Below are 114,440 nucleotides of genomic sequence, written 5' to 3' on the forward strand. Positions count from 1 at the left end.
CATGGCGCCGCACGACAAGCCGCTGTCGGCGGTGGTCACCTTCCGCGACATCACCCAGCAGCGCATCGCCGAGCAGGCGCTGTCGATGAGCGAGCAGCGCTGGAAGTTCGCCATCGAGGGCAGCGGCGACGGCGTGTGGGACTGGGACGCGGTGGCCGACCGCGTCTACTACTCGCGCCGCTGGAAGGAGCTGCTCGGCTACCAGGAGCACGAGCTGACCGACTCACCCGAGGAATGGTCGTCGCGCGTGCACCCGGAGGACCTGCCGCGCGTGCTGGAGAAGCTCGAGCTGCACCTGAAGGACGTGGTGCCGGTCTACCACTCCGAGCACCGCCTGCGCCACCGCTCGGGCCGCTGGCTGTGGGTGTTCGAGCGCGGCCGCGTGGTGCAGCGCAACGAACAGGGCCGCGCGCTGCGCATCGTCGGGACCTATTCGGACATCACCCGGCTCAAGGAGGCCGAGAAGGCGCTGCGCGACAAGCAGGCCGCCGAGCTGGCCAGCCGCTCCAAGACCGAGTTCCTCTCGCGCATGAGCCACGAGATGCGCACGCCACTCAACGCGATGATCGGCTTCTCGCAGCTGCTCAAGCTCAGCGCGACCAATGCGCAGCCCTCGGCCTCGCAGGTGCGCCACTATGCCGACCACATGCTGCAGGCCGGCCAGCACCTGCTGGCGCTGATCAACGACGTGCTCGACCTGCAGCGCGTCGAGACCGGCCAGCTGACCATCAACATCGAGACCATCTCGCTGCGGCGCACCATCGAACAGGCCCTGGAGCTGCTGGCGCCGCTGGCGCACGCCTCGGCCGTCAGCTTCGACAACCGCATCGACGAGGACGTGCTCGTGCGGGCCGACGCCCAGCGGCTGCGCCAGGTGCTGATCAACATCATCTCCAACGCGATCAAGTACAACCGCCCGGACGGCGTCGTGCGCCTGACCCTGGGCGACCGCCAGGGCGACGCGATCGACGTGCTGATCGAGGACACCGGCGAAGGCCTGCGCCCGGACCAGCTGGCGCGCCTGTTCCAGCCGTTCGAGCGGCTGGGCCGCGAAACCTCCCCGATCGAGGGCACCGGCCTCGGCCTGATCATCGCCAAGCGGCTGATCGACGAGATGAAGGGCAGCATCGAGGTCAGCAGCGAGCCCGGCAAGGGCACCTGCGTGACGCTGATGGTGCGCCTGGCCGAGCAGGCGCCGGCCGCGCTGCCGCACGAGGCATCCGCCGCGCCCGCCCCCGACCCCGAGGTCGACCTCGCGCCGCTGCGCATGCTCTATGTCGAGGACAACCCGATCAACGCCCTGCTGTTCGAGGAGGCGATGAAGCTGTCCGGGCACATCGACCTGATGATTGCCGAGGACGGCCCGCAGGCCTTCGAGATCGTGCGCGACTGGCGGCCCGACATCCTGGTGCTCGACGCCCACCTGCCCGGCATGTCCGGCTTCGAGGTGCTGCGCGAGCTGCGCGAGGTGCATGGCCTGCGCGACGTGCCGGCCTTCATGTGCTCGGCCGACGCGATGCCCGAAGACATCCAGCGCGCGCTGGACGCCGGCTTCCTGGGCTACTGGACCAAGCCCATCGAGGTGCGCAAGGTCATCGCCGAAGTCAACCAGGTCGCCCCCCGCCCGGTGAGGGTGAGCTGAGCCCGGCTGCCGCCCGGGTCCCGCTCGGGAATAATCCGCCGCCATGAGCTTCCGCCCCGAACCCGCCCTGGCCGACGGCACGCCCGAGGGCACCGCCGTGCTGCTGTGCAACCTCGGCACGCCCGATGCGCCGACCGCACCGGCGCTGCGCCGCTACCTGGCGGAGTTCCTCGGCGACCCGCGCGTCGTCGAGATCCCGCCGCTGGCCTGGAAGCCCGTCCTGCACGGCATCATCCTGCGCACCCGCCCGGCGAAATCGGCCGCCAAGTACGCCAGCATCTGGACCCCGGACGGCTCGCCGCTGAAGGTGTGGACCGAGAAGCAGGCCACGCTGCTGCGCGGCTACCTCGGCGAGCGCGGCCACCGCGTCGCGGTCGAGTATGCGATGCGCTATGGACAGCCTTCGATCGCCACGCGTCTGGATGCGCTCAAGGCCCGCGGTGCCACGCGCGTCCTCGTGCTGCCGCTGTACCCGCAATACTCGTGCACCACCACGGCCAGCGTGCTGGACGCGGTGCAAGCCTGGGGCCGCGGCGTGCGCCGCCTGCCCGAGTTCCGCTTCGTCAACCAGTACCACGACCACCCCGGCTACATCGACGCGCTCGTGCGGCGCATCAGCCAGTACTGGATGACCCACGGGCGACCCGACCGGCTGGTGCTGAGCTTCCATGGCGTGCCGCAGCGCACCCGCGAGCTGGGCGACCCCTACCACGACCAGTGCCACGCGACCGCGCGCGCCGTTGCCGCGCGCCTGGGACTGGACGACTCGCAATACGTCGTGACCTTCCAGAGCCGCTTCGGCCGCGCCACCTGGCTGCAGCCCTATACCGAGCCGACCGTCGTCGGCCTGGCGCGCGCCGGCGTGCGGCGCGTCGACGTGATCTGCCCCGGCTTCGTGTCCGACTGCATCGAGACGCTGGAGGAAATCGGCATGGAGGTGCGCCAGGCCTTCCTCGGCGCGGGTGGCCAGGCGTTCCACCACATCCCCTGCCTCAACGACCTGCACGAATGGATCGCGGCGCTGGCCGCCATCGCCGAGCAGCACCTGGCCGGCTGGCCGACCCGGGCGAGCGCCCCCCGCCCCCTGATGTGACGCGGGCGGCAGGGGCGCGGGCCCGGCCCGGACGGCGCCGCCCCCACAATAGCGGGATGGATGGTGTCCGACTCGACAAATGGTTGTGGGCGGCGCGCTTCTACAAGACGCGCAGCCTGGCGATGGAGGAAATCGACAAGGGCCGGGTGCAGGTCAATGACCAGGCGGCCAAGCGCTCGCGCGAGGTCCGCCTGGGCGACCGGATCCGGCTCAAGCAGGGCCAGGTGGCGCGCACGGTCGTCGTGCGCGGGCTGAGCGAGGTGCGCGGCCCGGCGCCGGTGGCGCAACAGCTGTACGAGGAAACCCCGGAAAGCATCGCCGCGCGGGAGGAATACGCCCGCAACCGCCGCTACCTGGCCGACCCCTCCCAGGCCATCGAGCACGGTCGCCCGACCAAGCGCGACCGCCGCCAGCTGGCCGAGTGGCAGCGCTGGAGCGCCAGCGTCGACGACCTCGGCGGCAAGCGTTGACCCGCCCTGCCCGCCGCGCCGGGCGGCGCAGGCACAATCGACGGATCGTCCCGGCGCCAGCTGCCGGAACTTTTCTTGCCGTGCGGGGCTTGAAACCGGCCCCGCCGCCCCCATTTCCAGCGTTTTGACGGGACTGCGAGTCATGACTGAAGCTCAGAATACTCAATCAAATCAACCACTTGAGCCGAACGGCGCCGAGGCGTCGGCCCGCGACGGCCAGGGCGAGGCCCAGGCTCAGACCCAGCAGGAGCCCCAGCAAGCCGGCCTCGAGCAGCGCGTGGCCGAGCTGGAAGCCAAGCTCGCCGAAATGTCCGACGCGTACCTGCGCGCCAAGGCCGAGGTCGAGAACACCCGTCGCCGCGCCGAGGAGGAAATGGCCAAGGTGCGCAAATTCGCGGTCGAGTCCTTCGCGGAAAGCCTGCTGCCGGTCAAGGACAGCCTGGAAGCGGCGCTCGCCATAGAAACCGCCACGACCGAACAGATGCGCGAAGGCGTGCACGTCACGCTGCGCCAGCTCACCCAGGCGCTGGAGCGCAACAAGGTGGTCGAGATCAGCCCGGCCGCGGGCGCGAAGTTCGATCCGCACCAGCACCAGGCCATCAGCGTGGTGCCCGCCGAGCAGGAGCCCAACACCATCGTCGCGCTGCTGCAGAAGGGCTACCTGATCGCCGATCGCGTGCTGCGCCCGGCGCTGGTCACGGTCGCCGCCGCCAAGTAAGGCATTTGCGCACGCGAGGCCCAACTTGGAAGACTTCTTCGGGCGATTCGGCATGCAGCCGGTGTCGAGCGCGGATTTCGACGCCGCCCTGGCTGCTGCCGGCGACGCGCTCGTGGGGGTCTATTTCTGGGGCGACGACTGTTTCAACTGTGACCAGTTCAAAAAGGCCGCGCTGCTGCAGGAGGCCGCGCTGAAAGCCCAGGACATCCATTGGCTGCACGCCAACGTGTACCAGGACACCGAACTCGGTCGCCGGTTCAGCCTGCACGGGGTGCCGACCTTCTATTTCTTCCACCGCGACCGCAAGCTCGGCCGCATCACCAGCTGGCCCGGATTACCCCAGTTCCAGCAGGCCATATCGGGGTTGCGCGAACGCATTTCGGCCTCCGGATCTGCTTGAAACGACTGCAGTCATCCACAACTAGACGACAACCGAATTTCTGATTTCAGGAGTCAACGAACATGGCAAAGATCATTGGTATCGACCTGGGCACCACCAACTCGTGCGTGGCCATCATGGAAGGCAATACCACCAAGGTGATCGAGAACAGTGAAGGCGCCCGTACGACACCCTCGATCATTGCCTACCAGGAAGACGGCGAGATCCTCGTCGGCGCCTCGGCCAAGCGCCAGGCCGTCACCAACCCGAAGAACACCCTGTACGCCGTCAAGCGCCTGATCGGCCGCAAGTTCAGCGAGCCGGAGGTGCAGAAGGACATCGACCTGATGCCCTACCAGATCGTCGCGGCCGACAACGGCGACGCCTGGGTCGAGGTGCGCGGCAAGAAGCTGGCACCACCGCAGATCAGCGCCGAAGTGCTGCGCAAGATGAAGAAGACCGCCGAGGACTACCTGGGCGAGCCGGTCACCGAGGCCGTCATCACGGTGCCCGCCTACTTCAACGACAGCCAGCGCCAGGCCACCAAGGACGCCGGTCGCATCGCGGGCCTGGAAGTCAAGCGCATCATCAACGAGCCGACCGCGGCCGCGCTGGCCTTCGGCCTGGACAAGACCGACAAGCGTGACCGCAAGGTGGCGGTGTACGACCTGGGCGGCGGCACGTTCGACATCTCGATCATCGAGATCGCCGACGTCGACGGCGAGAAGCAGTTCGAAGTGCTGTCCACCAACGGCGACACCTTCCTGGGTGGCGAGGACTTCGACCAGCGCATCATCGACTACATCATCGGCGAGTTCAAGAAGGAACAGGGCGTCGACCTGTCCAAGGACGTGCTGGCCCTGCAACGCCTGAAGGAAGCCGCCGAGAAGGCCAAGATCGAGCTGTCGTCGACGCAGCAGACCGAGATCAACCTGCCGTACATCACGGCCGACGCGTCCGGTCCCAAGCACCTGAACATCAAGCTGACCCGCGCCAAGCTGGAAGCCCTGGTCGAGGAGCTGATCGAGCGCACCATCGAGCCGTGCCGCACCGCGATCAAGGACGCCGGCATCAAGGTCAGCGACATCGATGACGTGATCCTGGTCGGCGGCATGACCCGCATGCCCAAGGTGCAGGAGAAGGTCAAGGAGTTCTTCGGCAAGGATCCGCGCAAGGACGTCAACCCGGATGAGGCCGTGGCCATCGGTGCCGCGATCCAGGGCCAGGTGCTGGCCGGCGAGCGCAAGGACGTGCTGCTGCTGGACGTCACCCCGCTGTCGCTGGGCATCGAGACCCTGGGCGGCGTGATGACCAAGATGATCCAGAAGAACACCACGATCCCGACCAAGTTCACGCAGACCTTCTCGACCGCCGAGGACAACCAGCCGGCGGTGACGATCAAGGTCTACCAGGGCGAGCGCGAGATGGCCTCGGGCAACAAGCTGCTGGGCGAGTTCAACCTGGAGGGCATCCCGCCGGCCCCGCGCGGCGTGCCGCAGATCGAGGTGACCTTCGACATCGACGCCAACGGCATCCTGCATGTCTCGGCCCGTGACAAGGGCACCGGCAAGGAGAACAAGATCACCATCAAGGCCAACTCGGGTCTGTCCGAGGAGGAAATCCAGCGCATGGTGAAGGACGCGGAGCTGAACGCGGCCGAGGACAAGAAGAAGCTGGAGCTGGTGCAGGCCAAGAACCAGGCCGATGCGCTGGTGCACAGCGTGCGCAAGTCGCTGAACGAATACGGCGACAAGCTGGATGCCGGCGAGAAGGAGAAGATCGAGTCGGCCATCAAGGAGGTCGAGGAAGCGCTGAAGGGCAACGACAAGGCCACGATCGACGCCAAGACCGAAGCCCTGGTGGCGGCCAGCCAGAAGCTCGGCGAGAAGATGTACGCCGATGCGCAGGCCGCGGCCGGCGGCGCGGCGGCAGGTGCCGAGGCCTCGTCCAAGCCGGCCGACGACAATGTGGTCGACGCCGAGTTCACCGAAGTGAAGGACAAGAAGTAATCCGGCCCGACAGCCCTTTGGTCCTGCCAGGACGGCCCCGGGCCTTCCTGGATCCTCTCCGGGCACGTGCCGGGCAGCGCCCGGCCGTGGGGGCGCTGAAGAAGTACCCCCGTGGGCAGCTGGCTGCACACGGGGGCTTTGCGTTTGCACGGCAAACTTGACCCATCATGGCAAAGCGTGACTATTACGAAGTCCTGGGCGTGGCGAAGAACGCGTCGGAGGACGAAATCAAGAAGGCCTACCGCAAGCTGGCCATGAAGTACCACCCTGACCGCAACCAGGGTGAGAAGGCCAAGGAGGCGGAAGAGAAGTTCAAGGAGGTCAAAGAGGCCTACGAGATGCTCTCCGACCCCAAGAAGCGGGCCGCCTACGACCAGTACGGTCACGCGGGCGTGGACCCGAACATGGGTGCCGGCGGCTTCCGCGGCGGCCCGGAAGGGTTCGGCGGCTTCGCCGAGGCCTTCGGCGACATCTTCGGGGACATCTTCGGCTCGGCCGGGGGCCGGCGTTCCGGCCCGCAGGTCTACCGCGGCAGCGACCTCTCTTACGCGATGGAGATCACGCTGGAGGAAGCGGCCGCCGGCAAGGACGCCACGATCCGCATCCCCAGCTGGGAGGAATGCGACACCTGCCACGGCAGCGGCGCCAAGCCCGGCACCAGCCCCAAGACCTGCCCGACCTGCGCGGGCAGCGGCACGGTGCACCTGCGCCAGGGCTTCTTCAGCATCCAGCAGACCTGCCCGCACTGCCACGGCATGGGCAAGATCATCCCCGAGCCCTGCCCCACCTGCGGCGGCCAGGGCCGCATCAAGCGCACGAAGACGCTGGAAGTGCGCATCCCCGCCGGCATCGACGAGGGCATGCGCATCCGCTCTGCCGGCAATGGCGAACCGGGCACCAACGGCGGCCCGCCGGGCGACCTCTACATCGAGATCCGCCTGAAGAAGCACGACATCTTCGAGCGCGACGGCGACGACCTGCACTGCACGGTGCCGATCAGCATCACCACGGCCGCGCTCGGGGGCACGATCGAGGTGCCCACGCTGGGCGGCAAGGCAGAGATCGAGCTGCCCGAAGGCACGCAGCACGGCAAGACCTTCCGGCTGCGCGGCAAGGGCATCAAGGGCGTGCGCTCCACCTACCCCGGCGACCTGTACTGCCACATCGCGGTCGAGACGCCGGTCAAGCTCACCGAGCACCAGCGCAAGCTGCTGAAGGAGCTGGACGAGTCGCTGCGCAAGGGCGGCGACCGCCACTCGCCCAACGCCAAGAGCTGGACCGACCGCGTCAAGGACCTGTTCAAGTAAGGCGCGCTCCTGCGCGCCAGCATCCGGTCGAGCGGCCACCTCGGTGGCCGCCTTGCTTTTCCGCGGGACTCAGAACAGGCTGCCCTGGCGCACCTGCTGCGGCGGCACGAAGGCCGATTCGTCCAGCGGCGGCACGTGCCGGGTGAGTCCGGCACGGCGCACTGCCTTCTCGATGCGCTGGGCGATCAGCTGCGCCCAGATCCCCTCGCCCTTCATGCGCGTGCCGAACTCGGCGCGATAGTCCTGCCCGCCGCGCATCTCGCGCACGCGCGCCATCACCCGCTCGGCCCGGTCGGGGAAATGCTGCTGCAGCCACTGCCGGAACAGGGGGCTCACCTCCCAGGGCAGCCGCAGCACCGTGTAATGGATGGAGTGCGCCCCGGCCTGCGCCGCGGCCTCCACGATCTGCTCGATCTCCGGCTCGTTGATGAAGGGGATGACGGGTGCGACGTTCACGCCCACCGGCACGCCGGCCCGGGCCAGCGCAGTGACGGTGCGCAGGCGCCGGTGCGGCGCGACCGCCCGTGGGTCCAGGATGCGCGCGAGCGCACCGTCCAGTGTCGTGATGCTGATCGACACCCAGACGCGCCCGGCCTGGGCGGCCGGGCCGATGAGGTCCAGGTCGCGTTCGATCCCCGAGGACTTGGTGACGATGGTGTACGCATGCCGGCAGCGCCCCAGGACGTCCAGCACCCCGCGCGTCAGGCACAGGCGCCGCTCGACGGGCTGGTAGGCATCGGTGGCGCCGCCGATGTGGATCACCGACGGTCGGTAGCGCGGCCGACCTAGCTCTTCTTCCAGTCGCTCGACCACGTTTACCTTTGCGATGATCTTCGTCTCGAAGTCCAGCCCGGGCGAGAGGTCCAGGTAGCTGTGCGTGGGACGCGCGTAGCAATAGATGCAGCCGTGCTCGCATCCGCGATAGGGGTTGAGCGATTGCCCGAAGGGGATGTCGGGCGAATCGTTGGTGGCGATGACCAAGCGCGCCCGCTCCTCGATCACCGTCGTGGACGGGGCCAGCGTTTCCTCACCGGCGACCTGGTCCAGCGTGCCCCAGCCGTCGTCGAACCCCTCGCGCGCGTCGCGCTCGAAGCGGTGGGCGATACGCACCGCGGTGCCGCGCCCCTTGATCGAGGATGGCTGGGGAAGGTGATCGGCCATGACGGCAATACTGTATTTATGTACAGTATATGCGCCATGACTCGCACCCCGCCAGTCACCCCGAGGCCGGCGAGGCCTTGCCACCGCGCTGCCACCTGCTTGCACCGGGATCGGCCACTGCCCCGAACGACGCAATGAACCGACTCAAACGCCCCCTGCATCCCATGCCTGGCTTCGTGCGCCAGGCCCTCGAGAGGCGCGGCCTGATGGCAGCCTATGAAGCCCGTCCGCCCTACCAGCGCAACGACTACCTGGGCTGGATCACGCGTGCGGTCAGCGAGGAAACCCAGCTCAAGCGGCTCGAGCAGATGCTGGCCGAACTCGAGCAGGGCAATGTCTACATGAAGATGCCCTGGCGCGCCGCTCCCCGGCGCTGAACCTGCCCCTCAAACACCAGGGGCCGTCCCCTTACGGCGGACGGCCCCTGGCAGTCACCGGGCAGCAACGCGCTTCAGCGGACCCTCACGCGCACAGGCGCTGCTTGGCCTCCAGGTACTCGCGGCGCAGGCGCTCGACCAGCACGCGCGCGGGCACGATGTCCTTGACCGCACCGATGCCCTGCCCGCAGCCCCAGATGTCCTTCCAGGCCTTCTTCGCGGCATCGCCCGCGAAGTTCATCTTGCTGGGGTCGCTTTGCGGCAGGTTGTCCGGGTCCAGCCCGGCGTTGATGATCGAGCCACGCAGGTAGTTGCCGTGCACGCCGGTGAACAGGTTGGAGTAGACGATGTCCTGGCTGGTGCTCTCGACGATCATCTGCTTGTACCCCTGCACCGCACGCGCTTCCTCGGTCGCGATGAAGGCCGAGCCGACGTAGGCGAAGTCGGCGCCCATCGCCTGCGCGGCGAGCACCGCACGGCCCGTGGCGATCGCGCCGGACAGCGCCAGCGGTCCGTCGAACCATTCGCGGATCTCCTGCACCAGGGCGAACGGGCTGGTCGTGCCGGCATGGCCGCCCGCGCCCGCCGCCACCGCGATCAGGCCGTCGGCACCCTTCTCGATCGCCTTGCGCGCGAAGGTGTTGTTGATCACGTCGTGCAGCACCACGCCGCCGTAGCCGTGCACCGCGTCATTGACGTCGGTGCGCGCGCCGAGCGAGGTGATGATGATCGGCACCTTGTACTTCACGCACAGCTCCAGGTCGTGCTCGAGCCGGTCGTTGGACTTGTGCACGATCTGGTTGATCGCGAACGGTGCCGCCGGCTGCTCGGGATGGTCACGGTTGTACGCGGCCAGCGTCTCGGTGATCTCCGCCAGCCATTCGTCGAGCTGCGACGCCGGGCGGGCGTTGAGCGCCGGCATGGAGCCGACGACCCCGGCCTTGCACTGCTCGATCACGAGCTTGGGGTTGCTGATGATGAACAGCGGCGAGCCGATGATGGGCAACGGCAGGTTCTGCAGGACGGAAGGCAAAGGCACGGCAGTCTCCTGGATGCGGTGCGTGCACGGCGCACCGGTCGAATCTTTCGGGACCATCGGGCTCCGGCCCTGTCACCCTTGCGACAGGACCGGCGGACCCAGCTTCAGAACGCTTCGGGCGCGAGCGCGGTGACGCTTTCGTGGCCGGCCAGGATGCTGTCGCGGATGCCCGGCACCCGCGACAGCACGTGCTCGGCATAGAAGCGCGCGGTCGCGACCTTGGCCTGCATGTAGGCGACGTCCTCGCCGGCGGCCGCCTTGTCCTCGGCGACCATCAGCGCGCGCGCCATCTGCCAGCCGGCCACCAGGTTGCCCGCCAGCATCAGGTAGGGCACGCTGCCGGCGAACACCGCGTTCGGGGCGGTCTTGATCGACCCGGCCACGAAGTCCACCACCTGCACGAAGGCCTCGCGCGCGGCCTGCAGCCGCTGGTGCATCGCGCGCGCCGCAGCGCTGTCGCGACGCGCCAGCTGCGCTTCGGTCTCGGCGATGCGCGCGGCGATCGCCTTGGCCACCTGGCCGCCGTCGCGCGCGGTCTTGCGGCCCACCAGGTCGTTGGCCTGGATCGCGGTCGTGCCTTCGTAGATCGGCAGGATGCGCGCATCACGGTAGTACTGCGCCGCGCCGGTCTCCTCGATGAAGCCCATGCCACCGTGCACCTGCACGCCCAGGCTGGTCACCTCCAGGCTCATCTCGGTGCTGTAGCCCTTGACCAGCGGCACCATGAACTCGTAGAAGGCCTGGTTCTGCTTGCGCACCTGTTCGTCCGGATGATGGTGCGCGGCGTCGTAGGCGGCCGCGGCCACCAGCGCCATCGCGCGGCAGCCTTCGGTCAGCGCGCGCATCGTCATCAGCATGCGGCGCACGTCCGGGTGGTGGATGATGGGCGCAGCCGCCGGCAGCGAGCCGTCCACCGGGCGCGACTGGATGCGCTCCTTCGCGTACTGCACGGCCTTCTGGTAGGCGCGCTCGGCCACCGCGATGCCCTGCACGCCGACCGCGAAGCGCGCCGCGTTCATCATGATGAACATGTACTCGAGGCCGCGGTTCTCCTGGCCCACGAGGTAGCCGATCGCGCCCGGGCCGACTTCTCCCTTGTCGTCGCCGTAGACCAGCACCGCGGTCGGGCTGGCCTTGATGCCCAGCTTGTGCTCGATCGACGCGCAATAGACGTCGTTGCGCTTGCCCAGCGACCCGTCGGCGTCGACGAGGAACTTGGGCACGATGAACAGCGAGATGCCCTTGACGCCCTCGGGAGCATCGGGCGTGCGCGCGAGCACGAGGTGGATGATGTTCTCCGCCATGTCGTGCTCGCCGTAGGTGATGAAGATCTTCTGGCCGCTGATGCGGTAGGTGCCGTCGCCCTGCGGCACGGCGCGGGTGCGCACCAGCGCGAGGTCGGAACCGGCCTGCGGCTCGGTCAGGTTCATCGTGCCGGTCCACTGGCCCGACAGCATCTTCGGGATGTAGAGCTGCTTCTGCTCGGGCGAGCCCGCGGTCAGCAGCGCTTCCACCGCCCCGTCGGTCAGCAGCGGGCACAGCGCGAAGCTCAGGTTCGCGCTGTTGAGGATCTCGCCGCAGGCCGCACCGATGGTCTTGGGCAGCCCCTGGCCGCCGAACTCGGTCGGATGCTGCAAACCTTGCCAGCCGGCTTCGGCGAACTGCTTGAAGGCTTCCTTGAAGCCGGGCGCGGTCGTCACCCGGCCGTCGTTCCAGCTGCCGGGGTTGCGGTCGCCTTCCCAGTTCAGCGGGGCGAGGACTTCCTGGTTGAAGCGAGCGCACTCGTCCAGCACGGCCTGCGCCGTTTCCACCCCGGCGTCCTCGAATCCGGGAATCTTCGCGACTTCCTCCAGGCCGGCCAGTTCCTTCATGCAAAAAAGCATGTCCTTGACGGGCGCTTGATAACTCACGGTGACGTCTCCTCTATCGTGAACTGCAGAATCGATGCGATCGGGGCGGAAAAAAACCCGCTGCCCGACCAGGGACGGGCAAACGGGTTCGTCGTCATGGCAGCAAAGCCTCGCTCAGAGCAGCTTCACCAGCTCCGGCACGGCGGTGAAGATGTCGGCCTCGAGGCCATAGTCGGCCACGCTGAAGATCGGCGCTTCGGGATCCTTGTTGATCGCCACGATCACCTTGGAATCCTTCATGCCCGCCAGGTGCTGGATCGCCCCGGAGATGCCGCAGGCGATGTACAGCTGCGGCGCGACGATCTTGCCGGTCTGGCCGACCTGCCAGTCGTTCGGCGCGTAGCCGGCGTCCACCGCGGCGCGGCTGGCCCCCAGCGCAGCGCCGAGCTTGTCGGCCAGCGGCGTGAGCAGCTCGTTGAACTTCTCGGCCGAACCCAGCGCACGACCACCCGAGACGATGATCTTGGCCGCCGTCAGCTCGGGGCGGTCGCTCTTGGTCACTTCACGGCCGACGAAGCTGGAGATGCCGGCATCGGCCACCGCGGGCACGCTCTCGACGGCCGCCGAACCCCCGGTGGCCGGCGCGGCGTCGAAGCCCGTGGTGCGCACGGTGATGACCTTGACCGCGTCGGTGCTCTGCACGGTCGCGATCGCGTTGCCGGCGTAGATCGGGCGCTCGAAGGTGTCGGGGCTCTCGACCTTGGTGATGTCGGAGACCTGCGCCACGTCGAGCTTGGCGGCCACGCGCGGGGCCACGTTCTTGCCCGAGGCGGTGGCCGGGAACAGGATGTGGCTGTAGCCAGCGGCCACGGCCAGCACCTGCGCTGCCAGGTTCTCGGCCAGGCCGTCGCCCAGGTGCGGCGCGTCGGCGTGCAGCACCTTGGTCACTCCGGCGATCTGCGCGGCCTGCTTCGCGGCCTCGGCCGCGTTGCTGCCGGCCACCAGCACGTGCACTTCGCCGCCGCACTGCGCAGCCGCGGTGACGGTGTTGAGCGTGGCGCCCTTGAGGGAGTTGTTGTCGTGTTCAGCAATCACCAGTGCAGTCATCTCGTCAACTCCTTCAGATCACCTTGGCTTCGTTCTTCAGCTTGTCGACCAGGGTCGCCACATCGGCCACCTTGACACCGGCGCTGCGCTTGGGCGGCTCGCTGACCTTCAGGGTCTTGATGCGGGGGGCCACGTCCACGCCCAGTTCCTCGGGCTTGACCACGTCGAGCTGCTTCTTCTTGGCCTTCATGATGTTGGGCAGCGTCACGTAGCGCGGCTCGTTCAGGCGCAGGTCGGTGGTGATGACGGCGGGCAGCTTGAGCTTGACGGTTTCCAGGCCGCCGTCGACCTCGCGGGTGACGGTGGCGTAACCGTCGGCGACCTCGACCTTCGAGGCGAAGGTGGCCTGCGGCAGGTCCAGCAGCGCGGCAAGCATCTGGCCGGTCTGGTTGCAGTCGTCGTCGATGGCCTGCTTGCCGAGGATCACCAGGTCGGGCTTCTCCTTCTCGAACAGGGCCTTGAGCAGCTTGGCCACGGCCAGCGGTTGCAGCTCCTCGCCGGTCTCGACCAGCACGCTGCGGTCCGCGCCGATGGCCATCGCCGTGCGCAGCGTCTCCTGGCACTGGGTGACACCGCACGAGACGGCCACCACCTCGCTCAGCACGCCCTTCTCCTTCAGGCGCACCGCCTCTTCGACGGCAATCTCGTCGAAGGGGTTCATGCTCATCTTGACGTTGGCGATGTCAACTCCCGTGCCGTCGTACTTCACGCGTACCTTCACGTTGTAGTCGACGACGCGCTTGACCGGGACCAGTGCCTTCATGCGACGTTCTCCTTTGATTGACGTAAACGTTAATTCCCGATTCTATGTTGCGGTGCAGATCGACATCTGACGCCCAGGCGACTGCGCCCGATCGTCGCACGATTCAAAAACGAACGTTCGTTCTTTTTTTTGGCGAGATTCTACCGGCAACGCCGGGCCGGCAACCGGACCAGACCTGCGGGTTTGCCCTGAGTCGCCGCTGGACCGGAAACATTGCGGCAAAGCGCAGGCCCGCCGTTTTGCTAGACTGCCGCGCCTGTTCCTGCCTGCCCCCTGCCCCATGTCCGCCCCTGCCCCGATCCCGCCGGTCACGGTGGGCGTGTTCGACTCGGGCGTGGGGGGACTGTCGGTGCTGCGCGAGCTGCAACGCCAGCTGCCGCTGGCGCACCTGGTCTACGTCGCCGACTCGGGCCATGCCCCGTACGGCGAGCGTAGCACCGGCTACGTGATCGAACGCTCGACGCACATCGCGCGCTTCCTGCTCCAGCGCGGCGCCCGCGTGCTGGTCGTCGCATGCAACACCGCCACGGCCGCGGCCGCGCAGGTCCTGCGTGACGCCTACCCGGACACGCCCATCGTCGGGGTCGAGCCTGGTCTCAAGCCGGCCGTGGCCCTCACGCGTAACCGCCGCATCGGCGTGCTGGCCACCGAAGGCACGCTCGCCAGCGCCAAGTTCCAGGCCCTGCTCGCACGCCTGCGCGAACGGGCCGCCTTCCACCTGCAACCCTGCCCCGGGCTCGCGCACGCCATCGAAAGCGGCAACCCCGAGGCGCCCGAGGTGCTCGCCCTCGTCGAACGCTATTGCGCCCCGTTGCGCGCGCACGACGTCGACACGGTCGTGCTCGGCTGCACCCACTATCCCTTCGTGGCCGCGGCGATCCAGCGCGCGATGGGGCCGCAGGTGCAGCTGGTCGATACCGCGCAGGCGGTGGCCCGCCACACGGTGACCCAGGCGCAGAAGATGCTCGACTCGCTGCCGGCCGTCCCGGAGCCTGCCGCACGGCCCCGCCACGTCGAGGCCCACACCAGCGGCGCGGTCGATCATCTCGCGCGCATCACCGCGCGCTGGCTCGATTTCCCGGTACAGGTGCAGGCCTGGGCCTGAGCCTCATTCGGCCACGGCGGCGGCCCGCCCGCGCTGCACGTCGACCGGCCGCAGCAACAGCAGCCCCGCGACGAAGAACAGCCCGGTCGACAGGATGGCCAGCCGATGGTCGCCGGCCGTCCACCAGGTCACCAGGCCATAGGTCACCGGGCCGACGATGGCCGCCAGGCGCACCGCGAAGGTCCACAGGCCGTAGAACTCCGCCAGGTGCCGCGGCGGCGCGAACACGCCGGTCAGCGCGCGCCCGGCCGACTGGCTCGCGCCCATGCACAGCCCGGCCACCACCGCCGCCATCCAGAACAGCCCCGGGCCCGTCGCGAGGTAGGCGAGCGCCACCATCACGATCCATCCGGCCAGCGTGAGGCCCAGCGACGGCTTGTGCCCGAGACGGTCCTGCAGGTAACCGAAGCCGAACGCCCCCAGCGCCGAGGCGATGTTGACCAGGAACACCAGGGCCATCGTCTGCGCCTGCTGGAAGCCCAGCACCTGCTCGGCATACACCGCCGCCAGCGCGATCACCACGGCAATGCCCGCCTGGTAGCACGCGGTGCACGCCAGCAGCCACACGAAGTCGCGATAGCGGCGCGCATGCCGCCAGGTCTCGCGCAGCCGTTGCAGCGAGGCGCGCAACCCGTTGTCGGCCAGCGCCCCGGGGTGCGGACGCGCACGCTCCTTCAACCAGGCGAACGTGACCAGCGAGGCCAACCCGTAGACGGCCGCCGTGATGATCATCGTGACCGGCACGAACTGCTGCGCCGACAGCCCCTGCGCTTGCGCCCACAGCACGTAGCCGAGGCTCAGCCCCAGCGACAGCATGCCACCGAAGTAGCCGAAGCTCCACCCCCAGCCCGACACGCGTCCGAGCGCCTCGTGGCGCGCCAGCTCGGGCAGGAAGGCCGCGATCAGCGACTCCCCGTAGGCGTAGCAGGTGTTGGAGAAGATGATCGCGACCACGGCGAGCGCGACGTCCCCGCTGCCGACGAACGCCAGCGCCAGGGTGCTCAGCACGCAGCCGGCGGTCGTGAACGCCAGCAAGCGCTTCTTGAGCGCCCGCAGGTCCGCATAGGCGCCGAGCGTGGGCATGGTGAGCATCACCAGTGCGCAGGAGGCCGCGAGCGAGGCCGTCCACGCCAGCGTCGCCCACTGCGCATTGCCGGCCACCACGCCGACGAAGTACGCGTTGAACACCGCCGTGAGGACCACCGTGGTGTAGCCGGAGTTGGCGAAGTCGTACATCGCCCAGGCAAAGACCTCGCGCTTGCGCACCCCCTCGTTCAGTGCGCTTTGCGGAAACCAGGCCATGAGATTCTCCTCGGCGACCGGCCGTCGGTCCGGTGCCGGATCATCATGCTTCGGGAGAGGATGAGGCGCTGCGCGGCACCTGCGTTGCATGGTGCCCAGGGCCGGACTCGAACCGGCACGCCTTTGTTCAAGGCCGCGGATTTTAAGTCCGCTGTGTCTACCATTTCACCACCCGGGCGTGCAGCAGCCGCTGAGTTTAGCGGCACGCCTCGTCCCGGGTCGCCCGGAAGCGGCATGCTCCCCGTGCCACCGGCTAGCTCACCCGGCAGGCGAACCGCCCGTCCTCGCCGGTGGTGACCCGGACGCGTCGCAGGCCGACGCCGTCCGCCATGCGGGCGAGCACCTTCTCGGCCAGCTCCGGCAGCAGCGTGCCGTTGAGGATGTGGTCGACGTTGCGGGCGCCACTGTCGACCTCGGTGCAGCGCGCCAGCACCGCTTCGACCACCGCCTCGTCGTAGTCGAAGCGCGCCTTGTGATACTCGGCGACGCGTCGCCCGATGCGGTCGAGCTTGAGCCGGATGATGCGCTCCAGCGCCTCGTCGGCGAGCGGGTAGTACGGCACCACCTCGAGGCGCCCGAGGAAGGCCGGCTTGAAAGCCTTGTACAACTGGGGCTTGAGCAGCTCGATCAGCGCCTCGGGATCCGGACGTTCCTCGGCAGGCTTGTTCAGGCAGGCCTGCATGATGGTCGCCGAACCGACGTTGGACGTCAGGATGATCACCGTGTTGCGGAAGTCGATCTCGCGCCCTTCTGCGTCGTCCATCACGCCCTTGTCGAACACCTGGAAGAACAGCTCCAGCACGTCCGGATGCGCCTTCTCGACCTCGTCGAGCAACACGACGCTGTACGGTTTGCGACGCACCGCCTCGGTCAGCACGCCCCCCTCGCCGTAGCCGACGTAGCCCGGCGGCGCCCCCTTCAATCCCGCCACCGAGTGCGCCTCCTGGTATTCGCTCATGTTGATGGTGACGAGGTTGCGCTCGCCACCGTACAGCGCCTCGGCCAGCGCCAGCGCGGTTTCGGTCTTGCCCACGCCGCTCGGGCCGATGAACAGGAACACCGCCTTGGGCTGGTGCGGATCCTGCAGCTGAGCCCGCGCGGTGCGCACCCGCTGCGCCACCGCCTGCAACGCGTGGGGCTGGCCGACCACCCGCGCCTGCAGCATCTCCTGCAGGTGCAGCACGGCCCGGATCTCGTCCTTGACCATCTTGCCCAGCGGGATGCCGGTCCAGGAGGCGACGATGTCTGCCACGGCATGCGCATCCACCTGCAGCGGCACCAGCGGGGCCTCGCCCTGCAGGGCGGCCAGCTCGTCGAGCTTCTGCTGCAGCGGCAGCAGGACCGCCGGATGCACCGCATTCCGGCGCCTGCCCTTCCCGCCCTCGGAAGACGAAGGAGCGCCGGCACGCTCGAGTTCGGCGCGCATGCGCAGGATGTCCTCCACCTGCGCGCGCTCCTGCTGCCAGCGTGCCTCGTCCTGCGCCAGACGGGACGCCACCGCCTCGCGCTCGCTGCGCAACTGCGCCAGGCGGACGACATCGCCGCGGCCGATTGCCGCATCGCGCTCCTGCGCCCGGACCTCCAGGTCGATGCGCTCGAGCCGCCGGCGTGCGTCCTCGATCACGGCCGGCGTCGCACGCTGCCCGAGCGCCACCTTCGCGCAGGCCGTGTCCAGCACGCTGATCGCCTTGTCGGGCAGCTGGCGCCCGCTGAGGTAACGCGCCGACAGGCGCACCGCCGCCGTCACCGCGTCCTCGAGGATGCGCACCTGGAAGTACTGCTCCATGCGGGCGGCCATCGCGCGCAGCATCGCGATCGCCGTCGGTTCGTCGGGCTCGTCGACCTTGACGACCTGGAAGCGCCGGGCGAGCGCAGCGTCCTTCTCGAAGTACTTCTTGTACTCGCTCCAGGTGGTCGCGGCGATGGTCCGCAGTTCGCCGCGGGCGAGCGCCGGCTTGAGCAGGTTGGCGGCATCGCCCTGCCCGGCCGGTCCACCGGCGCCGATCATCGTGTGCGCCTCGTCGATGAACAGGATGATCGGCTGCGGGCTGCGCCGGACCTCGTCGATCACTTGCTTCAGTCGGTTCTCGAACTCGCCCTTCACCGACGCCCCGGCCTGCAGCAGGCCCATGTCCAGCACGCGCACATCGACACCGCGCAAAGGCGACGGCACGTCGTCCTGCGCGACGCGCAACGCGAGGCCCTCGACGACCGCCGTCTTGCCGACCCCGGGTTCGCCGGTCAGGATGGGGTTGTTCTGGCGCCGGCGCAACAGGATGTCGATCACCTGGCGGATCTCGGCTTCCCGCCCGACCACGGGGTCGATCCGTCCCTCGCGTGCCAGCCGGGTCAGGCTGGAGGTGAACTGGTCCAGGGCCGGCGTGCGGCCGGTCGCCTCGACGAGGGTGGTACCTGGCCCGCTGGTGCCACCGCCGTCAACGGCTGCCGGCAACGATGCCTCGACCGCCTCCTCGGACCCCTGTGTGAGCGCATCAAGCCGGTGCCTGAGGTCGTCCGGCAGGAACTTCGAGAACAGCGGTGAACTGCGCAAGGCCAGCTGGCTCAGGCGCGGCTCGGTCAGCAGCGCCAGCAACAGGTGAGCGCTGCGCACCCGAGCCGCATCGGACTCGAGCGACGCGATCAGCCAGCCCTGCTCGAACAGCACCGGCAAGTGGGGCGAGAACACCGGGGTACGGGTGTTGCCGCCGCGGAACTCGCGCAGCGCCTGTTCGAGCTCCTGCTGGAGCTGCACCGACGGCACGTCGAAGCGCCGGCATAGCACGACGAGGTCCGACCGGGGGTCCTCGAGCAGGGCCAGGAACAGGTGTTCCACATCCACCTCGTAGTGCCCGCGTGACATGCACAGGCTGGCTGCACGCTCGGCCGCGCGTCGGGTGGTCGGATTCAGCTTGGAGATCAGCGTCTTCAGAGTGTGGGACATGTGGAAGGTGACGGCATGCGGGATGGCCGGCGCCGCGTACCGGGCCGGTCAACTCGTGGCATGGATCTCGTAGACCGCGTCGTCGCGGTCGCGGGTTTCCGGGCAGGTTCTCAGGAAGGTGTTCCAACCCAGGCGGTGCGCGACGGGCCTGGCCGGCCCGGGATCGGTGCCGCCCAGCGTGACCCCGAGCGCATCCTCCTTGCGCAGGCGCAGGCGGATCTCGTACTCCAGCGTCACGCCGGTCAGCAGGGTGAGCAGCTTTTCCAGGGCCTGCGCCCCGGAGCCCCGGGGCAGGAAGCGCTGGAACGTCCGGCCGTCGAGCGGCCCCAGCACCACCCGCAGGCGCAGGTCGCGCTGCCAGACCCGCGGGCCCATCACCGCGTCCAGCCCCAGCACGCCGTGGCGCATCCCCAACCGGGTGGCCGCAGTCTCCGGCAGCGGATACCAGTGACCGACGAACGGCTCGATCTCGACCGGCACGCCGAAGTACTCGCACAAGAGCTGCCGCAGCGCCCCCGGCGGCACCGTACGCTGCTGCAGCATGCCCGCGAAACAGGCGAGCGACTCGTCGTGCACCCCGCCGTCGCCCCCACGCAGCCGGTGGCGCAGCGCGGCTTGGCCGAGGCCGGCCAGGGCCAGCACGACCGGCAGGAAGCGGTTGTCCCGGTCGGCCTCGTACTGCAGTGCCAGGCGATGCTTCTTCCACGCTTGGTAGAACAGGCTGACGGCCCGCTGCTGGAAGATGTCCAGGAAGGCACGCGCAGCCAGGTCCTTCCGGAATGCCTCGCGCCGCGCCAGGGTCTCCGTGTAGTACAGCGGCAAGGTGCCGTGGCTGCCCAGCAGTCCCATGAACGCCGGCGTGACCTCGATGCACTCGACGTCACCGGGTTCGACCGCATCGGCGGTCCCCTCCTGCCGGCGCCGCACGCGCAACGCTTCGATCTCGCTGGCGGGAAAGCCCAGCGACAACGAGTTGCGAAACCGCAGGCGCCGCTCCAGCCCCTGCGACGGGCCCTGTTCCGTTCCGTGCACGAGCCACCGTTCCAGCAACCGCACGGCCTGGAAGAAGCCGAAACGGTGTGGCGCCGCCAGCAGCTGCGCGATCACACCAGTCGCCGGTCGCCGTTGCGGGGTGGACATCTGAACAGTTCCTCCTGGTTGCGCGCGGACACCAGGGTCAGCTGCGTGAAGCTGTTGGCGTGGACATACAGGCCGAAGAAGCGATCCAGCACCTCGGCGAACAGGCGCAGCCCGCTGCCGACGTAGTACGCCTCGTCCACGCTCAGGCGCACCTCGGTGCCACGCACCACGGTCGCGAACGGCTGGCCGGGCAGCCAGGCCGTGGCGGGGCGGTACTCGACGGCGACGATGCCGTCGATCTGGCGCTGGTTCACGGCGCTTTGCCGCAGGTCGTACAGGCGCAACATCTCCTTGAGTGCCTCCACGCCACCGGCCGTCAGCGAGAGGTGGTTGAGCGACAGGTGCGAGACCAGGCGCCACAACAGCCCGCGTCCGCGCGGGAACCGGCAGGTCGGTGTCGGCTTGCGCAGCATGCGGATCTCGTGCGCCAGCGTACCGCCCTCGATGAACAAGTCGCCGCCCCGGTTGCCGATGGACAGCAGGGTCGGCAGGTCCCGGTTGGTGGCCATTACCTGCACCGACAGCGTGTCGGTCTGCGGCGCCGCCGGGTCGAAATCCACATCGACGATGGACAGCGCCGTCTCGTACCCCGGACTGTGTTCAGCCACCAGCGGATCGCGCTGCAGGTACCAATAACGCCCGCCGGCCTCCGTAGCGTCGTCTCGTGCGAGGTCGTCATGGCGCAGCGAGAAGAACGGACGGAACTCTTCCACCGTCTCGCCCTGCGGGGTCTGGCGGACCCGGTAGAGCTTGCGTACCGACGAGACTTCATAGGCGTGGGCGCGCCGACTGTCGACCACCAGCGGGTAGCTGGTGCTGGCATGGGTCACCCGGATCGGATCGGCGTTCTGCTCGAACAGGTTGACCACCGGCGCGCAGCCCAGCTGGAAGTTCTGCGCGGTGATGGTTTCCAGCAGCCGGACTTCGTCCGAATCGGCTCGCAGGCCGGCCAGCAGCAGGTGCAGGCTCAGGCTGCGTCCGGCGCCAGCCAGGCTCCCGGCATCGGGCAACGGCAGGTCGATGAAGTTGAACTTCTCCGGAAACGCGAAGTACTCCGCGAGCAGCCCATAGGCGGGCTGCGAACGGGTGTCCTGCTCGACCAGGGCCTCCTCGTCCCCGAACCCAGCCAGGGCGACCGGCCGGTCGCACGGCCCCTGCCACGGCCCGCTCGGCGCGGTCTGCACCAGCATGCCCACCACCTGTGCGCACAGCACCTCGCGCAGCACGCCGACCTGCGAGGACTCTCCGTCCAGGTACAGGCGCAGCGACCGGTTCGCCAGGGCGTCGAACTCCATCTGCGGCGACAGCAGCTCCAGGCACAGCGACAGCATGGACGTGGCCCGCGGCGGCACACGTGTGCCTTCCGGAGCCGCCACCGCCATCCGGAAAGCAGCCTCGGTCAGGCGCAGCGGCCACAGCTCCACCGCGCAGCTGGTACGGAAGCGACACGCCACGCCGCGCACAGCCCGCGACACCAGCATCGTGTGTCGCTCGATGCGGTGCGGCCCGGTCATCTGCGCGGCCCCCTCGCCGAGGACAAACTGCGCGATCGAGCAGGACGGAAACGGACGCAGGTAGTGCGGGTACAGCACCTCCAGCAGCGCCTCTGTGAACAGCGGAAAGTCGTCATCGAGCCGCTTGTGCACCCGGGCCGCCAACAGGGCGAACGATTCAATCAACCGCTCGACGTGCGGATCCTCCGACACGTCGCCGGCCATCATCAGCCGCGCGGCGATCTTGGGATAACGCTGCGCGAATTCCTTGGCGTGGCCACGCAGGAACGCCAGCTCCCTTTCGAAATGGGGCAGCAACGCTTCCATCGACGCCCCTCAGCCCGCCACCGGTTCACCGCCTGCGCGGCGCACCGCATACTGCTGCGTCGTGGTCTGCAGCGACGCGTCGAAGTTGACCGGCTCGCTGGCCTGGCCGACCCGCAGCAACGCATGGATCGAGAACCGCAGCCTGCTCTCCCCGCGACCGTCAGGCCCCGCCAGGCTCACCCTTGGCGCGCGCAGGCGTGGCTCGTGCGCCCGGATGGCAGCCTCGATGGACTGACAGATCAGGTCGCGATCCCTGGGGCTGGCAAGCGTGAGGTCGGCGAAATCGATCATCCCGAACGACAGGATGGAGGTCCAGCAATGCCGCCACGGCCGCAACACGTCGGCCGCAAGTCCGCACCGCGTGTTCAGCAGGGCCTCCAGGTCGCGCGCGACGCTGTCTTTGAGCTGCTCGAGCGAGAGCCGGACCAGCGTGGGCTCCGACTCGACCTGGGGGTCGTCGTCGAGCAGGCGATCGAACAGGCTGGGCGTGTAGCGGGACACGGCGCGGCAGGCCAAGCGAGGACAGAAGGCAGGGCAAGGTCCGCCTTCAGCGAGCGTCGTCGTGCAGGTCAGCCGAAGTTGGGCACGTTCCGCGCGAGGTCCCAGGCGCCGGAGATGTTCACCTTGCCGGACTTGTCGCCGCTGATGTTCAGCTCGTCATAGGTCCAGCGCACCGCCGAGTACTTGAGGGTGAAGGTTTCCGACGGGATGCCTTCGCCGGACACGGTCGGTGCCACGGAGGCGACGATCACGTTCTTCAGCTCGATCTTCAGGTACTGGTGTCGGTTCTGCGAGTTGGAGGGGCTGCCGACGTTGTTCTTGCCGCCATGCGCACGATAGAAGTAGATGATCACGTCGTTGATCACCGTGCCGGCCGAACAGGCCTGCAAGAGCTTGGGCGTGGCGCCGTCGATGTCCTTGGTGAACACCATCTCACCGTGCTCGCAGCGCTCCGCGGTGTGGCCACCTGCGGTGGATGCGGTCGCCGACTTGGGTTGCTTGACGATGTGGCTCCACGAGTACACCTCGACGGTGTCCTTGTGCTTGGAATCCCGCGAGTCCCCCTTGATGTCGCTTCCCTTGAACTCGACGTAGATGTCCTTGGCCATGAATGATCCTCCCTGATTTTTTGCCTTGGTGATGAATCTCAGCCCTTGCTTCCCGACGGCAACTCCGCGACGAGACGCAGGGAAACCGAAAGTTCGTCCAGCTGGAAGTGAGGACGAACGAAGGAAACCGCCCGATACACCCCTGGACGGCCCGGAACCTCGGAGACCTGGACCGACGCCTCGCGCAGCGGGTACTGCGCCTTGGTCTCCTGGGACGCGGCATCGTCCGACGTGACGTACTGCGAGATCCAGCGATTGAGGAACTCCTCGACGTTCGCTGCCGATGCAAAGCTGCCGATCTTGTCGCGCATCATTGCCTTCATGTAGTGCGCGATGCGACACACCGCGAACATGTACTGCAGTTGCGCGGACAGCGACGCGTTGGCATTGGCGGCATCGGAGTCGTACTTCTTGGGCTTCTGCGCCGACTGGGCCCCGAAGAACGCGGCGTAGTCGGTGTTCTTGCAATGCACCAGCGGTATGAACCCCAGGTCACTGAGTTCCTTCTCCCGGCGGTCGGTGATCGAGATCTCGGTGGGGCACTTCAGCGCGACCTCGCCATCGTCCGTCTTGAAGGTGTGCGTCGGCAGGTCCTCGACCAGCCCGCCCCCCTCTACCCCGCGGATCGCGGCGCACCAGCCGTGGTTCTCGAATGCGGCCGTCAGCCGGGCGCCGAACGCATAGGCGGTGTTCACCCAGAGGTAGCGCTGGTGATCGGTGCCGTCGACCTGTTCGACGAAGTTGAACCCCTCGACGACGGTCCCGTCCTTGGGGTTGTACGGCAGGCGCCCCAGGAAACGCGGCAGCGCCAGGCCGACATAGCGGGCGTCCTCGGACTCGCGGAACGACTTCCACTTCGCATAGTCGACCGTGTCGAACACCTTGGAAAGGTCGCGCGGCTTGCCCAGATCCGTGAAGGACTCGAGCCCGAACAGTTCCGGCGATGCCGCTGCAATGAACGGGGCGTGGGCTGCGGCGGCCACATGCGACATCTGCTCGATGAAGTACATGTCTTCCGGCTGCCGGCCGATCTCGAAATCGCCGATCAGGGCGCCGAAGGGTGCGCCACCGAAGGTGCCGAACTCCTCCTCGTAGACCGTCTTGAACAGCGTGCTCTGGTCGAAGTCGATCGCGGTGCTGAAGTCGCGGATCAGGTCCTTCTTGGTCGCGTTGAGCACCTTGATCTTCATCATCACGCCGGTCGAGGTGTGCTTGCACAGGTAGTGCAGGCCCCGCCAGGACGCTTCCAGCTTCTGGAACTCGGGCGCATGCATCACCTCGCTGAGCTGGACCGAGATCAGGTGGTCCAGCTCGGCCACACGCGCGTCCAGGGCGGCCGACAGGTTGTCGGACACCACCACCGTGCCTTGCAGCACTTCGCGCACCAGCTCGGCGATGATGTCCCGGGCCCGGGCGTGCTCGGTTGCCGACTTGGCCACCTTGCTCTGTTCGACGATCTGGTCCAGCAGGCTGGCGTCCCGCTCCAGGACCGGCTGGTCGGCTTGCATCGCTGCGGCCGCTTGTGTGCTCATCGTTCACTCCTTGCCCTGCCCGGCCTCGCGGCCCAGCTGCTGCAGCCGCTCGGTGTTGCCCAGCACCTCGGCCAGCAGGTCTTCGAGCTTCTCGTTGCCGGCCAGCTTGTTGCGCAGGTCCGCGAGCTTGGACCGTGCCTCCAGCAGCTTGCGCAGTGGTTCGACCTGCTGGACGACGGACTCCGGCCGGAAGTCATCGAGCTTGTTGAAGCGCAGGTCGACCGCAAACTCGCCTCCTTCGGGCGACAGGCGGTTCTTCACGCGATAGGAAACGCGGGGAGCCATGCCGGCCATGACCTCGTCGAAGCTGTCAAGGTCCACGTTGATGAACTTCCGGTCTTTCAGCCGGGGTTGCGGCTTGTCCGGAGCGGGCTGTCCGGTGAAGTCGCCCAGGACCCCCACGACGAACGGGATCTCCTTCTGTTCGATCGCATCGCCGATCTCGACCTCGTAGGTCAGTTGCACACGCGGCGGTCGAACCTTCTCGAGCCGCTTCTGGACACTGTCTCGCTTGGCCATGGGAAGTCCTTCGTCCTGTCAGGAAAGTCACTGCAGCGCTTCGAACGGATGGCGCCCGCCCCCGCCAAAGGCCGGTGCGGCAGGCAAAGGCGTGCTGCGCACCGCGCGCTGTCCACGTCGCTCCGACGCCCCGCCGGCGCGGCCCGCATGCGGGCGCTCCCCGGCAGCGGCATGACCTGGCATGGCCGCCGCGGGCGTCGGCACGAGCACCGGTTCGCCCAGGGCATCGCGGATCAGTCGCGCCAGGGATTCCGCTTCACTGCGGGTCGAACCACTGACGGCGTTGGCCTGGCGCAGGCGGGCCAATGCATCGGCAGAGACCCGCAGGCCGCTGACGGCCAGGATGCTGCGCGCCGTGACATCGGAGGTGTCACGCTGCAGCACTTCCTGGGCAGCCACGATGGCCGCGCCGTAGTTCATCACGTCGAAATGGATCTGCGCTGTCTTCAGCCATGGCTGCTTGCTGCCAGGGTGCGCGCGCGCTGCGGCGTCCAGCAGCGACAGGGCTTTGGCAACGTCGCCCTGCTGCTGCGCCGCGGTGGCTTCGTCCAGTGCCTGCGCCAGATCGACGACCGGAGCCGAGCTCCTCGGTGTCGTCGTGCATGCCGTCATCCCGGCTACGGCCACCACTGCGACGGCAGCGGCCATGCGCCGGATCGTTCCATCGCCTCTCAAAGAGACCCTCCCTCACCTCGTGTCCACGTGCCCTGATCGAACAGGACCGCGTACTTTGAACGGCGCGGATTAAAACCGAACTCTTTGGCGACCCGCACCCCCCTCTATAGGTGTGTTACACGCATTTACCTCATCCAACTCGGCGTCACAAACACCCCTGTGTTGAAGGGGATCGACACGCCCCGCTGCACCACTACACTACGGCGCCGTTTGCAACGACTACAACAAGCCTCTCAGGGAAGGGTCGCTCATGCAGGCGGTGAACCAGCCGCACGCCGTCGTGGCGGTACGCACCTTGGTCGCGCTCTGCCTGTGCCTGCTGGCCGGTTGCGGGACGGCAACCAAGGCCGTGCAGGTGCTGGGCTTGGTGAAGGACAAGGCGCTCGAGGTCGTCGGGCTCAAGGCGCCCGAGCCGCAGCTGCCGGACCTCAGCCGGCCAGCACGTCCGGTGAAGCTGATCATCCATGCCAGCCCCTCGCTCAACGTCGACGACTCGGGGCGCTCGCTCGCGCTGGTGACCCGCATCTACAAGCTCAGGCGGACACAGGCCTTCCTCCAGGCGCCGTATGAAACGTTCGGCGACCGCGAGCGCGAGCAGGCGCAACTGGGCGAGGACATCGTCGAGGTCCGCGACCTGCAACTGCTACCCGACCAACGCCACGAGATCCTGGAGCGCGTCACGCGCGAAGCCCCGTACATCGGCGTCGTCGCGCTGTTCCGCGCACCTGCGCCGCAGCGTTGGCGGTATGCCTTTTCGGCCGACGCGGTCCGGGACACCGGCATCACGCTGGGCGCACACGCGTGCAGCCTCAGCGTCGCCGCAGGCGAACCGCTCCATGCCACGTCGCAGCTGACCACCATGGGCCCGGGCCCGTGCCCAGGTCCCCAGGAAGAAGGGGTTCACCGGCAGTGATCCACTCAGCCAAAGTCCTCTGGGGCGAAGGCCTCTTCCTTCGCCCCCAGCATTTCCAGCGCCAGGACGCCTACCACGAGTGGCGACTGGCACAGACCGCGCGCATCCTGCATCCGTATGCCTGGGGGTTGCGCCATCTGAAGGTCGACAGCGATGCGCTGCACGCCGGTGTCCTGCGCGTGCTCGAACTGCAGGTGGTGTTTCCCGACGGGGAACTCTACCGAGCCCCGGAAGAGGACGAGCTGCCGCCGCCCGTGTCGCTGGATGGCCTGTCCGACCACAGCGCCGAAGCGACCTTCCACCTGGCGATCGCCCCCCTGCGCAGCGCCGGCAGCAACTTCGTCGCGAATGCAGAGAGCCCCGACGCAGGCGTGCGCTACGTCCAGAGCAACCAGGAAGCGCCGGACTGGTACACCGCGGCAGTGACCGCCGAAGTCTCGCTGTTGCGCAAGCGGGCGCGGCTGCTGGCCGGGCACGAACCGCGCGATCACCTGGTCAGCCTGCCCGTGCTGCGCGTGCGGCGCACCTCGAGCGGCAGCTTCGAGCTGGACGGCCGCTTCATCCCGCCCTGCACCTCGGTGCAATCGTCACCGGCGCTGGCGCTGATGCTGCGCCGCCTGCTCGACGTGCTCCAGGCCAAGGTCGACGCGCTGTACGGCTTCCACCGCGAACCTGCCAAGCACGTCATTGAGTTCCGCTCCGGCGACGTGGCGTCCTTCTGGCTGCTCCACACTGCCAGTTCGAGCCATGCGGCGCTGTCCCATCTCCTGCGCCATCCCGGACTGCACCCGGAACGCCTGTTCCAGGCCCTGCTGCAACTGGCCGGCGCGCTGCTCACCTTCTCGAAGACCTTCACGCTGGCGGACCTGCCAAGCTACCACCATGCCGACCCAGGACCGGCCTTCGTCCGGCTCGACCACATCATCCGCGAGCTGCTCGAGACGGTCATCTCGACGCGCTACTTCTCGATCGCGTTGAGCGAGACCAAGCCGTCGTTCCACCAGGGTCGCCTCGATGCCGGTCAGCTCACGCCGTCGACGAGCTTCTACCTCGGCGTGGCGGCTGCGATGCCGCCCGCGGAACTGGTCGAGGCCGTGCCGCTGCGCTTCAAGCTCGGGGCGCCGGACGACGTCGACAAACTGGTGCTCTCGGCCATGCCGGGGATTCGGCTGGTCCATGCCCCGCAGGTGCCGGCAGCCGTCCCGGTGCGTCCGGGCACCTACTACTTCGCGCTCGAACCCCGCGGCGCACTCTATGAGCGCATGCTGCAGGCCCAGGCCGTGGCGATCTACGCCCCGCAGGGATGGAACGACCTGACGATCGAACTGATTGCGGTGAACGCATGAGCACGCCCGCCTCCACACCGCCGTCGCTGTTCCGGCCAGCCCCCGGTCCGGCCACCGTCGCACCGCCGCCCCACTCTCCGGCGGATGCCCGCACGCTCCTGGACCTGATGTACGACGGCTTCTACATGCTGTTCCTGCTGAAGAACAAGCATGCCCCAGCCGACGCCGACACGTTCCGCGACAAGGTCAAGACCTTCCTGCGCGAATTCGAACGCGAGGCCGACCGCCTGCATGTCGCCGCCGAGGACATCTACCTCTCCAAGTACGCGTTCTGCGCACTGGTCGACGAAACCGTGCTGACGTCGTCGTTCCGCATCCGTGAGGCCTGGGAACGTCAACCCTTGCAGGTGCAGTTCTTCGGTGACCAGCTGGCCGGCGAAAACTTTTTCCAGCGCCTGGAAGAACTGCGCCGCCACGGCGCGGCACGGGTGCAGGTCCTGGAGGTGTTCCACATGTGCCTGTTGCTCGGGTTCCAGGGCAAGTACCTGCTCGAAGGCACGGAGAAGCTGAACTACCTGACGGCCCGCCTGGGCGACGAGATCGCGCACCTGAAAGGCCGGCGTGCCGCCTTTGCGCCGCACTGGGCGCCCCCCGACCGGATCAGCCATGCACTGAAGAACGAAGTGCCCCTCTGGGTCATGGGTGGCGTGTTCGCACTGCTCGGGCTCGCGGCCTTCCTCGGTCTGCGCTGGTCGCTCGATCACTCGACCAGAAGCCAGCTGGCTGGCTACCAGCAACTAGTCCGACTGCCTCCGCAATCCGCGCACCTGACGATCACGTTGCCGTGAGTCCGCCATGAGCGCGCTCGGCCAGGCTCGCTGCCACCGCCCGTCCTGCGTCGTCGAACCGGCCTGCGGTCCGACCGGATGGGATCAGGGACGCACCTCCGCATCGGCATGCGAGGATGCCGGACAGGCAGGGTCGCGCCCCCACAATCCGGAACAGATCCGTGCCCGGCACAGCCGGGCTTCCAGCCCGCCCAGTTGCATGCAGCGCTGCACCAGCTCGCCGGTGGGCAACGGCGGATCCTGCTGCAACACGACGTCGCGCGCCGGCCCGGCGTCGGGTGGTGCCGCAAGGCGCGGTGTCGGCGCGGGCGCGGCCCGATCGCGACCTGAGCCAGCCACGTGCGAGACCAGCGCTTCGAGCAGGTCGACGTCCGGGTCGCGTGGCGACGCAGCTTTGGCGGGCCGCGCAGCCGGATGCGCCGAGGCGCGACGCTGGGTTGGCGTCGCCTGGGCCAGGCTGTCCGCAACCGCCGCGGGGGTGACCATTCCATCTTCCGCATCCGGTGCCGCAGCCCCGGTGCGTTCGTCGCCGCGTGCGCCGGAGATCCCGTCCGTACCTATGGCCGAACCGGGCATGCCCGGCGACACGTCGCGGGTGGCCGCCGGCCCGGCGGCCATCTCGATCACCGCGACTTTGTGGTCCCCCGTGTCGCCCTGGGTCCACGTGTCCGGTGCCGGCGCATGCGAACCGGGTGCAGGTGTCCCCTGCTGCGCCGCATCCGCACCGAGTTCCATCCCATCCTGCCGGTTCGGAAGCCACCCGACCAGGGCTGCCGTAACAGCCGTCAACACCATGGGCCACAGCAGGCGCATCGCGCGGCGACGCCTGGCCCCGGCCCCGCGGGAACGCAAGCGCGAGGAACACGGTGGGGCTTCGATGCACGAGAGGATGCTGACAGGACCGTGGTCGCGCTCCTCGATGTCGTCGCCTGCGCTGCGCGGGTCGGCAAACAGGGACGGCCGGTGCTTTGCACCTGTCGTGTCGTGGTTCAAGCCACTTCCTCCCTCGTATGCGTGCTGCGATGAGCACCCTCTGACGAGCCCGGGGGGGATTCTATAAAGCGGCCCCCCGCAGGCGCAGCAACGAAAACCTTGGTTACACGATGACGCTGCCACTGCTGATCCTGGCCTCCGGCTTCCTGGGAACCTGCCTGGTCCTCGCCGTGGTGTTCCTGCCCGCGCCGCGGGCGTGGATGGCGACCTTGGTGACCGGGCTCGCAGACGGACGGCGGCGGTCGCTGACCGACGGTCACGCGCCGGGGCGGCAACGCTGCCGGAGTGTCTTCGGGGCCTTGCGCGACGGGGTGCGCCGCTGCTGCTCCTGGCTGCGACGGCGCCGCAGTGCCTGTGGGGCCGTCCTCGCCCTGATCGTGCTGCCCCCCGCAGTGGTCTGCCTGCTGCGTGACCATCACGTGCTGGACGGCTACCGCGAAGCGCCGGCAGACAGCGGCTCACTGGTCGCCAGGCTGCTGCAAGGAGAACAGCTCGTGCCTCCGCCGGCGGTGCCTCCGGACGTGTTCACCTCGCCGGAGCTCGAGCTGACCCGCCCACTGCTGTCCGGCGCGGATCGCGAGTGGGAACGCCTCGACCCGGAGTTCCGGCAACGGCTGTTGCTGGTGTTCCGGATCATGCAGGAGCAGCACGGCTACCCGATGGTGCTCCTCGAAGGCTATCGCAGCCCGGAACGGCAGGCCATGCTGCAGGCCATGGGGCCGCACGTGACGCACGCCGGACCGTTCCAGAGCTACCACCAGTACGGACTCGCCGCGGACATCGCGTTCCTGCGCGACGGACGCGTCGTCATCAGTGAACAGGACCCCTGGGCACTGCGCGGCTACCAGCTTTACGGCGAAGTGGCCGAGTCGCTCGGACTCACCTGGGGCGGCCGCTGGCGCCTGCGCGACCTGGGCCACGTCGAGCTGCGCCATCCGGGCCCGCCCCCCGAAAACAAGCAGTAGCCGATACACCCGTTGTCTCGCTAGACTCGCGCCCACAAAAAAACCGTTCAGGGAGGGACATCATGGCAAGACCGTTCATCGTCCTTGGCGATGTCACCAGCCACGGTGGCAAGGTCATCGAAGCCTCCGGCACGACGGACACGCACGGCAGGCGCATCGCCCGTGTCGGCGACAAGGTGACCTGCCCGAAGAAGGGGCACGGACGCACCACCGTGATCGTCACCGGCGACCCGACCATGCTGATCGACGGCCAACCGGCCGCGCGCCATGGCGACAGGACCGCCTGCGGCGCCACGCTGATCGCCAGCCAGCTCACGAGCACCGACCTCTGACGCCACGGAGCGAGGAAGGTGGCAAGGCTGCTGAAGCTCACGGGCTTGCTGGCAGTGATCACGGTCGTCGTCTGGGCCGTGACACTCTGGCGCTGGCGGGTCACGGCGCATGCGGTCGCCACGCAGGACGTGGTGCTGTACCTGCTGGCGCTGCCGCTGCTGCTGTTCGCAGTGGTGCTCGCCGCCATGCGCCTGCGTGTGCGCCGCCATGCGCCTGCCACGGCCACGGCACCGGCTGCGGCGTCGGCCACCCCGGAGGCCGCGGAGACCCATGCACCTGCGGCGTCCGCCCTGCTGCTCGCTGCCAGCCTGCAACTGCCCGTCGGCCGCGACGCTTGCAGCGCGCTCGCGACGCTCGCTGCAGGCACGACGCTGCCCGAACCGGACGAGGTGCTGCGCGACGATGAGGGTTTTCCGCTGCTGACCGCCCGGGACCGGAACCTCGACATCGAACCGGTCCGCGCCGTGCTGCAGGACCTGCAGGCGGCCCTGGTCTTCCGGCAGGTGGGCTGGCAAGGACGGCAACCGTCGGACGCGCTGCTGCGCGCGTTGGCCCTGCTCTCGGGGCCGCTGGCCGAAGTGCTCGAGACCGTCGCACAGCGCCTGCCGGCGTGCGGCCTGGGGCCCCACCCTGCCGGCGACGATCGCGAAGTGGTTCCGACCTGCACGCTGTACTGGGGGATGCCCGCCACGTGGACCGAGTTCGAGCAGGCCCTTGCACAAAGCTGGCTGGCCCGGATGCTGGAGGAAGCCTCCTTGTCCACCGCAGGATGGCCGCTCATCGTCGAACCGGTGGAAGGCCCCACCCCCTTGTTGCTGCGCATCGACCGGCAGATCGCCAGCTGGCATGAAGCGGGACGACCCGGGCCGCTGCTGGCGCTCGCCTGCGACAGCCTGCTCGACGAGCAGCGTGTACGGACACTCGCGCGGCAGGGTCGGTTGCACACGACCCGCAACCCCCAAGGCGTCGTCCCCGGCGAGGGGGCGGCGGTTGCGCTGTTCGTGCCGGGGAACCGCCCGGACGATCGCACGTCCCCGACGGCATCCGGCGCACGCGTGCATCGCATGGCGATGCGGCAACGCAGCGAGCCGGCCGGCACGACCGGTCGCGTCGACAGCGGCACGTTGCTCGACACCGCCCGCGAGGCCGTGGCGCGCACCGGCCTGACGCCCGACCACTGGGCCGGCATCGTCACCGATGCGGACCTGCGGCACTCCTGCACCACTGAAGTGATGGAGACCGTGATGCAGCTGTGCCCGACGCTCGACGTGGCCGAGCAGTGCGTACGGCTTGGACTGGCCTGCGGCGACACCGGTGTCGCGGGCGGCCTGTGCAGCCTGGTCCTGGGCGCCGCGCAGGCGCTGTCCGAGACCGGCCCCGCGCTCGTGATGACGGCATTGCATCCCCGCGACCGACTGGCCGTCGTCGTGTCCCCGCCGACCATCGCGGCGACGGCATGACCGACGCCACGTCCCCTGCCCCTTCTGCCTGACCATGCAACGACTGCGAGATCTGCTGCTGGATCCCCGGACCCTCGGGCTCATCGGCCTCGCTGCGCTGGCTGCCGTGGTGCTCCTGGGTGCCCGCACCCTTGAGCTGGCGCTGTACTGGGCGTTCGCCGCGCTGGGGTTGGCCTTGCTCGCCTGGCTGGTCGTGCGCTTCGTGCAGCGGCAGCGTGCCCGGCGGGCGGCACAGGCCCTCGAGCATGCGTTGCGCGACCAGGCCGACCAGGCGGTGAAGGCCGCACCGGCCCGACAACGCGGCGAGGTCGAGGCCTTGCGCCGGCGCATGCTCGAGGCCGTCAGGACGATCAAGACCTCGAGGCTGGGCCAGACCTCCGGCACGGCGGCGCTGTACGAGCTGCCCTGGTACATCGCGATCGGCAACCCGGCCGCCGGCAAGAGTTCGGCCATCGTCCGTTCCGGCCTGCAGTTCCCGTTCGCCGACAACGGCAGCGCGATCATCCAGGGCATCGGCGGGACCCGCCACTGCGACTGGTTCTTCACCACCGAAGGCATCCTGCTCGACACTGCCGGCCGCTACGCGGTCCACGAGGAGGACCGGGAGGAATGGCACGGCTTCCTGGCGCTGCTGAAGAAGCACCGCCCCAAGGCGCCGATCAATGGCATCGTCATCGCCGCCAGCATTGCGGAACTGTCGGGCAGCAGACCCGAGCTCGCGATCCAGCTCGCGCGACAGCTGCGCCAGCGGGTGCAGGAACTGACCGAGCGGCTGGAGGTGCACGCACCGGTCTACGTCGTCTTCACCAAGGCTGACCTGATCAGCGGGTTCGTCGAGTTCTTCGAGGACCGTGACCGCGCCGAACGCGACCGCGTCTGGGGCGCGACGCTGCCCTACGACGCGGACGGCAAGGTCGATGCCGTCGCCGCGTTCGAGCGCCACTTCGACGAGCTCTACGAGGGCCTCAAGGCCGGGTCGATCGCGCGCCTCTCGCTGCACCGTGGCGAGCGCCTGCCGCCGGGCGTACTGACCTTCCCGCTCGAGTTCGCCTCGCTCAAGCCCGTGCTGCGGACCTTCGTCGCCACGCTGTTCGAGGACAACCCCTACCAGTTCCGCCCCATCTTCCGGGGCTTCTACTTCACCAGCGCAGTGCAGCAGGGCACGGCGAGCAGCCGCTCCAGCGAACGCGTCGCGCAACGCTTCGGACTCCAGCTGCACGACGCCACCACGGCGGCGGTCTACTCGGACAGCGGCTTCTTCCTCAAGGACCTGTTCTCGCGAGTCATCTTCGCCGACCGGCAGCTGGTGCGCCAGTACACCAGCCGGCGCAAGCTGCACTGGCGCTACGCCGCCTTCTTCGGCTGCGCCACCGCACTGGGCCTCGCCCTGTCGGCCTGGGCCTGGTCCTACATCGGCAACCGGCAGCTGGTCGACCATGTCCGGGCCGATCTCGAGCAGGTCGTGCGCCTCCAGGCCGACCGGACCGACCTGCAGTCCCGACTGGAAGCGCTCGACGTGCTGCGCGACCGCCTCGCGCAGCTGCAGGCCTATCGCAGCAACCGGCCGTGGTCGCTGAGCCTGGGGTTGTACCAGGGCGAGCACATCGAGGCGCAGCTGCGTCGGGAGTTCTTTGCGGGCATCCGGGATCTGCTGCTGCAACCGGTGGCGCGCAGCATCGAAAGCTACCTGGCGAAGGTCAACGCAAACGCCGACCAGCTGGTCCCCCTGCCGGCCGACCAGGTGCCGGCGCCGGGCCCGGTAACCGTGGCTGCGCGCGCCGAAGCCCCCACCCCCTACACGGCGGCATCGGCGAGCAACGTCACCGACGCCTACAACGCGCTGAAGACCTACGTGATGCTGGCCGACCGCCGCCGGGCGGAGCCAGGACACCTGAGCGACCAGTTCGCGCGCTTCTGGCGCGGCTGGCTGGAGATGAACCGCGGCGCGATGCCACGCGAACAGATGATCCGCAGTGCCGAGAACTTGATCGCGTTCACGATCACCCAGCTGGCCGATCCCGAGTTCCCGCAGGTGCCCAACAACCTCGCGCTGCTGGACCAGACCCGCGACACCCTGCGCCGCGTCGTCAGGGGCATGCCTGCGCGCGAGCGCGTCTATGCCGAGATCAAGGCGCGTGCCGCCACCCGCTTCGCCCCGGTGACCGTCGCGCGCATCGTCGGCGAGCAGGACCAGGAGATCGTGGCCGGCAGCCATGCCATCCCGGGCACGTTCACCCGTGCCGCCTGGGACGGCTACGTCAAGGACGCGATCCGCGAGGCCGCCCACAAGGAGCTGCAAAGCGACGACTGGGTGCTCAAGAGCACGCTGCACGACGACCTGACGCTGGAAGGCAGCCCCGAGCAGATCCAGGAGGCCCTGGTCACGATGTACAAGACCGAGTACGTGCGCGAATGGCAGCGGTTCATGCAGGGCATCAGCGTGCGGGAGTTCGGCAGCTTCGACGTCGCGGTGGCACGGATGAACCGCCTGGGCGACCCGGCCGTCTCCCCGATCGGGCGCCTGATGCAGACGCTGCACGAGGAGACCTCCTGGGACAACCCCTCGTTGCTCAATGAACGCCTCGAGCGCACGCAGCGGGGTTTCGTTGCCTGGTTCAAGCAGACCCTCCTGCGCCAGGCACCGCCGCGCGTGCAGGTCGAGGTCGACCTGCAGGCCGGAAGGGCCGAGATCCCGATGGGGCCGATCGGCAAGGAGTTCGCCGGTCTGGCGCGCCTCATGGCCCCCCGCGACAACACGCCGCCCCTGATGCGGCAGTACCTGGACGCGCTAGGCAAGGTGCGCAGCCGCTTCAACCGGATGAAGCAGCAGGGCGACACCGGCCCGTCCAGCCGCGAGCTGATGCAGCAAACGCTGGCCGGCGGCGACTCCGAACTGGCCGAGGCCTTGCGCCTGGTCGACGAGCAGATGCTCGTCGGCATGAGCGACACTGCCAAGGCCACCCTGCGTCCGCTGCTGGTGCGCCCGCTGATGCAGGCCTATGCTGCCATCATCCCGCCCGCCGAGGGCGAGCTGAACCGGGTCTGGCACGCCCAGGTCTACGAGCCCTTCCAGCGCACGCTGGCAGGAAAGTACCCGTTCTCGCGCGACGCCCGCATCGAGGCCACGCCAGCGGACATCGCCAAGATCTTCGGTCCCGAAGGCGCGATCGCGAAGTTCTCCGAACAGACCCTGGGCCCGCTCGTCACACGCCGCGGCGACACGCTGACGCCGCGCACCTGGGCCGACATGGGCGTGCGCCTGCGGCCCGAGTTCACGCTGCAGTTCGCCAGCTGGGTGGCACCGCTGGCCGGGGCCAGCGCGCCGGCGGGCAGCACCGCCGCAGCCGAGCCGCAGACCGTGTTCCAGTTGCTGCCGCAGCCGGCGCCGGGACTGACCGAATACACGGTCGAGATCGACGGCCAGCTCATGCGCTACCGCAACACCGCTGCCAGCTGGACCCATTTCGTCTGGCCTGCCGCGCAGGGCACGCCCGGCGTTCGCATCACGGGCGTGCGCTTCGACGGACGCACCGTCGAGTTCATCAACTTCCCGGGACGTTTCGGACTGGAAAAGATGGTCCACAGCGCCGAGAAGCGCAAGCTGCCAAACGGCCTGCACGAGCTCCGGTGGACGCAGGGTGACCTCAGCGTGGCCGTGCAGCTGCGCATCATCAGCACACCGGCCTCGTCGCCCGCCGCGCCCACCCACCACACAGCCTCCGGCGCCGCATTGCGCGGTGCCGTCCTGCCCAGCGTCATCGCCGGCGATCCGCCCGCCGCACCGGCCGCGTCCCGGCCGGCGTCTTCCATCGTGTCCACCGCGTCATGAGTCCGCTCACAGTGCCCGTGAACCTCGTCTACTTCGGCAAGGTGCCGTCGCGCGGCGACTTCATCCGCAGCGCGAACCACGCCACCCTCATCCACACGCTCGACCAGTGGCTGTCACAGACCGTGGAGCTGATGGCCACCGATCCGCGCTGGAAGCTGGTCTACGACGCGGCACCGCCGGTGCAGTTCGCCTTTCTTGGCTCGCGCAGCACGGTCGGACTGGCCGGGCACCTGATCCCGAGCCAGGACAGCTCGGGGCGGCGCTTTCCCTTCCTCACGGCCGGCTCGTTCGAGGTGGCCCAGCCGCTGGCCTTCATGGCGCGCAGCCCGCTGGCGCTGACGCGCCTGTGGACCCGCTTCGAGAACACCGCCCGCCTGGCGCACCAGGCCAGCCACCTGTCCGAAGTCCAGCAGCAGTTGAGCCACACCAGCGTCGACCTGGAAATCACCGCCGGCGCCTACGAGGCCAACTTCGTCGACTTCCTCGAGATGCAGACGCTGGCCAGCCTGGAACAGATGCTCGAGCAGTCCGGCCATCGCGTCTCGATGCGGCAGACCCTCCTGGCCCTGGGCATGCTGCTGCAGCCGGTACTGCAGCAAGGGTGCTCGCGGCTCGACAAGGGGCTGGTGCTGCCGCTCACCCGCGATCCGCTGTACCGGCCTTTCATCGCAACGCTGTGGCTGGATCTGGTCAGCCGCTTCCTGCGGCGCAGTGACTGCGAACTCGCGGTCTTCATCACCCGGCGGCAGGGACGGCCGTCGCTGGTGGTGGGCTTTCATGGCGCGTCTCCCCGCACGCTGCGCGCAGTACTCGATGCGCAGGCGGGCCACCATGAGCATGTCGACTTCTCCCGCAGCCAGTGGGTCGAGGACCATGTGGACGAGGACTATGGCGTCAAGAAACTCTCGTGCTACCTGCGCGAACCGCAGCTGTCGCTGCGCCAGTCGGTGGAGACGTTCCGGGAAGCCTTTCTCGGCGAATGAACCGATGCGCGGCCGCCTCGCCGAACTGGCGATGTCCGCCCTGCTGCTGCCGGCCCTGCCGGCACTGGCCCAGGTCGCCCCTGCGACCGTGCTGCCCGCCCAGCCCCACCCGAACCAGGTGGTCGTCACCGGTACCGTGCCGGACGAAGCCACGCGCGCCTCGGTGCTCATGCGCCTGCACGAGCTGTATGGGCGGGACCGCGTGGTGGACCAGATCACGGTCGGCAGCGTCGTCGCCCCGCCGAACTGGGCAGGCTATGTGCAGCAGATGCTGGTTCCCGACCTCCAGCGCGTCAGCCGCGGTGAGCTGACGATCCAGGGCAACCAGGTCCACCTCAAGGGCGAAGTGGCCAATGAGGCCTTGCGACAACAAGTGGCCAGTGCGATGGCCACCCGGCTCAACCCGACCTACACGATACGCAACGCCCTGCGCGTGGTGGCAAGCGAGCAGCCCCTGATCGACGAGGTGCTGCGCAACCGGATCATCGAATTCGAGCCCGGCAGCTCGGTGATCACCCCGCAAGGCCAGCGCATCCTCGACGAGTTGCTGCCGACGCTGGTGCGGTTGTCGGCTCGCCAGATCGAGGTCATCGGCCACACCGACTCGCTGGGGGCGCGGGACGCCAACATTGCCCTGTCGTTCGCACGCGCCGATGCCGTCAAGAACTACCTGGTCAGCAAGGGCATCACGCCCTCGCGCATCGGCGTTTCGGGCGCCGGCCCGGACCGCCCCATCGCGAGCAACCAGACCCCCGAGGGCCGGGCGCGCAACCGCCGCATCGAGTTCCGGATCAGCCAGTAGAGGTTGCCACCCCCGCAAGCACGGGGCGCCACCTCCCGTGATGCGCCTGCCCGGCCGCGCGCCACGCGCCCCCGCCGGTCAGCCAGCCGATTCGGGTCCTGCCGCCTCCACGCCGAGCAGTTCCTCCAGGTGCGCCAGCGCACCGGGATCCTTGAGCACCGAGCGTAGCCACACATGCAGCGGCATCTCGCCCCAGCTTGCGGCCTTGGCCGCCAGATAGGCCACCGGGCTGTGGGGCTCGGTACGGCGGAAGAACTCGGCCACCTCGCGCAGCCTCGCCAGGGCCTGCGTACGCGTGCGGATCGGACCTTCGTCGACGGGATGTGCCGCAGCTGCGGCCACGGCGACGGAAGCCGGCGGGCCGTCGGGCGCCGGCGACGTCGGCCCCTCGCTTGCCGGGCCGGCCGCAAGCATGCCCGTTTCGCGCGCGAGGCGCTCGATCTCGTGGACCGCGGCAGCAAGGGCATCTCGTGCCGCCGAAAAACCGGGCCCTTCATCGCCCAACAGCCCATCGAGCGTGCGTTGCAGGTCCTGCAGGGCGGCTTCGCAACGCCGGGCCGCGTCCAGCGTCTGCTGCAGATGCGCCGGGGCCGTGTCGCGCAGCGACTTCATGAACCGCTCGAGCGTGACCCGGTTCTCTGCCAGCCGTTCGGCATCCTCGGGGTTCCTGTCGATCTGCGCCTGCAGGGCCCGCGCCGCCGCCAGGTCGGCGAGCGTGAGGCTCCCGTCGGGCGACCGGGTGACCGGCAGCAGCTGCACCAGCACGCGCAAGCGCTGCAGCAGCCAGCCGAGGTTGCCGATGCGCTGCTCGACATCGCCGTCCTCGGCGAGCGGATGCAATCCGGCCCAGTAGCGCTCGCACAGCCGGGTGCACAGCTCCAGGCCTTCGGCCAGCCCGGCAAAGCCCCGGTTGCGCGCCGCAGCGTCGCACCACCAGGCGGCCAGTCGCAGGTCCTTGGTGCGGGTCCGCAGCAGGTCCGCACACATGGCTTCGGCTGCTTTCCAGTCGGCGACCTTCAGCGGGGTGACCCAGGCCCCCTGCTCCAGCGTCGGGTCGTCCTCACGTCGCAACTCGCGGATCGTGTCGAACTCGGACGAAAACGACAGGTCTTCACCACACGGGCGGTCTTCGCAGATCGGCTCGAGCAGCTTCGCATCCATAGGCAACCAGGCGCACGAATCGCGCGCAAGGATATCGAAGCGTGCCCCGGGGCGCCGCTACAAAGTGCTTCGCGACGCTGCTCGCGCAGCGGATGCCCGCCTGGCACACGATGCCTGCGGGCCAGCAGAGAGAACACGAAAGAGAGATGGAGGCGGAGGCCGGAATCGAACCGGCGTGGACGGCTTTGCAGGCCGCTGCATAACCACTTTGCTACCCCGCCCAGGGGAAGAGGATGGTCGCCCGCCGCGGGCAACCGGAACGTGATGGTACCAACGAAAAAGGGAAGCTGCCGGCCGGGCAGCTTCCCTTCAGGATCTGGAGCGGGAGACGAGTCTCGAACTCGCGACCTCAACCTTGGCAAGGTTGCGCTCTACCAACTGAGCTACTCCCGCGTGCGTGTCTCTTGGCTCCCGCAAGGGTTGGAGGCGGAGGCCGGAATCGAACCGGCGTAAACGGCTTTGCAGGCCGCTGCATAACCACTTTGCTACCCCGCCTTGGGGAGGGCCGTTGCCTCGCGGCGACAACGGACCGAGATGGTACCAATGAAAAAGGGAAGCTGCTTGTTTGAAGAAGCTTCCCTTCAGCATCTGGAGCGGGAAACGAGTCTCGAACTCGCGACCTCAACCTTGGCAAGGTTGCGCTCTACCAACTGAGCTATTCCCGCATGGGCTTCAACCCTCGGCCGACGCCTTCTTTCGAAGACCATCAGCGTTGCGCTGAAGCTCGTATTCTACGACAGTTTTCCTGCGTCGTGCAAGAGGGTTGCCGAAAATTTCCGATCAGTGCTTGAGCACCTCGCCCGCGACCTCGGCCGCGCCGTCCTTGGTGGCAGCCTCGACCTTCGCCGGCTCCTCGTCGGGCAGCGGCGTCGGCGTGGACTCGAGGGCGATCTCGAGCACCTTGTCGATCCACTTGACCGGAACGATCTCGAGCTGGCTCTTCACGTTCTCGGGGATCTCCTGCAGGTCCTTGACGTTCTCCTCGGGGATCAGCACCGTCTTGATGCCGCCACGGTGCGCCGCGAGCAGCTTCTCCTTCAGGCCGCCGATGGCCGTGACCTCGCCACGCAGCGTGATCTCGCCGGTCATCGCCACGTCGGCACGCACCGGGATGCCGGTCAGCGCCGAGACGAAGGCCGTGGTCATCGCGATGCCCGCGCTCGGACCATCCTTGGGCGTCGCGCCGTCGGGCACGTGGATGTGGATGTCGCGCTTCTCGAACATCTCGTCCTTGATGCCCAGGCGACGGGCACGGCTGCGCACCACGGAACGGGCCGCCTCGACCGACTCCTTCATCACGTCGCCCAGCTGGCCGGTGCGGATGATGTTGCCCTTGCCGGGCATCACCGCCGCCTCGATGGTCAGCAGGTCGCCGCCCACCTCGGTCCATGCCAGACCGACCACCTGGCCGACCTGGTTCTCCTTCTCGGCACGGCCGTACTGGTAGCGGCGCACGCCAAGGAACTCGTTGAGGTTCTCTTCGGTGACCACGACCTTGCCCTCGTATTTCTTGAGGGTCAGGCCCTTGACCACCTTGCGGCAGATCTTGGAGATCTCGCGCTCCAGCGAACGCACGCCGGCCTCACGGGTGTAGTAGCGGATGATCCCGAGGATCGCGTCCTCGCGCACCTCGAGCTCGTCCTCCTTCACGCCGTTGTTCTTCATCTGCTTGGGCAGCAGGTAGCGCTGGGCGATGTTGAGCTTCTCGTCCTCGGTGTAGCCCGACAGACGGATCACTTCCATGCGGTCCAGCAGCGCCGGCGGAATGTTCAGCGAGTTCGACGTGGCGACAAACATCACGTCGGACAGGTCGAAGTCCACCTCGACGTAGTGGTCGCTGAAGGTGTGGTTCTGCTCGGGGTCGAGCACTTCCAGCAGCGCCGACGAGGGGTCGCCGCGGAAATCCATGCCCAGCTTGTCGATCTCGTCCAGCAGGAACAGCGGATTGCGCGTGCCGACCTTGGCCAGGCTCTGCAGCACCTTGCCCGGCATGGAGCCGATGTAGGTGCGGCGGTGGCCACGGATCTCGGCCTCGTCGCGCACGCCGCCCAGGGCCATGCGCACGAACTTGCGGCCGGTGGCGCGTGCGATCGACTGCCCCAGCGAGGTCTTGCCCACGCCCGGCGGGCCGACCAGGCACAGGATCGGCGCCTTGACCTTCTCGACGCGCTGCTGCACCGCGAGGTACTCGAGGATGCGTTCCTTGACCTTCTCCAGGCCGTAGTGGTCCTCGTTGAGCACCTGCTCGGCGAAGCCCAGGTCGTGCTTGATCTTGGTCTTCTTGCTCCAGGGCAGGTTGACCAGGGTGTCGATGTAGTTGCGCACCACCGTCGCCTCGGCGGACATGGGCGACATCAGCTTGAGCTTCTTGAGCTCGCTCTCGGCCTTCTTGCGCGCTTCCTTGGGCATGCGGGCGGCCTTGATGCGCTTCTCGAGTTCCTCGAGGTCGGCGCCCTCCTCGCCCTCGCCGAGTTCCTTCTGGATGGCCTTGACCTGCTCGTTCAGGTAGTACTCGCGCTGGCTCTTTTCCATCTGGCGCTTGACGCGGCCGCGGATGCGCTTTTCCACCTGCAGGATGTCGACCTCGTGCTCGAGCTGCTCGAGCAGGCGCTCCAGGCGCTCGGCGACCGGGAACAGGTCGAGGATGGCCTGCTTGTGCTCCAGCTTGAGCGGCAGGTGCGCGGCGATGGTGTCGGCCAGCCGGCCGGCATCGTCGATGCCCGCGATGGAGGTGAGGATCTCCGGCGGGATCTTCTTGTTCAGCTTGACGTACTGGTCGAACTGCTGCGTGACGGCACGGCGCAGCGCCTCGATCTCGGGCGAGGTTTCCAGGCCGGGCGGCACCGGGCGGACCTCGGCGACGAAGTGCTCGCCGTTGTCCTCGATGCGTACGGTGTTGGCCCGCTGCAGCCCCTCGACCAGCACCTTCACGGTGCCGTCGGGCAGCTTGAGCATCTGCAGGATGCTGGAAATGCATCCCACCGGGAACATGTCGTCGGCCTTGGGTTCGTCCTTGCCGGCGGCCTTCTGGGCGACCAGCATGATCTGGCGCCCGGCCTCCATGGCCGACTCCAGGGCCTTGATGGACTTGGGACGCCCCACGAACAGCGGGATCACCATGTGCGGGAACACCACCACGTCGCGCAGCGGCAGCAGCGGCAGTTCGATGGGATCGGGGGGCAAAACGGGATGTCCAGACATCGCTACCTCTCTTTCTCAAGCCCCATGTGAGGCTTGAGCGATTCTTTACAAGACAAGACCAGTCGATTCGGCCTGCAGCGGTGTCCGCTGCGCCTCACGCGCTCGCCTTGGCCTGCTCGCGATACACGAGCAGGGGTTTGGTGTTTTCCTCGATGGTGTGTTCGTCCACCACCACTTTCTGAACGCCGTCCAGCGTCGGCAGCTCGAACATCGTGTCGATCAGCGCCTGCTCCAGAATGGAGCGCAGGCCGCGCGCGCCGGTCTTGCGCTGCAGGGCCTTGCGCGCGATCGACGCCAGCGCCGACGGGCGGATTTCCAGCTCGACCCCGTCCATCGAGAACAGCTTCTGGTACTGCTTCACCAGGGCGTTCTTCGGTTCGGTCAGGATGCGCACCAGCGCGTCCTCGGTCAGCTCGCCCAGGGTCGCGACGACCGGCAGGCGCCCGACCAGCTCGGGGATCAGGCCGAACTTGATCAGGTCCTCCGGCTCGACCTCGCGGAAGATCTCGCTGACCTTGCGCTCGCTCTTGCTCTTGACGGTCGCGCCGAAGCCGATGCCGGACTTCTCGGAGCGGTTCTGGATCACCTTCTCCAGCCCGTCGAACGCGCCGCCGCAGATGAACAGGATGTTGGTCGTGTCGATCTGCAGGAAGTCCTGGTTCGGGTGCTTGCGCCCGCCCTGCGGCGGCACCGAGGCCATCGTGCCCTCGATGAGCTTGAGCAGCGCCTGCTGCACGCCTTCGCCGGAGACGTCACGGGTGATCGACGGGTTGTCGGCCTTGCGGCTGATCTTGTCGATCTCGTCGATGTAGACGATGCCGCGCTGCGCCTTCTCGACGTCGTAATTGCAGTTCTGCAGCAGTTTCTGGATGATGTTCTCGACGTCCTCGCCGACGTAGCCGGCTTCGGTCAGCGTGGTCGCGTCGGCGATCACGAACGGCACGTTCAGCAGGCGCGCCAGCGTCTGCGCCAGCAGCGTCTTGCCGGAGCCGGTCGGGCCGATCAGCAGGATGTTGCTCTTGGCCAGCTCGACGTCGTCCTTGCGCGAGCCGCCGGACATGTGCTTGAGGCGCTTGTAGTGGTTGTAGACCGCCACCGAGAGGATGCGCTTGGCCGCATCCTGCCCGATCACGTACTGGTCGAGGATGGCCTTGATCTCGGACGGCACGGGCAGGTCGCCGCGGCCGGACTTGGTGTCGCCCCCCTCGGCGGGCGCCTCGTCACGGATGATGTCATTGCACAGGTCGATGCACTCGTCGCAGATGAACACCGACGGGCCGGCAATGAGCTTCTTCACCTCGTGCTGGCTCTTGCCGCAGAAGGAGCAGTACAGGACTTTCTCGCTGGAAGAGCCTTTTTTCTCGGGCATGGCGTGCAGGAAAGCTGGGGTTCTGAGGAGGATGATAAGTCAAATGAAAACGGGGCCCGGATCAGGAAAAAGGCCCCGCTGCGCGTCCTGTTTTCGCCCACCAAATACCGCACGGTATCTGCGGCCTGGCGCCAGGAATGACCCGCCGTCCGGCAGGGTCAGGCGCGCTTCTCCAGCACCTGGTCGATCAGGCCGTAGGTGCGGGCTTCGTCAGGCGACATGAAAAAGTCGCGCTCGGTGTCGTTCTGGATCTTCTCCAGCGGCTGGCCGGTGCGCTCGGACAGGATGCGGTTCAGGTTCTCGCGCAGCTTCAGGATCTCCCGGGCCTGGATCTCGATGTCGGTGGCCTGGCCCTGGGCGCCGCCCAGCGGCTGGTGGATCATGATGCGCGAGTTCGGCAGCGCATAGCGCTTGCCCTTGGCGCCGGCAGCCAGCAGGAAGGCGCCCATGCTCGCGGCCATGCCCAGGCACAGCGTCGAGACGTCCGGCTTGATGAACTGCATGGTGTCGAAGATCGACATGCCCGCGCTCACCGAGCCGCCCGGCGAGTTGATGTACAGCGAGATGTCCTTGTCCGGGTTCTCGCTTTCCAGGAACAGCAGCTGCGCCACGACCAGGTTGGCGGTCTGGTCGTTGACCGGACCCACCAGGAACACCACGCGCTCGCGCAGCAGCCGGCTGTAGATGTCGTAGGCACGCTCGCCGCGGCCCGATTGTTCGATGACGATGGGCACCATGCCCAGGTTCTGAGTGTCCAGTGCGCTCATGGATTCCTTCCGGTCGATCTGCACGAATCTGGGGATGGATTATGGATTGACAAGCATAGCCCGATAAAAACGAAGGCGCCGGGGCTACCGGCGCCTTCGCTTGGGGCTGACGCGCGCCTCAGGCGCCCATCAGCTCGTCGAACGGCAGCACCTTGTCGGTCACCTTGGCCTTGGACAGCACGAACTCGGTGACGTTGTTTTCCAGCACCACCGCCTCGACCTCGGCTAGGCGCTGGGCGTCGCTCAGGTACCAGCGCACGACTTCCTGCGGCTTCTCGTAGCTCTGGGCCAGCTCCTCGATGTGGGCCTTGATCTGCTCGGGCTTGGCCTGCAGCTCGTTGGCCTTGACCAGCTCGGCCACCACCAGGCCCAGGCGCACGCGCTTCTCGGCCTGCGGGCGGAACAGGTCCTCGGGGATCGGGGCCTTCTCGGCGTCCTTGACGCCGCGCGCCTTCAGGTCGGCACGGGCGCCGGCGACCATGCGGTCGACCTCGTTCTGCACCAGCGCCTTGGGCAGGTCCAGCTCGGCGATCTTCAGCAGCGCTTCCATGACCGCGTTCTTGTTGCGCGCCAGCACGCGGAACTTCACCTCGCGCTCGAGGTTCTTCTTGATGTCGGCGCGCAGCGCCTCCACGGTGCCTTCGGCGATGCCCAGCGACTTGGCGAAGGCTTCGTCGACCTCGGGCAGATGCTGCTGCTCGACCTTCTTCAGCGTGACCAGGAAGTCGGCTTCCTTGCCGGCCACGTCCTTGCCGTGGTAGTCGTCCGGGAACTTCAGCGGGAAGGTCTTGGACTCGCCGGCCTTCATGCCGCGCACGGCCTTCTCGAACTCCTCCAGCATGCGGCCTTCGCCGAGGATGAACTGGAAGTTTTCGGCCTTGCCACCGGCGAAGGCTTCGCCGTCGATCTTGCCTTCGAAGTCGATCGTGACGCGGTCGCCGTCGGCCGCGGCCTCGGCGGCCGGGCGCTGGGCGAAGGTGCGGCGCTGCTTGCGCAGGATCTCCAGGGTCTTGTCGATCGCGGCGTCGGTCACTTCCGAGCTGACGCGCTCGACCTCGGCGGTCGACAGGTCGCCGATCTTGACGTCCGGATAGACCTCGAACGTGGCGTCAAAGGCCAGCTGCCCCTCGGGCGCGCCCTCCTTCTCGGTGATGCGCGGCGCACCGGCCACGCGCAGCTGGGCTTCCGCGGCCGCCTGGGCGAACGCCTCGCCAACCTTGTCGTTCACGACCTCGTACTGCACCGAGTAGCCATAGCGCTGGGCGACGATGCTCAGGGGCACCTTGCCCGGGCGGAAGCCGTCGGCCTTGACCGTGCGGGCAAGCCGCTTCAGGCGGGACTCCACCTCATTCTTGATGGCGTCCGCCGACAGCGTCAGCGTGATCTTGCGTTCCAGTTTGTCGAGGGTTTCAACAGTCACGGCCATGGTGAGCTCTCTCGTTTGAATGTGGTGCGCGGGGGGGGACTCGAACCCCCACACCATCGCTGGCGTCAGGACCTAAACCTGGTGCGTCTACCAATTTCGCCACCCGCGCAAATCAAAAGAGGGAAGCCTGGGCTCCCCTCCTGGGCAATTCGGCGAACCTGCTATTTTAGCCGGCAGCCGGCGCGATTTTCTCGTCCTCGGGCCGCCGGACCCGGAACCAGGCGGCGTACATGGCCGGCAGGGCCAGCAGCGTCAGCGCCGTCGCGGCGATCAAGCCGCCCATGATGGCCACCGCCATCGGCCCCCAGAACACGCTGCGCGACAGCGGGATCATCGCCAGCACCGCCGCCGCCGCGGTCAGCACGATGGGGCGGAAGCGCCGCACCGCGGACTCGACGATGGCGTTCCAGGTCGGCACGCCACGCCGGCGGTCCTGCTCGATCTGGTCGACCAGGATCACCGAGTTGCGCATGATCATGCCCATCAGGGCGATGACGCCCAGCATTGCGACGAAGCCGAACGGCCGGCCGAGCAGCAGCAGCGCCGCGGCCACCCCGACGATGCCCATGGGCCCGGTCAGGAACACCAGCACCGAGCGCGAGAAGCTCTGCAGCTGCAGCATCAGCAGCGTGAAGGTCAGGAACAGCATCAGCGGCACGTTGGCGAAGATCGATGCCTGGCCCTTGCTGCTCTCCTCCACCGTGCCGGCCATCTCGATGCGGTAGCCGGCCGGCATGCGCGCCTGCAGCTCCTGCATCTTCGGCCACAGCGCCATGCTGACCGTCGGCCCCTGCACGCCTTCGACCACGTCGCCCTGCACGGTGACCGCGAAGTCGCGGTTGTCGCGCCACAGCACGCCCGGCTCCCAGGCGTGGGTGATGCGCGCGATCTGCGTCAGCGGGATGGCGCGGCCGCTGGCGGTCGGCACGTAGGCGCTGGCCAGGTCGGTGATCGCGTCGCGCTCGTCCTGCGGCTGGCGCAGCACGATGTCGATCAGGCGGTCGGCCTCGCGGTACTGGCCGATGGTCATGCCCGACAGCAGGGTGCGCGAGGTCTGGGCGATGCCCTGGCTGGTCACGCCCAGCGCGCGGGCCTTGTCCTGGTCGATCTCCAGGCGCAGGACCTTGACCGACTCGTTCCAGTTGTCGTTGACCTGGCGCATGGCCGGGTGGGCGCGCAGCAGCGCCTTGGCCTCGTCGGCCCACTTGCGCAGCTCGGTCACGTCCGGGCCCAGCACGCGGAACTGCACGGGGTACGGCACCGGCGGCCCGTTGGGCAGCAGCTTGACGCGCGCGCGCACCTCGGGGAATTCCTCGGCCAGGATCTCCGGCAGGCGGCGCAGCAGCACCTCGCGCTGCTCCAGGTCCTCCGGCAGCACGATCGCCTGGCTGACGTTGGACTGCGGGAAGATCTGGTCCAGCGGCAGGTAGAAGCGCGGCACCCCGCTGCCGATCCAGGTCGTGACGTTGGCCACGCCCGGCTCCTTCATCATCCGCGCCTCGAAGCGGGTGGCGACGTCCTCGCTGGCGCGGAAGTTGGTGCCCTCGGGCATCCACAGGTCGACCAGGATCTCCGGCCGGCTCGAATCGGGAAAGAACTGCTGCTGCACCTTGCCCATGCCGGCGACGCCCAGCGCCACGCCCGCGACGGTCAGCGCGATGGTGGTCCAGCGGTGCTGCACGCACCAGTTCACCGCCGCGCGGAAGCGGTTGTAGAACGGGGTGTCGAACAGCTCGTGCGCCTCGCCCTGCACCTTGGGCTTGGTCCTGAGCAGCAGCACGCCGATGTGGGGCACGAAGTAGACCGAGACGACCCACGAGATCAGCAGCGCCGCGGTGGTCACCGCGAAGATCGCGAAGGTGTACTCGCCCACCATGGACTTGGCCATGCCGATCGGCAGGAAACCGGTGGCGGTGATCAGCGTGCCGGTGAGCATCGGCATCGAGGTCACGTCGTAGGCGAAGGTGGCGGCGCGCATCTTGTCGTAGCCCTCCTCGAGCTTGCGCACCATCATCTCGACCGCGATGATCGCGTCGTCGACCAGCAGGCCCAGCGCGATGATCAGCGCGCCCAGCGACACCTTGTGCAGGCCGACACCCCAGTAGTACATGACGATGAAGGTGATTGCCAGCACCAGCGGGATGGCGATCGCCACCACCAGCCCGGGCCAGATGTCGATGCGCAGCGGCCGGGTGTGCAGGCCCAGGCTGACGAAGCTGACCGCCAGCACGACGATCACCGCCTCGGCCAGCACGCGCACGAACTCGCCCACCGAGCTGGCCACCGCCGCCGGCTGGTCCTGCACCTGGCTCATCTCGATGCCGACCGGCAGTTCCTGCTGGATCTCGGCGACCGCAGCGCGCAGGCGCTCGCCCAGCGCGATGATGTCGCCGCCCTTGGCCATCGAGATGCCCAGCGCGATGACCTCCCGGCCCTGGTGGCGCACCTTGACCTCGGGCGGGTCGACGTAGTCGCGCCGGATCTGAGCGATGTCGCCCAGGCGGATCGTGCTCGCCACGCCGGTGTTCGGGTTGACCGCACGGATCGGCAGCGCGCGCAGGTCGGCCTCGGAGTCGAACTGCCCGCCGATGCGCACCTGCAGGCTGTCGCCGTCGGCCAGCAGCACGCCGGCGCCCTCGACCGCGTTCTGCGCGCCGAGCTGGGCGATCACCTGGTTGAAGTCGATGCCCATCTGCGCCAGGCGGCGCTGCGAAACCTCGACGTAGAGCTTCTCGTCCTGCACGCCGAAGAACTCGACCTTGGCCACGTCCGGCACCTTGAGCAGGCGCTGGCGCACCCGGTCGGCGTGCTGGCGCAGCTCCTCGTAGCTGAAGCCGTCGGCCGACAGCGCGTAGATCGTGCCGTAGACGTCGCCGAACTCGTCGTTGAAGAACGGCCCCAGCACGCCCTGCGGCAGGGTGGCACGCATGTCGCCGACCTTCTTGCGTACCTGGTACCAGACGTTGGCGACCTCGCCCGGCGGGGAGGAATCCTTGAGCTCGAAGATGATCAGCGTCTCGCCGGGCTTGGAATAGCTGCGGATGCGGTCGGCGTACGGCACCTCCTGCAGCGTCTTCTCGACCTTGTCGGTGACCTGCTCGGCCATCTGCTGCGCGGTGGCCCCGGGCCAGAACACGCGCACGACCATCGCGCGGAACGTGAACGGCGGGTCCTCGTCCTGCCCCAGCTGGGTGTAGGCCGCCGCGCCCAGCAGCATCAGCACCACCATCAGGTAGCGCGTCAGCGCCGGGTGCTCCAGGGCCCAGCGCGAGATGTTGAAACGCGAGGTGGGGACGTCCTTGGCGGTGGTATCGCTCACGCTGCCTCCCCGCGGTCAGTTGGCGGCCGCATCCGACGACGAAGCCGTCGCGGGGTCGCGGTACAGGCGCACCTTCTGGCCCGGCGTGAGCGTGTGCACGCCGGCGGTCACCACCACCTGGCCGGGCTGGAGCCCCTCCTGCACCAGCACCTGGTTGCCCTCGGCGCCGGCAACGCGCACCGGCTGCAGCTGCACGGTCATCGTGCCGGTGTCGACCAGCCACACCGCGCTGCCGCCCTGGTGCTCGACCAGCGCCGACAGCGGCAGCCGGGCCACGCCTTCGACCCGGGGCAGGCGCACCTGCACGGTGGCGGTCTGACCCAGCTTGACGTCCGGGCGGCCGATGTCGGCCTTGACCAGGTAGGTGCGGGTCACCGGGTCGGCCGCCGCGGCCAGCTCGCGGACCCTGGCCGGCAACAGCTCGTCCGGCGCGCTCCACAGCCGCACCTGCAACTCGGTGCCCTCGCGCGCCAGCGTGCGGAACAGCTCGATCTTGTCCTCGGGCACCGAGAACACCACGTCGCGAGGCCCGTCATGCGCCAGCCGGACCACCGGCGTGCCGGCGGCCACGACCATCCCCGGCTCGGCCTCGACCGCGGTGATCACACCGGCGGCATCGGCCGTCAGCGCCGCATAGGCGGCCTGGTTGCCCTGGGCCTTCGCCTGCGCCAACGCCTGCTGGTACTGGGCCTGTGCCGACTTGAACGCGGTCTCGTGCCGCTCCAGCTCGGCCGGGCTGATGAAGTTCTGCGCGCGCAGCTCCTTGAATCGCTTGAAGTCGGCCTCGGCCTGCTCCAGGCTCGCGCGCGCCGCCGACAGCGCCGCCTGTGCCGCCTCCTGGCTCAGCCGCAGGTCCTGCGGGTCGAGTTCGGCCAGCAGCTGCCCCTTGCGCACCGTGTCGCCCAGCTCGACGGTGCGCCGCACCATCTTCCCCGGCACCCGGAACCCCAGGCGCGACTCGGTGCGCGCACGCACCTCGGCGGCGTACTCGAGCGAGGCGGTGGCGGCAGCGTCTGCGATCGTCATCGTGCGGACGGCACGCACCGGCTCGGGCGCCGGCTCCGGCCGCGAGCAGGCCGACACGGCCAGCGCGAGCGCGACCGGCGCGGCCCAGGTCCAGGACAGACGGGGCATGGGAGGCTTCCTCGGAAAATAATGACTGACTGGTCAGTAATGTAGGAGAGGTGCTTGCGCGCTGTCAAATCCATGATGCGGTGCAGCAGCTCGTGAGGGCAGGCGCGGCAGGTGCCGCCCTGGAGCACCGACAATGCCGCCCGTGCCCCATCAGTTGTTCACCCGTCTTCCCGCGTTCGCCCTGCTCTGCCCCCCACCCTTGAGGCCGGCCGTCGTCGTCGTGTGCCGCTTCGCGCGCACCGCCGCGGACCTGGCCGAGGCCGGCCAGCGCCCGGCCCTGGACCGGCTGGCCGACCTGCAGGCCTGCCGCCAGGACCTGCACGCCGTCTATGCGGATCGCCCGCCCTCGGACCGCTGGCCGGAGCTGTTCGATGCCCTGGGCCGGCTGCGCCGCGAGTTCCAGCTGCCCATGGCCCCGTTCGAGCAGCTGCTGTCCGGTTTCGAGCAGGAGGTCACGACGCACCGCTACATCAGCCAGGACGCGCTGCTGGCCCATTGCGCCCGGGTGGCCAACCCGGTCGGCCGGCTGCTGCTGATCCTGCACGGGCTGGACGACGAGGCCGCCCGCCGCCAGTCGGACGCGCTGTGCAGCGCGCTGCAGCTGACCCGCTACTGGCGCAACCTCAGCGTGGACACCGCACGCGGCCGGCTGTACGTGCCGCTGGACCTGTGCCGCCGCCACCACGTGCCGGTCGCCTCGCTGGTGGCGCAGCAGGAAACCCCCGCCACCCAGGCGATGGTGCGCGAACTGGTCGAGTGGACGCGCAGCCTGCTGGTACAGGGCGCGCCGCTGGCGCGGCGGCTGCCGGGGCGGGCCGACTGCGGGCTGCGCCTGGCCGTGCAGGGTGCGCTGAGGATTCTTGAGAAAATCGCCCGCTCGAACTATGCAGCGTTGCACGAGCGGCCCGTGCTGGGGGCGTGGGACGGCGTCGTGCTGCTGCAGCGCGCGCTGGGCCGCCAGCTGCCTGCCTCAACGACCGACACCACAGCGTGATGACTCCCGAACAATACGTGCAGGACAAGGCAGCCGCCAGCGGGTCCAGCTTCTACTACGCCTTCCTGTTCCTGCCGCCGCCGCGGCGCGCGGCGATCACGGCCTTCTACGCGTTCTGCCGCGAGATCGACGACATCGTCGACGAGGTGAGCGAACCCGGCGTCGCGCAGGCCAAGCTGCTGTGGTGGCGCAAGGAGGTGGCGCAATCGTTCGCCGGCCAGCCCAGCCATCCGGTCATGCAGGCGCTGATGCCGCACGCCGCGGCCTACAGCATCGAACCGGCCCACCTGCAGGCGGTGATCGACGGCTGCCAGATGGACCTGGAGCAGACCCGCTACCTGGACTTCGCCGGGCTGCAGACATACTGCCACCTGGTCGCCGGCGTGGTCGGCGAGGTGGCCTCGGCGATCTTCGGCCGTACCGAGGAGGCGACCATCCGGTACGCCCACAAGCTGGGCCTGGCGCTGCAGCTGACCAACATCATCCGCGACGTCGGCGACGACGCGCGGCGCGGGCGCATCTACCTGCCGGTCGACGAGCTGCAACGCTTCGGCGTCAAGGCGCACGAGATCCTCAACCGCGGCTACAGCGACCGCTTCGTCGCGCTGATGAAGTTCCAGGCCGAGCGCGCCCACGCCTGCTACGACGAGGCGCTGCGCCTGCTGCCCGAGGCCGACCGGCGCTCGCAGAAGCCCGGGCTGATGATGGCCAACATCTACCGCACCCTGCTGCGCGAGATCGAGCGCGAGAACTTCCAGGTGCTGCACCAGCGCATCTCGCTGACGCCGCTGCGCAAGTTCTGGATCGCCACGCGCACCCAGTGGCGGGGACGCTGAAGCCCCGCCGCACGCCGCGACCTCAGGGACGTGCCGCGAACGGGGCGGCCAGCGGCTCGCCGATGAACAACCCCTGCTGCGGCCAGGCCACGCTCTTCCAGTACGCCTCGATCGCCGTGCACCCTTGCAGGTAGTGCAACAGCAGCACCTGGGGATGGGGAAACTTCTGCGGGTGATTGCAGGGCTCGCTGACCGTGCCGTAGCTGGCGGTCGCGCCGGCCTTGATCCAGGCCAGGGCACTCATCTGCCCGCGCCCGCCTGCCAGCCAGCCACCGAACGAGGTGAGATGGTCAGCCAGCGCACCCGGCACGAAGCGCACCTGCTCCAGTCCCTCGACGCGGACCGCCCCGGTCTGGTAGAGCAGCACCCGGTCGTCCGGCGCGGGCGGCCGCTGCACGCCCGCGCGCACCCGCACGCCCGCCCGGCGCAACAGGCCGCTCGGGGGGTACAGCCGCAGCCGCGCCGAGCGCGCCCGGTCGTCGGTGACGGCCAGGTGGGCCACCACCGGCGGCGCCCCGCGCCGTCCCAGCGTGGCGTCGGCGGCCACGCCGCGGCGGACCAACGCGATGGCGGCCTCGACGTCCGGGGCGGCCAGCAGCATGGACGGGCGCAAGCCGTGGTCGCTCGCCGGCTGCGCCGACGCGGAATTGAAGTAGGGCGACGGCCGCGACGGCGCGCAGCTGTGGCGGCACAGTGCGTCGTCCAGCCCCAGCGCCAGCGCCCCGGTCAGCGCGTGGCACCCGACCGCGTACGGTTCGCGCCACGCCAGCGCGAGCGCCTGGACCGGTCCCTGACCCGCAGCCCCGAAGCGCCCGTGGATCGCCTCCGAGAGCACCCCGAATTCCGCCTCGCTCAGCGACGGGCGGACCGGCAGCGCCAGCTCCAGCACCTGCTCGCGCGATAGACGCCGCGCCTCGGCGTAGAAGCGCCCGACCTGCACCGAATAGGGATCCGCGGTGTTGATCACCAGCCCCAGATCGGCGGCCCGCAGCCGGCCGGTGGCGCGCGGCACATGGATCCAGGCCGGCACCGGCGGCGCGGAGGCCGGCGCAGGCGTCGGCGGTTGCGCGAGAAGCCGGCGCGGCAGCAGCCAGCTGCCCCCCAGCACGCAGGCGCGCCGCAGCCAGCGGCGGCGTTCAGCGTCGCCGCTCAGCGTAGAGCTCCTTGAACGTCTTGCCGGCCGGCGCGGGCAGGTCGCGCGTGTCGGTCCAGCCCGAGGCCAACGGCAGCCGGCGGATGCGCCCGTCGTCGCTCATCCAGCGCAGCACCCGCACCCCCAGGCGCGCCAGCGTCCGGTACAGGGCCGGCCGCTGCGCGACATAGCCCCACACGCGCAGGCCGAGGCGCTCCGGCCAGGGTCGCAACCCGCGCTCGAACTGCCGCTCGCGCAGCTTGCGCAGCAGGTCCGGCAGCGGGATCTTCATCGGGCAGACCACGTGGCACTGCCCGCACATCGTGGCAGCCTGCGGCAGGTCCAGCGTCTGCTCCAGCCCGACATAGCTGGAGGTCAACACCGAGCCCATCGGCCCCGGGTACACCCAGCCGTAGCTGTGGCCGCCGATCTTCTGGTAGACCGGGCAGTGGTTCATGCAGGCGCCGCAGCGGATGCAGCGCAGCATCTCCTCGAAGTCGCCGCCCAGCAGCCCGGTGCGGCCGCCGTCGACGAGGATGAAGTACATGTGCTCCGGCCCGTCGCGCTCGCCGGCGCCGCGCGGGCCGGTCAGCAGCGAGAAGTAGTTGCTGATCACCTGCCCGGTGGCCGAACGCGGCAGCAGGCGCATGATGGTGGCCAGGTCCTCCAGCGTGGGCAGCACCTTCTCGACGCCGGTGATCGCCACATGCACGCGCGGCACCGCGGTGCACAGTCCTTCGTTGCCCTCATTGGTCACCAGCGCCACCGAGCCGGTCTCGGCGACCAGGAAGTTGCCGCCGGTGATGCCCATCTCGCTGGCCAGGAAGCGCGACCGCAACACCTGGCGCGCCTCGCGCGTCATCTCCGGGATCTCGGGCACCCGGCCCGGCTCGCGCGGCAGCTGGTGCGTCCTGACGAAGAGCTGGTAGATCTCTTCCTTGTCCTTGTGCACCACCGGCGCGATGATGTGGCTCGGCGGCTCGCCGTCGTTGATCTGCAGGATGTACTCGCCGAGGTCGGTCTCGGTCACCTGCACGCCGGCGGCCTCCAGGGCCTTGTTCAGCGCCATCTCCTCGGAGACCATGCTCTTGGTCTTGGTGGCGCGGCGCACCTCGTGCTTGCGCGCGATCTCCACCACCAGCTGCGCCGCCTCGGCCGGCGTCTCGGCCCACAGCACCGTTGCCCCGCGCCGGGTCGCCTCGCGCTCGAAACGCTCCAGCCACACGTCCAGCTTCGCGAGCGCGGCCTTGCGCCGGCGCACCGCCTCGTTGCGGATCGCCTCGAACTCCTCCAGCTCCTGCACCACCTGGGCGCGGGCGGTCACGAACTTGGTCGAGAGCTTCTTGAGGTTCTTCTGCAGGCGCTGGTCGGCCAGCCGCTCGCCGGCGCGCGCCTTGAAGTGCATCGACTGGACCTGCATGGCTCAGGCCTCCCCGGCGAGGATTTCCGCGATGTGGATGACCCGCGTGGTCGTGTCGCCACGACGGCGCAGCCGGCCTTCCAGGTGCAGCATGCAGCCCAGGTCGCCCAGCACCACGGCGCCGGTGCCGCTGGCGGCTATGTGCTCGCACTTCTCGTCGGCGATCGCCGCGGAGATGTCGCCGTACTTCACCGAGAAGGTGCCGCCGAAGCCGCAGCACTGCTCGCACTGCGCCATCTCCTTGAGCTTGGCGCCCGTGTGCTGCAGCAGCGCGCGCGGCTGCTGCTTGATGCCCAGCTCGCGCAGGCCGGCGCAGGAGTCGTGGTAGGTCACCTCCCCGTCGTAGCGCCCCGGCACGTCGGTGACGCCGGCCACCTCGACCAGGAACTGCGTGAGTTCGTAGACCTTGGGCTGCAGGCGCGCATAACGGTACGACAGCTCGGGATCGTCGGCCAGCAACTCGTGGTAGTGCGTGCGCACCATGCCGCCGCACGAGCCCGACGGCATCACGACGTAGTCGTAGCGCTCGAACTCGTCCAGCAGCTTGCGCGCCAGCGCCTGCGCCGTCGCCCGGTCGCCCGAGTTGTAGGCCGGCTGGCCGCAGCAGGTCTGCGCCATCGGCACCTCGACCTCGAAGCCGGCCGACTCGATCAGGCGGATCGCCGCAAGACCGATGCGCGGGCGCATCAGGTCCACCAGGCAGGTGATGAAGAAGCCCACTTTCATACGGCCGATTATGGTGGCTCCCGTGCCGACGTCACATGGAATTTTCGCCATGCAAAAATGAACCGTTCTGAGCGAAAATTCAGCTATGAAAAAAACCGAGGGCAGTACTCCCACCATCCAGGTCCTGGAACGGATGTTCGCCCTGCTGGACGTGCTCGCCGCCCATCAGGATCCCGTCTCCCTGAAGGAGATCAGCGAGCAGACGGGGCTGCACCCCTCCACCGCGCACCGCATCCTGAACGACCTGGCGCTGGGGCGCTTCGTCGACCGCCCGGAAGCCGGCAGCTACCGGCTGGGCATGCGCCTGCTCGAGCTGGGCAACCTGGTCAAGGCGCGGCTGGACGTGCGTGACGCGGCGCTCGGGCCGATGCGCGAGCTGCACAAGCTGACCCACCAGCCGGTCAACCTCTCGGTGCGGCAGGGCGACGAGATCGTCTACATCGAGCGCACCTACAGCGAGCGCTCGGGCATGCAGGTGGTGCGCGCGGTCGGCGGCCGCGCCCCGTTGCACCTGACCTCGGTCGGCAAGCTCTTCCTCGCCCATGACGACCCGCAGCGCGTGCGTGCCTATGCGACGCGCACCGGGCTGGCCGGCCACACCCGCAACAGCATCACCGACCTCGCCGCGCTGGAGCGCGAGCTCGCCAAGGTGCGCCAGTACGGCACGGCGCGCGACAACGAGGAGCTGGAACTGGGCGTGCGCTGCATGGCCGCCGGCATCCACGACGACCAGGGCAAGCTGGTCGCCGGCCTGTCGATCTCGGCCCCGGCCGACCGGCTGGAAGAAAGCTGGCTCGACCACCTGACCAACACCGCCGCGCAGATCTCCGCGGCACTCGGCTACAAGCCGCCCAAGCGCTGAGGCCCCGCCCATGCGACAGCCCGGCAGGGCCGGGCTGTTCGTCAGGGCAGCGCTGCGGTGGTCAGGACGTGACCCGGGGCATCGGATCGCCGTCCTCGGTCTCCATGTCCCTGGAGAAATCCAGCTCCTCGATCCAGCGGCGCACGCGCTCGGCATCCCCGATGCGTGAATAGCGCCCGGCCGAGTCGAGGAACACCATGATCAGCTTGCGGCCGGCCAGCTGCGCCTGCATCACCAGGCAACGTCCGGCCTCGGAGATGTAGCCCGTCTTCTGCAGGCCGATGTCCCAGTCGTCCTTGTAGACCAGCCCGTTGGTGTTGCGGTAGTGCAGCTGGCGCTTGCCGATCGCCACCCCGTACTCCGGCGAGGTCGACAGCTCGCGGATCAGCGGGTACTGGTACGCGGCCTTGACCAGCAGGGCCAGGTCGCGCGCGGTCGACTGGTTGCGGCTGGACAGCCCGGTGGGTTCGACATAGCGCGTGTCCTGCATGCCGAGCTCGCGCGCCTTGCGGTTCATCGCCTCGACGAAGGCCGGCAGTCCCCCCGGATAGTGGCGCCCGAGCGCGTTGGCGGCGCGGTTCTCCGACGACATCAGCGCCAGGTGCAGCATCTCGCCGCGAGTCAGCCGCGTCCCGAGCGCCAGGCGCGAGCTGCTGCCCTTCTCGGTGTCGACGTCCTCGGCGGTGATGGTCAGGACCTCGTCCAGCGGCTGCTGCGCCTCGATGACGACCAGCGCCGTCATCAGCTTGGTCAGCGAGGCGATCGGCAGCACCGCCTGGGCATTCTTGTTGATCAGCACCTCGCCGGTGTCCTGGTCGACCACCAGGGCGACGCTGGACTTCAGGCCCAGGGGGTCGGCCGTCTCGTGCAGGCCGAAGGCATGGCCATAGGACGGCCGGGCGGGCACCACGGCGGCGACGCGCCGCACGGAGGACTTGCCGCGCTGCTTGGCCGACGCGGTGACGACCTGCTTCTTGGCCTTCGTCTTGGCGCGCGGTGCGGCCTTGGCCTTCCTCGCGACCGGGCGCTTGCCGGCGGCCTTCTTGCCCTTGGAGACGCTGGTGGCGGCCGGGCGCTTGCCGTCACCCTTCTTCGCGGCGGCGTCCACGGTGGCCGGACCAGCCGCGATCAGGCAGGCGATCAGGACCGACAACCACCCCCGCGACCGCAACCATTTGCCCCACGCCAACACGGCAACCTCCAGTAACTCGGCCAAGCGAGTGTAGGCGAAGGGCAAAAGCCACGCAAGATCAAAAACTTACAAGTCTTTTCTCAAGTCGTGGGTGAACGTCACAAATTCACACCCGTCAACCCTGGGCCGCGACGCGCTCCGCCTTGCTGTGGAGCTTGTTGAGCGCCGCCAGGTAGGCCTTGGCGGACGCCACCACGATGTCCGGGTCGGCCCCCACGCCGTTGACCACCCGGCCGCCATGCTGCAGACGGACGGTCACCTCGCCCTGGGATTCTGTGCTGCCGGACGTGATGGCATTGACCGAATACAGCAGCAATTCCGCGCCACTTTGCACCTTCGACTCGATGGCCTTGATGCTCGCGTCGACCGGACCGTTGCCCACGGCCTCGGCGCGGTGCTCCTCCTCGCCGATCGCGAACACCACCTTGGCGTGCGGGCGCTCGCCCATCTCGGAGCTCTGCGACAGCGCCAGCAGCCGGTAGTGCTCCTGCTCGGCGGTCACGCTCTCGTCGCTGACCAGCGCGATGATGTCCTCGTCGAAGATCTCGCTCTTGCGGTCGGCCAGGTCCTTGAAGCGCAGGAACGCGGCGTTGATCTCGGCCTCCGACTCCAGCTCGATGCCCAGCTCCTGCAGGCGCTGCTTGAAGGCGTTGCGGCCGGACAGCTTGCCCAGCACGATCTTGTTGGCCGACCAGCCCACGTCCTCGGCGCGCATGATCTCGTAGGTGTCGCGCGCCTTGAGCACGCCGTCCTGGTGGATGCCCGAGGCGTGCGCGAAGGCGTTGGCGCCGACCACCGCCTTGTTCGGCTGCACGACGAAGCCGGTGGTCTGCGACACCAGGCGCGAGGCGGGCACGATCTGGGTGGTGTCGATGCCCACCTCCAGCCCGAAGTAGTCGCGGCGGGTGCGCACCGCCATCACGACCTCCTCCAGCGCGCAGTTGCCGGCGCGCTCGCCCAGGCCGTTGATGGTGCACTCGACCTGGCGCGCGCCGCCGATCTTCACGCCGGCCAGCGAGTTGGCCACCGCCATGCCGAGGTCGTTGTGGCAGTGCACCGACCAGACCGCCTTGTCCGAGTTCGGGATGCGCTCGCGCAGCGTCTTGATGAAGTTGCCGTACAGCTCGGGGATGGCGTAGCCGACCGTGTCGGGGATGTTGATGGTGGTCGCGCCCTCGTCGATCACGGCCTCCAGCACGCGGCACAGGAAGTCGATCTCGGAGCGGTAGCCGTCCTCGGGCGAGAACTCGATGTCGCCGCACAGGTTGCGCGCGAAGCGCACCGCCAGCCGGGCCTGCTCGTAGACCTGGTCCGGCGTCATGCGCAGCTTCTTCTCCATGTGCAGCGGGCTGGTCGCGATGAAGGTGTGGATGCGCGCCGAGTTGGCCCCCTTCAGCGCCTCGGCCGCGCGCGCGATGTCGCGGTCGTTGGCGCGCGCCAGCGAGCAGACGGTGGAATCCTTCACCGCGTTGGCGATCGCCTTGACCGCCTCGAAGTCACCGTTCGACGAGGCGGCAAAGCCCGCCTCGATCACGTCCACACGCAGGCGTTCGAGCTGGCGCGCGATCCGCAGCTTCTCGTCCTTCGTCATCGAGGCGCCGGGCGACTGCTCCCCGTCACGCAGGGTCGTGTCGAAAATGATCAGCTTGTCGGCCATGGTGAACTCCGTCGTGTGGATGCCGTGTCGTGGGTGTGTCCAATGCAAAACGGCCCGCCAGCTGTGCGCTTGCGGGCCGTTGATGCGTGAAATCTTCAGACGTGACTCATCAGCGCGCCCGTGGCACTCCTAGAAGCGCTAGCGAAATGGCGGCGATGCGGATCGTCATGCGGTCAATATACCACGGGCCCTGCCCTTGCGGCCTCGGGCCCGGCCCGGGGGCAGCTACTGGTGCAGGCCCTGCTCGTCGGGCTCGTCGGTCGACACCGCGATCACGCTGACCGGCTTGCCGCGCGACTTCTTGACCAAGTAGACGACGTAGCCCGACAGGCCGTACAGCACGAACAGCCCGAACAGCACGCGTGGCGGGTCGTAGGCGACCACCGCGAACGCCAGCGCGATCGCGACGATCACGATGAACGGCACCGAGCGGCGGAAGCTGATGTCCTTGAAGCTGTAGAACGGCACGTTGGTGACCATGGTCAGGCCGGCGTAGACCGTGAAGCCGAACGCCGTCCAGGCCAGCCACGGGATGTGTTCGACCCCCTTGTAGCCGAAGTCGTCCATCACCCACACCAGGCCGATCACCATCGCCGCGGCCGCCGGGCTGGGCAGCCCCTGGAAGAAGCGCTTGTCGACGATGCCGATGTTGGTGTTGAAGCGCGCCAGCCGCAGCGCCGCACCGGCGCAGTAGATGAACGCGGCCAGCCAGCCCAGCTTGCCCAGGCCCTGCAGCGCCCATTCATAGACGATCAGCGCAGGCGCGGCCCCGAAGGACACCATGTCGGACAGGCTGTCCATCTGCTCGCCGAAGGTGCTCTGGGTGTTGGTCATGCGCGCGACCCGGCCGTCGAGGCTGTCGAGCACGGCGGCACTGAAGATGCCGACCGCGGCCAGGTCGAAGCGCCCGTTCATCGCCATGACGACGGCGTAGAAGCCGGCGAACAGGGCAGCCAGCGTGAACAGGTTGGGAAGGATGTAGATGCCCTTGCGCCGGGGCCGGGCAGAGAGGTCGGGCACGGCCGTGCCCGCGGGATCCTGCGGCTCGGTCATGCCTGTTGCGTCGAGTGGATCATGGTCGGGAGGATACAACAGCCCTCAACGGGCCGAGCCCTCCCTCCCCCGCGCCCCTGGGCGCGTCCCGGCCACTTCAGTCCTTGCGCCAGCGCGACAGCCAGTGCTCCATCAGCTTGCCGGCCGCCTCCCGGCCACCCAGCCCGAACGACAGCGCCACGGCCACCGCGACCGCGCCGAGCGTCAGGCCGAAGGCCAGGTTGACGATGTCGTCGGCGATGCCCATCGCGCGCAGGCCCATGGCCAGCACCAGCCCCAGGATGGCCACGCGTGCCGCCCCGGCCAGCCCGGTGGTGTGCGGGCCGCTGGCCTGGTCGATCGCGCGGTAGGCCGCGTTGGCCAGCCAGAAGCCGATCACGAGGATCGCCGCGCCGAGCAGGACGTCACCGCCGAAGGCGATGAACATCGAGACGATGTCGCGCACCTGGGTGAAGCCCAGCTGGTTGGCGGCCTCGACGGTGGCAAACAGCATCGCGAAGAAGACCACGATGCCCTTGACCAGGTCCGAGGCCTGGGTCGACCCGGCGAAGATGTGCCCGGCGCCGAGCTTGGCGGGCAACTGGTCGAACCCGAGGCTGGAGAGCAGCCGCGCCAGCAATTGGGCGGCAAAGCGCGCCACGTACCACGTCAGCAGCAGGATCAGCGCCGCCGCGATGATGTTCGGCACCGCATCGAAGAAGCGCTGCAGCATCAGCGTGGCCGGATGCGAGATCGCCGTGATGTGCAGCGCATCAAGCGCGGCGATCAGGCTGGGCACGAACACGAGGATGAACACCAGCGTGCCGGCCAGGCGCGACAGGCTGGCGCCGGCGGCCAGGCCGATGCGCTGGCCCAGCGCGTCGGCACCGGCAGCGGCCAGCAGGTTGCTCACCAGGCCGCGCAGGATGGTCGCCACCAGCCAGCCGACGAAGCCGATCAGCCCGGCCGCGACGATGTCGGGCAGCATGCCCAGGGCACGGTCGACCATGCCCTGCACCGGCTCGAGCAGGCCGTGCAGCTGGAAGGCCGAGAGGATGGCCGGCAGGAACAACAGGATCACCAGCCAGAACAGCACGTTGGCGACGCTGCGGCTCATCGCCTGCATGCCGGCCTGCTCGGCGAGCTTGTCGTCGAGGCGGGTGGCCGCGAGCGCCTTGTTGACCAGCGCGCGCAACAGGCTGGCCAAGGTCCAGGCCAGCAGCGAGACGATGATGCCGGCCAGCAGGTGCGGCAGGTAGCCGGTGAACTGCGACACGAGGATGGCCAGCGGCTGGGACGCCGCCTGGAGGTCGAGCACGTTCAGCACCGTCAGCAGGGTGAAGAACAGAACCACCCAGAACAGCGACAACGCGACGATCTGCTCGACGTCCACACGGCGGTCCAGGTTCTGCGCCAGGCGCTCGTTGACCCGCAGCGCGGCCATCGCGCGACGGGCGCCGGCGCGCAGGATGACCGCCAGCAGCCATCCGAGCACCAGGATGGCCAGGGCACCGGCCAGCGTGGGCAGGTGGCGGCCCAGGCTCGCCTCCAGCGAATCCACCAGGGTTTGCGTATCCATTGGTCTTCCTCCTGTGCAACTGTTTGCGTTCGTTCGTGCTAACTGTATGCAGGAGTACGGACCGGTCAAGTGTTCCGGGCGCCATGGGATGAAAGAACCGCCCGGGTCCGAAGACCTGCGGGCGGTTGGCGCACGGGCGCGCCACCGGTCGCTGCGACCGGCGGCAGCCAGGTGCGATCAGTTCTTGGTCGGGTCGACCAGGCGCTTGGCCTTGATCCAGGGCATCATCGCGCGCAGCTTCTCGCCCACCACCTCGATCTGGTGCTCGGCGGTCAGGCGGCGGCGCGAGGCCAGGGTCGGCGCACCGGCCTTGTTCTCCAGGATGAAGCTCTTGGCGTATTCGCCGGTCTGGATGTCCTTCAGCACGGCGCGCATCGCGTTCTTGGTCTCCTCGGTCACGATGCGCGGGCCGGTGACGTACTCACCGTACTCGGCGTTGTTCGAGATCGAGTAGTTCATGTTGGCGATGCCGCCTTCGTAGATCAGGTCGACGATCAGCTTCAGCTCGTGCAGGCACTCGAAGTAGGCCATCTCGGGCGCGTAGCCGGCTTCCACCAGCGTCTCGAAGCCGGCCTTGATCAGCTCGACGGTGCCGCCGCACAGCACGGCCTGCTCGCCGAACAGGTCGGTTTCGGTCTCTTCGCGGAAGTTGGTCTCGATGATGCCCGCCTTGCCGCCGCCGTTGGCCACGGCGTAGCTCAGGGCCAGGTCACGCGCCTTGCCGGAGCGGTCCTGGTGCACCGCCACCAGGTGCGGCACGCCGCCGCCTTGGGCGTAGGTGGCACGCACGGTGTGCCCCGGGGCCTTGGGCGCGACCATCCAGACGTCCAGGTCGGCGCGCGGCACGACCTGGCCGTAGTGCACGTTGAAGCCGTGCGCGAAGGCGAGCGACGCGCCCTGCTTGATGTGGGGCTCGACGTCGGCCTTGTAGACCGCGGCGATCTGCTCGTCCGGCAGCAGGATCATCACGACGTCGGCCGTCTTCACGGCTTCGGCGATCTCGGCCACCTTCAGGCCGGCGGCTTCGGCCTTGGCCCAGGACGCGCCGCTGCGGCGCACGCCGACGGTCACGTTCACGCCGCTGTCACGCAGGTTCAGCGCGTGGGCGTGGCCTTGCGAGCCGTAGCCGATGATGGTGACGTTCTTGCCCTTGATGAGGCTCAGATCGGCGTCCTTGTCGTAATAGACCTTCATGTATTTCTCCAACTTGTATTTGTGAACAGGTGACCGAGCGACCGCGTGAACGAGTGCCAACCGCGTCGAATGCCCCACCTCACATGTTCACCGCTTCACTTGCCACTCGTTCACGAAAAAAAGTTCAAACCCGCAGGATGCGCTCGCCGCGGCCGATGCCGCTGGTGCCGGTGCGCACGGTCTCGAGGATCGAGGTGCGCTCGATCGCCTCGATGAAGGCGTCGAGCTTGGCCGCATCCCCGGTGAGCTCGATGGTGTAGGTCTTCTCGGTCACGTCAATGATGCGGCCGCGGAAGATGTCGGCCATGCGCTTCATCTCTTCGCGCTCCTTGCCGACCGCCCGCACCTTGATCAGCATGAGCTCGCGCTCGGTGTAGCTGCCCTCGGTGAGGTCCACCACCTTCACCACCTCGATCAGGCGGTTCAGGTGCTTGGTGATCTGCTCGATGACGTCGTCCGAGCCGGTCGTGACGATGGTCATGCGCGACAGCGACGGGTCTTCCGTCGGCGCCACCGTCAGGCTTTCGATGTTGTAGCCGCGGGCCGAGAACAGGCCCACCACGCGGGAAAGTGCGCCGGGTTCGTTCTCCAGCAGCACTGCGATGATGTGTTTCATGTGTCGTCGTTCGCGCTCTTCAGGCCGGCGGCGGTAACCGCAGGCCCTTGGCCACGCCTTTCGATCAGGGGAGGAAGTATCGCCCGAGTCTCGCGGGCCGTCCGCCCGGCGCCTGACGCCCCGCGGTAACGGGTGCGCCCTTGCCGGGCTTGCCGGCCGTCAGAGGTCCTCGGAACCCAGCAGCATCTCCGTGATGCCCTTGCCCGCCTGGACCATGGGCCAGACGTTCTCGGTCGGATCGGTGCGCACGTCGAGGAACACGGTGCGGTCCTTCAGGCGCATCATCTCGCGCAGCGCCGGCTCCACCTCGGACGGCTTCTCGATCTTCAGGCCCACGTGCCCGTAGGCCTCGGCCAGCTTCACGAAGTCGGGCAGCGCATCCATGTAGCTGTGCGAGTAGCGGCCGCTGTATTCGAGCTGCTGCCACTGGCGCACCATGCCCAGGTAGCGGTTGTTCAGCGAGATGATCTTGACCGGCGTCTGGTACTGCTGGCAGGTCGAGAGCTCCTGGATGCACATCTGGATCGAGCCCTCGCCGGTGATGCAGAACACGTCCGCCTCGGGCTTGGCCAGCTTGATGCCCATCGCGTACGGTAGGCCCACGCCCATCGTGCCCAGGCCGCCCGAGTTGATCCAGCGGCGCGGCTCGTCGAAACGGTAGAACTGCGCAGCCCACATCTGGTGCTGGCCGACGTCGGAGGTGATGTAGGTCTCGCGGTCCCGGGTCAGCTCCCACAGCGTCTCGATCACGTACTGGGGCTTGATGACCTCGTCCGAGTGCCGGTACTTCAGGCACTCGCGCTTGCGCCACTCGTTGATCTGGCCCCACCAAGCCGACAGCGCCTGGGTGTCCGGGCGCAGCTGCTGCTCCTTGATCTGGGCGATGAGCTCCTGCAGCACGTCCTTGACGTCGCCGACGATGGGGATGTCGACCTTGACGCGCTTGGAGATCGACGACGGGTCGATGTCGATGTGGATGATCTTGCGCGCCACCGAGGCAAAGTGCGCCGGGTTGCCGATCACGCGGTCGTCGAAGCGGGCCCCCACGGCCAGCAGGACGTCGCAGTTCTGCATCGTCATGTTGGCTTCGTAGGTGCCGTGCATGCCCAGCATGCCGAGGAACTTCGGATCGCTGGCTGGATAGGCGCCCAGGCCCATCAGCGTGTTGGTGCACGGGTAGCCGAGCAGGTCGACCAGCTCGCGCAGCTCGGCCGAGGCATTGCCCAGGATCACGCCGCCACCGGTGTAGATGTAGGGCCGCTTGGCCTGCATCAGCAGCTGCACGGCCTTGCGGATCTGGCCGCCGTGGCCCTTGCGCACCGGGTTGTAGGAGCGCATCTCGACCGTCTCGGGATACTCGAAGGTGGTCGTCTTCAGCGACACGTCCTTCGGGATGTCGACCACCACCGGGCCGGGCCGGCCGGTGCGCGCGATGTGGAAGGCCTTCTTGATGGTGCGGGCCAGGTCGCGCACGTCCTTGACCAGGAAGTTGTGCTTGACGATCGGACGCGTGATGCCGACGGTGTCGCACTCCTGGAAGGCGTCCAGCCCGATCGCGGGCGTGGGCACCTGGCCGGTGATGATCACCATCGGGATGGAATCCATGTAGGCGGTCGCGATGCCGGTGATCGCGTTCGTCACGCCCGGACCCGAGGTGACCAGCGCGACGCCGACGTTGCCGGTGGCGCGCGCGTAGCCGTCTGCCGCATGCACCGCCGCCTGTTCATGGCGCACGAGCACGTGCTCGATGCTGTCCTGCTTGTACAGCGCGTCGTAGATGTAGAGGACGGCGCCGCCGGGGTAGCCCCAGATGTACTTGACGCCTTCGGCCTGGAGGCAGCGCACCAGGATTTCGGAGCCGTTGAGCTCCGCGGGAGTTTGGTTCTGCGGGGGGGCTTTGCCGTCCGTGGCGGCGGCACGCTTGAGTTCCGCGGCAGACATGTCCATTTCGAACCTTTCTGAATTTCTCTAACGAAAAACGATCGGTGCTCCTTTCCACGTCCTCGTGAGACGGGTGTGGAGCCTGCGCGGTCATGAACGGGGAAACCCAGGTCGGGCGTCCGAGTCGAGACCCGTATGTTGTGCAAAGCAGCATTATGGCATTTCGCCGCGGGTTGCCGCGCGCTGCTGCGCCGGATCTCGGGCCAGGGTGTGGCGAATGCGATAATTTCCGGTTTCGGATTTGCCCTTGCGGTGGCCGACCGGCTGCTGCACAGGTGCCGGTCACGCTTTGGTCGCTGCGACGCGCAAGGTCTTGCGTGCCCCGTCCCCTTTACCCGTTTGCGCCCGAGATGACAGCGCCTTCCTCCGATACGGCGAGCACCGACCTCGCCCGCCAGAAAGCCCCGCCGCTGCGCCGGCGTCTCGCGAGCTTCCTCTATGAAGGCGTGCTGCTGTTCGGCGTCAGCTTCACCGCGGCCTTCATCTACTCGACCGCGACGCGGCAGCAGCATGCCCTGCAGGGCCGCACCGGCCTCGGGCTGGTGCTGCTGGTCGTCGTCGGCCTGTACTTCGTGTGGCTGTGGACCCGCTCGGGCCAGACGCTGGCGATGCAGACCTGGCACGTGCGACTGCTGACGGTGGATGGCCAGCCGGTCGGCGTCGGCCGTGCGATCGCGCGCTACCTGTGCAGCTGGGTCTGGTTCGCGCCGCCCCTGCTCGCCTTGTGGTGGCTCGGCCTGACGGTGAGCGGGTGGGCCGTCTTCGGCATCATCCTCGCCTGGGTGCTGTGCTACGCGGCGCTGTCCTTCCTGCACCCGCGCCGGCAGTTCTGGCACGATGCGCTGTGCGGCACCCAGCTGGTGCCGTGGGTGCCGCCCGCGGCCCAGGGCAAGCGCTGAGCGCGCCTTCCCCTGCCCCGCCGCCTGCGCCCCGGCCTCCCCCCTGCATGAAAGGTCTGTGTCTCCCATGAGCGTTTTTTCCGTCTGTGTCTATTGCGGCTCGCGCCTGGGCGCCTCTCCGGCGTATGCCGGCGTGGCCCGGGAGGTCGGCACCTGGATCGGCCGCAAGGGCTGGCGGCTGGTCTACGGCGGCGGCCGCGCCGGCCTGATGGGCCAGGTCGCCGACGCCACGCTGGCCGCCGGCGGCACCGCGGTCGGCGTGATCCCGCAGGCGCTGATGGACCGCGAGATGGGCCACCAGGGCCTGACCGAGCTGCACATCGTGCAGACCATGCACGAACGCAAGCGCATGATGGCCGAGCGCGCCGACGCGTTCCTCGCGCTGCCGGGCGGCATCGGCACCTTCGAGGAGCTGTTCGAGGTGTGGACCTGGCGCCAGCTCGGCTACCACGACAAGCCGGTCGGGCTGCTCAACACCGACGGCTACTACGACGGCCTGATCGCCTTCATGCAGCACACGCAGCAGGCCGGCTTCGTCGACCAGCGCCAGATGGAGCTGCTGCAGGTCGACACGCAGCCGCTGCCCCTGCTCGAGCGCCTCGCGCAGCTGGCGCTCACCGCCACCGAGCCGGACGACTACAGCCGCATCTGATGCCGGCAACAAAAAACCCGCCCGAGGGCGGGTTCGATCGCGGCGATCGCGCGCGGCGTCAGATCGCGGCCTCGTCGGTCTCGCCGGTGCGGATGCGCACCACCTGCTCGACCGGGGTGACGAAGATCTTGCCGTCACCGATCTTGCCGGTCTTGGCGGCCTTGACGATGGCCTCGATGCAGCGCTCGACGTCATCGTCCTTCACGACGACCTCGACCTTCACCTTGGGCAGGAAGTCGACCACGTACTCCGCGCCGCGGTACAGCTCGGTGTGGCCCTTCTGGCGGCCGAAACCCTTCACCTCGGTGACCGTGAGGCCCTGGACGCCGACTTCGGCCAGGGCCTCGCGCACTTCCTCGAGCTTGAAGGGTTTGATGATGGCGGTGATCTGTTTCATGTCGGCTCCGTGATGCTGAAATCGTTGGCTCTAGTCTAGTCTACGCGCGGAACTTCGACGTGATCGGATAGCGCCAGTCCCGGCCGAACGCGCGGTGCGTGATGCGGATGCCGACCGGCGCCTGGCGTCGCTTGTACTCGTTGACCTTGAGCAGCCGCGTCACCCGCTCGACGTCCGCGGGATCGAAGCCGGCGGCGACGATCTCCTCGATGCTCTGGTCGTCCTCCATGTAGCGCTGCATGATGGCGTCGAGCACCTCGTATGGCGGCAGGCTGTCCTGGTCGGTCTGGTCGGGGCGCAGCTCGGCCGAAGGCGGCCGGGTGATGATGCGCTCCGGGATCACCGGCCCGATGGTGCCGTCGGCGCGCCGTGTCGGCTGGCGGTTCTTCCATTCGGCCAGGCGGTACACCAGCGTCTTGGCCACGTCCTTGATCACCGCGAAGCCGCCGGCCATGTCGCCGTAGAGCGTGCAGTAGCCCGTGGCCATCTCGCTTTTGTTGCCCGTGGTCAGCACGATGGAGCCGTACTTGTTCGACAGCGCCATCAGCAGCGTGCCGCGGATGCGGGCCTGGATGTTCTCCTCGGTCGTGTCCTCGGGCAGGCCCCTGAACTCCTCGGCCAGGCTGGCCCGGAACGCGTCGAACATCGGCGCGATCGGGAACTCGTCATAGCGCACGCCCAGGCGCGCGGCCATGTCGCGTGCGTCGATCCACGAGATCTCGGCGGTGTACGGCGAGGGCATCATCACCGCGCGCACCTTGTCCGCCCCCAGCGCATCGACCGCGACCGCGAGCACCAGCGCCGAGTCGATGCCGCCCGACAGCCCGATGATGGCGCCGGGGAAGCCGTTCTTGCCGACGTAGTCGCGCACCCCCGTGACCAGCGCCGCCCAGACCTGCGCTTCCAGCTCGGGCACCGCGGCCACCGTGCCGGTGATGCGCTCGCTCGTCACGTCGACCACCAGCAGGTGTTCCTCGAACATCGGCGCGCGCGCGCCGACCCGGCCGCTGCCGTCGATCGCGAACGAGGCCCCGTCGAACACCACCTCGTCCTGCCCGCCCACCTGGTGGGCGTAGAGGATGGGCATGCCCGATTCGCGCGCGCGCTCGGCCATGCGCTCCTCGCGCTCGTGCACCTTGCCGACGTGGTACGGCGAGGCGTTGAGCACCAGCAGCACGTCGGCACCGGCCTGGCGCGCGCTGCGCGCCGGCTCGACATACCATGCGTCCTCGCAGATGTTGAGGCCGAAGCGCAGGCCACCGACCTCGAACACCACCGGGCCACAGCCCGCCTCGCGGCCGGAGACGAAGTAGCGGCGCTCGTCGAACACCTGGTAGTTGGGCAGCTCGCGCTTCGCGTAGGTCGAGAGCACCTGCCCCCCTGCGAGCACCGAGGCCGCGTTGAAACAGCGCTGCGCGACGATCGACTTGGTCCTAACATCCCCCTGGGCGCTCCGCGACTGCGGATGGCCCACCACCAGGTACAGGCCGGGCAGGTCGGCGAGCGCCGCGGCGCAGTCGCGCACCGCCTGTTCGCAGGCGCGCACGAAGGCCGGGCGCAGCAGCAGGTCTTCGGGCGGGTAGCCGCAGATCGAAAGCTCGGGCGTCACCACCAGTTGCGCGCCCTGGGCATGGGCGGCACGGGCCATTTCGACGATCTTGCGGACATTGCCTGCGAGATCACCGACCACGGGGTTGAACTGGGCGACTGCCGCCTTGACGGATGCAGGGGATGACATCGAAGAACGCTGACGCGACGAACGTGGAAGACAAGGACCCGTCGAGGGTGTCGGACGATTATGTCATTCGGCTGCATGACGATCCCGCGCACGTGGATGCTGCGCGCTGGGATGCGCTGCTGGCCGCCTCGCCGCACCCCACGCCGTTCCTGTCCCATGCCTTCCTCGAGGCCCTGCACGCCTCGGGCAGCGCCACCGCGGACACCGGCTGGCAGCCGCAGTTCCTGACCGTCGAGCGCGACGGCGAGCTGGTGGGCGCCTGCCCGCTCTACCTGAAGTGGCACTCCTGGGGCGAATTCGTGTTCGACTGGGCCTGGGCCGACGCCTACCGTCGCCACGGCCTGGCCTACTACCCCAAGCTGGTCGGCGCGGTGCCATTCACCCCGGTGCCTGGCTCGCGCCTGCTGGCGCGCGACGACGCGGTGCGCGCCGTGCTGCTGGCCGCGATGGAGCACATCGTGCGCGGCCATGGGCTGTCCTCGGTGCACCTGCTGTTCCTCGACGAGGCCGACCGGCAGGCGGCCCAGGCGCGCGGCTGGATGATGCGCCGCACGGTGCAGTTCCACTGGCACAACCGCACGCCCGAGCCGTACCGCGACTTCGCCGACTTTCTCGCCAGCCTGCAGCGCGAGAAACGCAAGAAGATCCAGCAGGAGCGCCGCCGCGTCGCCGAAGCAGGCGTGAGCTTCACCTGCCTGTCAGGGCCGGAGATCACGGCCGACGACTGGGACTTCTTCCACGCCTGCTACTGCGCGACCTACCACGCGCACCGTTCGACGCCCTACCTGACGCGCGACTTCTTCACGCGGGTGGCCGAGCACATGCCGCAGCACTGGCTGCTGTTCGTCGCGCAGCGCGACGGCCGGCGCATCGCTTCCTCGCTCGTCGCGCTGGACCCGCTGGCGCGGCGGGCCTTCGGGCGCTACTGGGGCGCGCTCGAGGCCGTGCCCTGCCTGCATTTCGAGGCCTGCTACTACCAGCCACTCGACTGGTGCATCGCGCACGGTTACCAGGTGTTCGAAGGCGGCGCGCAGGGCGAACACAAGATGGCCCGCGGCCTGCTGCCGGTGCAGGCCTGGTCGGCCCACTGGCTCGCCCATCCGGCCTTTGCCGACGCCGTCGCGGAGTACCTCGCGCACGAAGGCGAGCACATCGGGCTCTACGTCGACGAGCTGCGCGAGCATTCGCCGTTCAAGGCCGGCTGAACGCCCGGCCCGGGCCTCGCACCGGCCCGGCGGCTCACTTGAAGTCGCCGCCCGCGCCGACCACCAGGCGCTGTGGCTGCAGATACTTGCGCAACGCGGCGTTCACCTCGTCGACGCTCAGGCGCGCCAGCGCCTCGTCGACCTGCTGCGAGACCAGGAAGTTGCGCTGGAGGTGCAGGTTCTCGACCAGCGCCACGGCCAGGTTGCGGTCCTGTGCACGCGACAGGCGCCGGAAGTTCAGCAGCCCTTCGCGCCCCTGCTGCAGCTCCTCGGCCGTGAAGCCCTCGGCCACCGCGCGGGCGATCTCCTCGCGCATCGCCTGCTCGACCCGCTCGAGGTTCTGCGGCGCGAAGATCGCGCTGGCGCTCCACACCGTGTACGGTTCCCAGGCATTCCAGCCCAGGTAGGCATGGACGCTGTATGACAGCCCCTCGGTTTCGCGTACCCGCGTCCACAGCCGCGAGTTGCCGCCCTGGCCGAGCAGGTAGTTGGCCATCATCAGCGCCGGGTAATCCGGGTGCAATTCCTGCACCGGCAGTGCCAGGTCCATGCGCAGGTAGGCGTTCTGGCGGTCGGGCGTGCGCACCACCAGGCGCTCGGGCCGCACCTCCACGTACGGCCGTGGCACCCGGGCATACGGCTCGCCGCTGCGCCAGTTGCCGAGCCGCTCGGCCAGCACGGCGCGCACCGCTTCGGCGTCGAAATCGCCCACCGCAGCGAACTGCGCGTGCGAGGCGCCGTAGAAGCGCTGGTGGAAACGCCGCACGTCGTCCAGCGTGACGCGCCGCACGGCGGCCTCGCGCTCGTCGAACGAGGGCACGTGGCGCACGTCGCCGGGCGGATAGGGGCTGAAGCGCTGGCCAAGGAGGAGGTCCACCTGCGCCTCGGGGTCCTGGCGCTGCGCGTCGATGCGCGCGAGCGCCTGCTTGCGCACCTCCTCCAGCGCCTCGGGCGGGAAGGCCGGCTCGCGCAGCAGTTCCGCGACCAGCTCCAGTACCTGGGGCAGCGTGTCGCGACGCGCGGCCATCGAGACCGCCACCCCGGTCGCGCCGCCCGAGATGTCGATGTCCGCCCCCAGCTCGTCCAGCCGGTCCTGGATCTGCTGGCGCGACCGCGTCCGCGTGCCCTTGTCGAGCAGCGCCGCGGTCAGCTGCCCCACCGTGGCCAGCCCCTGGAGCGAATGCTCGGTGCCGAAGCGCAGGCGCAGCTCGGCCCGGACCATCGCGCCGCGCGTCGGCTTGGGCAGCAGCGCGAGCTGCATGCCGTTGGGCAAGGCATGGCGTTGCGTGTGGCGCTCGATGTTGGCCGGCGTGGGGTCGAACGGCGCCACCTGGGCCACCGAGGCATCGCCCTGGTAGCCTTCCAGCATTTTCGCGACATCGACACGCTCGGGCGCAGGCGCGCGCCGCGGCGCGTCGGTCGGCAGGTAAGTGGCCAGCGTGCGGTTCGAGGCCAGCAGGCGTTCCTGCGCCACGCGCTGCACGTCTGCCAGCCCGATGCCGCGTACACGGTCACGCAGCAGGAAGAACAGCCGCCAGTCGCCGGCCGCGATGGCTTCCGACAGGGCCACGCCGATGCGTTCCGGGTCGGCGAACGCAAGGTCCCAGTCCTTCAGCCACTTGGCGCGCGCCCGGCGCAACTCTTCCTCGGTCAGCGGCAGGCTCCCGATCGACTCGATGACCTCCAGCAGCACCGCACGCGCCCGCTCCACGTCCTGCCCGGGCGCCAGCTGCGCCCCGAAGACGGCAAAGCCGGGGTCGGCCAGTGCCTGGGAGAAGCCGAACACGCCAGCCGCCAGCTGCTTGTCGACCAGCGCCCGGTGCAGGCGTCCCGACGGGGTGTCGGCGAGGATCAGGCTCAGCAGCTCCACCGCCGCGTAGTCCGGATGGGCGCCCGGCGGCACGTGGTACAGCGCGTAGATCATCGGCACACCGCCGACGCGCCGCAGCGTCACCGAGCGCTCGCCGTCCTGTACCGGGTCCAGCGTGTACAGCCGCGGCAGCTCCCGCTCGGGCCTGGGCAGCTTGCCGAACGACTCGACGATCCACGCGAGCGTCTTCTGCGGGTCGAAGCTGCCCGCGACGATCAGCGTCGCGTTGTCGGGCTGGTAGTAGCGGCGGTAGAAGGCCTGCAGCCGCGCGATGTCGACGTTCTCCACGTCCGAGCGTGCGCCGATCGTGCTCTTGCCGTAGTTGTGCCACTGGTACATCGTGGCCAACCCCTTTTCGAGCAGGATGCGACCGGCGCTGTTTTCGCCGCGCTCCATCTCGTTGCGCACCACCGTCATCTCGGTGTCCAGGTCGCGCTGCGCGATGTGGCTGTTGACCATCGCGTCGGCCTGCCACTCGAGGTACCAGCGCAGGTTGTCGTCGTTGGCCGCGAAGCTGGCGAAATAGTTGGTGCGGTCCAGCCAGGTCGAGCCGTTGGCGCGCAGGCCGCGGCGGGTGAACTCGGCCCAGGGGTTCGGGAAGCGCGGCGAGCCCTTGAAGATCAGGTGCTCGAGCAGGTGCGCCATGCCCGTTTCGCCGTAGCTCTCATGGCGCGACCCGACCCGGTAGGTCAGGTTGACCGTGGTGGTCGGCTTGGAGGCATCCGGCACCAGCAGCACCTGCAGGCCGTTGGCCAAGCGGTATTCGTGGATGCCTTCGATCGAGGGGCCGGCCTGCACGCCGGGAACGTTCAGGTTCAGGGCATCGGCGGCACGCCCCTCGACCGCGAGGAAACCGAGCAGCGTCGAGAACGCAAGCGCGAACAGAGCACGGAGCATCGACCCTCCTGAAACGATGGGCATGTGGGTGAGAGTGCCGACTGTACCTGCGGTTCCCCGGCGGGAGGCTGGGGCGGTGTTTTTTTGGGGTCGTGTAAAAGCCTAAACCCCCTGCACTCGCTGGGAGTGAGGGGGTTTCGGGGGAATAACTGCCTGACGATGTCCTACTTTCACACGGGAATCCGCACTATCATCGGCGCTGAGGCGTTTCACTGTCCTGTTCGGGATGGGAAGGAGTGGGACCACCTCGCTATGGTCATCAGGCATAACCGGTCGCCACGCTGGTTTTCGGGCCAGCGCAGCCAATTCGCAGAGTCTGTATCAGCTGTCTTGATTGCGTCGCCAGAGGCGGTGCAGTTTCGCACCACCGCGGCATACATTGCTTACTCTTTCTGGTCCTTTGAGCCTTGATGCCAAGGTCCTCAAAGTTATAGGGTCAAGCCGCACGGGCAATTAGTACTGGTTAGCTTAACGCATTACTGCGCTTCCACACCCAGCCTATCAACGTCCTGGTCTCGAACGACCCTTCAGGGGGCTCAAGGCCCCGGCAAGACTCATCTTGGGACGAGTTTCCCGCTTAGATGCTTTCAGCGGTTATCTCTTCCGCACTTAGCTACCCGGCAATGCCACTGGCGTGACAACCGGTACACCAGAGGTGCGTCCACTCCGGTCCTCTCGTACTAGGAGCAGGCTCCCTCAATCTTGCAGCGCCCACGGAAGATAGGGACCAAACTGTCTCACGACGTTTTAAACCCAGCTCACGTACCTCTTTAAATGGCGAACAGCCATACCCTTGGGACCGGCTACAGCCCCAGGATGAGATGAGCCGACATCGAGGTGCCAAACACCGCCGTCGATATGAACTCTTGGGCGGTATCAGCCTGTTATCCCCAGAGTACCTTTTATCCGTTGAGCGATGGCCCTTCCATACAGAACCACCGGATCACTTAGTCCTACTTTCGTACCTGCTCGACTTGTCAGTCTCGCAGTCAAGCACGCTTTTGCCTATGCACTATCAGCACGATTTCCGACCGTGCCTAGCGTACCTTCGAACTCCTCCGTTACGCTTTGGGAGGAGACCGCCCCAGTCAAACTGCCTACCATACACTGTCCCCAACCCGGATCACGGGCCAAGGTTAGAACCTCAAACACACCAGGGTGGTATTTCAACGTCGGCTCCATGCGAACTGGCGTCCGCACTTCAAAGCCTCCCACCTATCCTACACAGATCTGTTCAAAGTCCAATGTAAAGCTGCAGTAAAGGTTCATGGGGTCTTTCCGTCTTTCCGCGGGGAGATTGCATCATCACAAACATTTCAACTTCGCTGAGTCTCTGGAGGAGACAGTGTGGCCATCGTTACGCCATTCGTGCAGGTCGGAACTTACCCGACAAGGAATTTCGCTACCTTAGGACCGTTATAGTTACGGCCGCCGTTTACCGGGGCTTCGATCAAGAGCTTGCACCCCATCACTTAACCTTCCGGCACCGGGCAGGCGTCACACCCTATACGTCGACTTTCGTCTTTGCAGAGTGCTGTGTTTTTATTAAACAGTCGCAGCCACCGATTCTCTGCGACCCCTTCCGGCTCCATCTGTACGACTTCACCTACTCGGGGCACACCTTCTTCCGAAGTTACGGTGTCAATTTGCCGAGTTCCTTCTCCAGAGTTCTCTCAAGCGCCTGAGAATACTCATCACGCGCACCAGTGTCGGTTTGCGGTACGGTCGTCTATAGCTGAAGCTTAGTGGCTTTTCCTGGAAGCAGGGTATCACTCACTTCGGCTGCAAGCAGCCTCGTTATCACCCCTCATCTAAGCCCGGCGGATTTGCCTACCAGGCACGACTACAGGCTTGAACCGGGACATCCAACACCCGGCTGAGCTAACCTTCTCCGTCCCCACATCGCACTATAGATCGGTACAGGAATATTGACCTGTTTCCCATCAGCTACGCATCTCTGCCTCGCCTTAGGGGCCGACTCACCCTACGCCGATGAACGTTGCGTAGGAAACCTTGCGCTTACGGCGAGGGGGCTTTTCACCCCCCTTTAACGCTACTCATGTCAGCATTCGCACTTCCGATACCTCCAGCATCCCTTACGAGACACCTTCACAGGCTTACGGAACGCTCTCCTACCGCGCACGATTGCTCGTGCACCCGCAGCTTCGGTAACTGGCTTAGCCCCGTTACATCTTCCGCGCAGGACGACTCGATCAGTGAGCTATTACGCTTTCTTTAAATGATGGCTGCTTCTAAGCCAACATCCTGACTGTTTTAGCCTTCCCACTTCGTTTCCCACTTAGCCAATTTTAGGGACCTTAGCTGGCGGTCTGGGTTGTTTCCCTCTCGAGTCCGGACGTTAGCACCCGGTGCTCTGTCTCCCAAGCTCTACTCATCGGTATTCGGAGTTTGCAATGGTTTGGTAAGTCGCCATGACCCCCTAGCCATAACAGTGCTCTACCCCCGACGGTAATACTTGAGGCACTACCTAAATAGTTTTCGGAGAGAACCAGCTATTTCCAGGTTTGTTTAGCCTTTCACCCCTATCCACAGCTCATCCGCTAGTTTTGCAACACCAGTCGGTTCGGACCTCCAGCACCTGTTACGGTACCTTCATCCTGGCCATGGATAGATCACCTGGTTTCGGGTCTACACCCAGCGACTGAACGCCCTGTTCGGACTCGGTTTCCCTACGCCTCCCCTACTCGGTTAAGCTCGCCACTGAATGTAAGTCGCTGACCCATTATACAAAAGGTACGCCGTCACCCTTGCGGGCTCCGACTTTTTGTATGCATGCGGTTTCAGGATCTATTTCACTCCCCTCCCGGGGTTCTTTTCGCCTTTCCCTCACGGTACTGGTTCACTATCGGTCGATCACGAGTATTTAGCCTTGGAGGATGGTCCCCCCATCTTCAGACAGGATTCCACGTGTCCCGCCCTACTTGTCGCACGCCTAGTTCCACCACCAACATTTCTCATACGGGGCTATCACCCACTATGGCCGGACTTTCCAGACCGTTCTGATATGTCGATGGCTAAATCGTGCAGGCTCTTCCGATTTCGCTCGCCACTACTTTCGGAATCTCGGTTGATTTCTTTTCCTCGAGCTACTGAGATGTTTCAGTTCGCCCGGTTCGCCTCGACAGCCTATGTATTCAGCTGCCGATACCCTTGCGGGTGGGTTTCCCCATTCGGACATCTCCGGATCAAAGCTTGTTTGCCAGCTCCCCGAAGCTTTTCGCAGGCTACCACGTCCTTCATCGCCTGTGATCGCCAAGGCATCCACCACATGCACTTAGTCACTTGACCCTATAACTTTGACACCTCGCGGCATCAGATCAAGGACCGTCCGATCGATGGCTCGATCGGATCGAGTATGCGCGTTATGCCGTCCTTCAATCCCATTGCTGAGTTGAAGTCTGGTGACGCAATCAATTGTCGTTGGCGGCACGGACGTGCCATGAAGCACTTTCCGCCAACAACGCTGATTCGACTCTACGAATTGTTAAAGAACAACAGCCACTCTTGCGAGCCGCTCACGCCAGCCATCAGCAATGGCTCGCGTCAGCGTGCACAAGAAACTCTACAGAGAGCCCTTCAGTGGTGGAGGATGACGGGATCGAACCGACGACCCCCTGCTTGCAAAGCAGGTGCTCTCCCAGCTGAGCTAATCCCCCAAGTCAACACGTGAAGGATTGGTGGGTCTGGTTGGATTCGAACCAACGACCCCCGCCTTATCAAGACGGTGCTCTAACCGACTGAGCTACAGACCCTGACACCTTCTCGTGAGGCGCGAGTCTGCGGCCTCTCGCGTCAACCCAGGCTCTGCTCCAGCCTCTGCCAGGTTCACGCCTGCGCCGGTTCACGCTCACTCTCTCTGTCTGTCGTCACAACAACAGCCGATAAGTGTGGGCGCATGAATTTGAATGCTCTCTTCCAGAAAGGAGGTGATCCAGCCGCACCTTCCGATACGGCTACCTTGTTACGACTTCACCCCAGTCGCGAACCCTGCCGTGGTAAGCGCCCTCCTTGCGGTTAGGCTACCCACTTCTGGCAGAACCCGCTCCCATGGTGTGACGGGCGGTGTGTACAAGACCCGGGAACGTATTCACCGCGACATGCTGATCCGCGATTACTAGCGATTCCGACTTCACGCAGTCGAGTTGCAGACTGCGATCCGGACTACGACCGGCTTTCTGGGATTGGCTCCCCCTCGCGGGTTGGCTGCCCTCTGTACCGGCCATTGTATGACGTGTGTAGCCCTACCCATAAGGGCCATGAGGACCTGACGTCATCCCCACCTTCCTCCGGTTTGTCACCGGCAGTCCCATTAGAGTGCCCTTTCGTAGCAACTAATGGCAAGGGTTGCGCTCGTTGCGGGACTTAACCCAACATCTCACGACACGAGCTGACGACGGCCATGCAGCACCTGTGTCCAGGTTCTCTTTCGAGCACTCCCACATCTCTGCAGGATTCCTGGCATGTCAAGGGTAGGTAAGGTTTTTCGCGTTGCATCGAATTAAACCACATCATCCACCGCTTGTGCGGGTCCCCGTCAATTCCTTTGAGTTTCAACCTTGCGGCCGTACTCCCCAGGCGGTCGACTTCACGCGTTAGCTACGTTACTGAACAGCGAACCGTCCAACAACTAGTCGACATCGTTTAGGGCGTGGACTACCAGGGTATCTAATCCTGTTTGCTCCCCACGCTTTCGTGCATGAGCGTCAGTGCAGGCCCAGGGAGCTGCCTTCGCCATCGGTGTTCCTCCGCATATCTACGCATTTCACTGCTACACGCGGAATTCCACTCCCCTCTGCCGCACTCTAGCCGTGCAGTCACAAATGCAGTTCCCAGGTTAAGCCCGGGGATTTCACATCTGTCTTGCACAACCGCCTGCGCACGCTTTACGCCCAGTAATTCCGATTAACGCTCGCACCCTACGTATTACCGCGGCTGCTGGCACGTAGTTAGCCGGTGCTTATTCTTCAGGTACCGTCATCCCCCCGGGGTATTAGCCCAGAGGATTTCTTCCCTGACAAAAGCGGTTTACAACCCGAAGGCCTTCTTCCCGCACGCGGCATGGCTGGATCAGGGTTGCCCCCATTGTCCAAAATTCCCCACTGCTGCCTCCCGTAGGAGTCTGGGCCGTGTCTCAGTCCCAGTGTGGCTGGTCGTCCTCTCAGACCAGCTACGGATCGTCGCCTTGGTAGGCCTTTACCCCACCAACTAGCTAATCCGACATCGGCCGCTCCAATAGCGCGAGGCCTTTCGGTCCCCCGCTTTCACCCTCAGGTCGTATGCGGTATTAATCCGGCTTTCGCCGGGCTATCCCCCACTACTGGGCACGTTCCGATGCATTACTCACCCGTTCGCCACTCGCCGCCAGGCCGAAGCCCGCGCTGCCGTTCGACTTGCATGTGTAAAGCATGCCGCCAGCGTTCAATCTGAGCCAGGATCAAACTCTTCAGTTCAATCACTTGAAACTCTCGGAATCGAAGTGAACTTCACTTCTGCTTCCGTGAGCGTTTGTGGAAACTCCTTGCGAAGCTCCCTATCTTGGCATCCGCCTTCAAACGCCCACGCTTATCGGCTGTTACTTGTTAAAGAACACTCACCGAACTCACCAGCCTTCGCTGCTTCGTTCGTCGCTGACTTGTCATCAGCAGAGAAGCGAGATTATGACGCGTTTTTTAAAACCTTGTCAAGCACTCCGCTCTCTTTTTTCTTCGCCGCCTCTGCCTCGCAAGCCCTTCCGGCTCAAGCGCTGCAGCAATCAGCGAAGAACGTGACTATAGCACCTTTTCAAAACGGTGCGCAAGCCCCCTTCGCTCGTCGCTTCCGGACTCCGTCCAGGACCTGCGCGAGGGGACAGACAGGCGCACCAACTGGCAGTATGCTCGCCCGCAGCGCAGGCACATGCGCTGCTCACGCGCACTCTGCCTGGCATCCACTTCCATGCATACGACCCGATGAGCGCGTTGTCGATCGCCTGGCTCGAAGATCGGGAAGATGATTTCCCGCCGGTGGAGTCCGCGCTGGACAGGCGTTCCGAGGCCCCCGGCCTGCTGGCCGCGGGCGGCGACCTGCGCCCCTCGCGCCTGCGGCGCGCCTACGCGCACGGCATCTTTCCCTGGTACAGCCTGGGCCAGCCCATCCTGTGGTGGAGCCCGGACCCCCGGATGGTGCTCTACCCCGCCGAGTTCAGGATCTCGCGCTCGCTGCGCAAGACCCTGCAACGCTTCATTGCCCGGCCGGACTGCGCGGTGCGCGTCGACACCGCCTTCGACCAGGTGATCGCGGCCTGCGCGACGACCCCTCGCCACGGACAGGAAGGCACGTGGATCGTGCCGGAGATGATGCAGGCCTACCGTGCCTGGCACCGCCTGGGCGAGGTGCACTCGTTCGAGACCTGGATCGACGGGCAGCTGTGCGGCGGGCTGTACGGCGTGGCGATCGGCCGCATGTTCTTCGGCGAGTCGATGTTCTCGCGCCAAACCGACGCCTCGAAAATCGCGCTCGCGGCGCTGGTGGCGTTCTGCCGTCACCATGGCATCGACATGATCGACTGCCAGCAGCGCACCGCCCACCTGGCCTCGCTGGGGGCGCGCGAGATCCCGCGGCGGCTGTTCACCCGGCACCTGCACGAAGCGACAGGGCTGCCACCGGTCGAGGACTGGACCTATCATCGCTCGATGTGGACCGAACTCGGCCTGGTGCCGAGCCCGCCCCACCCCTCGCTCGTTTGAGGAAGCCCCGTCCATGACGCATCCCAAGGAACTGCCGCTCGCGTCGCTGCAGTTCTATGCCACGGCGCCCTACCCCTGCAGCTACCTGCCGGGCCGGCAGGCGCGTTCGCAGGTCGCCACGCCGAGCCACCTGATCCAGGCCGACCTCTATTCGGACCTGGTCAGCAAGGGTTTCCGGCGCAGCGGGATGTTCACCTACCGTCCCTACTGCGACGACTGCAAGGCCTGCGTGCCGCTGCGCATCCCGGTGGACCGGTTCCGCCCCAACCGCAGCCAGCGCCGGGCGTTCAAGGCCCACCAGCACCTGCAGGCGCGGGTGTTGCGCCTGTGCTTCGTGCCGGAGCACTACCAGCTGTACCTGCGCTACCAGTCGGGACGCCACCCGGGCGGCGGGATGGACCACGACAGCGTGGACCAGTACACCCAGTTCCTGCTGCAAAGCCGGGTGAATTCCCGGCTGGTGGAGTTCCGCGAACCGGCGCCGCCCGGCGAGCTGGGCACGCTGAAGATGGTGTCCATCCTGGACGTGCTCAACGACGGGCTGTCGGCGGTCTACACCTTCTACGAGCCCGAGCCGGGCGCCAGCTACGGCACCTACAACGTGCTGTGGCAGATCGAGCAGACACGCCAGCTCAAGCTGCCCCACGTCTACCTGGGGTACTGGATCGAGGCCAGTCGCAAGATGACCTACAAGGCGCAGTTCCGGCCGCACGAGCTGCTGATCGACGGCCGGTGGCAGGCGGGGCCGGACTGAGTCCCGGCCGCCCGCCGCCCGGAAGACCGCTCAGGCCGGCTGCAGCGCCATCTGCACCGGCGCGCCGGTCTTGGCCTGCACTTCCTCGGCGGTGACGCCGGGAGCCAGCTCGACGCACTTGAACCCCTGGGGGGTGACGTCGATCACGCACAGGTCGGTGATGATGCGGTCGACCACGCCGACGCCGGTCAGCGGCAGCGTGCACTTCTGCAGCAGCTTGTGCTCGCCGTTCTTGGCGGTGTGCTCCATCAGCACGACGACACGGCCGACGCCGGCCACCAGGTCCATCGCCCCGCCCATGCCCTTGACCATCTTGCCGGGGATCATCCAGTTGGCCAGGTCGCCCTTCTCGCTGACCTGCATCGCGCCCAGGATGGCGAGGTTGATCTTGCCGCCGCGGATCATCGCGAACGAGTCGGCCGACGAGAAGATCGACGAGCCGGGCAGCGTGGTCACGGTCTGCTTGCCGGCGTTGATCAGGTCGGGGTCGACCTCGTCCTCGGTCGGGAACGGGCCGATGCCAAGCAGCCCGTTCTCGCTCTGCAGCCAGACCTCCATCCCCTGCGGCACGTGGTTGGCCACCAGGGTGGGCAGGCCGATGCCCAGGTTGACGTAGTAGCCGTCCTGCAGTTCCTTGGCCGCGCGGGCCGCCATTTCGTCACGGGTCCATGCCATGGTGTGTCTCCTTCAGGCTACGCGGGTTCAGGCCTTGGGGCGCACGGTGCGTTGCTCGATGCGCTTCTCGGGGTGGGGGTTGACGACGATGCGGTGCACGTAGATGCCGGGCAGGTGGATCTGGTCCGGGTCGAGTTCGCCGGTCTCGACCAGCTGCTCGACCTCGACGACGGTGATCTTGCCGGCCATCGCGACGTTGGGGTTGAAGTTGCGCGCGGTGCGGCGGAACACCAGGTTGCCGGCCTTGTCCGCGATGTGGGCCTTGACCAGCGAGACGTCGGGCACCAGCGCGCGCTCCATGATGTAGGGCACGCCGTCGAACTCGCGCACCTCCTTGCCTTCGGCGACGATGGTGCCGACGCCGGTGCGGGTGAAGAAGGCCGGGATGCCGGCACCGCCGGCGCGCAGCTTCTCGGCCAGCGTGCCCTGCGGGGTGAACTCCAGCTCCAGCTCGCCGGCCAGGTACTGGCGCTCGAATTCCTTGTTCTCGCCGACGTAGCTGGAGATCATCTTGCGGATCTGGCGCGTGGCGAGCAGCTTGCCCAGGCCGAAGCCGTCAACCCCGGCGTTGTTCGAGATCACCGTGAGGTTGCGCACGCCCGAGGCCTGCAAGGCGTCGATCAATGCCTCCGGGATGCCGCACAGCCCAAAGCCGCCGACGGCCAGCATCTGGCCGTCCTTGACGATGTCCTTGAGGGCCTCGGCGGCGCTCGGGTACACCTTGTTCATACACGTCTCCTCGTGCAACTGAAATGGTGGAAAACGGCGCACAGCGTACTACGTATCCGCGTACGTAGAATCGCCTAAGGGAAGCCCTTGATGCCCCGCGACCACGCCGCGCGCCGCATGAGCCAGGACATCGATTACCGCACCGCGTTCCAGTTCGCCCCGGTCGGGCTGGTGGTGTCACGCCACCGCGTGATCGTGGACTGCAACGAGGCGCTGGCGGAGATGTTCCGCACCTCGCGCGAGCTGCTGATCGGGCAGTCCTTCCTGGTGCTCTACCCCAGCGTCGAGGAGTTCGAGCGCACCGGCGAACGCATCGCCCCGGTGCTCAACGCGCGCGGGCGCTATGCGGACGACCGCATCATGAAGCGCGCCGACGGGGAACTGTTCTGGTGTCACGTCACGGGCCGCGCGATGGAGCGCAGTTCGCCGCATGCGGCAGGGATCTGGTCGTTCGAGGACCTGTCCTCGCGCCGGCCGGTCCAGGCCGAGCTGACCGGGCGCGAGCGCGAGGTCGCCGCCCTGCTGATCGAGGGCCAGACCAGCAAGCACATCGGCAAGGCGCTCGGGATCAGTCACCGCACGGTGGACGTCTACCGCGCGCGGCTGATGCGCAAGTTCCGCGCCTCGACCACGCCGGAGCTGGTGCAGCGCCTGCTGGGCGGCACCGGCTGAGGCACGGGCCTCACTCGATCGCGGCGCGCAGCCAGTCCGGCAGGGGCACGGATTTCTTCTGCGGGAAGTCGATCCACACCGTGGTGGCGCCGCCCGCCGCGTAGATCACCCCGGGCTCGTCGGTGCGCTCCAGCGTGATGAAGGTGTCGAAGCTGCTGCGCCCGGGGTTGGCGACGTAGTGCTTCGCCAGCACCGTGCCGGGAAACTCCAGCTGCCGGTAGAAGTTGCAGAACGCGTTGACGATCACCGGCCCGGTGCCCTGCGGGTCGGGCGGGCCGCCCAGCTTGTGCAGCCAGTCGATGCGGATGGTCTCGAGGTAGCGGAAGTAAACGGCGTTGTTCACGTGGCCCATCGCGTCCATGTCCCCCCAGCGGATGGGGATCTGCATCTCGTGGACCAGCTTCTTCTGCTCGGGGATCTCGATCTTCATGGCGTGTCGGGCTTGTGGATGCGGAGTTCGGCGTAGAGATGTTCGACCAGCGCACGCAGCCTGTCCACCTCGGCGCGCAGCGCGGCGACCTCGTCCGGCGCGGCCGGTGCGCCGGCAGCGGCAGGCGGCACGGCGGCTGCCGCGTCCACCGGCCCGCCCAGCAGGTGCGCCCAGCGGGGTTCGCGGGTGCCCGGCGCGCGCGGCAGCTTGGTGACCAGCGGCGGGTCGCGCACAGCGAGTTCCTCGAGGAAGGCCTCGACCGAGGAGGTGTCCGCGAAGCGGTGCAGGCGCTCGGCGTGGATGCGCAGCTCGGCAGCGGTCTGCGAGCCGCGCAGCATCAGCAGCGCCAATAGCACCACGCTCTGGCTCGGGATGCCCAGCACGCGCTGGACGTTGTGTTCGTAGCGGCTGACCCGGCTGCCCGAGGACTGCAGGACCAGGCTCAGCCCGCGCAGCGCGTCGACCGCCTCCTGCACCTCGGCTTCGGAGAGCTCCAGCACCGGCGCCCGGGCGGTCTTCTGGTTGCAGCCGGCCGTCAGCGCGTTGAGCGACAGCGGGTAGGTGTCCGGCACGGTCAGCTGCTTCTCGACCAGCACGCCGAGCACGCGGCACTCGGCGACGGACAGCGATCGCAGGGGGCTGCCGGCCATCAGACACCGAACCCGTCGTCGGCGGCGATCACGGCCCCGTTGATGAAATGGCTCTCTGCCGCGCAGAGCATCACGATCAGCGCGTCCAGGTCCTGCGGCTGGCCGACGCGCTTGCGCGGCAGCATCTGGATCAGCTTCTGCCCCTGCTCGGTTTCCCAGAGGTGGTGGTTGATCTCGGTGTCGATGTAGCCGGGGCAGATGGCGTTGACGTTGATGCCGTAGCGGCCCCATTCCAGCGCCATGGCGCGGGTCATGTGCACCACGGCCGCCTTGCTCATCGCGTAGACGCCGATCTGTCCCAGCGGCCGCAGCCCGGCCATCGATGCCACGTTGACGATGCGCCCGCCGGTGTAGGTGCCCGGCGCGGCGCCGCGGGCGCGCGCCAGCATGCGCTTGCCGACCTCCTGCGCGACGAAGAAGGCGCCGCGGGTGTTGGTGTCGAAGACGAAGTCGAAATCCTCCGGCGTCACGTCGACCAGCTTCTGGGTCGAGCCCACGCCCGAGTTGTTGATCAGGATGTCGATCGGCCCCACCTCGGTCTCGGCGTGGGCGACGGCGGCGCGGATGCTGTCGACGTCGGTGACGTCCATCGCGACCACGTGCGCGTCGCCGCCGGCAGCCTCGATCTCGGCGCGCAGCCCCTGCAGGCGCTCGACCCGCCGGCTGGCCAGCACCACGGCGGCGCCGGCCCCTGCGAGCGTCTTCGCGAACTGCTTGCCCAGCCCGCTGGAGGCGCCGGTGACGAGCGCGACGCGCCCGGACAGGTCGATGCTGTAGGCCATGGGATCCTCTCTTCCTCGCGCCGCCCGTGCGGCGCCGACATCCGTGCCAGCGGCAAGGATAACGGCAGCCGCCGCGCCCGCGCTGTCACCCTGGTGCCACCGGCCCGGCAAGCGTCCCGGCACACTGCCTGCCCGCCCCGAGCGAACGGTCGTGCGTTTCGCCATGGCAGGCCGATAGAATCGCGCGATCGCCGCCTGGCTCGCCGGGGGCAGCCGCACCGAAAGACATCAGAGGAATCAGACCATGACCCCACAGCAGATCCTGGAACAGTACGGTCCGCGCGAGTCGATGGAGTACGACGTCGTGATCGTGGGCGCCGGCCCGGCCGGGCTCGCGACCGCCATCCGGCTGAAGCAGGTCGCCGCCGAACGGGGTCAGGAGATCTCCGTGTGCGTGCTCGAGAAGGGTTCCGAGCCCGGCGCGCACATCCTCTCCGGCGCGGTGATGGACCCGCGCGCGATGAACGAGCTGTTCCCGAACTGGAAGGAACTGGGCGCGCCGCTGAACCAGCCGGTCACCGGCGACGAGGTGCTGACGCTGACCGAAACCAGCGCGAGCCGCCTGCCCGCCTGGCTGATGCCGCGCAACTTCCACAACGACGGCTGCTACGTCGTCTCGCTGGGCAACGTGGTGCGCTGGATGGCGCAGCAGGCCGAGGCACTGGGCGTGGAGATCTTCCCCGGCTTCCCGGCCGCCGAGGTGCTGTATGACGAGCAAGGGCGCGTGCGCGGGGTGGCCACCGGCAACCTGGGCATCGAGAAGAACGGCGAGCCCGGCCCGAACTTCCAGCTCGGCATGGAGCTGCTGGGCAAGTACACGGTGTTCGCCGAGGGCGCGCGCGGCCACCTGGGCAAGCAGCTGATCGCCAAGTACCGGCTGGATGCCGACAAGGACCCGCAGAGCTTTGCCATCGGCATCAAGGAGCTGTGGGAGATCGACCCGGCCAAGGCCAAGCCCGGCCTGGTGGTGCACACCGCCGGCTGGCCGATGGACGACACCACCTTCGGCGGCGGCTTCCTCTACCACCTGGAGGACAACAAGGTCACGCTGGGCTTCGTGGTCGGCCTGGACTACCAGAACCCCTACCTCAGCCCGTTCGAGGAAATGCAGCGCTGGAAGACCCACCCGGCCATCCGCGCGCACATCGAAGGGGGCAAGCGCATCGGCTACGGCGCGCGCGCGATCAACAACGGCACGCCGCAGGCTCTGCCCAAGACCATCTTCCCGGGCGGCGCCCTGGTCGGCTGCGACGCCGGCTACCTGAACGCCGCCCGCATCAAGGGCAGCCATGCGGCGATCAAGAGCGGCATGCTGTGTGCCGAGGCGATCGCCGACGCCCTGCAGGCCGGCCGGGCCCAGGACGAACTGACCGCCTACCCGGAAGCCTTCGAGAAGAGCTGGCTGTACGAGGAGCTGCACCAGAGCCGCAACTTCAAGAACTGGTTCAAGAAGTCGCCGACGCTGGGCAAGCTGATGACCGGCGTCGAGCAGTGGCTGCTGCCCAAGATCGGCATCAGCAGCCCGCCGTGGACGCTGCACCGCGACAAGCCGGACCATGTCTACCTGAAACCGGCCTCCGAGTGCCAGCCGATCACCTACCCGAAGCCCGACGGCAAGCTGACCTTCGACCGGCTGTCCTCGGTGTTCATCAGCAACACCAACCACGAGGAAAACCAGCCGGCGCACCTGACGCTGAAGGACGCCTCGGTGCCGGTGCAGGTCAACCTGGCGAAGTACGCCGGCCCGGAAAGCCGCTACTGCCCGGCCGGGGTGTACGAGTTCGTGCCGGCCGAAGGCGGCGGCGAGCGCCTGCAGATCAACGCGCAGAACTGCGTGCACTGCAAGACCTGCGACATCAAGGACCCGACCCAGAACATCGTCTGGGTCACGCCGGAAGGCGGCGGCGGCCCGAACTACTCGGGCATGTAACAACGCGGCAGCCGGCATGCCCGGCGGCCCCGCCGCGCACGTCTTGGTGGCAGCGCGGCGGCCGGATATACTGATTTTTCGTCAGGAGAGAGTTCCCTGCGGGGGAACCGCCGAAGGCGCAGGGGCAGCTGCTTCCGAACGCTCAGGCAAAAGGACTGGCAAACGCCTTCGGATGAAGGCGTCACCTCACTGGAGAGAGGCGGGCTGCTTGCCTGCCCACCGAAGGGGCAAGTCGCGGCGCACCCGCAGGGTGCAGCGGCCAATCTCTCAGGTAAAGCGGACAGCGAGGGCAGAGCTCCACCGCGCAGGCGGTGGTCGCAAAGAGAGCCCTCGGGAAGAAGCCAGCCATGTCCGCCACCGACCAGACCCTCAAGACCCCGCTGCACGCGCTGCACCTCGAACTGGGTGCCCGCATGGTGCCGTTTGCCGGCTACGAGATGCCGCTGCACTACACCGGCATCCTGGCCGAACACCGCCACTGCCGGGAAGCCGCCGCCCTGTTCGACGTCTCGCACATGGGCCAGCTGCGCCTGGTCGGCCCGGACGCCGCCACGGCGCTGGAATCGCTGGTGCCGGTCGACGTGGTCGACCTGCCCGTCGGCAAGCAGCGCTACGCCTTCTTCACCAATGCCAACGGCGGCATCCTGGACGACCTGATGGTCACGCGCCGCGAGAACGACCTGTTCCTGGTCGTCAATGCGGCCTGCAAGGCGGCCGACCTGTCGCACCTGACCACCCACATCGGCCACCGCTGCAGCATCCAGCCGCTGCCCGACCAGGCCCTGCTCGCGCTGCAGGGCCCGCAGGCGGTGACCGCGCTGTCGCGCCTGGAGCCCTCGGTGGCGCGCCTGACCTTCATGAGCGGCAGCTTCTTCGAGCTGGCCGGCGCCGTATGCTTCGTGACCCGCTCGGGCTACACGGGCGAAGACGGCTTCGAGATCTCCGTGCCGGCCACCCAGGCCGAGGCGCTGGCGCGCGCACTGCTGGCACAACCCGAAGTCAAGCCCGCCGGCCTCGGCGCGCGCGACACACTGCGGCTGGAAGCCGGGCTGTGCCTGTACGGCCATGACATCGACGCCAACACGACGCCCGTCGAGGCCGGCCTGACCTGGGCGATCCAGAAGGTGCGCCGCGCCGGCGGCGCCCGGGCCGGCGGCTACCCCGGCGCCACGGTGATCGACACGCATTTGGCCAACGGCACGATGAACAAGCGCGTCGGCCTGGTCGGCCTGGAGCGCGCACCGGTACGCGAAGGCACCAAGCTGGTCGACGGCCAGGGCCACACGCTGGGACGCGTGACCAGCGGCACCACCGGGCCGTCGCTCAACCAGCCGATCGCGATGGCCTACCTGGCGGTCAACCACGCCGCCCCCGGCTCCATCGTCTACGCCCTGGTGCGCGAGAAGCAGCTGCCGATGCGCGTGACGGCCATGCCGTTCGTGCCGCACCGCTACCACCGCGGCTGAGACCCGATGACCGGCCGGGCCGACCCTGTCGCCGCCCCGGCCTCCTCCCCGTTTCATTCCAACCTTGACCCGCTTGCAGGAGCAGCCATGACCGTGAAATACACCCCCGACCACGAATGGATCCAGATCGCCGGTGCCGACGGCATCGCCATGGTCGGCATCACCCACCATGCCCAGGACGCGCTCGGCGACGTCGTGTTCGTCGACCTGCCGGCCGTCGGCACCCAGCTGAAGCAGAAGGACGTCGCCGGCGTCGTGGAGTCGGTCAAGGCGGCCGCCGACCTGTACGCCCCGGTCAGCGGCGAAGTCGTCGAGGTCAACGAGGAGCTGCGCGCCGACCCGTCGCTGGCCAACAGCGACCCGCTCGGCAAGGGCTGGTTCTTCAAGATGCGCGTCGCCGACCCCGCCGAGCTGGACGCACTGCTCGACCAGACCGCCTACGACGACCTGGTGAAGAACGGCTGATCCTGCCTCCTGCCCGCCGCAGCGCCCCGCACGCTCCGGCCCCTGCCTTGCGCCCCGAAAGACCTCCATGCTGACGTCCGCCTCCGTGCCCCTGAGCGACCTCGAAGCCCACGACGATTTCGTCGAACGCCACATCGGCGTCACGCCCGCCGACGAAGCCCACATGCTGTCGGTGATCGGCGCCGCCTCGCGGGCCGCGCTGATCGACACCGTGGTGCCCGCCTCGATCCGCCGCAGCTCCGCGATGAACCTGCCGCCGCCGGCCTCCGAGGCCGAGGCGCTGCGCGAGCTCAAGGCCATCGCCAGCCGCAACCGCGTGCTCAAGAGCTTCATCGGCCAGGGCTACCACGGCACGCACCTGCCGGGCGTCATCCTGCGCAACGTGCTCGAGAACCCCGCCTGGTACACCGCCTACACGCCCTACCAGGCCGAGATCTCGCAGGGCCGCATGGAAGCGCTGATCAACTTCCAGACCATGGTCAGCGACCTCACCGGGCTGGCGATCGCCAACGCCTCGATGCTGGACGAGGCCACCGCCGCGGCCGAGGCGATGACGCTGGCCGCGCGCGCGGGCAAATCGAAGTCGAACGTGTTCTACGTCGCCGCCGACGTGCTGCCGCAGACGCTGGAGGTGGTGCGCACCCGCGCGCGCCCGCTGGGCATCGAGGTGCGCGTGTTCGGTGGTGACGAGCCGCTGCAGGACGACAGCTTCGCGGTGCTGCTGCAGTACCCGGGCGTCGACGGCGCGGTGCGCGACTGGCGCGAATGGATCGCCGCCTACCACGCACGCGGCGGCCTGGTGCTGATGGCGGCCGACCTGCTGGCGCTGACGCTGCTGGTGCCGCCGGGAGAGCTGGGCGCCGACATCGCGCTGGGCACCACGCAGCGCTTCGGCATGCCGATGGGCAATGGCGGCCCGCACGCCGCCTACCTCGCGTGCAAGGACGAATTCAAGCGCTCGATGCCCGGCCGGCTGGTGGGCGTGAGCATCGACGCGCACGGCCACACCGCCTATCGCCTCGCGCTGCAGACGCGCGAGCAGCACATCCGCCGCGAGAAGGCCACCTCCAACATCTGCACCGCGCAGGTGCTGCCGGCGGTGATCGCCAGCATGTACGCGGTCTACCACGGCCCGCAGGGCCTGAAGCGCATCGCGCAACGCGTGGCCAGCTACACCGCCATCCTGGCCCAGGGGCTGCGCCAGCTGGGCTGGACGCTGCGCCACGACACCGCGTTCGACACCGTCACGGTGCAGACCGACGGCAAGACCGACACCATCCTGGTCGACGCGACCGGCCGCGGCATGAACCTGCGCCGTGCGGCGCCCGACGCGGTGGGCATCTCGCTGGACGAGACCACCACGCGCGAGGACATCGTCGCGCTGTGGGAGGTGTTCGCCGAGGTGAAGGCCCAGGGCCAGGCGCTGCCCTCGTTCGGGCAGTTCGAACAGGGCGTGGCGACGCTGCTGCCACCCGCGCTGCTGCGCAGCAGCCCGTACCTGACGCACCCGGTCTTCAACAGCTACCACTCCGAGACCGAGATGCTGCGCTACCTGCGCGCGCTGGCGGACAAGGACCTGGCGCTGGACCGCACGATGATCCCGCTCGGCTCGTGCACCATGAAGCTCAACGCGACCAGCGAGATGATCCCCATCACCTGGCCGGAGTTCGCCGACGTGCACCCGTTCGCGCCGCGCGACCAGCTGGCCGGCTACGAGCTGCTGGACCAGCAGCTGCAGCAGTGGCTGTGCCAGGCCACCGGCTATGCCGGCGCGTCGCTGCAGCCGAACGCCGGCTCGCAGGGCGAGTACGCCGGGCTGCTGGTCATCAAGGCCTACCACGAGGCGCGCGGCGAGGCGCACCGCAACGTCTGCCTGATCCCTGAATCGGCGCACGGCACCAACCCGGCCAGCGCCCAGATGGCCGGCATGAAGGTGGTGGTGGTGCGCTGCGACCGCGACGGCAACGTCGACCTCGACGACCTGCGCGCGAAGTGCGGGCAGCACGCCCGCGAGCTGGCGGCGGTGATGATCACCTACCCGTCCACGCACGGCGTGTTCGAGGCGCGCGTCAAGGAGCTGTGCGAGATCGTGCACGCCCATGGCGGGCGCGTCTACGTGGACGGCGCGAACATGAACGCGCTGGTCGGCATCGCCGCGCCGGGCGAGTTCGGCGGCGACGTCTCGCACCTGAACCTGCACAAGACCTTCTGCATCCCGCACGGCGGTGGTGGCCCGGGCGTCGGCCCGGTGTGCGTGGTCGAGGACCTGGTGCCCTTCCTGCCCGGTCACCGCACGGCCGGCCTGGGCGCCGGCACCCAGGTCGGCGCGGTCAGCGCCGCGCCGCTGGGCAACGCCTCGGTGCTGCCCATCTCCTGGATGTACCTGCGCATGATGGGTGCGCAGGGGCTGCGCGCCGCCACCGAGGCCGCGATCCTGAACGCCAACTACATCGCCGCGCGCCTGCAGGACCACTACCCCATCCTCTACCACGGCGGCACCGCGCTCAAGGGCGGCGGCGTCGCGCACGAGTGCATCCTGGACCTGCGCCCGCTGAAGGAGTCGGCCGGCGTCACCGCCGAGGACGTGGCCAAGCGCCTGATCGACTACGGCTTCCACGCGCCGACACTGAGCTTCCCGGTGGCCGGCACGCTGATGGTCGAACCGACCGAAAGCGAGTCGCTGGCCGAGCTGGACCGCTTCTGCGACGCGATGATCGCGATCCGCGAGGAGATCCGCCGCATCGAGCAGGGCCAGTGGCCGCGCGACGACAACCCGCTCAAGCACGCGCCGCACACGGCCGAGGCGCTGGTGGCGGCCGAGTGGAGCCACGCCTACACCCGCGAGGAAGCCGCCTACCCGGTGCCGGCGCTGCGCCGCCGCAAGTACTGGGCGCCGGTCGGCCGCATCGACAACGTCTACGGCGACCGCAACCTGTTCTGCAGCTGCGTGCCGGTGTCCGAGTACAAGTAACAACGGAGACGCCCATGCCTTCGGAGCGCACTTCCTTGCATCAGCAGTTCGCCAGCGACAACTACGCGGGCGTGTGCCCGGAGGCCCTGCACTGGTTCCTGCAGGCCAACCAGAGCGGCCACCAGCCCGGCTACGGCGAGGACGTCTGGACGCAGCGCTCGACGGACATGATCCGCGAGCTGTTCCAGACCGACTGCGACGTCTACTTCGTCTTCAACGGCACGGCGGCGAACTCGCTGGCGCTGGCGGCGATGTGCCAGAGCTACCACTCGGTGATCTGCACGCCGTACGCGCACGTCGAGACCGACGAGTGCGGCGGGCCGGAGTTCTTTTCCAACGGCTCCAAGCTGCTGGTCGCCGAAGGCGAGAGCCCGGCCGCGAAGCTGGGCAAGCTCACGCCCGACGCGGTCGAGGCACTCGTGACCAGGCGCAGCGACATCCACTACCCCAAGCCCAAGGTGGTCAGCCTCACGCAGGCCACCGAGCTGGGCACGCTCTACACCGTGGAGGAAGTGCGCGCGATCGCGGCGATCGCCAAGCGCCGCCACCTCAAGGTGCACATGGACGGCGCGCGCTTCGCCAACGCGGTGGCCGCGCTCGGCTGCCACCCGAGTGACATCACCTGGCGCGCCGGGGTGGACGTGCTGTGCTTCGGCGGCACCAAGAACGGCCTGCCGGTCGGCGAGGCGGTGGTGTTCTTCGACCGTGCGCTGTCGGAGGACTTCGCCTGGCGCGTCAAGCAGGCCGGGCAGCTTGCCTCCAAGATGCGCTTCATCTCGGCGCCCTGGGTCGGCATGCTGGAAAACGACACGTGGCTGCGCAACGCCCGCCACGCCAACGCGATGGCGCAGCGGCTGTACGCCGCGATCCGCGACCTGCCCGGCGTGCAGGTGCTGCACCCGCCGCAGGCGAACTCGGTGTTCGTGCAGCTGCCCGCCCCGGTGATCGGGCAGCTCTATGCACGCGGCTGGAAGTTCTACCAGTTCATCGCCGGCGGCGGCTGCCGGCTGATGTGCGCGTGGGACACGACCCCCGAGGCGGTCGACGCGTTCGCCGCCGACCTGGCCGAGGCGGCCGGCTGACGCGAAGGAGCACGCCATGGCCGTTTCCGTTTTCGACCTGTTCAAGATCGGCATCGGCCCGTCGAGCTCGCACACGGTGGGCCCGATGCGCGCGGCGCGCCTGTTCGCGCTGCGCCTGCAGCATGAAGGCCGGCTCGCGGCCACGGCCCGGGTGCGCTGCGAGCTGTACGGCTCGCTCGGCGCCACCGGCAAGGGCCACGGCAGCGACAAGGCCGTGCTGCTCGGCCTGGCCGGCCACGAGCCCGACACCGTCGACGTCGATGCGATCCCCGCGCTGCTGGAGGCCATCCGCGGCCCGCGCCGGCTGCCGCTGCTCGGCCAGCACGAGATCGCCTTCGACGAGGCGAGCGACCTGCAGTTCCTGCGCCACGAGTCGCTGCCCTTCCACGCCAACGGCATGCGCTTCGCCGCGTACGACGCGCAGGGGCAGGAGCTGGCCTCGCGCATCTACTACTCGGTGGGCGGCGGCTTCGTCGTCAGCGAGGACGTCGCCGCCGACGGCTCGCGCCAGAAGCGCATCGCGCCGGACACGACGGTGCTGCCCCTGCCCTTCCACACCGGCGCCGAGCTGCTGGCGATCACCGCGCGCGAGGGCTGCTCGATCGCCGAGGTGATGCGCCGCAACGAGCGCCACTGGCGCAGCGACGCGGAGATCGACGCCGGGCTGCTGGCGATCTGGCAGGTGATGCAGGACTGCGTCTCGCGCGGTTGCCGCAGCGAAGGCGTGCTGCCCGGCGGCTTCAAGGTGCGCCGGCGCGCAGCGGCCCTGTACCGGCAGCTGACCGCCCACCCCGAGGCGGCCCTCAAGGACCCGCTGCAGGTGCTGGACTGGGTGAACCTCTACGCGCTCGCGGTCAACGAGGAGAACGCCGCCGGCGGCCGGGTCGTGACCGCGCCGACCAACGGTGCGGCCGGCATCATCCCGGCAGTGCTGCACTACTACACCCGCTTCGTCCCCGGGGCAAACGATGCGGGGGTGGTCGACTTCCTGCTCACCGCCGGCGCGATCGGCATCCTCTACAAGGAGAACGCCTCGATCTCCGGCGCCGAGGTCGGCTGCCAGGGTGAGGTCGGCGTGGCCTGCTCGATGGCCGCCGGCGCGCTGTGCGCGGTGCTGGGCGGTACCCCGGCGCAGGTGGAGAACGCGGCCGAGATCGGCATGGAGCACCACCTGGGCCTGACCTGCGACCCGGTCGGTGGCCTGGTGCAGATCCCCTGCATCGAGCGCAACGCGATCGCCGCGGTGAAGGCGGTCAACGCGGCGCGCATGGCGTTGCGCGGCGACGGCAGCCACCACGTCTCGCTGGACAAGGTCATCAAGACCATGCGCGAGACCGGTGCCGACATGATGACCAAGTACAAGGAAACCGCACGCGGCGGCCTGGCCGTCAACATCGTCGAGTGCTGATCGGGCCGACAAAAAAAGGCCGGCACCGGCCGGCCTCGTGGTGCACGCGCAGCGCCTTACTGCAGGCGGAACTCGGCGCGACGGTTCTTGGACCAGACCTCCTCGCCGGTGCCCTGCACCGCGGGGCGCTCCTCGCCGTAGCTGATCGCCTCGAGCTGGTCGTCGTTGACCGCCAGCAGCTGCAGCGCCTTGCGCACGGCCTCGGCGCGGCGCTGGCCCAACGCCAGGTTGTACTCGTGGCTGCCGCGCTCGTCGGCGTGGCCCTCGATCGTCAGGCGGCGCTGCCGGTCATTGCGCAGCAGCTTGGCGTAGCCGTCGATCGTGCCGTGGTACTCCGGCCGGATCAACGAGCTGTCGAAGTCGAAATAGATGACCGGCGCGAGTCCTTGCTCGGCAGCGGCCAGGCTGGACGCATTGGGTGAACCGGCGTCGACCGTGGTCACCTGGGACTGCGCCGATTGCTGGCTGCTTGCCGTGCCGGCGGTCGCGCTGCCGGCAGCGGGCTCGCCGACCCTGGTGGAAGCACAACCGGCCAGCCATGCGGCGGCCACGAGCGCAGTGGCAAGAGAAACACGACGGAATTTCACTGTGACACCCCTGTCTTCTGGTGAATGGTGGAACGCCGGCCCCCGCCAAGACATGATCCTGAGCGGGGGTGCGGCGCGCAGCGTATCACGTCACGACGTAAGGTTTTGCAACATAAAGATGCAAGTTGCCCGCGGTTCTTGTCAAGACTCCGTCGCCGAAAGGGCCTTGTGCGCAGCCTGGCCGACGCGCCACGCCGCCAGCGCGGCCAGCGCCCCGGCCGCCGCCGCGGCCCAGAACACCGCCGCATAGCCGGCCGCCTCGCTCAGCGCACCGCCGGCCACGCCACCCAGCACGCCCGGCAGCCCGTAGCCGAGCACGGTGTACAGCGCCTGCCCGCGCGCCCGCAGCCGGCCCGGGAAGTGCCGGGTGATCCAGGCCATGCAGACCGAGTGGTGCGCCGCGAAGGTGATTGCGTGCGCCGCCTGCGCCAGCAGCATCACGGTCAGGCTGGCGCCGAAGGCGGCGGTGGCGGCGAAGCGCAGCGCCGCGACGGCGCAGGCGAAGGCCAGCCAGCGCTCCAGCGTGCCGTGCCCGATCCAGCGGCCCTGCACCAGGAACCAGCCGATCTCGGCGACCACCGACACCGCCCACAGCAGGCCCACCGCGTCGCGCCCGTAGCCCAGCGCGTCCAGGTGCAGCGAGAAGAACGCGTACAGGCTCATGTGCGCGAGCACCATGAAGAAGGCCGAGGCAAAGAACCACCGCACCGGGCGCTGCGCGAGCACCGGCCGCAGCGGCGGCGCGGCCGGCGCGCCCTCGTCGGCCGCCTTGTCGGCGGGCAGCTGCCGGCACGCGAGCACCAGCGCGAACAGGATCAGCACCACGCCCGGCGCAAACCAGCGCAGGCCCATGCGGTCGAACCAGAAGCCGAAGGCGACGACGGTGACGATGAAGCCGATCGAGCCCCACACCCGGATGCGCCCGTAGCGACCCACGTCCAGCCCCCGCTCGGTGCTGACGCGCTGCGCCAGCGCCGCCTCCGCCATCGGCATCATCGCGCTGGTGTTCATGAACATCAGGAACAGCACCAGCCCGACGTAGCCCGCGTGCGGGGCGATCCAGCCGGGCGTCGGCAGCAGCCCGGCCCCGCACAGGCAGGCCGCGGTGGAGGCGATGCGCAGCAGCCGGATGCGCCGGCCGGTGTGGTCGGCGACCCAGGCCCAGGCATAGGGCGCCACCACCCGCGTGGCGCTCTGCACCGCCACCAGCGCCCCGATCGTGAACGCGCCGAAGCCCAGCTCGCTGAGCCACAGCGGCAGGTAGGGATTGAAGTAGCCGATGAAGGCGAAGTAGACCCCCGACAGGGCCGCGAACCGCCACAGGTCGCCCCGCGGCGCGGTCGCGGCCGGCCCCGTGGGCATGGGCGCGCTCAGTCCGGCGCGCGGCCGGGAATGCGCGGGGTGTCGACCCGCACGTCCCCGCACTGCGCACGGTGGCGCAGCGCGTGGTCCATCAGCACCAGGGCCAGCATGGCCTCGGCGATGGGCGTGGCGCGGATGCCCACGCAGGGATCGTGGCGGCCGTGGGTCTCCACCGTGACGGGCTGGCCCGCCAGGTCGATCGAGGCGCGCGGGGTGCGGATCGAGCTGGTGGGCTTGATCGCGATCGAGACGGTGATGTCCTGGCCGGTGCTGATGCCGCCCAGCACGCCGCCCGCATGGTTGCTGCGGAAGCCTTGCGGCGTCAGCTCGTCGCCGTGCTCGGTGCCCTTCTGCGCCACCGACGCAAAGCCGGCGCCGATCTCCACGCCCTTGACCGCGTTGATGCCCATCATCGCGTAGGCGATGTCTGCGTCGAGCTTGTCGAACAGCGGCGCGCCCAGCCCCACGGGGACGTTGCAGGCCTCGACGTGGATGCGCGCGCCGACCGAGTCGCCGGCCTTGCGCAGCGCGTCCATGTAGGACTCGAGCTGCGGGACGATGCCCGCATTGGGCGCGAAGAAGGGGTTGTGCGGCACGTGGTCCCAGGACTCGAACGGGATCTCGATCTCGCCCAGCTGCGTCATGCAGCCGCGGAAGGTCGTGCCGTACTGCTGGCGCAGCCACTTCTTGGCGACCGCGCCGGCCCCGACCATCGGTGCGGTCAGGCGCGCCGACGACCGGCCGCCGCCGCGCGGGTCGCGGATGCCGTACTTGTGCCAGTAGGTGTAGTCGGCGTGCCCCGGCCGGAACGTCTGCAGGATGTTGCCGTAGTCCTTGCTGCGCTGGTCGGTGTTGCGGATCAGCAGGCAGATCGGCGTGCCGGTGGTGTGGCCCTCGTAGACGCCGGACAGGATCTCCACCGCGTCCGGCTCGTTGCGCTGCGTGACGTGGCGCGAGGTGCCGGGACGGCGGCGGTCCAGGTCGGGCTGGATGTCGGCCTCGGACAGCTCCAGGCCCGGGGGGCAGCCGTCGATCACGCAGCCGATGGCCGGGCCATGCGACTCGCCGAAATTGGTAACGCGAAACAGGGTGCCGAAGGTGCTGCCGGACATGGAAAGGAAAGGAGCTGCAGGCTGCAAGCCCGCGGGTCATGGAGCGGTGGCGCGGGCCACCATGCAGGAAGACGGAATTTTAAGTCGCCGCCCGCCACCCCGCGCGCGCCGGCCGCACCGCGACGCAGGGTCGCTGGCTGCACCCGGCACGGTCCGTCCCGCCGGCTCGACGGACCCGCGCCAGGGCAGCGGCTGCGGGCGCGCGCCAGCGCGCCTCAGAGCGTCTGCACCGGCTCGCCGCCGTCGGCGCCCGGCCAGTCGCGGATGTAGGCCTTGAGCATGCGGTTCTCGAAGTCCTGGCTGTCGACCACCGCCTTGGCCACGTCGTAGAACGAGATCACGCCCATCAGGGTGCGCTGGTTCATCACCGGCATGTAGCGGGCATGGCGGCCCAGCATCATGCGGCGCACCTCGTCGATCTCGGTCTCCAGCGTGCAGGTCAGCGGCGCGTTGTCCATCACCGTGCGCACGATGGTCTTGCCGACGGTGCCGCCGTTGTTGACGATGGCCTGGATCACCTCGCGGAAGGTGAGCATCCCGACCAGGTCGCCGTGCTCCATCACGACCAGCGAGCCGATGTCGTGCTCGGCCATGGTCTTGAGCGCCTCGCCGAGCGGCTGGTCTGGTGAAACCGTGAATAGCGCTCCGCCCTTGACGCGAAGAATATCGCTGACTTTCATCATTGCCTCCTGTTGCGGCCACGCCTGCCGGCGGCCAATGAGTGAACCAATATAGCCCACAATGCAAGAGGTGACCGGAAGCTGCTCGTGTCGGTGCGGTCACCGCCGCGTCGATCACCGGCGCCTTGCGCCTGACTGGAGACCGTCATGCCCGGATATGCCGACCCAGGTTTCGACACGCTGGCCCTGCACGCCGGCAGCGCGCCCGACCCCGCCACCGGGGCCCGCGCCGTGCCGATCTACCTGAGCACCTCCTTCGTGTTCGAGGACAGCGACCATGCCGCGGCGCTGTTCAACATGGAGCGCTCGGGCCATGTCTACTCGCGCATCTCCAACCCCACCACCGCGGTCCTGGAGGAGCGCATCGCGGCGCTGGAGGGCGGGGTCGGCGCGATCGCCACCGCCAGCGGCCAGGCCGCGCTGCACCTGGCGATCGCCACGCTGATGGGTGCCGGCTCGCACATCGTCGCCAGCAGCGCGCTGTACGGCGGCTCGCACAACCTGCTCCACTACACGCTGGCGCGCTTCGGCATCGAGACCACCTTCGTGCAGCCCGGCGACATCGACGCCTGGCGCGCCGCGATCCGCCCCAACACGCGCCTGTTCTTCGGCGAGACGCTGGGCAACCCGGGGCTGGACGTGCTCGACATCCCCACCGTCAGCGCGATCGCGCACGAGCACGGCATCCCGCTGCTGGTCGACTCGACCTTCACCACGCCCTACCTGCTGAGGCCCTTCGAGCACGGCGCGGACCTGGTCTACCACTCGGCCACCAAGTTCCTCTCCGGCCACGGCACGGTGATCGGCGGCGTGCTGGTCGACAGCGGCCGCTTCGACTGGGAGGCCAGTGGGCGCTTCCCCGAGCTGACCGAGCCCTACGCCGGCTTCCACGACATGGTGTTCAGCGAGGAAAGCACCGTCGGCGCCTTCCTGCTGCGCGCGCGCCGCGAGGGCCTGCGCGACTTCGGCGCCTGCATGAGCCCGCACAGCGCGTGGCTGATCCTGCAGGGCGTGGAGACGCTGTCGATGCGCATGGAACGCCACGTCGAGAACACCCGCAAGGTGGTCGAGTTCCTCAGCAGGCACCCGATGGTCGAGCGCATCGCCTACCCCGAGCTTCCCGGCCATCCCAGCCACGAGCTGGCCAAGCGCCTGCTGCCGCGCGGCTGCGGCTCGGTGTTCAGCTTCGACCTCAAGGGCGACCGGGCCCAGGGCCGCAGGTTCATCGAGACGCTGCAGGTGTTCTCGCACCTGGCCAACGTCGGCGACTGCCGCTCGCTGGTGATCCACCCGGCCTCGACCACGCACTTCCGCATGGACGACGCGGCGCTGGCGCGCGCCGGCATCACCCAGGGCACGATCCGGCTGTCCATCGGGCTGGAGAGCGCCGACGACCTGATCGACGACCTGGGACGCGCGCTGAAGGCCGCGCAGAAGGCAGGAGGTGCCGCATGAAGCTCGTCGTGCAGCAACGCGAGGCCTACGCCTACACCGGCGGCAAGCCCTTCGACGGGCAACGGCCCTGCGTCGTGATGATCCACGGCGCGCTCAACGACCACAGCGTCTGGGGCCTGCAGAGCCGCTACCTCGCCCACCACGGCTGGAGCGTGCTGGCGGTGGACCTGCCCGGGCACGGGCGCAGCGCCGGCCCGGCCCTGCCGGACGTGGAGACGCTGGGCGCCTGGCTCGTCGACCTGCTGGCCGCCGCCGGCGTCGGGCGCGCCGCGCTGGTCGGGCACAGCATGGGCTCGCTGGTCGCGCTGGAGGCCGCCGCTGCCCTGGGCGAGCGCGCCACCCACCTGATCATGGTCGGCACCGCCTACCCGATGAAGGTCTCGCCCGCGCTGCTCGATGCGGCGCGCGACACGCCGCTGGTGGCGATCGACCGGGTGACCGCGTACTCGCATTCCACGCTCGCGCCCAAGCCGTCCGCCCCCGGGCCGGGCAGCTGGCTGCACGGCGGCAGCCGCGCGCTGATGCGCCGCATGCTGGAGCGCTATGCGGCGCAGCATGACGGGGCCAACCTGTTCGTGCACGACTTCGGCGTCTGCGACCGCTATGCCGGCGCCGAGCAGGCCGCCGCGCGGGTGCGCTGCCCGGTGCAGCTGCTGCTGGGCCGCCGTGACCAGATGACCTCGCCCAAGGCCACCGCGGACCTGGTGCGCTGGCTGCGCGCCGAGGTACGCCGGGTCGAGGCAGGGCACAACCTGATGGCGGAAGCCCCGGACGGGGTGTTGAATGCGATGAAGGACTTCCTGTCGTCCACCCTGAAGGAGCCTGTCGCATGAGCACGACCAGCGTCGCCACCGTCGATCCCAAGGCCTTCAAGAGCTTCGCGGAGTTCTACCCGTTCTACCTCTCGGAGCACAGCAACCGCACCTGCCGCCGGCTGCATTTCGTCGGCTCGACGCTCGCGCTGGTGTGCCTGGCGGCCCTGGTCGCCAGCGGCAACCCGTGGTGGTTCCTGGCCGGCCTGGTGTGCGGCTACGGCTTTGCCTGGATCGGGCACTTCGGCTTCGAGAAGAACAAGCCCGCCTCGTTCAAGCGCCCGCTGTACAGCTTCATGGGCGACTGGGTCATGTACAAGGACATCTGGACGGGCCGCATCCCGTTCTGACCCCGCGTCACCGGCTCAGGGCCGCAGCACGTCGGCCAGCGTCAGCGAGGCGAAGCCGGTGCGCTCCCAGAAGCGGCGCAGGTCGGCGCTGGGCTCGACCAGCAGCTGGGCGATGAGCGGCTGGGCCGGCGTGCGCTCCGGGTCGACCAGCAGCACGTAGCGCGCCGCGCCCTCCTCGTCGAGCCGGCCGACCCAGTCCAGCGCGACCAGCGTCTCCAGCACCGGCTCGATCTGCAGCGGGTCGGTGCGCAGCCGCTCGGCCAGGGTCTGCGCCGCGATGCCGTGGACGCTCTGCCCGCGCGCGGCCTGCAGCTCGCGCAACACCGTGACCGCAAGCTGGAAGCGCTGCCCCGGCGTGTCCGGGCGCCGCACCACGCGCATCTGCAGGCTTGGGGCGTAGGCCGCGATCACCGCGCCGAGCAGCACGATCAGCCATCCGAGGTAGATCCAGATCAGGAAGATCGGCACCGTCGCGAAGGTGCCGTACACCGCCGAGTAGGTCGGCACCTGGCGCAGGTACCAGGCGAGCAGCGCCTTGGCCAGCTCGAAGCTGGTCGCGACGAACAGCGCTCCGGCCAGTGCATGGGACCAGCGCACGTAGACGTTGGGGACGTAGCGGAACAGCGCCGCGATCGCCCCGACGAACAGGCCGAACTCGACGACGTTGAGCACCCAGTTCAGCACGGCGGAATAGTCGCCGCCGACCATACCGCGCGAGCGCGTCAGCGCGTACGAGGTCACCGACAGGCTCACCCCGAGCAGCAGCGGCCCCAGCGTGGCCGCGGCCCAGTACACCATCACGCGGTGCGCGATCGGACGCGGCTTGCGCACCCGCCAGATCGCGTTGAGCGTGCGGTCGATGGTCAGCATCAGCGCCAGCGCCGTGAACATCAGGAACACCAGGCCCGCCGTGCCGAGCCGGTTGGCGTTCAACGCGAACTGCGTGAGCGCCTTGAGCACCGGCTTGGCGATCGCGTCCGGCACCAGGCTCTGGATGAAGTAGCGCTCCAGCGCCGCCTGGAAGCGCGCGAACATCGGAAACGCCGTGAACACCGCCAGCGTCACCGTGAACAGCGGCACCAGCGAGATGATGGTGGTGAAGGTCAGGCTGCTGGCGGTCAGCGCCAGCCGGTCCTCGCGGAAGCGCTGCCACAGCGTCTTCAGCGTGTCCATCCACGGCCAGTCGTGCAGCGTCTGCACCAGCCAGGCCACCTGTTCACGCCAGGAGTGTCGCAGTCCCTGAGGAGAACTCATGGCCGCTATCATGCCATCGATGAATCACTCCCCCCTCGTGGACCGCACCCGCGCGCTGGCCGTCGGCAGCCTGCTCGCACTGATCGTGCTCGGCCTGGCCTGGGAGCTGTGGCTTGCCCCGCTGCGCCCCGGCGGCTCATGGCTGGCACTCAAGGTGCTGCCGCTGACCCTGCCGCTGGCCGGCCTGCTCAAGCGCCGCATGTACACCTACCGCTGGGTCAGCCTGCTGGTGTGGCTGTATTTCGCCGAAGGCATCGTGCGCGCCACCAGCGATCGTGGCCTGAGCGCCGCGCTGGCCGCCCTCGAGGTGGTGCTGTGCCTGCTGCTGTTCGTCGCCTGCGCGCTGCACGTGCGCGTGCGGCTCAAGAACGCCCGCCCTGCCCCGACCGCGCCATGACCGCTGCCCTGCTCGATGCCCTGCGCGCCATCGTCGGCGCGCCCCAGGTCCTGACCGACGGCGACCTGTCCGCCTGGGAGGTGGACTGGCGCAAGCGCTACCGCGGCAAGGCGCTGGCCGTCGTGCGGCCCGCCAGCACCGCGGAGGTCGCCGCGGTGGTGCGGGCCTGCGCCGCGCATGGCGCCTCCATCGTGCCGCAGGGCGGCAACACGGGGCTGGTCGGCGGCGCGGTGCCCGATGCGAGCGGCACCCAGGTGGTGCTAAGCCTGCAGCGGCTGAACCGCATCCGCGAGATCGACGCGGCCAACCTGACGATGACGGTGGAAGCCGGCTGCGTCCTGCAGGGCGTGCAGGAAGCCGCCGCGGCGCAGGGGCTGCTGTTCCCGCTGAGCCTTGCCGCCGAGGGCAGCTGCACGATCGGCGGCAACCTGGCCACCAACGCCGGTGGCACCCAGGTGCTGCGCTACGGCAACGCGCGCGAGCTGTGCCTGGGGCTGGAGGTCGTGACGCCCAACGGCGAGGTGTGGGACGGCCTGAGCGGCCTGCGCAAGGACAACACCGGCTACGACCTGCGTGACCTGTACATCGGCAGCGAGGGCACGCTCGGCATCATCACCGCCGCGGTGCTCAAGCTGCATCCCCAGCCGGCGGCCCAGGTCACGGCGCTGGCGGCGGTGCCGACGCTGGAGCAGGCGGTCGGCCTGCTGCAGCTCGCGCAGGCGAAGCTGGGGGCGGGCCTGACCGGCTTCGAGGTGATGGGGGCGTTCGCGCTCGAGCTGGTCGCGAAGCACTTTCCGCAGCTGCGCCAGCCGCTGCCGCCCTCCCCCTGGACCGTGCTGCTCGAGCAGTCGGACACCGAATCGGCCGAGCATGCGCGCGGCCTGTTCGACGCGATGCTCGAGGCCGCGCTGGAACGCGGGCTGATCACCGACGCGGTGGTGGCCGAAAGCCTCGAGCAGTCGCGCAGCCTCTGGCACCTGCGCGAATCGATCCCGCTCGCGCAGGCCGAGGAAGGCCTGAACATCAAGCACGACATCTCGGTGCCGGTCTCGCGCATCCCCGCCTTCGTCGCGAGCACCGACGCGCAGATCGCGCAGCGCTTCCCCGGCGCGCGGCTGGTGAACTTCGGGCACCTGGGCGACGGCAACCTGCACTACAACGTGCAGGCCCCGGAAGGCGTCGGCGCGGCGGCGTTCCTGCGCGAGCATGAGGCCGCCGTCAATGCGCTGGTGTACGACGCGGTGCTGGCCCACGGCGGCTCGATCTCGGCCGAGCACGGCATCGGCGCGCTCAAGCGCGACGAGCTGCCGCGCCGCAAGTCGCCGGTGGCGCTGCAGCTGATGCGCGCGATCAAGCGCGCGCTGGATCCGGCCAACCGGATGAATCCGGGGCGGGTCATCGCCCCCTGAGAGGCCGGCTCAGTGCGTCGGCTCCTTGAGGGCCGGCGGCAGGGGCAGCGGCATCACCTCGATGCCTTCCTCGAGCAGGGCCTCGGTCTCCTCGCGCGTGGCCTGGCCCCGGATGTTGCGGGCCTCGGCCTCGCCGTAGTGGATGCGGCGCGCCTCCTCGACGAAGCGCTCGCCCACGTCCTCGGTGTTCTCGACCACGTGCCGCAGCGCCCGCAGCCACAGGGCCTGCATCTCGGCCGCCGACGGCCCGGTGGCCACGTGGCGGCTGTCGTCGCCCGCCTTCTCGCCGCCCTTGCCGGCGCGCAGGTTCAGGCGCGGCGCGGTCGGCAGCTTGCTCACTTCGGTGTCCGAGCACAGCGGACAGCTGACCAGCCCGCGTTCCTGCTGGTCGCGGTAGTCATCCTCGGACGAAAACCAGCCTTCGAAGACATGGCCGTGTCGACACTGGAGGTTGAGCACCTTCATATGACGCGATTATCGGCAAAACCCCGGCCGCGCGCCTTCAGGACTCCCAGTGCAGCGGCCAGTGCCCGGCACGCCACTGCTGCAGCCACAGCAGCCCGATCATCGTCTTGGCATCGGTCACCCGGCCGTCGCGCACCCAGGCGGCCAGCTCGTCGACCGTCGCGGTGAACACGTCCAGGAACTCCCCGGGGTCCAGGTGCCGGTCCCCGGCCGAGAGCCCGCGCGCGAACCAGACCTGGATGGTCTCGTCCGAATAGGCGATGGCGTTGTTGAGCCGGCCGGCGCAGGCCCATTCGCGCGCCCGGTAGCCGGTTTCCTCGAACAGCTCGCGCTCGGCGCAGGCGCGCCCCGGCTCGCCGGGATCGAGCTTGCCGGCAGGGAACTCGACCATCACGCGCTGCAGCGGGTAACGGTACTGCCGTTCCAGCACCACGCGGCCGTCGTCCAGCAGCGGCACGATCATCACCGCCCCCGGGTGGGCGACGTACTCGCGCACGTCCTCCTGCCCGTCGGGCAGCTCGATGCGGTCCACGCGCACGTCCAGCAGGCGGCCGCGGAACACCTGGCGCGACTCGAGCCGCCGCTCCTCGAGGTGGCGGTCGTCGCGTTGCCAGGGGGTGTCGGGCGCAGTCCTGTCGCTCATGGCGTCACGGGCGATGGCGCCGCAGGTAGCGCCAGACGAAGCCGGGGAAAGCCAACGTCAGAAACAGGCAGACCGCCACCGCGTAGAACTCCCAGCCCTGCGCGTGGCGCTGCCCCTGCCGCGCCTCCAGGCCGAAGCCCAGGGCCAGCACGAGGCCGAACCACACCGCCAGCTCCAGCAGGCGCCAGGCCAGGGACTTGGGCGCACGGCGCGGGCCGACGAGGAACAGCCGGTCGTTGACGAACGGCAGGTTGGCACCCACCGCGGCGGCCAGCAGCACCAGCCAGACCGAGGCCGAGGCGCTCACGCGGCCATCACCCCGCCAGCGCCTGGCTGATGGCCTGCGTGCACCACGCCATCAGGCCACCCGGCAGCAGGCCCAGCACCAGCACGGCCAGGCCGTTGAGCGACATCATCGCGCGGGCGTCGCCGCTGGCCGTGATCGGGGCGGCCGCGTCCGCCGGCGCGTCGAAGTACATCACCTTGACGACGCGCAGGTAGTAGAAGGCACCGATCAGCGACAGCAGCACCGCCGCGATCGCCAGCCCGATGTACAGCGGCTGGGCGGTGGCCACCAGCGCCTGCAACACGGCCAGCTTGGCGTAGAAGCCGACCGCCGGCGGCACGCCGGCCAGCGAGAACATGAAGATCGCCATCACCGCGGCATACCAGGGGCTGCGCTGGTTCAGGCCCTTCAGGTCGGCGATCTCGTCGGACTCGAAGCCCTCGCGTGCCAGCAGCGCCACCAGGCCGAAGGTGCCCAGCGTGGTCAGCACGTAGGTGACGGTGTAGAACAGCGCCGAGCTGTAGGCGTTGGTCGCGGCTTCGGGGTCGTCCGGCATCACCCCGCAGGCCAGGCCCAGCAGCACGAAGCCCATCTGGCCGATGGTCGAGTACGCCAGCATGCGCTTCAGGTTGGTCTGCGCGATCGCGACCAGGTTGCCGATCACCAGCGAGGCCACGGCCAGCACGATCAGCATCTGCTGCCAGTCGACCGCCAGCGCCGCCATGCCCTCGACCAGCAGGCGGAACGCCATCGCGAAGCCGGCCAGCTGCGGTGCGCCGGAGATCAGCAGCGTCACGGCGGTCGGCGCGCCCTGGTAGACGTCGGGCACCCACATGTGGAACGGCACCGCGGCGAGCTTGAACGCCAAGCCGGCCACGACGAACACCACGCCGAAGACCAGCACCTCGTTCTTCATGCCGCCCGCGCCGATGGCCTGCAGCACCGTGCCCAGCTCCAGCGAGCCGGTGGCGCCGTACATCATCGACAGGCCGTACAGCAGGAAGCCGCTGGCCAGCGCGCCGAGCACGAAGTACTTCATCGCCGCCTCGGTGGCCGGGATGTCGTCGCGGCGCAGCGCCACCAGGGCATACAGCGACAGCGACATCAGTTCCAGGCCGAGGTAGATGGTCAGGAAGTTGTTCGCCGAGATCAGCACCATGATGCCCAGCAGCGAGAACAGGCTGAGCGTGAACAGCTCCCCCTTGAGCATGCCGCGGTCGGCCGCGTACGGGCGGGCGTAGACCAGCGACACCAAGGTCGCGATGGTGGCGCACAGCTCCAGCATGTTGCCCATCGGGTCGCTGACCACCATGCCCTGCATGCCGTAGACGGTGACGCCGTCGGTCACGTAGGACAGCTGCAGTGCCCCCAGGACCACGAGCGACAGCAGCGTCAGCACGTAGGTCGGGGTGCGGCGGGGATCGGTGACGAAGAGGTCCACCAGCGCGACCACGCAGGTCAGCACCAGCAGCAGGATCTCGGGATAGATGGCAAGCCAGTTCATGTCGTTCATTGCGGTGGCCTCGTCGTCAGGGAAGCTTGGTCTGGGCCACGTGCTGCAGCAGGTCGACCACCGAGTGGTGCATCACGTCGGTGAAGGGTTTGGGATACAGGCCCATCCAGAGCACTGCGATCGCCAGCACCGCGAGCATGAAGAACTCGCGCTTGTTCAGGTCGGCGAGCTCGCGCACGTTGTCGTTGGCCACCGGGCCGAAGTAGACGCGCTTGACCATCCACAGCGTGTAGGCCGCACCGAAGATCAGGGTCGTCGCGGCCAGCGCGCCGAGCCAGAAGTTCACCTTCACGGTGCCGAGGATCACCATCCACTCGCCGACGAAGCCGGCCGTGCCCGGCAGGCCGCAGTTGGCCATCGCGAACAGCACGGCGAAGGCCGCGAACTTCGGCATGGTGTTGACCACCCCGCCATAAGCGGCGATCTCGCGCGAGTGCACGCGGTCGTACAGCACGCCGATGCACAGGAACATCGCGCCCGAGACGAAGCCGTGGGCGATCATCTGCACGATGGCGCCGGAGACGGCCAGCTCGTTGAACATGAAGAAGCCCAGGGTCACGAAGCCCATGTGCGCGACCGACGAGTAGGCCACCAGCTTCTTCATGTCCTGCTGCACCAGCGCGACCAGGCCGATGTAGACCACGGCGACCAGCGACAGCGCGACCATCAGCCAAGTCAGCTCGCGCGCGGCGTCAGGCACGATGGGCAGCGAGAAGCGCAGGAAGCCGTAGGCACCCAGCTTCAGCATGATGGCAGCCAGCACCACCGAGCCGCCGGTCGGCGCCTCGACGTGGGCATCCGGCAGCCAGGTGTGCACCGGCCACATCGGCACCTTGACCGCGAAGGCCAGGAAGAACGCCAGGAACACCAGCGTCTGCGCCGTCATCGGCAGCGGCAACTGGTGCCATTCGAGGATGTCGAAGCTGCCGGACTGGTAATACAGGTAGGCCAACGCCACCAGCATCAGCAGCGAGCCAAGCAGCGTGTACAGGAAGAACTTGAACGCCGCGTAGACCCGGCGCGGGCCGCCCCAGATGCCGATGATGATGTACATCGGGATCAGCGTGGCCTCGAAGAAGACGTAGAACAGCAGGCCGTCCAGCGCGGAGAACACGCCGATCATCAGGCCCGAAAGGAGCAGGAACGCGCCCATGTACTGGTTGACGCGCTCGGTGATCACCTCCCAGCCGGCGATCACGACGATCACCGTGATGAAGGCGGTCAGCAGCACGAACCAGACCGAGATGCCGTCCACGCCCAGCTTGTAGTGGACGTTGAAGCGCTCGATCCACACCGCATCCTCGACGAACTGCATCGCCGAGGTGGCGGCATTGAAGTCGCTGATCAGCGGCAGCGTGACGAACAGGCCCAGCAGCGAGCCGATCAGGGCCAGCCAGCGCACCGCGTTGGCATGTTGATCGCGGCCCAGGGCCAGGAGCACGACCCCGAAAAAGACGGGGGTCCAGATCGCGAGGCTCAGGAGACTCATGTGTCGTTACCTCGCTTCAGGCGCCGGTGATGCCACGCAGGAAGCCCTGCAGGTACGGCCACAGTTGCCACGTCATCAACACGAAGATGCCGATGATCATCACGAGGGCATAGTGATAGATGTAACCCGACTGGAACAGGCGCACCACCGAGGCGCCCCAGCCGACCAGCTTGGCGGAGCCGTTGATCACGAGGCCGTCGATCAGGCCGGCATCGCCGCCCTTCCACAGCCCCCGCCCGATCAGGCGCGCGCCAGCGGCGATGACGTTCTCGTTGATCCAGTCCATGTAGTACTTGTTCTCCATGATGCGCACCAGGAAGCCCAGGCGCTGGCGCAGCATCGCCGGGATGCCCGGCCTGACCATGTAGAACACGTACGCCACCACCACGCCGGCCAGCGCCAGCCAGAACGGCGGCAGCGTCAGGCCGTGCAGCGCCATCGCCACCGCACCATGGAAGTGCTCGGCCAGCTCGGCCATCGCCGGGTGCCTGGCGGTGTCGACGAAGATGGCGTCCTTCAGGAAGTCGCCGTACAGCATCGGCTGGATGGTCAGGAAGCCGATCACCACGGACGGCACCGCCAGCAGCAGCAGCGGCGCGGTGACGACCCACGGCGACTCGTGGGGCTCGTGGTGTTCGTCATCGTGGCCGTGCGCATGGTCGTCCTCGGGCGGGAACGGCTTGTGGCGGAAGCGCTCCTCGCCGTGGAAGACCAGGAAGTACATGCGGAACGAGTAGAACGCCGTCACGAACACGCCGACCACCACCGCGAAGTAGGCGAAGCCCGCGCCCGGGAGCTGGCTCGCATGGACCGCCTCGATGATCGAGTCCTTCGAGTAGAAGCCCGAGAAGAACGGCGTGCCGATCAACGCCAGCGAGCCGATCAGCGAGGTGATCCAAGTCAGCGGCATGTACTTGCGCAGCCCGCCCATGTTGCGGATGTCCTGGTCGTGGTGCATGCCGATGATCACCGAGCCCGCGGCCAGGAACAGCAGCGCCTTGAAGAACGCGTGCGTCATCAGGTGGAACACCGCCACCGAGTAGGCCGACACGCCCAGCGCCACCGTCATGTAGCCCAGCTGCGACAGCGTCGAGTACGCGACGACGCGCTTGATGTCGTTCTGGATGATGCCGAGGAAGCCCATGAACAGCGCCGTGATCGCGCCGATCACCAGCACGAAGTTCAGTGCGGTGTCCGACAGCTCGAACAGCGGCGACATGCGCGCGACCATGAAGATGCCCGCGGTCACCATGGTCGCCGCGTGGATCAGCGCCGAGATCGGGGTCGGGCCCTCCATCGAGTCAGGCAGCCACACGTGCAGCGGAAACTGGGCCGACTTGCCCATCGCGCCGATGAACAGGCAGATGCAGGTCACCGTGACCAGCATCCAGTCGGTGCCCGGGAAGGTCAGCGCGGCCAGCTCGCCGGCCTTGGCGAAGGTTTCGGTGTAGTTCAGCGTGCCGGCGTAGGCGACGATCAGGCCGATGCCGAGGATGAAGCCGAAGTCACCCACCCGGTTGACCAGGAAGGCCTTGAGGTTCGCGAAGATCGCCGAGGGCTTCTTGAACCAGAAGCCGATCAGCAGGTACGACACCAGGCCCACCGCCTCCCAGCCGAAGAACAACTGCAGGAAGTTGTTGCTCATCACGAGCATCAACATCGAGAAGGTGAACAGCGAGATGTAGGAGAAGAAGCGCTGGTAGCCCGGGTCGTCCTCCATGTAGCCGATGGTATAGATGTGCACCATCAGCGACACGAAGGTCACCACGCACATCATCATGGCCGACAGGCCGTCGATCATGAAGCCGACTTCCATCTTCAGGTCGCCGACGACCATCCATTCGTAGACGGTCTCGTTGAAGCGCGCCCCGTCGACGGCCACCGCCTTCAGCACCATGGCCGACAGCACGAAGGCGACGAAGACCCCGAGGATGGTGATCGCATGCGCGCCGCGGCGTCCGACGTACTTGCCGAACAGGCCCGCCACGATGGCGCCCACCAGCGGCGCCACCGGCACCGCGACCAGCATGTTCTGTGAGAGCTGACTCATTGTTCTGACGGGTTAGCCTTTGAGGGTGTCGAGCTCGACCACATCGATGGAGGAGCGGCTGCGGAACAGCGCGACGAGGATCGCCAGACCGATGGCCGACTCGGCGGCGGCCACCGTCAGGATGAAGAACACGAACACCTGGCCGGCCATGTCACCCAGGTAATGGGAGAAGGCCACGAAGTTCAGGTTGACCGCCAGCAGCATCAGCTCGATGCACATCAGCAGCACGATCAGGTTCTTGCGGTTCATGAAGATGCCGATCACCGACATCGCGAACAGGACCGCGCCCAGCGACAGGTAGTGTCCGAGGGTGAGGGTCATGCCTGGCCTCCCGTGGGGGTCTGGTTGTCTGCCGGCGCGACCGCGCGCTGCACTTCAGGCTGCATCGAGACGATGCGCAGTCGATCCGCCTTCTTGACCTTGACCTGCCGGGACGGGTCGACGTAGCGCGAGTCCTTGCGCTTGCGCATCGTCAGCGCGATGGCCGAGACGATGCCCACCAGCAGGATCACCGCCGCGATCTGCAGCGGGTACAGGTAGTTCGTGTACATCTCGATGCCCAGCAGCTTGCTGTTGCCCAGCTCGACCTGCTCGGAGGTGGGCGCCGGCGCCTCGGCGACATCGAAGCCACCCAGCAGCACGACCGCCATCTCGACCGCGATCACCAGGCCGATGATGCCGGCCAGCGGGAAGTGCTTCCAGAAGCCTTGCCGCAGCGCGTCGGTGTTGAAGTCCAGCATCATCACGACGAACAGGAACAGCACCATCACGGCGCCGACGTAGACGAGCACCAGGGAGATGGCGAGGAACTCGGCCTTCAGCAGCATCCACACGCAGGCGGCGTTGAAGAAGGCCAGCACCAGGAAGAGCGCCGCATGCACGGTGCTGCGGGCGGTGATCACGCGAAACGCTGCGAACAGCAGGATCGCGGAGAACACGTAAAAGAGCGCGGTCGTGGTTTCCATGTCTTTCTCGGGTTGCAGGCCGCTTCCGGGAAGCAGCCCCGTCGCGTGGGAGCAGGCGCCTTACCGGTACTTGGCGTCCGCCTCCTTGCTGGCCGCAATCTCCTTCTCGTATCGGTCGCCGATGGCCAGCAGCATCTCCTTGGTGAAGTAGAGATCGCCGCGCTTCTCGCCGTGGTACTCGAAGATGTTGGTTTCGACGATGGAGTCGACCGGGCAGCTTTCCTCGCAGAAGCCGCAGAAGATGCACTTGGTCAGGTCGATGTCGTAGCGCGTGGTACGACGGCTGCCGTCCTCGCGCACCTGCGACTCGATCGTGATCGCCATGGCCGGGCACACCGCCTCGCACAGCTTGCAGGCGATGCAGCGCTCCTCGCCGTTCTCGTAGCGGCGCAGCGCGTGCAGGCCGCGGAAGCGCGGCGACAGCGGGGTCTTCTCTTCCGGGTACTGCACGGTGATGTGCGGCGACAGGAAGTGGCGCCCGGTCAGGGCCAGACCCTTGAACAGCTCCGTGAGCATGAAGCTGTTGAGGAAGTCCTTGATGGAAGCGACAGCGGACATGGTCATTTACCTCTCGGTGTCCGGGCTCAGTTCCAGATGTTCCAGGACGACTGGATCCACAGGCCGACCAGCACCAGCCACACCAGCGTCACCGGGATGAAGATCTTCCAGCCCAGGCGCATGATCTGGTCGTAGCGGAAGCGCGGGAAGGTCGAGCGCACCCACAGGAACAGCGTGACGACGACGAAGGTCTTGATGCCCAGCCAGATCCAGCCGGGGATGAAGTCCAGGAAGGCAAACGGAGGCAGCCAGCCGCCCAGGAACATCAGCGAGGCGATCGCCGACACCAGGATCATGTTGGCGTACTCGGCCAGGAAGAACATCGCGAACGACATGCCCGAGTACTCGATCATGTGGCCGGCCACGATCTCGGACTCGCCTTCGACCACGTCGAACGGGTGGCGGTTGGTCTCGGCGATGCCCGAGATGACGTAGACCACGAAGATGGGCAGCAGCGGCAGCCAGTTCCAGGACAGGAAGTTCAGGCCCATTTCGGCGAAGCGGCCGGCGGCCTGCCCCATCACGATCTCGGTGATGTTCAGGCTGCCCGAGACCATCAGCACGACCACGAAGGCGAAGCCCATCGCGATCTCGTACGACACCATCTGCGCCGAGGCGCGCAGCGCGCCGAGGAAGGCGTACTTGGAGTTCGACGACCAGCCGGCGATGATGATGCCGTACACCTCCAGCGAGGTGATCGCCATCAGGAACAGCAGGCCGGCGTTGATGTTGGACAGCGCGACCTCGGGGCCGAACGGGATCACGACCCAGGCCACCAGCGCCGGCATGATGGTCATGATCGGCGCCAGGTAGAACAGGCCCTTGTTGGCCGCGGTCGGGGCGATGATCTCCTTGAAGATCAGCTTCACCGCGTCCGCGATCGGCTGCAGCAGGCCGGCCGGGCCGACGCGGTTGGGGCCGGGGCGCACCTGGGTCCAGCCGATGGCCTTGCGCTCCCACAGCGTCAGGTAGGCCACGCAGATCATCAGCGGCAACACCAGCGCAACGATCTTGATCAGCGTCCAGACGACCGGCCAGAAGCCGCCCAGGGTCGATTCGCCGAAGGTGTTCAGGGTCTCGAGCATGCTTGCGCGTCCTTCGTCAGGCCTTGGTCACTTCGATCGCGCCGAACATGGCGCCCAGCCCGCTGGTCGCGGGATGGCCGGCCGGCACCCGCACGCAGTTGGCAGGCAGCCCCGGCTCCAGGCGCGCGGGCAGCAACGCGACCGCCTTGCCCTGCACCAGGCGCACCGGTTCGCCGTCCTTCAGGCCCAGCCGTTCCCACAGTGCGGCCGGCAGCCCGGCGACCGGCGGGCGCGCGTCGCGCGTGAGCTGCAGCGAACGCGCCCGACGCACGATCGGGTCGGTCGAGTAGATCGGCACTTCGGCGATGCGCTCGATGCCGCCCGGCGCGGCCGCCGGCTGCACCGCCACGTCGCAACGGTTGCTCAGGCGCGCCGGCAGCTGGGCCAGGTCGCCCAGTGCACGCGCCTTGACCTCTTCGGAGGTCTCGAAGTCGAAGCCCTGCAGGCCCAGCATGCTGCCCAGCACGCGCAGCACCTTCCAGGCCGGACGCGCCTCGCCCAGCGGCTTGACCACGCCGTAGAAGCTCTGCGCGCGGCCTTCGGCGTTGACGAACGTCCCGGAGGTTTCGGAGAACGGCGCGATCGGCAGCAGCACGTCGGCGTACTCGACGGCGCGGGTGCGGAACGCGCTCAGCGCGACCACCATCTCGGCCCCCTGCAGGGCGGCCAGCGCCGCGTTCGGGTCGGCCGCGTCCAGCTCGGGCTCGACGTTGAGCAGCAGGTAGGCCTTGAGCGACTGGCTCAGCATCTGGGCGGCGTTCAGCCCGCCCTGCTGCGGCAGCGCACCGACCAGCTGGGCGCCGACCGAGTTCGCGGCCTCGCCCAGGTAGCCGACCGAGGCGCCGGTCTGTTCGGCGATCCAGCCCGCCACCGCGAGCAGCGCGCTCGCCTGCGGATGTTGCGCGGCGGCGTTGCCCAGCAGCACGGCCTTGCGCTCGCCCGACAGCAGCGAGCGGGCCACCGCCACGGCGGCCTCCGTGGCTTGGCCGGCCACCGGGGCGGTCACGCCCTTCTCGGCCGCAACCGCAGCGGCAATGTCGGCCAGCGCCTGCAGCCAGCCGCTCGGGGCGACCGTGATGCGCGAGGCGATCGGCATCAGCCAGTCGTCCTCGACCGCATGCAGCGCGTGGATGCGGGCGCCGTGGCGCGCCGCCTGGCGCAGGCGCGCGGCGAACAGCGGGTGGTCCTTGCGCAGGAAGGAGCCGACCACCAGCGCGCCCTGCAGCGTCGACAGGCCGGCGATGGGCATGCCCAGCCAGCGGGCGCCCTCGCCCGTCGTGAAGTCGGCGTGGCGCAGGCGGTGGTCGACGTTGTCGCTGCCGAGCCCGCGCACCAGCTGCGCGAGCAGGTACAGCTCCTCGGCGGTGCTGTGGGCCGAGCCCAGAGCACCGATGGCCTGGGCCCCATGCTCGGACTGGATCTGCTTCAGGCCGTTGGCCACGTATTCGAGCGCGGTCTGCCAGTCGACGACCTTCCACTGGCCGCCCTGCTTGATCATCGGGGCGGTCAGGCGCTCGTCGCT

The 114,440-nt window shown here is 68.1% G+C and carries 94 protein-coding genes, 8 tRNA genes, 3 rRNA genes and 2 riboswitches (2 of these 107 running past the window's edge); of the genes, 38 read left to right on the forward strand and 67 right to left on the reverse strand.

Features of this window, described 5'->3' with window-relative positions; translation table 11 throughout:
• From IS481_RS10780 to dnaJ, 7 genes are all read left to right on the forward strand, one after another.
• Positions 1 to 1,642, forward strand: the final stretch of a protein-coding gene (locus IS481_RS10780; protein WP_146079524.1) for a PAS domain S-box protein. Its footprint begins 1,973 nt before the window's first position; 1,642 of the gene's 3,615 nt are visible here — the last part of the coding sequence; its start codon lies off the left edge, out of view; the stop codon is at positions 1,640 to 1,642.
• A 43-nt stretch (positions 1,643 to 1,685) separates the two neighbouring features.
• Positions 1,686 to 2,735 carry a ferrochelatase gene (gene hemH / locus IS481_RS10785; protein ID WP_104356926.1) on the forward strand — a complete coding sequence of 350 codons (1,050 nt, stop codon included), beginning with the start codon at positions 1,686 to 1,688 and terminating at the stop codon, positions 2,733 to 2,735.
• 56 nt (positions 2,736 to 2,791) lie between these two features.
• Positions 2,792 to 3,205: an RNA-binding S4 domain-containing protein gene (locus tag IS481_RS10790; RefSeq protein WP_104356927.1), complete on the forward strand. Its 414-nt coding sequence runs from the start codon at positions 2,792 to 2,794 to the stop codon at positions 3,203 to 3,205.
• 142 nt (positions 3,206 to 3,347) lie between these two features.
• Positions 3,348 to 3,923 (forward strand): nucleotide exchange factor GrpE, encoded by a 576-nt coding sequence (gene grpE, locus IS481_RS10795; RefSeq protein WP_104356928.1) that lies wholly within the window; start codon positions 3,348 to 3,350, stop codon positions 3,921 to 3,923.
• A 52-nt stretch (positions 3,924 to 3,975) separates the two neighbouring features.
• Complete coding sequence (locus tag IS481_RS10800) at positions 3,976 to 4,323, forward strand: thioredoxin family protein (protein ID WP_104357087.1); 348 nt, start codon at positions 3,976 to 3,978, stop codon at positions 4,321 to 4,323.
• Positions 4,324 to 4,385: 62 nt separating this feature from the next.
• A complete protein-coding gene (dnaK, locus tag IS481_RS10805) occupies positions 4,386 to 6,311 on the forward strand; it encodes a molecular chaperone DnaK (RefSeq protein ID WP_104356929.1) in 1,926 nt (641 codons plus the stop codon).
• Positions 6,312 to 6,478: 167 nt separating this feature from the next.
• Positions 6,479 to 7,618 (forward strand): molecular chaperone DnaJ, encoded by a 1,140-nt coding sequence (gene dnaJ, locus IS481_RS10810; protein WP_104356930.1) that lies wholly within the window; start codon positions 6,479 to 6,481, stop codon positions 7,616 to 7,618.
• A 69-nt stretch (positions 7,619 to 7,687) separates the two neighbouring features.
• Here dnaJ and IS481_RS10815 read toward each other — a convergent pair whose 3' ends face one another.
• Entirely contained in the window at positions 7,688 to 8,779 is a 1,092-nt protein-coding gene (locus IS481_RS10815; RefSeq protein WP_104356931.1) for a PA0069 family radical SAM protein, read from the reverse strand.
• A gap of 164 nt (positions 8,780 to 8,943) precedes the next feature.
• Here IS481_RS10815 and IS481_RS10820 point away from each other — a divergent pair, with 164 nt between their 5' ends.
• A complete protein-coding gene (locus tag IS481_RS10820) occupies positions 8,944 to 9,156 on the forward strand; it encodes a YdeI/OmpD-associated family protein (protein WP_165908685.1) in 213 nt (70 codons plus the stop codon).
• Between the two features lie 85 nt (positions 9,157 to 9,241).
• Here IS481_RS10820 and IS481_RS10825 read toward each other — a convergent pair whose 3' ends face one another.
• From IS481_RS10825 to IS481_RS10840, 4 genes are all read right to left on the reverse strand, one after another.
• The gene (locus IS481_RS10825) at positions 9,242 to 10,195 is read right to left on the reverse strand and encodes an NAD(P)H-dependent flavin oxidoreductase (RefSeq protein ID WP_232529244.1); all 954 of its coding nucleotides are present in this window, start codon (positions 10,193 to 10,195) and stop codon (positions 9,242 to 9,244) included.
• Positions 10,196 to 10,299: 104 nt separating this feature from the next.
• A complete protein-coding gene (locus IS481_RS10830) occupies positions 10,300 to 12,105 on the reverse strand; it encodes an acyl-CoA dehydrogenase (protein WP_104356934.1) in 1,806 nt (601 codons plus the stop codon).
• A gap of 114 nt (positions 12,106 to 12,219) precedes the next feature.
• Complete coding sequence (locus IS481_RS10835) at positions 12,220 to 13,152, reverse strand: electron transfer flavoprotein subunit alpha/FixB family protein (RefSeq protein ID WP_104356935.1); 933 nt, start codon at positions 13,150 to 13,152, stop codon at positions 12,220 to 12,222.
• A gap of 13 nt (positions 13,153 to 13,165) precedes the next feature.
• Positions 13,166 to 13,915 (reverse strand): electron transfer flavoprotein subunit beta/FixA family protein, encoded by a 750-nt coding sequence (locus IS481_RS10840; protein WP_104356936.1) that lies wholly within the window; start codon positions 13,913 to 13,915, stop codon positions 13,166 to 13,168.
• 280 nt (positions 13,916 to 14,195) lie between these two features.
• On the opposite strand from IS481_RS10840, the gene murI reads away from it, so the two are divergent.
• Positions 14,196 to 15,020, forward strand: coding sequence for a glutamate racemase (gene murI / locus IS481_RS10845; protein WP_104356937.1), 825 nt, complete (start codon positions 14,196 to 14,198; stop codon positions 15,018 to 15,020).
• A 3-nt stretch (positions 15,021 to 15,023) separates the two neighbouring features.
• Here murI and IS481_RS10850 read toward each other — a convergent pair whose 3' ends face one another.
• The 10 genes from IS481_RS10850 to IS481_RS10895 form a co-directional block, all read right to left on the reverse strand.
• Positions 15,024 to 16,412, reverse strand: a complete 1,389-nt coding sequence (locus IS481_RS10850) for an MFS transporter (RefSeq protein ID WP_336470039.1) — start codon at positions 16,410 to 16,412, stop codon at positions 15,024 to 15,026.
• Positions 16,412 to 16,500 (reverse strand) — tRNA-Leu (locus IS481_RS10855). The genes IS481_RS10850 and IS481_RS10855 overlap by 1 nt, the downstream gene beginning before the upstream one ends.
• 75 nt (positions 16,501 to 16,575) lie before the next feature.
• Entirely contained in the window at positions 16,576 to 19,263 is a 2,688-nt protein-coding gene (gene tssH / locus IS481_RS10860; RefSeq protein ID WP_104356939.1) for a type VI secretion system ATPase TssH, read from the reverse strand.
• A gap of 48 nt (positions 19,264 to 19,311) precedes the next feature.
• The gene (tssG, locus tag IS481_RS10865) at positions 19,312 to 20,403 is read right to left on the reverse strand and encodes a type VI secretion system baseplate subunit TssG (RefSeq protein ID WP_104356940.1); all 1,092 of its coding nucleotides are present in this window, start codon (positions 20,401 to 20,403) and stop codon (positions 19,312 to 19,314) included.
• Positions 20,367 to 22,223, reverse strand: coding sequence for a type VI secretion system baseplate subunit TssF (tssF, locus tag IS481_RS10870; RefSeq protein ID WP_104356941.1), 1,857 nt, complete (start codon positions 22,221 to 22,223; stop codon positions 20,367 to 20,369). The genes tssG and tssF overlap by 37 nt, the downstream gene beginning before the upstream one ends.
• Before the next feature lie 9 nt (positions 22,224 to 22,232).
• The gene (tssE, locus tag IS481_RS10875; protein WP_104357088.1) at positions 22,233 to 22,724 is read right to left on the reverse strand and encodes a type VI secretion system baseplate subunit TssE; all 492 of its coding nucleotides are present in this window, start codon (positions 22,722 to 22,724) and stop codon (positions 22,233 to 22,235) included.
• A 68-nt stretch (positions 22,725 to 22,792) separates the two neighbouring features.
• Positions 22,793 to 23,332 carry an Hcp family type VI secretion system effector gene (locus IS481_RS10880; RefSeq protein WP_104356942.1) on the reverse strand — a complete coding sequence of 180 codons (540 nt, stop codon included), beginning with the start codon at positions 23,330 to 23,332 and terminating at the stop codon, positions 22,793 to 22,795.
• 38 nt (positions 23,333 to 23,370) lie between these two features.
• Positions 23,371 to 24,864 carry a type VI secretion system contractile sheath large subunit gene (tssC, locus tag IS481_RS10885; RefSeq protein ID WP_104356943.1) on the reverse strand — a complete coding sequence of 498 codons (1,494 nt, stop codon included), beginning with the start codon at positions 24,862 to 24,864 and terminating at the stop codon, positions 23,371 to 23,373.
• A gap of 3 nt (positions 24,865 to 24,867) precedes the next feature.
• Positions 24,868 to 25,383: a type VI secretion system contractile sheath small subunit gene (gene tssB / locus IS481_RS10890; RefSeq protein WP_104356944.1), complete on the reverse strand. Its 516-nt coding sequence runs from the start codon at positions 25,381 to 25,383 to the stop codon at positions 24,868 to 24,870.
• A 27-nt stretch (positions 25,384 to 25,410) separates the two neighbouring features.
• On the reverse strand, positions 25,411 to 26,031 hold the full coding sequence (locus IS481_RS10895; RefSeq protein WP_104356945.1) for a tetratricopeptide repeat protein: 621 nt from the start codon (positions 26,029 to 26,031) through the stop codon (positions 25,411 to 25,413).
• Between the two features lie 277 nt (positions 26,032 to 26,308).
• On the opposite strand from IS481_RS10895, the gene tssJ reads away from it, so the two are divergent.
• The 3 genes from tssJ to icmH are packed head-to-tail and all read left to right on the forward strand — an operon-like array spanning position 26,309 to position 29,105.
• A complete protein-coding gene (tssJ, locus tag IS481_RS10900) occupies positions 26,309 to 26,971 on the forward strand; it encodes a type VI secretion system lipoprotein TssJ (RefSeq protein ID WP_104356946.1) in 663 nt (220 codons plus the stop codon).
• Positions 26,968 to 28,317: a type VI secretion system baseplate subunit TssK gene (gene tssK / locus IS481_RS10905; RefSeq protein ID WP_104356947.1), complete on the forward strand. Its 1,350-nt coding sequence runs from the start codon at positions 26,968 to 26,970 to the stop codon at positions 28,315 to 28,317. The genes tssJ and tssK overlap by 4 nt, the downstream gene beginning before the upstream one ends.
• Positions 28,314 to 29,105, forward strand: a complete 792-nt coding sequence (icmH, locus tag IS481_RS10910; RefSeq protein ID WP_104356948.1) for a type IVB secretion system protein IcmH/DotU — start codon at positions 28,314 to 28,316, stop codon at positions 29,103 to 29,105. The genes tssK and icmH overlap by 4 nt, the downstream gene beginning before the upstream one ends.
• Before the next feature lie 84 nt (positions 29,106 to 29,189).
• On the opposite strand, the gene IS481_RS10915 is transcribed toward icmH, so the two are convergent.
• A complete protein-coding gene (locus IS481_RS10915) occupies positions 29,190 to 30,098 on the reverse strand; it encodes a hypothetical protein (RefSeq protein ID WP_132765031.1) in 909 nt (302 codons plus the stop codon).
• A gap of 110 nt (positions 30,099 to 30,208) precedes the next feature.
• On the opposite strand from IS481_RS10915, the gene IS481_RS10920 reads away from it, so the two are divergent.
• The 6 genes from IS481_RS10920 to IS481_RS10945 all read left to right on the forward strand — a co-directional run bounded on the left by IS481_RS10920 (position 30,209) and on the right by IS481_RS10945 (position 38,470).
• Complete coding sequence (locus tag IS481_RS10920; RefSeq protein WP_232529246.1) at positions 30,209 to 31,063, forward strand: M15 family metallopeptidase; 855 nt, start codon at positions 30,209 to 30,211, stop codon at positions 31,061 to 31,063.
• Positions 31,064 to 31,125: 62 nt separating this feature from the next.
• Positions 31,126 to 31,395 carry a PAAR domain-containing protein gene (locus IS481_RS10925; RefSeq protein ID WP_104356950.1) on the forward strand — a complete coding sequence of 90 codons (270 nt, stop codon included), beginning with the start codon at positions 31,126 to 31,128 and terminating at the stop codon, positions 31,393 to 31,395.
• A gap of 18 nt (positions 31,396 to 31,413) precedes the next feature.
• The gene (locus IS481_RS10930) at positions 31,414 to 32,856 is read left to right on the forward strand and encodes a hypothetical protein (protein ID WP_132765028.1); all 1,443 of its coding nucleotides are present in this window, start codon (positions 31,414 to 31,416) and stop codon (positions 32,854 to 32,856) included.
• 34 nt (positions 32,857 to 32,890) lie between these two features.
• Complete coding sequence (gene tssM, locus IS481_RS10935; RefSeq protein ID WP_104356952.1) at positions 32,891 to 36,685, forward strand: type VI secretion system membrane subunit TssM; 3,795 nt, start codon at positions 32,891 to 32,893, stop codon at positions 36,683 to 36,685.
• Positions 36,682 to 37,668, forward strand: a complete 987-nt coding sequence (tagF, locus tag IS481_RS10940; protein WP_104356953.1) for a type VI secretion system-associated protein TagF — start codon at positions 36,682 to 36,684, stop codon at positions 37,666 to 37,668. The genes tssM and tagF overlap by 4 nt, the downstream gene beginning before the upstream one ends.
• 4 nt (positions 37,669 to 37,672) lie before the next feature.
• Positions 37,673 to 38,470: an OmpA family protein gene (locus IS481_RS10945; protein ID WP_104356954.1), complete on the forward strand. Its 798-nt coding sequence runs from the start codon at positions 37,673 to 37,675 to the stop codon at positions 38,468 to 38,470.
• 78 nt (positions 38,471 to 38,548) lie between these two features.
• Here the strand turns inward: IS481_RS10945 and tssA are convergent, their stop codons facing one another.
• The 12 genes from tssA to IS481_RS11005 all read right to left on the reverse strand — a co-directional run bounded on the left by tssA (position 38,549) and on the right by IS481_RS11005 (position 50,847).
• Positions 38,549 to 39,631: a type VI secretion system protein TssA gene (gene tssA / locus IS481_RS10950; protein WP_104356955.1), complete on the reverse strand. Its 1,083-nt coding sequence runs from the start codon at positions 39,629 to 39,631 to the stop codon at positions 38,549 to 38,551.
• Positions 39,632 to 39,778: 147 nt separating this feature from the next.
• A tRNA-Cys gene (locus tag IS481_RS10955) sits at positions 39,779 to 39,852 on the reverse strand.
• Between the two features lie 96 nt (positions 39,853 to 39,948).
• Positions 39,949 to 40,024: transfer RNA gene (locus IS481_RS10960), tRNA-Gly, on the reverse strand.
• Between the two features lie 28 nt (positions 40,025 to 40,052).
• A tRNA-Cys gene (locus IS481_RS10965) sits at positions 40,053 to 40,126 on the reverse strand.
• 94 nt (positions 40,127 to 40,220) lie between these two features.
• Positions 40,221 to 40,296: transfer RNA gene (locus IS481_RS10970), tRNA-Gly, on the reverse strand.
• 115 nt (positions 40,297 to 40,411) lie between these two features.
• A complete protein-coding gene (lon, locus tag IS481_RS10975; RefSeq protein WP_104356956.1) occupies positions 40,412 to 42,832 on the reverse strand; it encodes an endopeptidase La in 2,421 nt (806 codons plus the stop codon).
• A 94-nt stretch (positions 42,833 to 42,926) separates the two neighbouring features.
• Complete coding sequence (gene clpX, locus IS481_RS10980; protein WP_104356957.1) at positions 42,927 to 44,201, reverse strand: ATP-dependent Clp protease ATP-binding subunit ClpX; 1,275 nt, start codon at positions 44,199 to 44,201, stop codon at positions 42,927 to 42,929.
• 158 nt (positions 44,202 to 44,359) lie between these two features.
• The gene (clpP, locus tag IS481_RS10985) at positions 44,360 to 44,968 is read right to left on the reverse strand and encodes an ATP-dependent Clp endopeptidase proteolytic subunit ClpP (RefSeq protein WP_104356958.1); all 609 of its coding nucleotides are present in this window, start codon (positions 44,966 to 44,968) and stop codon (positions 44,360 to 44,362) included.
• Between the two features lie 118 nt (positions 44,969 to 45,086).
• Positions 45,087 to 46,394 (reverse strand): trigger factor, encoded by a 1,308-nt coding sequence (tig, locus tag IS481_RS10990; protein ID WP_104356959.1) that lies wholly within the window; start codon positions 46,392 to 46,394, stop codon positions 45,087 to 45,089.
• Positions 46,395 to 46,416: 22 nt separating this feature from the next.
• Positions 46,417 to 46,503, reverse strand: a tRNA-Leu gene (locus IS481_RS10995).
• A gap of 57 nt (positions 46,504 to 46,560) precedes the next feature.
• The gene (locus tag IS481_RS11000) at positions 46,561 to 49,713 is read right to left on the reverse strand and encodes an efflux RND transporter permease subunit (protein WP_259371683.1); all 3,153 of its coding nucleotides are present in this window, start codon (positions 49,711 to 49,713) and stop codon (positions 46,561 to 46,563) included.
• 15 nt (positions 49,714 to 49,728) lie between these two features.
• Positions 49,729 to 50,847 carry an efflux RND transporter periplasmic adaptor subunit gene (locus IS481_RS11005; protein ID WP_104356960.1) on the reverse strand — a complete coding sequence of 373 codons (1,119 nt, stop codon included), beginning with the start codon at positions 50,845 to 50,847 and terminating at the stop codon, positions 49,729 to 49,731.
• Positions 50,848 to 50,980: 133 nt separating this feature from the next.
• Between IS481_RS11005 and IS481_RS11010 the strand changes: the two genes are divergently transcribed.
• Positions 50,981 to 51,841, forward strand: a complete 861-nt coding sequence (locus tag IS481_RS11010; RefSeq protein ID WP_104356961.1) for a squalene/phytoene synthase family protein — start codon at positions 50,981 to 50,983, stop codon at positions 51,839 to 51,841.
• A complete protein-coding gene (hpnD, locus tag IS481_RS11015) occupies positions 51,841 to 52,677 on the forward strand; it encodes a presqualene diphosphate synthase HpnD (RefSeq protein ID WP_104356962.1) in 837 nt (278 codons plus the stop codon). Before IS481_RS11010 ends, hpnD begins: the two co-directional genes overlap by 1 nt.
• A gap of 22 nt (positions 52,678 to 52,699) precedes the next feature.
• Here hpnD and IS481_RS11020 read toward each other — a convergent pair whose 3' ends face one another.
• From IS481_RS11020 to IS481_RS11030, 3 genes are read right to left on the reverse strand one after another with little or no spacing between them, the layout of a single operon-like run.
• On the reverse strand, positions 52,700 to 53,785 hold the full coding sequence (locus IS481_RS11020; protein WP_232529250.1) for a TIGR03790 family protein: 1,086 nt from the start codon (positions 53,783 to 53,785) through the stop codon (positions 52,700 to 52,702).
• A 28-nt stretch (positions 53,786 to 53,813) separates the two neighbouring features.
• A complete protein-coding gene (locus IS481_RS11025) occupies positions 53,814 to 55,229 on the reverse strand; it encodes a LutB/LldF family L-lactate oxidation iron-sulfur protein (protein ID WP_104356963.1) in 1,416 nt (471 codons plus the stop codon).
• A gap of 3 nt (positions 55,230 to 55,232) precedes the next feature.
• The gene (locus IS481_RS11030; RefSeq protein WP_104356964.1) at positions 55,233 to 55,955 is read right to left on the reverse strand and encodes a (Fe-S)-binding protein; all 723 of its coding nucleotides are present in this window, start codon (positions 55,953 to 55,955) and stop codon (positions 55,233 to 55,235) included.
• A gap of 85 nt (positions 55,956 to 56,040) precedes the next feature.
• On the opposite strand from IS481_RS11030, the gene IS481_RS11035 reads away from it, so the two are divergent.
• Positions 56,041 to 56,817 carry an IclR family transcriptional regulator gene (locus tag IS481_RS11035; RefSeq protein ID WP_104356965.1) on the forward strand — a complete coding sequence of 259 codons (777 nt, stop codon included), beginning with the start codon at positions 56,041 to 56,043 and terminating at the stop codon, positions 56,815 to 56,817.
• Positions 56,818 to 56,878: 61 nt separating this feature from the next.
• Here IS481_RS11035 and pbpG read toward each other — a convergent pair whose 3' ends face one another.
• The 7 genes from pbpG to IS481_RS11070 form a co-directional block, all read right to left on the reverse strand.
• On the reverse strand, positions 56,879 to 58,006 hold the full coding sequence (gene pbpG, locus IS481_RS11040; protein ID WP_146079525.1) for a D-alanyl-D-alanine endopeptidase: 1,128 nt from the start codon (positions 58,004 to 58,006) through the stop codon (positions 56,879 to 56,881).
• A gap of 118 nt (positions 58,007 to 58,124) precedes the next feature.
• Positions 58,125 to 59,666 carry a 2-isopropylmalate synthase gene (locus IS481_RS11045; RefSeq protein WP_104356967.1) on the reverse strand — a complete coding sequence of 514 codons (1,542 nt, stop codon included), beginning with the start codon at positions 59,664 to 59,666 and terminating at the stop codon, positions 58,125 to 58,127.
• A 225-nt stretch (positions 59,667 to 59,891) separates the two neighbouring features.
• Positions 59,892 to 60,719 carry a CDP-alcohol phosphatidyltransferase family protein gene (pssA, locus tag IS481_RS11050; protein ID WP_104356968.1) on the reverse strand — a complete coding sequence of 276 codons (828 nt, stop codon included), beginning with the start codon at positions 60,717 to 60,719 and terminating at the stop codon, positions 59,892 to 59,894.
• A 97-nt stretch (positions 60,720 to 60,816) separates the two neighbouring features.
• A complete protein-coding gene (locus tag IS481_RS11055) occupies positions 60,817 to 62,277 on the reverse strand; it encodes a mechanosensitive ion channel (RefSeq protein ID WP_104356969.1) in 1,461 nt (486 codons plus the stop codon).
• A gap of 177 nt (positions 62,278 to 62,454) precedes the next feature.
• Complete coding sequence (gene ilvC, locus IS481_RS11060) at positions 62,455 to 63,471, reverse strand: ketol-acid reductoisomerase (protein WP_104356970.1); 1,017 nt, start codon at positions 63,469 to 63,471, stop codon at positions 62,455 to 62,457.
• 124 nt (positions 63,472 to 63,595) lie between these two features.
• On the reverse strand, positions 63,596 to 64,087 hold the full coding sequence (gene ilvN / locus IS481_RS11065; RefSeq protein WP_104356971.1) for an acetolactate synthase small subunit: 492 nt from the start codon (positions 64,085 to 64,087) through the stop codon (positions 63,596 to 63,598).
• Between the two features lie 159 nt (positions 64,088 to 64,246).
• Positions 64,247 to 66,034, reverse strand: a complete 1,788-nt coding sequence (locus tag IS481_RS11070; protein WP_104356972.1) for an acetolactate synthase 3 catalytic subunit — start codon at positions 66,032 to 66,034, stop codon at positions 64,247 to 64,249.
• A 344-nt stretch (positions 66,035 to 66,378) separates the two neighbouring features.
• On the opposite strand from IS481_RS11070, the gene IS481_RS11075 reads away from it, so the two are divergent.
• Both IS481_RS11075 and IS481_RS11080 read left to right on the forward strand, forming a co-directional pair.
• The gene (locus IS481_RS11075) at positions 66,379 to 66,927 is read left to right on the forward strand and encodes an RDD family protein (protein ID WP_104356973.1); all 549 of its coding nucleotides are present in this window, start codon (positions 66,379 to 66,381) and stop codon (positions 66,925 to 66,927) included.
• A gap of 67 nt (positions 66,928 to 66,994) precedes the next feature.
• A complete protein-coding gene (locus IS481_RS11080) occupies positions 66,995 to 67,579 on the forward strand; it encodes an LOG family protein (RefSeq protein ID WP_104356974.1) in 585 nt (194 codons plus the stop codon).
• 58 nt (positions 67,580 to 67,637) lie between these two features.
• Here the strand turns inward: IS481_RS11080 and glnK are convergent, their stop codons facing one another.
• Positions 67,638 to 67,976: a P-II family nitrogen regulator gene (glnK, locus tag IS481_RS11085; RefSeq protein WP_104356975.1), complete on the reverse strand. Its 339-nt coding sequence runs from the start codon at positions 67,974 to 67,976 to the stop codon at positions 67,638 to 67,640.
• Positions 67,977 to 68,016: 40 nt separating this feature from the next.
• Positions 68,017 to 69,714, reverse strand: a complete 1,698-nt coding sequence (locus IS481_RS11090; RefSeq protein ID WP_104356976.1) for an NAD+ synthase — start codon at positions 69,712 to 69,714, stop codon at positions 68,017 to 68,019.
• Here IS481_RS11090 and IS481_RS11095 point away from each other — a divergent pair.
• Positions 69,708 to 70,919 (forward strand): GNAT family N-acetyltransferase, encoded by a 1,212-nt coding sequence (locus IS481_RS11095; RefSeq protein ID WP_104357092.1) that lies wholly within the window; start codon positions 69,708 to 69,710, stop codon positions 70,917 to 70,919. The two genes, IS481_RS11090 and IS481_RS11095, sit on opposite strands and share 7 nt — an antisense overlap.
• 34 nt (positions 70,920 to 70,953) lie before the next feature.
• Here the strand turns inward: IS481_RS11095 and IS481_RS11100 are convergent, their stop codons facing one another.
• The 6 genes from IS481_RS11100 to IS481_RS11125 all read right to left on the reverse strand — a co-directional run bounded on the left by IS481_RS11100 (position 70,954) and on the right by IS481_RS11125 (position 79,157).
• Positions 70,954 to 73,686 (reverse strand): M16 family metallopeptidase, encoded by a 2,733-nt coding sequence (locus IS481_RS11100; protein ID WP_104356977.1) that lies wholly within the window; start codon positions 73,684 to 73,686, stop codon positions 70,954 to 70,956.
• A gap of 151 nt (positions 73,687 to 73,837) precedes the next feature.
• Positions 73,838 to 73,950, reverse strand: a 5S ribosomal RNA gene (gene rrf / locus IS481_RS11105).
• Positions 73,951 to 74,118: 168 nt separating this feature from the next.
• Positions 74,119 to 76,995 (reverse strand): 23S ribosomal RNA (locus tag IS481_RS11110).
• A gap of 292 nt (positions 76,996 to 77,287) precedes the next feature.
• Positions 77,288 to 77,363 (reverse strand) — tRNA-Ala (locus IS481_RS11115).
• Between the two features lie 19 nt (positions 77,364 to 77,382).
• Positions 77,383 to 77,459, reverse strand: a tRNA-Ile gene (locus IS481_RS11120).
• A 167-nt stretch (positions 77,460 to 77,626) separates the two neighbouring features.
• Positions 77,627 to 79,157, reverse strand: a 16S ribosomal RNA gene (locus tag IS481_RS11125).
• The 16S, 23S and 5S rRNA genes sit together here with 2 tRNA genes alongside, the layout of an rRNA operon.
• Before the next feature lie 498 nt (positions 79,158 to 79,655).
• On the opposite strand from IS481_RS11125, the gene aat reads away from it, so the two are divergent.
• Positions 79,656 to 80,432, forward strand: coding sequence for a leucyl/phenylalanyl-tRNA--protein transferase (gene aat, locus IS481_RS11130; protein WP_104358594.1), 777 nt, complete (start codon positions 79,656 to 79,658; stop codon positions 80,430 to 80,432).
• Positions 80,433 to 80,445: 13 nt separating this feature from the next.
• Positions 80,446 to 81,186: an arginyltransferase gene (locus IS481_RS11135; RefSeq protein WP_104358595.1), complete on the forward strand. Its 741-nt coding sequence runs from the start codon at positions 80,446 to 80,448 to the stop codon at positions 81,184 to 81,186.
• A gap of 30 nt (positions 81,187 to 81,216) precedes the next feature.
• On the opposite strand, the gene IS481_RS11140 is transcribed toward IS481_RS11135, so the two are convergent.
• Positions 81,217 to 81,861 carry a CoA transferase subunit B gene (locus tag IS481_RS11140; RefSeq protein WP_104358596.1) on the reverse strand — a complete coding sequence of 215 codons (645 nt, stop codon included), beginning with the start codon at positions 81,859 to 81,861 and terminating at the stop codon, positions 81,217 to 81,219.
• Positions 81,862 to 81,888: 27 nt separating this feature from the next.
• The gene (locus IS481_RS11145; RefSeq protein WP_104358597.1) at positions 81,889 to 82,590 is read right to left on the reverse strand and encodes a CoA transferase subunit A; all 702 of its coding nucleotides are present in this window, start codon (positions 82,588 to 82,590) and stop codon (positions 81,889 to 81,891) included.
• A gap of 90 nt (positions 82,591 to 82,680) precedes the next feature.
• On the opposite strand from IS481_RS11145, the gene IS481_RS11150 reads away from it, so the two are divergent.
• Positions 82,681 to 83,262 (forward strand): LuxR C-terminal-related transcriptional regulator, encoded by a 582-nt coding sequence (locus IS481_RS11150; protein WP_232529255.1) that lies wholly within the window; start codon positions 82,681 to 82,683, stop codon positions 83,260 to 83,262.
• 10 nt (positions 83,263 to 83,272) lie between these two features.
• Here the strand turns inward: IS481_RS11150 and IS481_RS11155 are convergent, their stop codons facing one another.
• From IS481_RS11155 to IS481_RS11165, 3 genes are read right to left on the reverse strand one after another with little or no spacing between them, the layout of a single operon-like run.
• Positions 83,273 to 83,692 (reverse strand): acyl-CoA thioesterase, encoded by a 420-nt coding sequence (locus IS481_RS11155; RefSeq protein WP_104358598.1) that lies wholly within the window; start codon positions 83,690 to 83,692, stop codon positions 83,273 to 83,275.
• Positions 83,689 to 84,342, reverse strand: coding sequence for a YceH family protein (locus IS481_RS11160; protein ID WP_104358599.1), 654 nt, complete (start codon positions 84,340 to 84,342; stop codon positions 83,689 to 83,691). Before IS481_RS11160 ends, IS481_RS11155 begins: the two co-directional genes overlap by 4 nt.
• Positions 84,342 to 85,124 carry an SDR family oxidoreductase gene (locus IS481_RS11165; protein WP_104358600.1) on the reverse strand — a complete coding sequence of 261 codons (783 nt, stop codon included), beginning with the start codon at positions 85,122 to 85,124 and terminating at the stop codon, positions 84,342 to 84,344. Before IS481_RS11165 ends, IS481_RS11160 begins: the two co-directional genes overlap by 1 nt.
• A gap of 244 nt (positions 85,125 to 85,368) precedes the next feature.
• Between IS481_RS11165 and IS481_RS11170 the strand changes: the two genes are divergently transcribed.
• From IS481_RS11170 to IS481_RS11195, 6 genes are all read left to right on the forward strand, one after another.
• Complete coding sequence (locus IS481_RS11170) at positions 85,369 to 87,054, forward strand: electron transfer flavoprotein-ubiquinone oxidoreductase (RefSeq protein ID WP_104358601.1); 1,686 nt, start codon at positions 85,369 to 85,371, stop codon at positions 87,052 to 87,054.
• A gap of 72 nt (positions 87,055 to 87,126) precedes the next feature.
• A riboswitch (glycine riboswitch) is annotated at positions 87,127 to 87,222 on the forward strand.
• 11 nt (positions 87,223 to 87,233) lie between these two features.
• Positions 87,234 to 87,348: riboswitch (glycine riboswitch) on the forward strand.
• Between the two features lie 53 nt (positions 87,349 to 87,401).
• Positions 87,402 to 88,520 (forward strand): glycine cleavage system aminomethyltransferase GcvT, encoded by a 1,119-nt coding sequence (gcvT, locus tag IS481_RS11175; protein WP_104358602.1) that lies wholly within the window; start codon positions 87,402 to 87,404, stop codon positions 88,518 to 88,520.
• A gap of 87 nt (positions 88,521 to 88,607) precedes the next feature.
• On the forward strand, positions 88,608 to 88,985 hold the full coding sequence (gcvH, locus tag IS481_RS11180) for a glycine cleavage system protein GcvH (RefSeq protein WP_104358603.1): 378 nt from the start codon (positions 88,608 to 88,610) through the stop codon (positions 88,983 to 88,985).
• A gap of 67 nt (positions 88,986 to 89,052) precedes the next feature.
• On the forward strand, positions 89,053 to 91,956 hold the full coding sequence (gcvP, locus tag IS481_RS11185) for an aminomethyl-transferring glycine dehydrogenase (protein WP_104358604.1): 2,904 nt from the start codon (positions 89,053 to 89,055) through the stop codon (positions 91,954 to 91,956).
• Positions 91,957 to 91,970: 14 nt separating this feature from the next.
• Positions 91,971 to 93,038 (forward strand): threonine aldolase family protein, encoded by a 1,068-nt coding sequence (locus IS481_RS11190; RefSeq protein ID WP_104358605.1) that lies wholly within the window; start codon positions 91,971 to 91,973, stop codon positions 93,036 to 93,038.
• Between the two features lie 16 nt (positions 93,039 to 93,054).
• Complete coding sequence (locus IS481_RS11195) at positions 93,055 to 94,446, forward strand: L-serine ammonia-lyase (RefSeq protein ID WP_104358606.1); 1,392 nt, start codon at positions 93,055 to 93,057, stop codon at positions 94,444 to 94,446.
• A gap of 56 nt (positions 94,447 to 94,502) precedes the next feature.
• On the opposite strand, the gene pal is transcribed toward IS481_RS11195, so the two are convergent.
• The 4 genes from pal to IS481_RS11215 all read right to left on the reverse strand — a co-directional run bounded on the left by pal (position 94,503) and on the right by IS481_RS11215 (position 98,187).
• A complete protein-coding gene (gene pal / locus IS481_RS11200) occupies positions 94,503 to 94,889 on the reverse strand; it encodes a peptidoglycan-associated lipoprotein Pal (protein WP_232529256.1) in 387 nt (128 codons plus the stop codon).
• Positions 94,890 to 95,174: 285 nt separating this feature from the next.
• The gene (locus tag IS481_RS11205; protein ID WP_104358608.1) at positions 95,175 to 96,395 is read right to left on the reverse strand and encodes an MFS transporter; all 1,221 of its coding nucleotides are present in this window, start codon (positions 96,393 to 96,395) and stop codon (positions 95,175 to 95,177) included.
• A gap of 8 nt (positions 96,396 to 96,403) precedes the next feature.
• The gene (gene aroC, locus IS481_RS11210; RefSeq protein WP_104358609.1) at positions 96,404 to 97,507 is read right to left on the reverse strand and encodes a chorismate synthase; all 1,104 of its coding nucleotides are present in this window, start codon (positions 97,505 to 97,507) and stop codon (positions 96,404 to 96,406) included.
• A gap of 215 nt (positions 97,508 to 97,722) precedes the next feature.
• Complete coding sequence (locus IS481_RS11215; protein ID WP_104358610.1) at positions 97,723 to 98,187, reverse strand: CBS domain-containing protein; 465 nt, start codon at positions 98,185 to 98,187, stop codon at positions 97,723 to 97,725.
• Between the two features lie 147 nt (positions 98,188 to 98,334).
• Here IS481_RS11215 and IS481_RS11220 point away from each other — a divergent pair, with 147 nt between their 5' ends.
• Genes IS481_RS11220 through IS481_RS11230 form a run of 3 tightly spaced genes read left to right on the forward strand, consistent with a single transcriptional unit; the run spans position 98,335 to position 100,804 of the window.
• Entirely contained in the window at positions 98,335 to 99,642 is a 1,308-nt protein-coding gene (locus IS481_RS11220; protein WP_104358611.1) for an O-acetylhomoserine aminocarboxypropyltransferase, read from the forward strand.
• Complete coding sequence (locus IS481_RS11225; RefSeq protein ID WP_104358612.1) at positions 99,639 to 100,475, forward strand: alpha/beta fold hydrolase; 837 nt, start codon at positions 99,639 to 99,641, stop codon at positions 100,473 to 100,475. Before IS481_RS11220 ends, IS481_RS11225 begins: the two co-directional genes overlap by 4 nt.
• Positions 100,472 to 100,804 carry an Mpo1-like protein gene (locus IS481_RS11230; RefSeq protein WP_104358613.1) on the forward strand — a complete coding sequence of 111 codons (333 nt, stop codon included), beginning with the start codon at positions 100,472 to 100,474 and terminating at the stop codon, positions 100,802 to 100,804. Before IS481_RS11225 ends, IS481_RS11230 begins: the two co-directional genes overlap by 4 nt.
• A 15-nt stretch (positions 100,805 to 100,819) precedes the next feature.
• Here IS481_RS11230 and IS481_RS11235 read toward each other — a convergent pair whose 3' ends face one another.
• Positions 100,820 to 102,058 carry a YihY family inner membrane protein gene (locus IS481_RS11235; protein WP_104358614.1) on the reverse strand — a complete coding sequence of 413 codons (1,239 nt, stop codon included), beginning with the start codon at positions 102,056 to 102,058 and terminating at the stop codon, positions 100,820 to 100,822.
• Between the two features lie 19 nt (positions 102,059 to 102,077).
• Here IS481_RS11235 and IS481_RS11240 point away from each other — a divergent pair, with 19 nt between their 5' ends.
• Positions 102,078 to 102,455 (forward strand): DUF2069 domain-containing protein, encoded by a 378-nt coding sequence (locus IS481_RS11240; protein ID WP_194963294.1) that lies wholly within the window; start codon positions 102,078 to 102,080, stop codon positions 102,453 to 102,455.
• Positions 102,452 to 103,864 (forward strand): FAD-binding oxidoreductase, encoded by a 1,413-nt coding sequence (locus IS481_RS11245; RefSeq protein ID WP_104358616.1) that lies wholly within the window; start codon positions 102,452 to 102,454, stop codon positions 103,862 to 103,864. The genes IS481_RS11240 and IS481_RS11245 overlap by 4 nt, the downstream gene beginning before the upstream one ends.
• Before the next feature lie 9 nt (positions 103,865 to 103,873).
• On the opposite strand, the gene IS481_RS11250 is transcribed toward IS481_RS11245, so the two are convergent.
• The 11 genes in view from IS481_RS11250 to nuoG are tightly spaced (at most 60 nt apart) and all read right to left on the reverse strand, a layout consistent with a single transcriptional unit that may run on beyond the window.
• On the reverse strand, positions 103,874 to 104,329 hold the full coding sequence (locus IS481_RS11250; protein ID WP_104358617.1) for a DUF1178 family protein: 456 nt from the start codon (positions 104,327 to 104,329) through the stop codon (positions 103,874 to 103,876).
• Between the two features lie 37 nt (positions 104,330 to 104,366).
• Positions 104,367 to 104,972: an NUDIX domain-containing protein gene (locus IS481_RS11255; protein WP_104358618.1), complete on the reverse strand. Its 606-nt coding sequence runs from the start codon at positions 104,970 to 104,972 to the stop codon at positions 104,367 to 104,369.
• A gap of 4 nt (positions 104,973 to 104,976) precedes the next feature.
• On the reverse strand, positions 104,977 to 105,279 hold the full coding sequence (locus IS481_RS11260; RefSeq protein ID WP_104358619.1) for a DUF2818 family protein: 303 nt from the start codon (positions 105,277 to 105,279) through the stop codon (positions 104,977 to 104,979).
• A gap of 7 nt (positions 105,280 to 105,286) precedes the next feature.
• Positions 105,287 to 106,771, reverse strand: a complete 1,485-nt coding sequence (nuoN, locus tag IS481_RS11265; RefSeq protein WP_104358620.1) for an NADH-quinone oxidoreductase subunit NuoN — start codon at positions 106,769 to 106,771, stop codon at positions 105,287 to 105,289.
• 16 nt (positions 106,772 to 106,787) lie between these two features.
• Positions 106,788 to 108,260, reverse strand: a complete 1,473-nt coding sequence (locus IS481_RS11270; protein WP_104358621.1) for an NADH-quinone oxidoreductase subunit M — start codon at positions 108,258 to 108,260, stop codon at positions 106,788 to 106,790.
• A gap of 16 nt (positions 108,261 to 108,276) precedes the next feature.
• Positions 108,277 to 110,310 (reverse strand): NADH-quinone oxidoreductase subunit L, encoded by a 2,034-nt coding sequence (gene nuoL, locus IS481_RS11275; RefSeq protein WP_104358622.1) that lies wholly within the window; start codon positions 110,308 to 110,310, stop codon positions 108,277 to 108,279.
• 12 nt (positions 110,311 to 110,322) lie between these two features.
• Positions 110,323 to 110,631, reverse strand: coding sequence for an NADH-quinone oxidoreductase subunit NuoK (gene nuoK, locus IS481_RS11280; protein WP_104358623.1), 309 nt, complete (start codon positions 110,629 to 110,631; stop codon positions 110,323 to 110,325).
• Positions 110,628 to 111,275, reverse strand: coding sequence for an NADH-quinone oxidoreductase subunit J (locus tag IS481_RS11285; RefSeq protein ID WP_104358624.1), 648 nt, complete (start codon positions 111,273 to 111,275; stop codon positions 110,628 to 110,630). Before IS481_RS11285 ends, nuoK begins: the two co-directional genes overlap by 4 nt.
• Before the next feature lie 60 nt (positions 111,276 to 111,335).
• Positions 111,336 to 111,833 (reverse strand): NADH-quinone oxidoreductase subunit NuoI, encoded by a 498-nt coding sequence (gene nuoI, locus IS481_RS11290; protein WP_104358658.1) that lies wholly within the window; start codon positions 111,831 to 111,833, stop codon positions 111,336 to 111,338.
• 26 nt (positions 111,834 to 111,859) lie between these two features.
• Positions 111,860 to 112,918, reverse strand: coding sequence for an NADH-quinone oxidoreductase subunit NuoH (gene nuoH, locus IS481_RS11295; protein ID WP_104358625.1), 1,059 nt, complete (start codon positions 112,916 to 112,918; stop codon positions 111,860 to 111,862).
• A gap of 16 nt (positions 112,919 to 112,934) precedes the next feature.
• Positions 112,935 to 114,440, reverse strand: the 3' portion of a protein-coding gene (gene nuoG, locus IS481_RS11300) for an NADH-quinone oxidoreductase subunit NuoG (RefSeq protein WP_104358626.1). It continues 807 nt past the right edge of the window; only the last 1,506 of its 2,313 coding nucleotides appear in the window; the start codon falls outside the window, past its right edge; its stop codon occupies positions 112,935 to 112,937.

The sequence above is a fragment of the Caldimonas thermodepolymerans genome, assembly GCF_015476235.1.
Classification (GTDB): domain Bacteria; phylum Pseudomonadota; class Gammaproteobacteria; order Burkholderiales; family Burkholderiaceae_C; genus Caldimonas; species Caldimonas thermodepolymerans.

Bases quoted from the DNA above. Each gene is read 5' to 3' on its own strand.
- IS481_RS11235 (WP_104358614.1), bottom strand. From the start codon at position 102,058: ATGAGTTCTCCTCAGGGACTGCGACACTCCTGGCGTGAACAGGTGGCC.
- IS481_RS11255 (WP_104358618.1), bottom strand. From the start codon at position 104,972: ATGAGCGACAGGACTGCGCCCGACACCCCCTGGCAACGCGACGACCGC.
- gcvH (WP_104358603.1), top strand. From the start codon at position 88,608: ATGACCGTGAAATACACCCCCGACCACGAATGGATCCAGATCGCCGGT.
- IS481_RS11270 (WP_104358621.1), bottom strand. From the start codon at position 108,260: ATGAGTCTCCTGAGCCTCGCGATCTGGACCCCCGTCTTTTTCGGGGTC.
- tagF (WP_104356953.1), top strand. From the start codon at position 36,682: ATGAGTCCGCTCACAGTGCCCGTGAACCTCGTCTACTTCGGCAAGGTG.
- glnK (WP_104356975.1), bottom strand. From the start codon at position 67,976: ATGAAACAGATCACCGCCATCATCAAACCCTTCAAGCTCGAGGAAGTG.
- ilvC (WP_104356970.1), bottom strand. From the start codon at position 63,471: ATGAAGGTCTATTACGACAAGGACGCCGATCTGAGCCTCATCAAGGGC.
- IS481_RS10945 (WP_104356954.1), top strand. From the start codon at position 37,673: ATGCGCGGCCGCCTCGCCGAACTGGCGATGTCCGCCCTGCTGCTGCCG.
- IS481_RS11100 (WP_104356977.1), bottom strand. From the start codon at position 73,686: ATGCTCCGTGCTCTGTTCGCGCTTGCGTTCTCGACGCTGCTCGGTTTC.
- IS481_RS11230 (WP_104358613.1), top strand. From the start codon at position 100,472: ATGAGCACGACCAGCGTCGCCACCGTCGATCCCAAGGCCTTCAAGAGC.
- IS481_RS11140 (WP_104358596.1), bottom strand. From the start codon at position 81,861: ATGGCATGGACCCGTGACGAAATGGCGGCCCGCGCGGCCAAGGAACTG.
- lon (WP_104356956.1), bottom strand. From the start codon at position 42,832: ATGTCTGGACATCCCGTTTTGCCCCCCGATCCCATCGAACTGCCGCTG.
- IS481_RS10790 (WP_104356927.1), top strand. From the start codon at position 2,792: ATGGATGGTGTCCGACTCGACAAATGGTTGTGGGCGGCGCGCTTCTAC.
- tssF (WP_104356941.1), bottom strand. From the start codon at position 22,223: ATGGAAGCGTTGCTGCCCCATTTCGAAAGGGAGCTGGCGTTCCTGCGT.
- murI (WP_104356937.1), top strand. From the start codon at position 14,196: ATGTCCGCCCCTGCCCCGATCCCGCCGGTCACGGTGGGCGTGTTCGAC.
- IS481_RS11155 (WP_104358598.1), bottom strand. From the start codon at position 83,692: ATGAAGATCGAGATCCCCGAGCAGAAGAAGCTGGTCCACGAGATGCAG.
- IS481_RS11055 (WP_104356969.1), bottom strand. From the start codon at position 62,277: ATGGATACGCAAACCCTGGTGGATTCGCTGGAGGCGAGCCTGGGCCGC.
- IS481_RS10880 (WP_104356942.1), bottom strand. From the start codon at position 23,332: ATGGCCAAGGACATCTACGTCGAGTTCAAGGGAAGCGACATCAAGGGG.
- tig (WP_104356959.1), bottom strand. From the start codon at position 46,394: ATGGCCGTGACTGTTGAAACCCTCGACAAACTGGAACGCAAGATCACG.
- gcvP (WP_104358604.1), top strand. From the start codon at position 89,053: ATGCTGACGTCCGCCTCCGTGCCCCTGAGCGACCTCGAAGCCCACGAC.
- tssH (WP_104356939.1), bottom strand. From the start codon at position 19,263: ATGTCCCACACTCTGAAGACGCTGATCTCCAAGCTGAATCCGACCACC.
- IS481_RS11025 (WP_104356963.1), bottom strand. From the start codon at position 55,229: ATGCAGGTCCAGTCGATGCACTTCAAGGCGCGCGCCGGCGAGCGGCTG.
- IS481_RS10815 (WP_104356931.1), bottom strand. From the start codon at position 8,779: ATGGCCGATCACCTTCCCCAGCCATCCTCGATCAAGGGGCGCGGCACC.
- clpX (WP_104356957.1), bottom strand. From the start codon at position 44,201: ATGCCCGAGAAAAAAGGCTCTTCCAGCGAGAAAGTCCTGTACTGCTCC.
- IS481_RS11005 (WP_104356960.1), bottom strand. From the start codon at position 50,847: ATGCCCCGTCTGTCCTGGACCTGGGCCGCGCCGGTCGCGCTCGCGCTG.
- dnaJ (WP_104356930.1), top strand. From the start codon at position 6,479: ATGGCAAAGCGTGACTATTACGAAGTCCTGGGCGTGGCGAAGAACGCG.
- IS481_RS10925 (WP_104356950.1), top strand. From the start codon at position 31,126: ATGGCAAGACCGTTCATCGTCCTTGGCGATGTCACCAGCCACGGTGGC.
- IS481_RS11285 (WP_104358624.1), bottom strand. From the start codon at position 111,275: ATGGAAACCACGACCGCGCTCTTTTACGTGTTCTCCGCGATCCTGCTG.
- IS481_RS11245 (WP_104358616.1), top strand. From the start codon at position 102,452: ATGACCGCTGCCCTGCTCGATGCCCTGCGCGCCATCGTCGGCGCGCCC.
- IS481_RS11145 (WP_104358597.1), bottom strand. From the start codon at position 82,590: ATGAACAAGGTGTACCCGAGCGCCGCCGAGGCCCTCAAGGACATCGTC.
- tssC (WP_104356943.1), bottom strand. From the start codon at position 24,864: ATGAGCACACAAGCGGCCGCAGCGATGCAAGCCGACCAGCCGGTCCTG.
- IS481_RS10835 (WP_104356935.1), bottom strand. From the start codon at position 13,152: ATGACTGCACTGGTGATTGCTGAACACGACAACAACTCCCTCAAGGGC.
- IS481_RS10920 (WP_232529246.1), top strand. From the start codon at position 30,209: ATGACGCTGCCACTGCTGATCCTGGCCTCCGGCTTCCTGGGAACCTGC.
- IS481_RS11135 (WP_104358595.1), top strand. From the start codon at position 80,446: ATGACGCATCCCAAGGAACTGCCGCTCGCGTCGCTGCAGTTCTATGCC.
- icmH (WP_104356948.1), top strand. From the start codon at position 28,314: ATGAGCACGCCCGCCTCCACACCGCCGTCGCTGTTCCGGCCAGCCCCC.
- aroC (WP_104358609.1), bottom strand. From the start codon at position 97,507: ATGTCCGGCAGCACCTTCGGCACCCTGTTTCGCGTTACCAATTTCGGC.
- tssA (WP_104356955.1), bottom strand. From the start codon at position 39,631: ATGGATGCGAAGCTGCTCGAGCCGATCTGCGAAGACCGCCCGTGTGGT.
- IS481_RS11075 (WP_104356973.1), top strand. From the start codon at position 66,379: ATGACAGCGCCTTCCTCCGATACGGCGAGCACCGACCTCGCCCGCCAG.
- IS481_RS11240 (WP_194963294.1), top strand. From the start codon at position 102,078: ATGAATCACTCCCCCCTCGTGGACCGCACCCGCGCGCTGGCCGTCGGC.
- clpP (WP_104356958.1), bottom strand. From the start codon at position 44,968: ATGAGCGCACTGGACACTCAGAACCTGGGCATGGTGCCCATCGTCATC.
- IS481_RS11090 (WP_104356976.1), bottom strand. From the start codon at position 69,714: ATGTCATCCCCTGCATCCGTCAAGGCGGCAGTCGCCCAGTTCAACCCC.
- tssG (WP_104356940.1), bottom strand. From the start codon at position 20,403: ATGTCCACCCCGCAACGGCGACCGGCGACTGGTGTGATCGCGCAGCTG.
- IS481_RS11220 (WP_104358611.1), top strand. From the start codon at position 98,335: ATGCCCGGATATGCCGACCCAGGTTTCGACACGCTGGCCCTGCACGCC.
- IS481_RS11095 (WP_104357092.1), top strand. From the start codon at position 69,708: ATGACATCGAAGAACGCTGACGCGACGAACGTGGAAGACAAGGACCCG.
- IS481_RS10850 (WP_336470039.1), bottom strand. From the start codon at position 16,412: ATGCAACGCAGGTGCCGCGCAGCGCCTCATCCTCTCCCGAAGCATGAT.
- grpE (WP_104356928.1), top strand. From the start codon at position 3,348: ATGACTGAAGCTCAGAATACTCAATCAAATCAACCACTTGAGCCGAAC.
- IS481_RS11030 (WP_104356964.1), bottom strand. From the start codon at position 55,955: ATGAAAGTGGGCTTCTTCATCACCTGCCTGGTGGACCTGATGCGCCCG.
- IS481_RS10820 (WP_165908685.1), top strand. From the start codon at position 8,944: ATGCCTGGCTTCGTGCGCCAGGCCCTCGAGAGGCGCGGCCTGATGGCA.
- IS481_RS11160 (WP_104358599.1), bottom strand. From the start codon at position 84,342: ATGGCCGGCAGCCCCCTGCGATCGCTGTCCGTCGCCGAGTGCCGCGTG.
- nuoN (WP_104358620.1), bottom strand. From the start codon at position 106,771: ATGAACGACATGAACTGGCTTGCCATCTATCCCGAGATCCTGCTGCTG.
- nuoL (WP_104358622.1), bottom strand. From the start codon at position 110,310: ATGAGTCAGCTCTCACAGAACATGCTGGTCGCGGTGCCGGTGGCGCCG.
- IS481_RS10800 (WP_104357087.1), top strand. From the start codon at position 3,976: ATGCAGCCGGTGTCGAGCGCGGATTTCGACGCCGCCCTGGCTGCTGCC.
- IS481_RS10840 (WP_104356936.1), bottom strand. From the start codon at position 13,915: ATGAAGGCACTGGTCCCGGTCAAGCGCGTCGTCGACTACAACGTGAAG.
- gcvT (WP_104358602.1), top strand. From the start codon at position 87,402: ATGTCCGCCACCGACCAGACCCTCAAGACCCCGCTGCACGCGCTGCAC.
- IS481_RS11225 (WP_104358612.1), top strand. From the start codon at position 99,639: ATGAAGCTCGTCGTGCAGCAACGCGAGGCCTACGCCTACACCGGCGGC.
- tssB (WP_104356944.1), bottom strand. From the start codon at position 25,383: ATGGCCAAGCGAGACAGTGTCCAGAAGCGGCTCGAGAAGGTTCGACCG.
- hpnD (WP_104356962.1), top strand. From the start codon at position 51,841: ATGACTCCCGAACAATACGTGCAGGACAAGGCAGCCGCCAGCGGGTCC.
- IS481_RS10895 (WP_104356945.1), bottom strand. From the start codon at position 26,031: ATGGCCGCTGCCGTCGCAGTGGTGGCCGTAGCCGGGATGACGGCATGC.
- IS481_RS11150 (WP_232529255.1), top strand. From the start codon at position 82,681: ATGCCCCGCGACCACGCCGCGCGCCGCATGAGCCAGGACATCGATTAC.
- IS481_RS11165 (WP_104358600.1), bottom strand. From the start codon at position 85,124: ATGGCCTACAGCATCGACCTGTCCGGGCGCGTCGCGCTCGTCACCGGC.
- nuoH (WP_104358625.1), bottom strand. From the start codon at position 112,918: ATGCTCGAGACCCTGAACACCTTCGGCGAATCGACCCTGGGCGGCTTC.
- nuoI (WP_104358658.1), bottom strand. From the start codon at position 111,833: ATGTCCGCTGTCGCTTCCATCAAGGACTTCCTCAACAGCTTCATGCTC.
- ilvN (WP_104356971.1), bottom strand. From the start codon at position 64,087: ATGAAACACATCATCGCAGTGCTGCTGGAGAACGAACCCGGCGCACTT.
- IS481_RS11195 (WP_104358606.1), top strand. From the start codon at position 93,055: ATGGCCGTTTCCGTTTTCGACCTGTTCAAGATCGGCATCGGCCCGTCG.
- IS481_RS11045 (WP_104356967.1), bottom strand. From the start codon at position 59,666: ATGGCCGACAAGCTGATCATTTTCGACACGACCCTGCGTGACGGGGAG.
- pssA (WP_104356968.1), bottom strand. From the start codon at position 60,719: ATGACCGAGCCGCAGGATCCCGCGGGCACGGCCGTGCCCGACCTCTCT.
- IS481_RS11215 (WP_104358610.1), bottom strand. From the start codon at position 98,187: ATGAAAGTCAGCGATATTCTTCGCGTCAAGGGCGGAGCGCTATTCACG.
- IS481_RS11080 (WP_104356974.1), top strand. From the start codon at position 66,995: ATGAGCGTTTTTTCCGTCTGTGTCTATTGCGGCTCGCGCCTGGGCGCC.
- tssJ (WP_104356946.1), top strand. From the start codon at position 26,309: ATGCAGGCGGTGAACCAGCCGCACGCCGTCGTGGCGGTACGCACCTTG.
- dnaK (WP_104356929.1), top strand. From the start codon at position 4,386: ATGGCAAAGATCATTGGTATCGACCTGGGCACCACCAACTCGTGCGTG.
- IS481_RS11205 (WP_104358608.1), bottom strand. From the start codon at position 96,395: ATGCCCACGGGGCCGGCCGCGACCGCGCCGCGGGGCGACCTGTGGCGG.
- IS481_RS11010 (WP_104356961.1), top strand. From the start codon at position 50,981: ATGCCGCCCGTGCCCCATCAGTTGTTCACCCGTCTTCCCGCGTTCGCC.
- IS481_RS11250 (WP_104358617.1), bottom strand. From the start codon at position 104,329: ATGAAGGTGCTCAACCTCCAGTGTCGACACGGCCATGTCTTCGAAGGC.
- nuoK (WP_104358623.1), bottom strand. From the start codon at position 110,631: ATGACCCTCACCCTCGGACACTACCTGTCGCTGGGCGCGGTCCTGTTC.
- aat (WP_104358594.1), top strand. From the start codon at position 79,656: ATGAGCGCGTTGTCGATCGCCTGGCTCGAAGATCGGGAAGATGATTTC.
- IS481_RS11070 (WP_104356972.1), bottom strand. From the start codon at position 66,034: ATGGACATGTCTGCCGCGGAACTCAAGCGTGCCGCCGCCACGGACGGC.
- hemH (WP_104356926.1), top strand. From the start codon at position 1,686: ATGAGCTTCCGCCCCGAACCCGCCCTGGCCGACGGCACGCCCGAGGGC.
- IS481_RS11170 (WP_104358601.1), top strand. From the start codon at position 85,369: ATGACCCCACAGCAGATCCTGGAACAGTACGGTCCGCGCGAGTCGATG.
- IS481_RS11035 (WP_104356965.1), top strand. From the start codon at position 56,041: ATGAAAAAAACCGAGGGCAGTACTCCCACCATCCAGGTCCTGGAACGG.
- IS481_RS11190 (WP_104358605.1), top strand. From the start codon at position 91,971: ATGCCTTCGGAGCGCACTTCCTTGCATCAGCAGTTCGCCAGCGACAAC.
- tssM (WP_104356952.1), top strand. From the start codon at position 32,891: ATGCAACGACTGCGAGATCTGCTGCTGGATCCCCGGACCCTCGGGCTC.